Consider the following 115,343-nt stretch of genomic DNA (forward strand, 5'->3'; position numbering starts at 1 on the left):
GAAGAAAATGTTCAAGAGAGCCGAAGAGAATGGATGCTTTTGATGATGGAACGAGCAGGTAAAAAGAATAGCAATGTAAAGCATAGACAATTTTGGCAACAAGATAATCACCCAATAGAGATTTGGTCGCTAAAGGTTTTTGAGCAAAAGCTTAACTATATTCATCAAAATCCTGTTGAATCAGGTTTTGTAACTGATCCAATAGGTTGGAAATACAGCAGTGCTAGAAATTATGGAAATAATGACCAAACACTTTTAGAGATAGACGTGAATTGATTTATAATGTGGGCACGAGCGGGGGATAGATATTATAAAACCAAGACAATCGCTAATGCTATTTATAATACAGAAACGGGAAAAAAAGATATTGATAATATGATAAAATTAGTAGATCAAGTTTTTCAATATAAAATGAGTAAATCTAAAGAGGAAGTGAGTAATAATAAATTTTTAGACAAATCACTTGATAACTATTGGTTTAAAGAAGGGATCGATGTAGAAACTTTTCCAGCTTTTGGAGTGTCGGCTTTAACATCAGATTTTGATGAAGATAAACTTGGACTATTTTGTATTGGCGGTACTCAAGCTGCAAAAGTGGGAGTGAAAGAATTTAAACCTATAATTGAGGGAAATAATGTAGGGTATGAAGCAACAGTAATTATTGAATATTTAGATGCATTTGGAGTTTCTGAAAGCGACTATACAAAAGATCTTGGAATACTGGGATCTAGTAATTTAGCTCAATATAATTATCGAGGAGGAGTTTTATCTCAATGGATTCTACAACACCAATATGGATATAAACCTTTTAATGACTATTTAACTTATGTTGTAAAAATGAAAAAAGTATGGAAAAAATAAAAGAAATATTTAGACATTTTATATTGTCAGAACTTGTGTCAATATTTTTCACTTTTATATTTGGTTTTTTTTTAATAAATAAAGATCCATTATGGTTATTTTTTTTCATTGTTTGCTCGTATGTTTTTTATATATCAAAATGGAATTTATTATTAACTCTTATTTTTTATTATATAAATCAAAACATATCAAAGATAATCTCAGTAATTAGTATTCTAGTATTGCTTTTTATTACTGTTTATTTGTTTTATAATCGGAATTATTATGAAAGTCTTTCATTAGATAAATACCCACATTCATTTATGAGAGCTAATATAGAAAAAATATTAATTTTTTTATGTTTAGTTATAAGTCACTTGTTAGTGAAGTTTGATTACATAATTTGGGCTAAGATGAAAAGATTTAAAAAAAACATTAAAAGATAGGCTTTATAAGCGGATCGTTGGAGTGTGCTGTGAATTACCAATAGTTGCGAACCTTGGTCAATGTTGTATAAGAGATGGAAGCAGGTCTTCTGCAATCGCTGTGCAAGCGGAGGTTTGACCCCCCGCTGGTTTGAGCGTATGCTAGCGCGAGCTTCTCGCTCGTGCCCACAAAGTAAAAACATTATTAATTCCCCACGCCGTCGCGAGCAAAAATAACTTCAAAGGCTAGCGCGACGCCTCTGGCTCGTGCCCACTATCATAAGCAGCTAAAACAAAAACCCAACCTACAACCCTAAAAAGTTGTAGTTTGTTGTTTTAGGGATAGTTATATTTATCAAAAAAGCAAATGAGCAGGAAATATAAATTTGCTTCCTCCCGAATCTTTTGGTGTGGTTCGTTCAAGAGAAACAAAACATTCTTATGTCTAAAAAACATGCTAGATTTTTAGCCCTGATGGAAGTGGCATCCTTTTTAGCCTCGTTCTCAAAACGAGACTAAAAAGATATAACGGACAGCAGGAATAGCTTCAAAAAAATAAAGAAATCTCTTCCAAATCAAGTTATCTTTGCCAAATGCCAAAAAAACCCCTTCTCCTACTTCCTCTATTTTCGTTTTTCCTACTAGGTCAAGCATAAAGTTACGCCGTTACGATAAGTACTTAGGTAAGGTAGCACTCACACAACTGGCACTCGGGACAAACGAACCCCAGAGGAAAACTAAAGTATTATATTGTACATAAAGCTTCTCAGTCATTTCGTTTATTTGACCTTAATTCCTTTTAAATAGGTATTCACGGGCTTCATTCCCAAAATGGCACTGTCTTCGATTTTCATAATGTCTTTATCATACATAACAAAGTCGGCCCATTTACCCACTTCAAGACTTCCTTTTTCTTTTTCTTCGAAATTAGAATAAGCAGCCCAAATAGTCATTCCTTTTAAGGTTTCCTCTCGCGTCAATGCATTTTCCATCTGGAAACCATCTCTAGGATATCCTTTACTGTCCTTTCTGGCTACAGCCGCATGAAAAGTCAACATTGGGTTCACTTCTTCGACAGGAAAATCAGTTCCTAAAGCTATAACACCCGCTTTTTGAAGTAATTTTTTATAAGCATAAGCATTCTTTAAACGCTCTTTTCCTAGTCTTTGCCCTGCCCAATACATGTCTGAAGTAGCGTGCGTAGGTTGAACGGAAGGAATAATTCCTAATTTAAAATAATCAAAATCAGCCTCTTGCACAACCTGCGCATGCTCTATTTTCCAACGCCTGTCTTTTTTACCTTCTAAAGCTGCTTTGTACACTTTCAATATTACCGTATTTGCAGAATCACCAATTGCATGTGTATTCAATTGAAAATTGGAAGCTGCAATTCTATTGGCGATCATTTTCATATCAGGTATAGGAGTAATTAATGCGCCAAACTGCTCAGGACTATCTGAATATGGCTTGTGCATACAGGCCCCACGAGAACCTAAGGCACCGTCACCATACATTTTAAAAGAACGAACATCCAGATTATCGGTTTTGTAAATACCTTTTTTTAGATATAAGTCCATGTTTTTTTGATTCACCGTAACCATTGCATAAACATTAAGCTTCATGACCTTAGCCTTTTGCAAACTATCGATTAAATCTATAACCTGAGGATCTAAACCAGCATCATTTACCGTAGTCAATCCGTAGTCGAACATGATTTTCTCCGCATCCAGCAGTGCCGTTATTTGTGTTTTTCTGCTTGGTTTTGGAATGATATTAAACACCAATTCCATTGGGTTATCAATTAAAATTCCTGTTGGTTCTCCATTTACTATTTCTATCTGCCCGCCAATTGCCTTTGTGTCTTTTGTAATATTTGCCAAGGACAATACTTTACTATTCACCACTATGGCGTGACCATCAACTCTGTTAAGCACTACAGGAATATTAGGAAAGTATTTGTCTAAAATTGCTTTAGAAGGAAATTCTTTAACTTCCCAGTCATTTTGATCCCAACCGTTTCCAACAATAAATTTAAGATTTTTCTTTTTCTGAAAAGCCTGAATCCGACTTATCACTTCCTTCATACTTTTAGTACCGCGCAAATCAACTTCCTGTAAATTTAGCCCGTAACCATAAAAATGACAGTGCGCATCAATTAAACCTGGATAGATAAACTTGCCTTTCGCATTGATCGTATTCGTAGATTCAAACTTATTGATAATCTCTTCATTTGTTCCAATGGCCACGATTTCTCCGTCACTTATAGCCATTGCTGTTGCAGTATCAAAAGTTTTGTTTACAGTATATATCGTAGCATCAGTAATTATGCAATCAACTGTAGCTTTATCCTTTTTTAAACAAGAAACAAGGGTAAATAAAGCAAGAATTAAAATATAGGGTTTCATATTGTGCGGTTTAGATAGGCTAATATAAAAAAGAAGCGCAAATAAAAAAAACTACTCCTTGTTATTTACATCGAATCCCGATACTATACTAATTTTTCAAAACAAAATAGAATAATAAATCCCTAAAATTTCAACACATTACCCATGTTGTTATTAATTTTAAACAAAAAAACGCTCTCATAAAGGAGAACGTTTTCTTAACTAATTAAAAATAAACTTTAAATTATGCTTTTGAATAAGCATCAGAATGCACATTAGCAACTGCTCTTCCCGAAGGATCATTCATGTTTTTAAATGCTTCATCCCATTCCAAAGCGATTTTTGTACTACAAGCCACACTAGCTTCTTGAGGCACACATAAGGCTGCGGCATCACTTGGAAAATGTTCATGAAAAATAGAACGGTAATAATATTCTTCTTTAGATGTAGGCGTCTGTAATGGGAAACGGAATTTTGCATTTGCCAATTGCTCATCTGTAACCTCAACAGCTACTACTTCTTTCAATTTATCAATCCAGCCGTATCCTACTCCATCACTAAACTGCTCTTTTTGTCTCCAAGCAACACTTGGCGGCAACATATCTTCAAAAGCTTTACGCACTACCCATTTTTCCATTGGATGTTCTTTGTTGATCATTTTATCTTGAGGGTTAATTCGCATCGCTACATCCATAAACTCTTTGTCTAAGAACGGTACACGTCCTTCGATTCCCCAAGCCGCTAAACTTTTGTTAGCTCGTAGACAGTCGTACATATGTAACTTCCCTAATTTACGTACATTTTCTTCATGGAATTCTTGAGCGTTTGGTGCTTTATGAAAATACAAATACCCTCCAAAAAGTTCATCAGCTCCTTCACCAGACAAAACCATTTTTATCCCCATTGACTTAATAACTCTTGCCATTAACCACATTGGGGTTGACGCTCTAATAGTAGTTACATCATATGTTTCCAAGTTATAAATTACGTCTTTAACCGCATCTAAACCTTCTTGAATTGTAAACTTAATTTCGTGATGAATAGTTCCAATATGATCTGCCACTATTTGAGCAGCTGCCAAATCTGGCGAACCTTCTAATCCTACAGAGAAAGAATGCAATTGCGGATACCAAGCATCAGCGACATCACCTGACTCTATACGTTTTTGCGCATATTTCTTAGCTATAGCCGAAGTAACCGAAGAATCCAATCCTCCTGAAAGTAATACTCCGTAAGGAACATCACTCATCAATTGTCTATGGACAGCTGCTTCCAGCGCTTCTTTGATAGCTGGAATACTTGTTTCGTTGTCTTTTACAGCATCATAATCTGTCCACTCTCTTTTGTACCATTGTACAAACTCACCATCTTTGCTAGTCATATAATGTCCTGGGGGAAACAATTGGATTTTTGTACAATATCCTTCCAATGCTTTTAATTCTGAAGCTACATAAAAAGTTCCGTGTTGGTCCCAACCAATATATAGTGGAATAATCCCCATATGGTCACGAGCTACAAAATACTCATCTTTATCCACATCATAGATCGCAAATCCGAAGATTCCATTCATTTCATCTATAAAATGAGGTCCTTTTTCTTTGTAAAGTGCTAAGATCACCTCGCAGTCACTTTCTGTCTGAAAGTTATATTTCCCCTCAAATTGTTTACGCAACGCTCTGTGGTTGTAAATTTCACCATTGGCAGCTAAAACTAATTTTCCGTCTTCACTAAATAACGGTTGCTTACCAGAAGCTGGATCAACAATTGCCAAACGCTCATGAGACATAATCGCTTTATCATTACTATAAATACCACTCCAGTCTGGTCCACGGTGACGAATGATTTTAGACATTTCTAATACTTGAGGTCTTAAAACTTCCGCTTTTTGTTTTAGGTCAAAGGCACATACTATTCCACACATAACTATATATTTTTAAACTGTTATATTTATTTTGATAAGCCAAAGATGCAATTACAGTTACAATTACAAAACACAAATCGCCAAATTGGTTACAATTATAAGTAATAATTGTAAATTAGACTCAAAACTGTAACTAAAAGAACATCGAGAATAGTTTCCAAGTTGAAAATAGTAATTTCATAACGTCTTCTAAAATAATAAAAGCATCTAAGAGGACTAATTAGAATGAATACTATGCAATCTCCTCTATCAAATACTTTGTAGTATTTATTTCGAATGTAAAACCTACCACATTCCCCATCAGTTTATTTCCTAAAGGTGATTGTGGAGACAAGGCAATAATATTAACTCCTTCTATATTAATTTTAGGCAATGCTAGACTAAGGTATAGGTAGATCCCATTTGCTTTCACTAAACTCCCTACTACTATGATTCCCGCAATTTTTGAAGGGTCAATTTTATCTAAAATTGCTTTTTGCGCAACCACTTCGCGTAGTTTATTATTCAGCTTTTCCTGTTCGAGATGCATCATGGATAATGCTGTCTCGTGCTTATCCCCGGCAGAACCTTTGGCATCATTTTTAGAATCCTCGGTAAGCGCCACAATCATATCTCTAAAAACATCAATTCTGTCTTGAACGAGTTGTGAGTAATACTGATATATCTTTTGTTTGAAAGTCATAATTATAAATTTTAAATACGGCAAATGCAAATGAGTTTGGCACATTTCGCTTGAGAAGCAACAGCACTATTTCACATTACAGCTACCAAAGTTATGTTATTATTGTAGAGTCTAACAACTTTTTTTAGAATCCTTTTCAGTATTTGTAGTGAGTTTTAATAGGAATTTCTAACTTTACATTTGATTCAAATACTAATTTCAACATATATAATTAAAACTATGAAAAAATCGACATTGATTACTACAATCGCTTTTGGCTTTATGATACTACTATCATCAAATGCAAATGCTCAGAAATTCCCTGATCTTGATAAGAGCCCTATGGATGTGGCTTCCTACCCCACCGATTATAAAAATGCTGACAAACTTGCAAAAGTAACCTACAGCAGACCGCAACTAAAAGGACGTAGTTTAGACGAACTTGCTCCAGCGGGGAAAGTATGGAGAACAGGCGCAAATGAAGCAGCAGAAATCACGCTTTACAAAGACATGAAATTAGGAGAAACTAAAATTAAGGCAGGTACTTATACTTTATATGCTATTCCAGAAAAAGACAACTACACTATAATTATCAGTAAAGATTTGAATGTTTGGGGATCTTATTTCTACAAAGAAGCTAATGATGTTGCTCGATTAAAAGTCCCTGTAACTGAAGGTACTGATTCATTAGAGTCTTTTTCTATGGTTTTCACCAAAGCGGATAATGGTATCGTTCTAAACTTAGGATGGGATAAAGTTAGAGTTGCAGTTCCGTTTACTGAATAAGACTACTTTACAGTATACAAAAAATGGCTTCCCAAATCAGGAAGCCATTTTTTTATGCTGTCGTTTAGGCTTTAAGCCAAATTAAAAATCAAACTTATAATTAGCACCTACCACGATTTGAAAACTTTGAACCGGGTAATTCAACCATTTTTGATAGCCGTTATTCGTGATATTATTAGCTCGTAGAAATCCAGTCAATTGACTGTTGTATTTATAACCTAAATGTGCATTAACATCAAAATAACTGTCTAATGTTATTGGGCTAGAATTTGTTACAAAAGCAGTATTGCTTTGTATATCCTTACGTTCCCCTACATAAAAAACAGTAGCTCCGGCAAACCATTTTGGCGTAATATTAAAATCAATATTAGAGTTCAACTTAATCGTTGGTAAATTCCAGGCCTCTTGCTCCAGATCGTTTGTATAACTACTAAAAGTTCCGCTGATTCCAAAAGTCACATCATCTGAAAAATTAGCTTTTAAGTCTCCTGAGAAACTCACCGTTTTCATATCATCATAAACGACTTGAAATGAATTTCCATAGGCATAGTCTTCATTTGACGTATTTTCATTGTAATCATTACTTTTATACAACGCCTTATTTCTTTCATTTATATAAGAGCCTCGAATATTATAACTCACATTATTCACTATTTTCCCTTTCAAACCAGCAAAAACATCATATTGTTGGTCTGTTGGCCTGATATCCAAAGTAGGTGATAAGAATAAATTTTCATTGGCAAAATCCATATAAGAGTTTTGCTCTAAGTTCCCCTCAGCACCGGCATAAAAAATCATTAAGTCCCCAACCACCTTGTACGAAGCATTAAAATTCGGATACACATACAATTTATTAGTACTGCTTTCATTATCTAAACTATAGAATATTTTAGCACCAATATTCAAGGTCCAATCCTCCTTTTGCATTACAAAACTAGGAGCTACACCCAAATTTGTATACCCATATTTTAAAGGTTCTGTATTAGTCTTTAAATAATTATTTTCAAAACTTCCTCCTACGTAATCAACGGTTATGTCTGTCCTAATAGACTCGTCCATCACATCGAATTGTAAAGACGGCTTGATATAAAATCTGTTTTCAGCAGAACCTAAAGCATCTGTAAAGCGATTAAACTTCATACTTGCTTCATTCAAAAAACCTTTATTAAAATCAATTTTACCACCAAAATAAATGGTGTTGTAAGTATGCTGTGGGTCAATTGCAAAAATCAAATCAGATCTATCAGCCGGGTTTAAAGAAGCGCCGAAATTTTCTGGTAATCCGTACCAGTTATAGATTTGGTTTTTATATCCTAAATCTAGATTCCAAGACATATCATTATAATTAGCCCCATACGTCAAATCGATGGATGAATCATAAAATCGATCGTCTAACTCTATACCGCTTATTCCGCCTTGTGAAGACAGATGACGAAACATTCCGCCTACATAATCATTGTTATCTAGTTCTTGGTTAACAAACAATTCAGCATTTAATGTTCTGTAATTTCCAAATCCCAGCGTAGCATAATTATTATACATATGCTCTTGTTTTGTTTTGTCTACCCCTTCTGCTTTTCCTTTTGAAGGCGTAAAAGTAGAAGCTACTGGAAAAGAAAAAATAGAATATTTAATCGTTTCTTTTTTAGCATTCCCGTCATCATCAAGAACGGGAGTCTCCTGTACTTTGAAAGCATCCGAAATGGCAGGCGTATAAGGCTTCACCACGTTGACAACCTCAGAGCCTATGTTTTCCTCTTTCTTTTGTGCAAAAGAAACCTGAAGCACCATTAGTAAAACGGCAATGATAATCTTATTTTGGAAATTGAATTTCATATTTTATTATTTTTTTAGAGTTAAGAAGAAAAGTTCTTGTCTTAATCTCCTGTTATTCTCTTTTCTTATTATTTTTTCTAACTAGTTTTTCGTCCCTATTCTATTTCCCATTCTCCTTTTGCAATGAGTTGCGTCTTACCACCGATTTTGATATCATAATGTCCATCAGATAATTTTCCTTCGAAAAAAATCTGTGAAGGCCTATTAATAAATTCTCCTTGATTATTAACTATATCAATCACAGGAGCGTAATATTTTAAAAGAAACGCTTGCAAACAGCTGCTCGCACTTCCTGTAGCAGCATCCTCTATCAACTGATTTTTTTCGATACACAACATTCTACTACTGAGCATTGCATCTTCAAGACAAAAAAAATACAATGCCTGATGCGCCGTTTTACAATGATCCTCTAGCCAATTCTCCGCTTTGCTTTTATCCAGTTCAATTTTTTCAAGTGTCTTTTTATCTTTAACAGCCACCATTACAAAAGCACTACCAGTAGTGACTTCTTGAATCTCAAATCGATTATCAAAATCATTCAATTCTAAGTTACTGAAAGACACAAAATCCTGTTTTGAAAAAACATCAAAAAATTCTGGTTGCGCTGCCTGTAACCAAACTAAACCTTCGGATTGATAAACTGGAATTGAGCCAATAGGAACTTTCACCGTACATTTTTGATGATTATTATTAAAAATTTTATTCATCAATACCCATGACGTCCCTATAATAGGATGTCCCGCAAACTGCATTTCCTTTGCTGGAGTGAATATTCTAATTTGCGCTGTCGCTTCATCAGGATTCATTTTAGTAATAAATGTACTTTCGGCAAAATTAATTTCAGCAGCTATTTTCTGCATCTGATCCTCCGCTATATTCTCAGCATTTAAAAAAACTGCCAATTGATTCCCAGCATACTTGCGATCTGAAAAAACATCAACGATGTAAAAAGGAATGTTCATTTTTTATGAATTATTTTAAAAATTTATATCAGGTAATCAAATTTACCTTACTTCATTTTTATTTTACAATCGATGAGTTTGTTTTCGACTCTTCTGTTTTAATCGCATCCAATTCTCTTTTCGCTTCGGAGATTACATCTGGAAAATCAGTAAAGTTTTCAATTACATTATCTAAAATATAAGTCGCTTGAAAACTATCTTTCAATCCGTAGAAATTCTTGGCCATTAGAATCAAACCTTTGGCACCAAAATAGCGGTAACCTGAATAATTTTTAGCTAATTTTTGAACCGCTGTATTTGAAGTCTCAAACTTTCCGTCTTTATTTTTAAAATAAGCATCATAATATAATGCTTCTGCCGCTAATTCTCCTTTTGCAATCGTAAGCAATTTAGCATATCCTGCTCTTGCTTTACTTTCATCTCCTGTTTGTATTGCTGAACGGGCAATAATAATTTGCGCATCACTTTTAACATTATCATCCGTTTTAGGATTACTCAACACTTTATCCGCATAAATAACGGAGCTTGAATAGTCTTTTTTCTCATAATAACATTTCATCAAATTAGATTGCGCAAACACTTTATTCTGAGGAAAATCAGCTTCATTTTCTAGACGAAGTAATACCGGAATCGCTTTTGCATTATCATTATTTTTCAATAAAATTTGAGACAAGCGCGCTAAAGATTGTTCCGTAAATTCATTTCTAGGCTGCCCTATTACGAATTCATAATTAGGAATAGATTTCACTTGCAAGCCTTCAGAAAAGTACGCTTGGGCTAAATAAAAATTAGCTTGTAAAGAATGTATTCCTCTTGGGAAACTAGAAGTATACGCCATAAATCCAGATATAGCCTGTTTGTTATTGTTTTGCTCAAATTGTTTTAATGCTGACTCATACGTATCGTTATCTAAATCCGCATCAGTAACTGCTACGAAATCTAAAGTTCGCACCCAAGTCGCATATTCGTCTACTCTTCCACCGTCAACATAAATTAAACGTGCCGTTGAAACAGCCTCAAGCGCCTCTGGAGTTTTAGGAAATTCAGCTGCTACTTTTTTAAATTTCGTTAAAGCATCCGCGTTTTTATCTGAATTGTAATAAATTAATCCTTGACGTAAAATTGATTTTGCAGTATAAGATCCGTTCTTAAATTCAGAAATTAAACGATCAAATGTTTTTAAAGCCAAATCTTGTTTTCCGCTTGCAACATAAGTGTTAGCCAATTCGTACATGGCATCGTCTCTATAGTTTGATTTTGGATACGATTGTAAAAAAGAATTCAGTTCCTCAATTTTTTTATCATTTTTAGCCACAAAACCATAACAAATCGCTTTTTGATAATAGGCATAATCCGCATCAACACCTTTCATATCGATTGCTTTATTGTAAGCGTCCATTGCAGGCCAATATTTTGACGTTACAAATTGACAATCGCCTAATCTCAAGTAAGAATCAGTCAATCGTACTTTATCGTCTTTTACTGCGTCAATTTGGTTTTGAAAGTAAGTTGCCGCCTGATCGTATTCTTTTAGCTTGAAATAAGTGTAGGCAATATTGTAATTGATGTTTTTATATTCTGGTGCAGACGAAGCACGAGACAATCCTGAAAATTGTTTAAAACTCAATAATGCATTTTTATAATCTTCTAAAACGTATTCTGTTTCTGCTTTCCAGAAAGCAGCCCTTGCTGTAATAGCTGGATCAACTTGCCCGTCGATAGATCTCCTGAACATTTTTAATGCTTCTGGATAGTTTCTGTCAGCATATAATTCTAAACCTCTGTAAAAAGTAACTTTTTGATACGCCAACTTATTCTCAGGACTTTTATTTTTTTCCAATAAAACCAATGCTTCCTTATAATTTTTTGAAGAGATATACGAATCAATCAATAATTTTTCTACTACGGAACGGCTGGCGTTATTAGGATATTTTTTTATAAAATCCAATAAAACTGCAGGTACACTTTGGTAGGAATTCCCTATTTCATAACTTAATTTCGCGTAGTTCAAACTCGCATCTTCCTGGATCGAAGTATCAAATGTCATTTCAGAGGCATTTTTAAAAGCATTCAATGCTTCCTGCTTTTTGTCTAACTTCAGGTAACTTTCCCCTAAATGATAATAAGCATTTTGCGCCACAAAATCTTTTCCGTTTATGATCTTATTGAATTGTGAAATGGCATTTTCAAAATTATTTTGCTTGTAATACGCATAACCCAATTGGTAAAAATCAGTATTATTCCATTTCGCTTTTTTTCCTTTATATTCTGCCAAATAGGGAATCGACTGCTCGTATTTTTTTAGGTTAAAATAGCTTTCGCCAATGATTTTATTGAGTTCTGATTTTTCAATTGCATTCGACTTAGCCATCGCTTTTTCACCTAGATCGATTGCTTTTTGAAAATTACCTAGTTTAAAATTCATGTCGGCTTGGTAATACGAAAGCTTTTCTTTGTATTTTTCTTCCCCAGACACAGCATCAAAATACTTCGTTGCTTCCTTATAGTCATCACCCTCATAAGCCATAAAACCTAAATAATACTTGGCTTGCGAACCGTATTCTTGCGAGTTTACCACCTTATTAAAATAAGTAGTTGCCTCTTTTTTATTTTTCGAATTAAAGAAACTATATCCTTTTTGGAAATTAAATTTATCTCTATCGCTCGCACTCAATTGACTTTCATTCACTTTTTCAAACCATTGTAAGGCTTGAGGATAGTTCGCTTGATCAAAATAATAATGGGCTACTTCGATAAATGCCTGATTGCTCTTCGCACTTGTAGGATAATCTGAAACGAAACGATCCATAAGCATGTCAGCATTGGCCTGATTCAAACGAATGGCGCAAGTCGCGTCATAATAAGAACAATCTGATTTTATTTCGTCATTGTTAGTTTCTGATTTTACTTTTTCGAATATAATTTTGGCGGAAGCAAACTGGCCATCATTAAACAATGACAGCGCTTTATTAAAATCTTTTAAATCATGGGTATATATTGTTGATTTTTGTGCCGAAACAGAAAAAGACACAACAAAAACCAGTAAATAGAGAAGCCAAGAAAGTTTACGCATTTTATTTTTTTTTTTAATATTCAAATGTATCATATTCTATGGTGTATAACGAATCTCCTCTCGGTTTTATTATGAATAAATATTTTAACAATGGCATTTTTAGTACTTAGCACTAGTTCAATCTATTTCTAAAAACCACAAACAACGCTCATTTGGATCTCCAGAACTATCATTATCCGCTTGTTAATTTATATTCGGGCTAATCCACCGTAATACATGAAATTTATTTTGAATACAACCGTTATCTTATTACTTTTACCCAATAAACAAATGCTAATTATGTCTCAAGCTATACTGTCTTTAAAAAACGTAACGATTCATCAAGAAGATAAAGTGATTTTATCAAATATTAATTTGGACGTAAACCGTGGTGAATTCTTATACATCATTGGAAAAACAGGCTCAGGAAAAAGTAGTTTGATGAAAACGCTTTATGCTGATATGCCCTTGACAGAAGGTGAAGCACACATTGTAGATTTTGATTTAGAAACCTTAAAAGAAGATGATATCCCGTTTTTAAGAAGAAAAATAGGTATTGTATTCCAAGATTTCAAATTACTTCCGGATCGTACTATTAAAGACAATATGCTATTTGTACTTAAAGCTACAGGCTGGACAGTTAAAGAGGAAATGGACCGAAAAATTGACGAAGTGTTGGATAAAGTTGGAATGAAAGAATATGCCAGCAAAATGCCACATCAAATTTCTGGTGGAGAACAACAACGTGTTGCCATTGCAAGAGCCTTACTTAATGACCCAGACCTTATCCTTGCTGATGAGCCAACCGGAAATTTAGATCCACAAACAAGCGCTGAAGTACTTGAGGTTTTGAGAAAAATCAACGCCAATGGAAAGACAATAATAATGGCTACCCACGATTATGCTCTATTAATGAAGTTTCCATCAAAGACCTTAAAATGCGAAGACACTAAAATATTTGAAGTAGTTCAAAGAACAGTATAGTTAGTTTTATTTCTTATAAACGTGTGGATTCTCTCTGATTCCCTTTTTAAACATTTTTCTTAAATTCATTCGTAAGAAAGTATCCATTTTCAAAATCGTATCTGTAAATGTATTTTCAGGTCTTCCTCGAAAAGAAGTAACATGGAATTTATCCGATGCAAAAACCGGTTTTTTTGAAAAATAATAATTTGAAATACAGCATCTAAATCCATTATAAACTATGGGAGAGACGGAGTGTAAGGATTCATTATGGGTTACCATCACTACCAATCTGTTAAATTTACTATGAACTGTAATTTGATCTTTCCGTAAACCAGCCGGCCACAATTCGAGGTTACCGCCGTATTCCTTATTCCAATCAGGAGTGACATAATATAATAAATTCAAAACTCGCCAACGTTCTCGGTCTTTATCGTGTGAATTATCCAAATGTGGATTCAGGAATTGTTTATTCCCCATCATTGAAAGTCCTCCAGCATAAAGAAATTCATCTGGAATTGGCGCTTCGATTTGACAAATTTCGCCAATCAAATCAACAATCTTATTGTCTTGAAAAGCATAAATAATTTCTTCCAATATAGGATTGTATAAATTCATCTGAGCTCCAACATATTTATCCTGCCGAATGCTTTTTTTCAAAACCAAATCTTCTGGTTTTGGAAAAACTTGATGTATTTTTGAGACAATTTCTAATGGCAACAAGTCATCAATAAAGAAATAGCCAATAGAATCACTTGAATCAGAAAACTGTTTTTCAACACTCTTTTTCTGGGAACCAATTTTATGATATATTAAATCAGATAGCACTTCTCTTTTCATTATTCCTGGTAATTATTTCATCAATTAGTTTAACATTTGTATTATCATTCAAGTTCAGTTCTAACACCTCAAATCTTCTATTAAAGTCTGTAAAAGACTTGTTGTTCAACTTTTTAATAGCCCGAATTAATTCTTCTTTACTTTCAACTTTACAACATAAATCTGAAATTAAAACATCGTCAATAATATTGTCATTTATTATAGAAAAACGACTATTGAATAATGAATTTATAATCTTTAATTTAGTGCCAGACTTTTGAAATGACCAAGTTACATTAATATGTGCCTGACCTAATAAACACTTTAAATCATCAAAATTTTTTAATTTGTCAAAAAACACATTCTCTCGTTTTTTAATTAAATTTTTCACGAATTTTTCGCCAGTACCTGAAGCAATTCTTAAATTATAATCAGGCAATTCTTTAAAAACCGAAACTAAAAACTCAACTGATTTTCTATTATCTGCAGTATTCAAATCTCCATGATATAAAACGAAATCACCTTTTCCTTTTAAATGACTAACAAAACTATTCCCATGAAAAACCGGGACATAGCATGAATTATTGAATTTCTTTGTCACATATCCCTCTTCAAAATGAGAAATAGTCAAAACTTTATCAAACTTGCTTATAATGTTCTCGTAGTATTTGAATTTAAAACTTTCGAAATAATAAAGTACTTTTCTAACTAACGATTTCTCGCTACTAGCGATTCCTTTAAAATAATCCTGTTCAATATTATGTAATCTCAATATTTTCAAATGATTAAGCAGCTTGCCTGAGTGCACCAAATAAGTAGTTTTCAATCCCTCGAACAAAATTGGCGCGTCAATTTTTTCTATATTGGCCAATAAGTCTTTGTTTCTTCTCGAAATTACAGAGTAGGGAATTTTAGAAAAAAATAAAAAGCTATTTTTTGATGAAGAATAAAAAAAAACTTTTTCAGTAATTAATTTTAATTCCGGAGAACACTTTACAATATCTGAAACAAAACAATGTAAATAAACTTTGTACCCTAACCGATGCAAAGCCTCTATTTTATAAAAAACATCAATTATTCCTCCGTATTTTGGCGGAAAAGGATTGTCAAAACTGATGATTTGAATACTTTTACTTAAATCCATAGTAACAAAAATAATGTATTTTAGCTATATTTGATAAACAAAAGATACTTATGCCTTTTTTCTCTGTAGTCATTCCATTATATAACAAGGAAAATTTTATTAAAAATACATTGAACAGTGTGTTATCTCAAACTTTTACGGACTTTGAAGTGCTGATTGTCAATGATGGATCGACGGACAACAGCGAAAAAATAATTGCAACATTTGATGATCCCAGAATTCGTTATTTCACAAAAGAAAACGGAGGAGCCTCGTCAGCACGAAATTACGGAATCGAAAAAGCACAATCCAATTACATTAGCTTTATAGATGCTGATGACTACTGGTATCCTACATTTTTAGAAGAAATGTTTGCAAGAACACATCGTTTTCCTGACATCAAAGTTTTTTCAGCAGCGATAGAAATCGAAACTTCAAAAAGTACATTTCCAGCACACTATTCAGTAGCAAAAACGGGGGATTTTGAAATTGTGAATTACTTCGCCGCAAGTACTAAGGAAACGGTAATTTGTACTTCCTGTGCTGTTTTTAACAAAACTATTTTCGAAGAGATAGGTACTTTTGACACCAAAATAAAAAGCGGTCAAGACACCGATATGTGGATTCGTATTGGGTTAAAATATCCCGTACTTTTTTCTTGGAAAATTTTAGCAAGGTACGTTTATGATGAAAATAGCCTATCAAAAAATAAAAACTATCTAGATACTAAAGTTGATTTTTCAAAATTCAAAGAAGAGGAAAAATCAAATCCCGACTTGAAAATATTTCTTGATTTAAATCGATTTTCGTTAGCTATAAAACACAAAACGGCCGGAAACAAAACACTCTTTCAAAATTATTACGACGCCATTGACTTAAAAAATTTAGCATTAAAAAAAAGGATACTATTGCTACTTCCCTCTTTTATTTTGAAACAATTAATTTCTTTAAAAACAGTTTTAACTAACTCTGGTTTTGGTTCATCGGTTTTTAAATAATTTAAAATCTTTATAATCGCGGATATAATCAGCTTCATCGAATACCGCTGAAGACATAACCAAACAAACGGCTCCCGAAGAAAAGTTTTCTAATTCTCTCCAAATCCCGTCTACTATCAACAATCCCATATTAGGTTTATTGAGTGTCATCACTTTTTTAGACTTTCCATCTTTTAATACCACATCAAAACTACCGCTTAGTGCGATTAAAAACTCTTGCTGCTCCATATGGCAATGGCCTCCTCTTCTACTTCCGCCAGGCACATCATATAAATAATATACTCTTTTTGCGTCAAAAGGGATAGTGTCTCCTTCAATTACCGAAAGATTACCTCTACGATCTTTAATTTTTGGAATTTTAATAAATTGAACGTCGTTATTAGTTGTCATTGTTTTTGTTTAAAATGGATTCCCATTGTTTTGAAATCGTTTCTATAGATAAATGTGCTACACTTTTAGCGGCATTTTTTTCACAAAAAGCATACAACTCGCGATCTGAAATCATACGGTTAAAAGCAGCTGCGAGAGTAATAGCATTGTAATTTTCCACCAACAAGCCATTATACTCATCAATGACTATTTCTTTTGGTCCTGAATTACAATCCACAGCGACAACCGGTATGCCTAAAGCTAAGGACTCTATAATCGACATTGGAAAACCTTCGTAATGACTCGTTAAAACCGTAAATCTAGCATTTTGAACAATATCAAACGGATTGCTATTAAAAGGCAAAATTATCACATAGTCTTCTAGTTGAAATTCTTTAATCGAATCTTGAATCTTGTTTAAGTCGGGACCATCTCCCAAAAGGAATAGTTGAAATCCCTGTAAAAACAATTTTGAAATAAAAAAAGCTTCAAGCATTAAGCTGAAATTCTTTACTTTTTCTTCAAATCGCCCAAAAAACAAGATGTAATCTACGGTAGTCGCAGTATCCTTACTAATTTGTATTCTAGAAAAGTCAAAAGGATTATGAATTGTCTTGGTATTCTTTAAATCAAATTTCAGCTTCACCTCTTTTTCAATAGCACCAGAAACACATACTATCTTAGCTGCCTTTCGATACAAAAACTGAGACCAAAATACAGACTTTGGAAAGTAGTTTTCTAATTTAAAACTATGAACGATAACTATCTTTTTTCTCCCTCCATAAATCCAATTCGTAATTATTTCTCTTAACAAATTATTCCTAGGTCTATTATCGATGATACAACTAATCTGTTTCTCCTTTAAATAGCGATTCAATAGAAACCCCTTTTTTATTTTCTTAAAAAAAGGAAATCGACTTTCAGTATCTATTCCCAAATTCAACAACTCACCTGCATATTCATAGTCAACGGCATCATTTATAATGATAGTATGCACTTCGATATTTAAATTTTCCAACATAAAACTCAACAACGAAGCAAATTTTTCCGCTCCCCCATTTCCTAATGAGGTCGAAATTATAGCGACTTTATTTGTGTTTTTTATCATTCCTGTCTAAAAGTAAATATATTTGTCAAATATACATATAAATGAAAGTTTTACTTGTTGGCGAATTTAGTAGGTTACATAACTCCCTTAAAGAAGGCTTGCAGGAATTGGGTCATGAAGTTTCCATTGTAGGACACCAAGATGGCTTTAAAAATTATCCAATTGATTACCCAATTAAAAAAAAATGGGACAACGGTTTTTTAAAAAAATTAAAAGTCGGAATTCATTTGCTGTCTGGTTTTGATGTCAGCTCGTATTTGACCTACCGCCAATTTAAAAAGAATCAAAATCACTTCGCCGGTTATGATGTCTTACAGCTTATCAATGAAAACAGCTTTTATTGCAACTATTTTTATGAAAAGAAAATCCTGAAACATCTATTCAAAAACAACTCCAAAACTTTCTTATTATCTTCTGGTTATGACTATTTAAACGTAAAATATTGCTTTGAAACCCCCAACTTTAAATCGGTAATTCAAGCTTATTTATTAGGTCGAATTAGTACTAAAAGTTTTGAAAACGTATTGAAATTCAAAACAAAATCGTTTAAGAAACTTCATCAATTAATTTACTCAAACATTGAAGGCATTATTGCCTCTGATCTGGATTATCATTTTCCTTTACTTCAAAATTCAAAATATTTAGGTCTAATTCCTAACCCAATCAACACCAACAAAATTGATTTTCAACCATTAGAAATCGAAGATAAACTTATCATTTTTCACGGAATCAACACCGCAAATTATCACAAGAAAGGAAATGATTTTTTCGAAAAAGCCTTAAAAATAATTGAGTCTAAATACGGGAACAAAGTAGAAATTATTACAACACGAGATGTTCCTTATGCCGCCTACATTAATTCCTATAATAAAGCGCATATTTTACTAGATCAAACGTATGCTCACGACCAAGGCTACAATGCCTTAGAGGCCATGGCTAAAGGAAAGGTGGTTTTTACGGGCGCAGAGCAGCAATTCATAGAGCATTACAACCTGTCTGCTAAAGTAGCCATCAATACCATCGCTGATGTGGATTATCTAGTCAACGAACTGTCTTTTTTAATTGAAAACCCCAATGAAATTATTGCAATTGGTAAACGTGCCAGAGCATTTATAGAGAAGGAGCATGATTATATCAAAATTGCTGAACGGTACATAAAAACCTGGTCCGAAAGCTAAAATAAGCTTTTCCTAAAATAAACCCCAAGCACCACTAAGTATACGAAATACGTCAAGGCATGCGCCATTACAATCCCTTCTAACCCATAAATTGAGACTAAGAATATACTGGAGAAGTAATTGATAGAAAGAGATAATAATTCAGTAAAAATAAAGGCTGCTGTAAGTTTTTTAGCAAAAAACTGATAGCCTAAAATCAACGAGGCCACTTTTAACACATCTCCTACTAACTGCCAAAAGAACAAAGTGGTCACCGGTAAAAACTCCTGCGTAAAAAGTAATTTTACAATATAAAAACGTAAAAAATAAACAATAGTCACCCCTACAATAAAAACAGGTAATATCCATTTATAATAACTCCAAAAAACGATTTTCGTTTCTTGATTATTTTTTACGACAGCAAGTTTAGGTAAAAAATAAACTGTCAAAATAGTACTTGCAAAAAGCATATAATATGTCGAAATACGCATCATCGTTTCCCAATAGCCCGCCTGGTTATAATCGAGCGTTTGAATAATATTATTTCGTATCGCAAGAAAAACTAAAGGTCCTAAAACGGATGAAACCAATGCCATTAATGAATAGGAAGACAAATTCTTTATGATCGCGAAATCAAAATCACTACGGCTGATTGATTTAAAAACATCAATTTCTTTGTTGACAAAATAGAAACTGACAAAAAATAATAAAGCCGGTGAAACAACAATCGCTAATAATGCTCCAAAGGTTCTATACTCCAAAATTAAAGCTATCGAAACTAGCAATCCGATAGCATTTCCGATACTGTTAATCCAAATCACCCTTTTAAAGCTACCCAAACCATTGAGAACGGAAATTAAAAAGATGGAGATGACATACCAGGGCAAGGCCAATGCTAATGCTCTGAAAATAGACTTATATTGGTAATTATTTCCAAATATTTCTTGGTTCCAAAATGCGGCAAATAAAAATAAAACGCCGCTTAAGAGAATAGCAACAACAACTAAACTTATAAAAATAGTGGACAATAATTTTTGAAGACGCGGCTTTTCTTCTTTAATCTCGGCTACATATTTCACAATTCCGTTTTGGAAACCCAAAGTAGAAATACTTTCTACTGAAGTCATAAAGTTTCTGAGATTCCCAACTAAAGCCATGCCACTTGGCCCAACAAAAACAGCTAGCAATTTAGACGTAACTAACCCAATTCCAATTTTTAATATAATGCTTAAGCTATTTAAAGAACTTATTTTAAACAGCTGTGATCGGTATATTTTTTTCAAAACTTCCAAATCAATATTTATTTAAAATTGCTATAATTAAAGTCACTTCTTCATCTGTCAAAACAGGACTTATAGGTAAACTCAATACCGTTTCATGTATTATTTCGGTAATAGGAAAAGACAGATCATTCCATTCAGATAACGCTTTTTGTTTATGCGGAGGAACTGGATAATGAATTACGGTCTGTATTCCATTTTCATGTAAATACTTTTGTAATTCCGCTCTTTTTTCTGTTCGAATCACAAACAAATGGAAGACATGATTATTTGAAGAATCCCATTTGGGCAACATTATTTTATCGTTTTTAATTTCTGCCAAATACCTTCTCGCAATCCTTCTACGTTGTTCATTTTCAGCATCTAAATGCGGTAATTTCACATTTAAAAAAGCGGCTTGCAACTCATCTAACCTTGAATTTACTCCCGCATACTCATTGTAGTATTTGGTTTCTGAACCATAATTACGAAGTGAAAATACGATTTTGGCTAATGCCGAATCATTCGTAATTATCGCACCACCATCCCCCAACGCTCCCAGATTTTTTCCAGGATAAAAACTGTACGCAGAAGCCCCCCCCGCCCCCGAACGGGGAGCTAGTAAAATTGCGAAATTATCATCCGATTGTGTTTTGGAATTTGGAATTTGGAAATTATAATTTGCTACCGCTCCATGAGCTTGAGCGGCATCTTCGACTACCAGCAAATTATGTTTAGCTGCAATAGTATTTATAGCATCCATTTCGGCTAATTGTCCATATAAGTGAACGGCCAAAATTGCTTTTGTCTTCAGAGTGATTTTTTCTACGATTAAATCTGGATTGATGTTATAAGTGTCCAACTTTGGCTCGACCAAAACCGGAATCAAACCTGCTTCTAAAATTGCCAGAATACTCGCGATATACGTATTGGCAGGAACGATGACTTCATCGCCTTTTTGTAATTTCTCCAACTGAATATAGCCTTTAAAAATCAGCGTTAAGGCATCAAAACCATTCCCAACTCCGATGCAGTGTTTTGCTTTACAAAAAGTAGCAAAATTAAATTCAAATTCTTTTACTTCATTCCCTAATATATACCATCCACTTGCTAAAACCAATTTCAATTTCTCTTGAAAAGCTGTTTCATAAGGCTCATTTATTTTCTTTAAATCAAGGAATGGTATCATATAAGATTCATTTTATAAAAATCCTGACTGTAAACAGAGCAACCCAATTCTTCTTTTTGTTTCAAAAGTCCAGCATGGTATCCTTTTTCATTATCTTCATTAACAATTCCCATATCGAAAAAAAGTTTACCTTCTCTCTTGTATTTTTTAATTAAAGTAATGAATAAAAAATCCAATGCACGCAACTCCTCCCCTTTTTTGGTTGTAGCTCCGTATTGTGATTTCACTACTGTATCCGTTTCAAACAGTGTTATTCCTGCAATTATATCATTGTTATAATACACAGAAAACTGTTTGATATTATTAAGAAAGTTGTTCTTTAACTTTGTTATTTCTTGTATTGTATGAACTGGTTTAGCATTATATTTCTCCCATAATCTTGGCTCCAAAACCAATTTCCAAAAAGCTTCCAATTGATCTTCTTCGACTATTTCTAAATCGGGATCTTCCATTTTCCTCAAATGCTTTAATTTGCTTTTTGAAATTGTTAATGGCAGTGCTAAATTTATGGCCATATTCATCTCTTTTTTATCTAGAAATGCTCCCTTTTTAAGTAGAAAAAAATCTATTTCATGATTTCCCCCAGAAGTATAAAAAGAAGGAATGGGTTTAAAATAAAAAAAACGCACCCTTTTCTCTTTAAAAAAAGATAAAATGGCGTCAATAATATCAGTTACTTTTTCGCTATTTATTTTAGAAGTATAAACTACCCCGCCATAAGTCAAACCTTGATGAGAATACACGGTCTCTCCAACTCTGTTTGCAGGTAATACCGCAATAAGTTTGTCTTCTTCAAAAACCAATAAGGAATAATCTTGAAATCGATCTGAATGGTATTCCATGAAATCCCGATGAAAAAGAAAAGTTGCATTTTTGGCTTTGCTTATAAAAGCATTCCAATTTGCATAATCGCTACCTTGATATTGTTTGACGTAATAATTTTTCACTATTAATTTTTAGACTTTGTGAAAGTAATCATTTTTTACTCGTTTTCTAAAGTGGGCAAATACCATTTGAATTTCACCGCCATTAAACGAACTGAAATAATTACCAATGAGGTTATTAAGTATAAAATATCATTCTCTAAATTGAATTTTTTTAGAATAAAAAAAACAATTCCGCCCAAGATACAAATAGTAGCATAAATTTCTTTTCTGAAAATTACCGGGATTTCAGTACATAAAATATCTCGAATAACACCTCCAAAACAAGCAGTCATGGTTCCTAAAGCAATGCAAACTGCAGGGTGTAGCCCAATATTAATTCCTTTTTCGAGACCAATCAAAGTAAAAACCCCAAGTCCAATCGTATCGAATAATAATAGCGACGTGCGAAGTCGGTCGAATTTCTTTCTAAATACTAGGGCTAAAACAAAGGCGATGCCTATCACGTATACGTACTCTAAATTAAGCATCCATCCCACAGGTGTGCTCCCAATCATCACATCGCGCAAGGTTCCTCCACCTACTGCTGTTACAAAGGCAATAATAAATACACCAAAAAGATCAAGCTTTTTACTCATAGCAGTCAACGCTCCCGACAAAGCAAAAGCAATTGTTCCTATAATATCCAATAAATGAAACATGATTTTTATGAATTTAAATTGAGGAAATCGTATTGTTTTCTCTAAAACAATTGCCGCAAAATTAAAGAAAAATACTGGCGTAAAGTAGTTCTGACAAACATATCTATCGAATCGCTTTCTAGATTTACAAATATTCTGTTTCAAATTTTTAAAACTGCCTGTTCTCTATGTATCTTTGTTTCCTAAATAATAATTAAATTTTAGAATATCTTGAAACAAATCACTTCAATTCAAAATCCATTCATAAAATCTTTGGTATTATTACAAGAAAAAGCTAAAAACCGCAAGCAAACAGGCACTTTCTTAATAGAAGGAAAACGCGAAATTTCCTTGGCACTAAAAGGAGGTTACGAAATAGAAACCATTCTATTTTATCCTGAAATTTGCACTGAAATTGAAGCGAAAAAAATATCAAGAACTACCGAGCTGATTGAAATCAACAAAGAGGTTTTTCAAAAGCTGGCGTATCGCGATACTACTGAGGGTATTTTGGCTATAGCCAAAATAAAATCGCAACAACTGTCTGATTTAAAGTTATCAGACAACCCATTGATTCTTGTTGCCGAAGCACCGGAGAAGCCAGGAAACATTGGTGCTTTATTGCGAACTGCAGACGCAGCTAATCTTGATGCCGTAATTATTGCAAATCCAAAAAGTGATCTTTATAACCCAAATATTGTTCGCTCCAGTGTAGGCTGTTTGTTCACAAACCAAATTGCAACAGGAACGACAGCAGAAATAATTACTTTCCTAAAAGAAAAAAAAATCAATTTCTATTGTGCGACTTTACAGAATTCAACGTCTTATCATACAGTAGATTACACTACACCAACAGCGCTAGTTGTAGGTACGGAAGCAACAGGTCTGACGCAAGATTGGCGTGATGCTGCCACACAAAATATTATAATCCCAATGCAGGGCGAAATCGACAGTATGAATGTTTCAGTTGCTGCAGCAATATTGATTTTTGAAGCTAAAAGGCAAAGAGGGTTTTAAAATTACATTTTTGATTCCACCATTAAACAAATAAGAATATGAAAAATAAATTATTCGCTCTAATAGCATTAATCACAACAACAGTTTCCTTCGGACAAATAACAGAACCGCAAGTGGACGCATTGGTAAACAAAACCTTAACTGCCTTTAATGTCCCCGGAATTGCGGTAGCGATTATAAAAGACGGAAAAGTAATTCTTGCTAAAGGATATGGAGTAAAATCTATCGATACAAAAGAAAAAGTGGATGCCAATACTTTATTTGGCATTGCTTCTAACAGTAAAGCTTTTACAAGCGCATCACTAGCCATATTAGTGGATGAAGGAAAAATAAAATGGGACGATAAAGTCATCAAATACCTTCCTAACTTTAAAATGTATAATGATTACGTAACTCAGGAATTCACCATCCGTGATTTATTGACACACAGAAGCGGGCTTGGGCTTGGAGCAGGAGATTTAATGATTTGGCCTGACGGAAGTAACTTTACAGCTACTGATATTATTCAAAACTTACAATACTTGAAGCCTGTTTCGGCTTTTAGAACTAAATATGATTATGACAATCTATTATATATTGTTGCTGGCGAAGTGATTCATGTAGTCAGCGGAAAAAGCTGGTGTGATTTTGTTGAGGAGCGTATTATGGCACCACTCGAAATGAATCACAGCGCAGCTTCATTTGTTCGCTTAAAAGATTCAACAAATATCATTGCCCCTCACGTACCCATCAATGGAAAGTTAAAAGTGATCAAACGCTACAAAAACCAACTTTTTGATGCAGCGGCCGGAATCTATTCTAGTGTGAACGATTTGAGCAAATGGGCAATTATGCAAATGAATAATGGAAAATATGGTCCTGAAAATAAGCAGTTATTTTCAGAGAAAGAGCATGATGAAATGTGGCAGTTACAAACTATTATTCCAACCAAAACTAGGGCTCCCTACAATACACATTTTAATGGGTATGGACTAGGTTGGTTTTTAAGTGATGTAAAAGGATACAAGCAAGTAACACATACTGGTGGACTTGAGGGAATTGTAACACAGACTACTTATATTCCTGAATTACAGTTAGGGATTATTGTATTGACAAACCAACAATCAGGTGCCGCATTTAACGCCATTACAAACACCATAAAAGACAGCTATTTAGATATTGTATCAGACGATTATGTGACAATATACAGTAACCGTATTAAAGCCAATGAAGAAAGTGCTGATAAAGTGACGGATGAAGTTTGGGCTACGGTTGCCAAAAACAAAAAAGACAAAGTAAAAGTTGACCTAACTTCAATTACAGGAACGTATCAAGACAAATGGTTTGGAGATGTTGTGATAAGCGAGAAAAAAGGGAGGTTATTTTTTGAATCGAAACGTTCTTCTCAACTTAGTGGAGAAGTGTTTTTCTATAAAAAAGGAAACTATGTAGTTAAGTGGAATAACGCCTATTTGCATGCTGATGCGCATCTCTTTTTTAGCTTTGATGAAAAAGGAAAAGCCCTTACTTTAAAAATGAATCCCATCTCTGATTTAACCGATTTTAGCTATGATTTTCAAGATTTGGATTTTATTCGAATCTAAAAAAAATAACCCTAAAACATCATTGAAAGACCAATCGGAATATTAAATATTAGGTAGAAATTTATCTCTTGCATATTTGCTAACTTATAGTTATTTTTAGAAAATGAACCATGCCGCTATGACAGAAATAGATATAGAAAAAGAGAACAAAGCAATTGCTCAGGAATACAAAGAATTACTGCGCATTAGTTACCAGACCTTGACTACTGAAGACAAGAAACTAATACGTAAAGCATTTGATGTTTCAGTAGAAGCTCATAAAGAACAACGAAGAAAATCAGGGGAAGCCTATATCTTCCACCCTATTGCCGTGGCAAAAATAGTCGCTTCAGAAATAGGATTGGGTGCCACTTCTATTGCCGCAGCATTATTACATGATGTTGTGGAAGACACTCCCACTACCGTTAAAGACATTGAACGGATTTTTAATCCAAAAGTGGCGCAACTTGTAGAAGGGTTAACTAAGATTTCGTTGGTTCAAAAAGATATGAACGTATCGATGCAAGCCGAAAATTTCCGTAAAATGTTATTGACGCTTAATGATGATGTGCGCGTTATCCTAATAAAAATAGCCGATAGATTGCACAACATGCAAACTATGGAGTCCATGGAAAACCATAAACAAGTCAAAATTGCCTCTGAGACTTTATATATCTATGCACCTCTTGCCCATCGTTTAGGATTATACAACATCAAAACAAAACTGGAAGATTTAGGGCTAAAATACACTGAACCTATCGTTTACAACAATATCGTTAGCAAAATTAAAGAGACAAAAGAACAACAAGATGCCTACATAAAAGACATCTCTGACGTGATTAAAAGCTCTTTAGACGCTGAAGGAGTTGAATATGTTATAAAAGGTCGTCCAAAATCTATCTATTCTATCAGAAGAAAAATGCTGGCTCAAAATGTAAGTTTTGATGAAGTCTATGATAAGTTTGCACTTCGGATCGTTTACAAAGCAAATCCGCACGATGAAAAATTTCTAGCATGGAAAATATATTCCATTGTAACCGACCATTATCGCCCGAGCCCAAGCCGTTTGCGCGATTGGATATCCTCTCCTAAATCTACCGGATATGAAGCATTGCACATTACGGTTATGGGACCAAAAGGGCGTTGGGTAGAAGTACAAGTACGCAGCGAGCGTATGGATGAGATTGCAGAAAAAGGGTATGCAGCTCATTACAAATATAAAAATGGCGCCACAGAAGAAGGTGGTTTGGATGTTTGGTTGAACTTACTTAAAGAAGCACTTGAAAATTCAGAAACCAGTGCCGTAGATTTTGTTGAGGATTTTAAAATGAATCTGTATTCAAAAGAGATCTATGTTTTTACCCCAAAAGGAGACATCAAATCGTTACCAAAGGGAGCCACTTCGCTGGATTTTGCATTTGGCATACATTCAGAAATAGGAATTAAGACTCGGGGAACGCGTGTAAACGGAAAATTAGTTCCTTTAAATTATGAATTAAAAAATGGCGATCAGGTCGAAATTATCACTTCTCAAAATCAAAAACCAACGATCAACTGGCTTGATTACGTAACCACATCCAGAGCAAAAAATAAGATTAGAAATGTCTTAAACGAGAATACTAAAAAAATTGCTGAAGACGGAAAAGAAGTTCTTACTCGTAAATTAAAACACTTAAAAATAACTTTAAATGAGAATGTAGTTAATGAGTTAGTCAATTTTTTCAAACTAAAAACCAGTTTAGATTTATTTTACAGAGTTGGGGTAGGATCAATTGAAAACCAACAACTTAAAGATTATGCTGCCCAAAAAAGCAATACATTAATCAATTTCTTTAAAAGCAAAATGAAACGTTCTGGGCAGACTGCCGATGCAGATCTGCACAAACAAGTACTGAGCAGCAATTATGACATGCTGGTATTTGGTAAGGAACAAGATAAACTAGATTACAAACTATCAGCCTGCTGTAATCCTATTCCAGGAGATCCAGTTTTCGGCTTTGTCACTATAAATGAAGGTATAAAAGTACATAAAAAAGATTGTCCAAATGCAATCGCAATGCAATCGAACTATGCGTATCGTATCATGCAAGCCAAATGGATTGATTCTTCACAACAAGAATTTAAGGCCATCATCAATATTACAGGAATGGATACGTTAGGACTTACAAATGAGTTGACTAAAGTAATTTCGAATAATATGCAGGTCAACATTCAAAGCATATCCTTGAACGGAGATGCTGGACTATTCAAAGGACAATTAATTGTTGTCGTTCAGAATAGTACTATACTGAATAAACTAATCGATAATATTAAAAAAATCGACGGAATCGATAAGGTAACCCGTGTTTATAAAAAATAAAAGCATTAGGATTAAAGCATAATTATCGGTTTTGCCGACTCGTTAAGGACTACAGTAATTAAGTTCTTTTTGTTTCAAAACTCACAATTTATGCTCTTATAAGTCTTTAAACTTGAAAACTATTAGAATAAATAATTTATCTTTGCCAGATATGACACTCATTTCAACAGATAACAACAAAAACCAAGAAATTGTAAAAAATGTATTTACAATGTATCTTGAAAAAAAAGGGCATCGAAAAACTCCAGAACGTTATTCTATCCTTCAAGAAATTTATGAAAGTGAAGAGCATTTTGATATAGAGAATCTTTATATCAAAATGAAAAACAAAAACTACCGTGTCAGTAGAGCTACTTTATACAATACAATTGAGTTATTATTGGACTGTGCTTTAGTTCGCAAACATCAGTTTGGTCAAAATCAAGCACATTACGAAAAATCATACTTCGATAAACAACATGATCATATTATCATGACAGATACGGGAGAAGTGATTGAATTTTGCGATCCAAGAATACAAAGCATCAAAAAAACAATCGAAGAAATATTTGATATTGAAATCACCAATCACTCCTTATATCTATACGGAGTTAAGAAAAAACCAATATCAGAAACTGAAATTTAAAAAATACGAATCACTTGCGAGAGGTTCAGCAAATAAATAATTAACTGCAAATAATAAACAGAATGACCGTAGATTTATTACTAGGATTACAATGGGGAGATGAAGGAAAAGGAAAAATTGTTGATGTACTTACTTCAAAATACGATATTATTGCTCGTTTTCAAGGTGGACCAAATGCTGGACATACTTTAGAATTTGACGGAATAAAACATGTCCTTAGAACTATTCCTTCTGGAATTTTTCACGATAATAACATTAATATTATTGGAAATGGTGTTGTAATCGACCCAGTTGTTTTTAAAGGTGAAGTTGACGGTTTAGCTAAATTTAATTTAGATATTAAATCGAAATTAATCATTTCAAGAAAAGCACATTTAATTTTACCAACTCACCGTTTGCTAGATGCTGCTTCTGAAGCTTCAAAAGGGAAAGCTAAAATTGGTTCTACATTGAAAGGTATTGGACCAACTTACATGGACAAAACCGGTAGAAACGGAATTCGTGTTGGCGATATCGAATTAGAAGATTTCAAAGAAAGATATCGAGCACTTGCTGACAAGCATGAAGCAATGATTGCATTTTATGATGTAAACATTCAATATAACTTAGAAGAACTTGAAAAAGAATTTTTTGAATCTATCGAAGATTTGAAAAAACTTGATTTTATTGATAGTGAAGAATATTTACACCAAGCTCAAAAAGCGGGTAAATCAATACTATGTGAAGGAGCTCAAGGTTCTTTACTGGATGTAGACTTTGGAACATATCCATTTGTAACTTCTTCTAATACTACTGCTGCAGGAGCTTGTACCGGTTTAGGAATTGCTCCTAACAAAATCAAAGAAGTATACGGAATATTCAAAGCTTACGTAACACGTGTAGGTAGCGGACCATTTCCTACTGAACTTTTTGACGAAGACGGTACTACAATGGCAAGAGTAGGAAATGAATTTGGATCTGTTACAGGAAGACAAAGACGTTGTGGTTGGTTAGACTTAGTAGCATTGAAATATGCTATTCAAGTAAATGGCGTTACACAATTAATGATGATGAAAGGTGATGTACTTTCAGGATTTGAAACTTTAAAAATCTGTACTGAGTACACCTATAAAGGTAAAAACATCGCTCACTTCCCTTACAACATTGAACCAGAAAATGTAACTCCAGTTTACAAAGAATTCAAAGGTTGGAAAGCAGATTTGACGGGTATGACTACATACGATGAATTACCAAAAGAACTAAAAGAATACATTGACTTTATTGAAAAAGAAGTTGAAGTTCCTATCAAAATTGTCTCTGTAGGGCCAGATAGAAAACAAACAATTACTAAATAAGATTAACTAACGCTCTGAAATTTCAGAGCGTTTTTTAATTATGAAAATATATCTTTTTTCAAAAGCCTATAAACATCCCGCAAATGCAAGATCCTCAAATAAAAATAAAACAAACAGAACTTCTTTCTGACAATTGGTACATATTAAATAAAGTAACTTTCGACTACCAAAAAAAAGATAATAGCTGGATTACTCAAAAAAGAGAAGTGTACGATCGTGGAAATGGATCAGCCATTTTACTTTATAATTCAAAACAAAAAACAGTAATTCTTACCCGACAGTTTCGTTTACCGACGTATCTAAATGAAAACAAATCAGGAATGATGATTGAGGTTTGCGCCGGCCTTTTAGACCAGGACAATCCAGAGCAATGCATCATTAGAGAAACGGAGGAAGAAACGGGATATCGCATTTCAAAAGTGGAAAAAGTAATGGAATCCTATATGTCTCCAGGCGCTGTAACCGAAATTTTACACTTATTTGTTGGTGAATATGACGAATCTATGAGGGTAAGCGATGGCGGTGGCGTCGCACATGAAGAAGAAAACATTGATGTTATGGAAATGTCTTATGACGAGGCCTATGCTATGATTGCATCTGGTGAAATTAAAGATGCTAAGACTATTATTCTATTACAGCATGCTAAAATAAACAATCTAGTTTAAAACCTCCCTTTAGAATTTAAGAACATGAATAACCAGACAAAAGGTGTTTTATTCGCACTATGCGCTACCCTACTTTGGTCGGTAAATTTTGTGATTGCAAGTGGCATAAAAGGTCATATTCCACCTGTGGGTTTGGCTTTTTGGAGATGGACGATCGCTTGTGTCGTTTTAGCTCCTTTTGCCATTAAGAGCACTATTAGAAATCGTGTAGAAATAAAGAAAAACATTCGTTTCCTTGCCCTCACTGCCGTTCTTGGAATCACCATATTTAACACGTTGATTTATTTTGCCGGAAAAACAACATCAGCGGTCAATCTATCTTTAATAGCCATTTCCATTCCCTTATTTATTGTAGCAATATCCCGAATTGCTTTCAAGGAAAAAGTAAGCAACACTAAAATTATTGGCATCTTAACAATCATACTCGGGGTTCTAATCTTAATTACGAAAGGTTCTTTACTATCCCTACTTCAAATTAAGTTTGCAATAGGTGATTTAATAATGTTGATTGCTTGTTTTTTCTTTGCGAGTTATACTATTTTGGTCAGGCTTAAGCCAAAGGGATTACCATCCAAAGTATTTCTATTTAGTGTTTTTGTTTTGGGAGTCCTTTTCCTCTTCCCTTTCTACCTTTGGGAACACCTCTATTACAAGAAAGTTATTTTTGACTCCACCACAATTTTTGCTGCCACTTATGTTGGCATTTTCGCCTCGCTAGTCTCCTATTATTTATGGAACGAAGCCATTACGTTAATTGGGACACAAAAAACAGCATTAATCTATTATTTAATACCTGTCTTTAGCGGAGTTTTAGCTTACTTGTTTCTAAATCAGAATATTGTTCTGAGCCAAATCATAAGTATGGGAATCATTATAGCGGGTTTGTTTATTACTAATCGCAAAAAAACTAGTTCCACTTACATCCTTTTTAAGCATAAAAAAAGTATAATAAAATAGCTTTCATTATACTTTTCAAATTTTAAAAATCTATAAAATCTTATTTGTTTGGCTGAGGAGTCATTCTCAAATAAGGCTTTATTTGCTGATATCCTTTTGGAAATTTTGCAGGTATATCATGGTCAGGAATTGAAGGAGAAATCACCACGTCATTCCCATCTTTCCAGTTTGCGGGTGTTGCCACACTGTATTCTGATGTGAGCTGCAGACTATCAATAACGCGCAGAATTTCATCAAAATTTCTTCCCGTAGAAGCTGGATAAGTCAATATCAATTTAATTTTTTTGTCAGGTGCAATTATAAAAACAGATCGAACAGTAAAGGTTTCATTTGCATTGGGGTGAATCATATCATAAAGATTTGCAACAGTCTTACTTTCGTCTGCAATAATCGGGTATTGCAAAGTAACATTTTGAGTTTCCTCAATATCTTTAATCCATTTTAGATGCGACTCTAATCCGTCGACACTTAATGCAATTACTTTTGTATTTCTTTTTTCAAACTCGGGATAATAATTCGCAACAGTTCCTAGTTCAGTAGTACAAACGGGCGTGAAATCGGCAGGATGCGAAAACAACACGCACCATGAATCTCCTATCCATTCATGGAAATTAATTTCCCCCATTGTTGTTTCTGCTGTAAAATCTGGAGCAATATCTCCTAATCGTAATGTTGCCATAGTTTCTTTATATTTTTATTAAAGTTAGTCAAAAAAAAGTGAACTAGACACGTAAGCAAACAAATATACCGAACCTATCGTCCGTTTTTTTTCATTTTTACATTGGGTAAAAAATAAGTAAAGACGCCCAACAAAGGCAGAAAAGAACTGATTTTATAAACATATTCTATACTGGTTTGATCAGCCAAATACCCCAAAAGAGCAGATCCTAACCCACCCATTCCAAAAGCAAAACCAAAAAACAAACCAGAGATCATACCTACTTTCCCCGGCATCAATTCTTGTGCAAATACTAAAATGGCCGAAAATGCCGAAGCAATAACAATTCCTATAACCACTGATAATATTCCTGTCCAAAATAAATTAGCGTAAGGCAAAAGCAAGGTAAAGGGAGCGGCTCCCAAAATTGAAATCCAAATGATGTATTTCCTTCCAAAACGATCCCCTAAAGGACCTCCAATTAATGTACCCGCCGCCACAGCAGCTAAGAAAACAAATAAATGAAACTGAGATTCTTGAATACTAAGTCCAAATTTTTTCATTAAATAAAATGTAAAATAGCTCGACATACTAGACATATAGAAAAATTTCGAAAAAATTAAAAGAAGTAATACTCCTATCGAAATTTGTATTTTTCTTTTCGAAAAAGGAACAGTCTCATCCTCGGTAGCTATTTTTTTAGCCGCACGCAAATTCAAATGGTTTTGGTACCAAACAGCAATCTTAGTCAAAACAAACATTCCTAAAATACCAACAATTACAAACCATATGATATTTGATTGACCATAAGGAGCCACAATTATAGCAACTAACAATGGCCCGATGGCGCTTCCGGTATTGCCACCCAGCTGAAAGATAGATTGGGCCAAACCTCTTTTCCCTCCAGAACCTAAAAAAGCAACACGAGATGCTTCTGGATGAAATATGGAAGAACCAATACCCACGAGGGAAACCGCCCCTAATATCATCCAAAAATGAGTAGACACAGATAATAAAGCTAGTCCCGAAATCGTAAACACCATACCAATTGCCAATGAATAAGGCTTTGGTTTTTTATCAGTATAAAAACCAATAAAGGGTTGTAATAAGGAGGCCGTCAGCTGATACACAAAAGTAATCAACCCGATCTGAGTGAAATTTAAGCTAAAATTCTCTTTAAGAATTGGGTAAGTAGACGGAATAACCGACTGCATTAAATCATTTATCAAATGAGCAAAAGCAATGGAAAACAAAACCGAATAAATAGTTTTTTTAGCTATTGCAGGATTATCTGCTTTTAAATCAGTATTAGAAATAGTATTCATATCGGAATAAAAAAAGAAAAAATTAAATAAAACGAAGTACAAAGTACCAAAACGCTAAAGTGATAAAAGAAATAGGGATTCCAAAACCAATCATCATACTACTTAAACGGGGCTTTAAACCATGTGTAGTCGCCAATATACTGGCAGTTATCATGGGCGCCATCGCTGACTCCATGATGGCCACTTCAATCATTTTAGAATTTTGATTTAAAATCACAACGTACAACACATAGATTATGGCCGGAGTCAATATCAGTTTATATAAAAGCCCAAGTCCCAAAAACCGCCAATGCTGGCTTCTACTTTCAAAACGAAGCTGCAGCCCAACTGAAATCAACGCCAATGGGGTAACTCCGCTACCTACTTTTTGCAGAATATATTGTATCCATTCATGGAAATCAAAATTTAATACATTCATTACACAGGCCACCACAAAAGTAATAAATGGAGGAAAAAATATTATTTTCTTAAAAATTTGAATGCCATTTGGCTCCCCTTTAGAGTACATAGTAGCTACCAGAATCCCTAAAGTAGAAAGCACTACAAAAGTTCCGGGTTGATCTACTAATATTGCGGTTTTCATTCCTTCCTGACCGTATAACGCTTCGATAATTGGAAAACCAAGGAACGAAGTATTCCCCAGACCTGCCGTTAAGATTAAGCATCCAGTCAGTTTTTTGGACCAACCATACTTTTTTCCTAAAAAGCGAAAAAACACAAACGAAACTGCAAACCCAATCCATGCCACGCCAATAGGAAATAACAATTGATTGTTCCAATGAATTTTAGGAATGTAATACAAGGCCAAAGCAGGAAGGCAAATATAAATTACAATCTTATTTAATAGCTTATAACTGTTAGCAGGAAATCGTTTTACACGTTGCAATACAATCCCAAGAATTAAATAAAAAAAGATAAGAATAAAGTTAGTCATCGTCTAAAAATTATATCAGCTAATTTAGCACTATCACTTGGTATAAATCAAAATTATTAGAATTGTATTTAACTATTTTTCAATAATACAATTTCAATGACATGAGCTAAACTATTCTAATTAAAAAGCGGATTAAATTCTAATAATTCATGTTTAAGTGTTAATTTTACTAAAATGATTATAACCTTTGGAAAACGACAAAATAAAACATACTGCCCTTAACGAGAAAGCTGGAATTCCACAGCCAGAAATATTTAGTCCATCTGTTGTAAAAAACATTCAAAAATATAGAAAAGTACAACCTTCATCTGATGAATTAGTTAAGGGAATTTTGTCAGGTAACATAACAGCTCTAAGCCGCGCTATTACTTTGGTAGAAAGTACGAATCCGGATCATTTAGTCAAAGCCAACGAAGTTATTAATGCTTGTTTGCCTCATGCAAATAAATCAGTTCGAATTGGAATTACAGGTGTTCCTGGCGTTGGAAAAAGCACCTTCATTGAAGCGTTTGGAAAACATTTAACTGGATTAGGAAAGAAAGTAGCTGTTCTAGCAGTTGATCCGAGCAGTACCATTTCGCACGGAAGTATTTTGGGTGATAAAACCCGCATGGAAGAATTGGTCAAAGACAAAAACGCTTACATACGCCCTTCTGCTTCTGGAGATACCTTAGGTGGCGTAGCCAGAAAAACACGCGAGACAATTACACTTTGTGAAGCTTGTGGCTTTGACACCATAATCATAGAAACGGTAGGCGTTGGTCAAAGTGAAACAGCGGTTCATAGTATGGTGGATTTCTTTTTGTTATTAAAAATTGCTGGAGCTGGTGATGAGTTACAAGGCATCAAACGCGGTATTATGGAAATGGCAGACGCGATTGTCATCAATAAAGCAGATGGAGATAACATTCGAAAAGCAAAACTTGCAAAAACGGAATTCAACAGAGCGCTACATTTATTTCCGGCAAAAAGATCAGGTTGGATTCCCACAACCGCTACCTGCAGTGCGATTACCCAAGATGGAATCCCAGATGTATGGGAAACGATTGCACAATTTGTCGAACTAACAAAAGGCAACGATTACTTTAATGTAAAACGTTCGGAGCAAAATGAATATTGGATGCTCGAAACCATCAACGAACAACTGAAGCTTCGTTTTTACAATAATCCAGAAATTCAAAAATTATTAGATTCAAACAAAAAAGCGGTGCAAAACGATGAAATATCACCTTTTGCAGCCGCTCAAATATTGTTAGAAAAGTATTTTAAAGGATAAATCTATTTGATATCTCATCTAGATTTACAGTAAAACAATATATTAATCGTTACTCTTTCTCGTAACGTTCCATTTCTCGATCATAAAATTCGTTAGCCAAAACTATTAATCCTTCCATTTCGGCATTTAATTCTCCTTCATCCAGATCTTCGGCTTCTTCAATAAATTCTACCTCATCATCTTTAAGATTGATAATAAATCTTGGATAATCTAAGTGAATGATAAAAATATCTTCTTGAAAATCAGTGTTGTCGCCTAGTAAAAATTTTGGTAATTCCATTTATAAATGTTAAATCATTAATTGCTAAATTCATTGCAACGATTAAATCAATAATCGTTGCAACAAATATAATCTATTTATCAGAAAGAATGATTGAAGAACTTCCTTTCCCATCCATAAAAATAATTTTTGTATTTGGTGATGCGGCTAGTTCTTTTTGTGCTTTTATGGATTCATATTGCAATTGTTTTCCCGTTAAACCAATAGAAATAATTCTTTGGTAATCAGCAATACCTTGTGCTTCTACTCTTTTGCGTTCTGCTTCTTGTTTTTCTTTTTGCAATACAAAAGTCATTTTTTGTGCGTCTTGTTCCGCATTAATTTTACTTTCAATAGATGCTTTTACTGAAGTAGGAAGATTAATATTTCTAATCAGCAATTGCTCTAGAATAAGACCTCTTGCTTTAAAGTCCTCTTGAATAGTGTTAAAAATACGATCTTGAAATTCAACTCTTTTAGTAGAGTACAAAGCTACCGCGTCATAATAGACTGCATTATCACGGATACGTGTACTAGTAACTGGACGCACAATTTTATCTTTGTAACTTACTCCGATTTCTTTAAAAATACGTGGAGCATCTGCCGCTGACACACGGTATAGAACAGTTAAATCAATCACTACTTCAAGTCCATCATTTGACAATACTCGAATCGCATCATCACCCACTTGATCTCCTTCAGACTGCCCTGAAGACATGGTGTAATTTTGAGTTCGAATATCAAAGTCAGTCACATCTAAAAGTGGGTTAATCACATTCAGTCCACTTGTAAGAATACCTGGTTCTACATTACCGTACAAGGATTTAACACCCACTGTACCCGCATTGATTTGTTTAAATGCTGAAGAGAATATTCCTCCAACAATTAATACTATTCCAATAATTTTAAAAAGACTTGAAAATTTTGACAGCGGATTTTGATCCGTTTTCAAAGTAAAGCTCATAACCACTAAGATTATGCCTAGAATAATAAGTATTATCATGTATTTTAATTTAGAATGTTTATTAGACTAATAAACAAATTAGAAGTTACAATGTTAGAATAACATTATTTTATAGATTTCTCTAAGATTAACTTTTTCGTCAATCGAGAGAAGCGAAGATACAAAAATAAAGCGGCAAAAGATAATCCTACCAGTAATCCTATCCAAATACCAGTAGCTTTCAAATCAGTGTATAACCCCAGGTAAATTGAAATTGGAAAACCAACAACCCAATACGCCACAAATGTAATATACATTGGTATTTTGACATCCTGCAAACCTCTTAAAGCACCCAAAACAACAACTTGAATTCCATCAGAAATTTGAAAAAATGCTGCCACAAATAGTAGCTGGGAGGCTATTAGAACAACTTCCTCAGTCTCAACTATGTGCTTCATGTCGTTAACATCCACAAACATTTGAGGTAAATATTGGTGAAAAACCACAAAAACAACAGCAAATACAGTCTCAAGAAGTATTGCTAATAAAAATATGGATCGCGCCACAAGCTGTAATCTCACATAATCCATCAATCCTTTCTGATTCCCTACTCTAATTGTTACAGCCACACTTAAACCCATTGCAAACATAAAAGTCAAAGAAGCTAAACTCAACGCAATCTGATTTGCAGCCTGGCTTGTCGTTCCCAAAACTCCTGAAAGCCAAATTGCCCCTGTAAACAAGCCTACCTCAAAAAACATTTGCATAGAGGAAGGCAAGCCTAAGTTGATAATTTTATTGAGCATCTTTTTCTTAATTTCCTTTAAACTAAAATTCTCAAAATAAGGATGGAATTTTGGCTTTCTAATCATGATGTAATGCATAAAAAGCAACATAACAATACGAGAAACTATCGTACCGATAGCAGCTCCCACAATTCCCATTTTAGGGAAAACCCAAATTCCATAAATCAAGAAGTAATTGATGACCACATTAATGACGTTCCCAATGATAGTAGCCCACATCGAATATTTAGTCTCTGATTTGCCATCAGCAAATTGCTTGTATGCCTGGAAAATAATAAGTGGAACAAGCGAGAAAGCAACAATATCAAGATAGGGCTTTGCCATTTCGACCACTATATCTGGTTGTCCCATGAAAGCAATCAAAGGCTTAAAAAAGAAAATAATCAAGAATAAGGTCAAACCTAAGATCGTGCATAAAAATAGCCCGTTATGAAATACACCTCTTCCTTCGTCAATATCATTCTTCCCGTCAGCTTCTGCTGCCAAGGGTGTTATAGCCGTAGAAAAACCAATACCGATTGACATTGCTACAAAAATAAAACTATTACCTAAAGAAACCGCTGCTAATTCTGTTGGACCTAGTTTTCCAACCATTATATTATCTACGATTCCCACAATTGTATGTCCAAGCATCCCCAAGATGATTGGATAGGCTAATCTTAAATTATAAGAAAACTCCTGAGTATATTTAGAAAAATTCACTTTACTTTTTTTTAATGGCAAATATAATTAGAAGCTATTGATAGTTCCTGTATTATTCAATTAATAACCGCACCTTTCTTAGAAAATTATTCCCTATTCAAGAATTATGTAAGAAAATCAAATAATTCTATAACTTTTCAAGCTTTTAATCGGCATACATTTGCATCAGTCAATTTGAGTGTACTTTTAACAACCAAACAAGACAAAATTTTATTTAACACTATAATTCATATTATGAAAACTGCAGGAAAAATTAAAATGGTATTCGCTTTCGCAATCACAATGATGTTTGCAAGTAACGTACAAGCACAAGAAACAACGGAAGTAAAAAATTACGATCAAGGATTCCGTTTAGGAATAGGTCTTAATGGAGGCGTACCTACAAATACTGATTTTTACAATTACTCTTTAGGTGCTGATGTTAGACTTCAATATGATTTAACTAAAAGAACATCTTTGACCTTAACTACAGGTTTTACTAACTTGTTTATTAACAACGGAGTTAAAGATCTAGGTTTCATTCCTGTAAAAGCTGGTTTCAAGGCTTTCGTATGGGAAGACCAATTTTATGTATTAGGTGAAATCGGTGGTGGATTAGCAGTAACAAACACTGACGTAAACAAAAAAAACACATACTTATGGGCTCCAGGTCTTGGATACGCTACTAAAGATATTGATGTAAGTTTACGTTATGAAGCCTATACTGAATATGATACAAATCAGATTGCACTTCGTGTAGCTTATGGTTTTGAACTATAATATTCCTTTGAATTAGTAAAAAAAATGCTCTGAAATTCAGAGCATTTTTTTTATTCTTTTGTTAGCATCTCTTTGTACAATTCGATGTTTTTTTCAATTTTCTCATCCATTTCAGGCATTTTAATGTCAGTATGTTTCTGCATTTCTTCCCAAATGATTTTACCCACAATATAACGACACATTTCTTTATCGTCTGCAGGAATTACAAACCAAGGCGCATACGATGTAGAAGTTTTGTTGATTGCTTCTTCATAATAATGCATATAATCATCCCAACGCTCTCTCTCTTTCAGATCTCCTACTGAGAACTTCCAATTGTGCTTTTTCTCTTCTAATCGTCGCAACAAACGTTCTCTCTGTTCCTCTTTACTCATGTGTAAAAAGAATTTCAACACTATGGTTCCATTTTGAGTAATATGTTTCTCGAAATTCTTAATTTGGTCCATCCTGTTTTCCCAAAAAACAGGTGTAATCGATGAAACATCTTCTATCTCTGGTAAGTTTTCATTTAAAATATACTCTGGATGCACCCGAGTAACTAATACATTCTCATAATGCGTTCTATTAAAAACGGCAAATTTCCCTTTTTCAGGCAATGCCAAATAATGTCGCCATAAATAATCATGTTCTAGCTCGGTCGAATTAGGTGTTTTAAAGCTATGTACCACAACGCCTCGGGAATTAAAGTCCTTAAAAACTTCCCGAATCAAGCTGTCTTTACCTGAAGTATCCATGCCCTGCAAACAAATCAAAACCCCATACCTATTGTGGGCATACATCGTATCCTGCAAATCACTCAACTTATCGATGACATCTTCTAATTTATCTTCTTTTTTGTCATCACTCGCACCAATATCTAAATTAGTCGGAAGTTTTGACAATTCTATCTTGTTAACTACTTTAAAATCTTCGGGATTAATCGATTTCATAGGGATTTTTTTATCTTTACTTTCTCAAATATAACAAATAATCAGGAGTAATCTTGATGATTTTTTGGAGCTTTTTCCAGCTATCCACTTCAATCTATTGTGCCGCCCCGAAGCTTCGGGGCTAGCACAATAGGATTTTCGTTACTATCTGGGCTAGGGATTTACGTTTTCAACATCAAATTATGAAAAAAATTACATTAGAATTATTCACAACAATTATCGGTATTGGTTCCGCATCAGGGATTTTTCTCCAAGGCAATTCTATCTATCTAATTGGTGACAACAGTGGCTTTTTATACGAATATAACGTCACTGATACCAGCCTTAACAAATACCCCCTCATCCAAAATCCAATTGAAAACATTGCAAAAAAGGACAAGCCCGACTTTGAATCCCTCACTCATTTTCAAGACACACTCTATATCTTTGGTTCGGGATCCACCGCACAAAGGAATGCGATGATCGAATTCGATTTAAAAACAAGAAAAAAATCAACGACTAATAATCTAGTTGATTTATATGCAGTCATGCAAAGTTTTGGAGACATAAAACCGGAAGATTTTAATTTAGAAGGCGCTATTTATGATGGCGAAAATTGGTACTTATTCAATCGTGCTAATGGAAGTAACAACAAAAATGTCATTTTAACCCTTCATGCCAAAAAATTAAACGAAGAATTTAGCCTTCTTTCTAACGATTACAAGCTCCCAAAAATAAAAGGCATTCGCACCAGCTTTACTGATGCAGTGTTGGTTGACAATAAAATTTATTTCTTGGCCACAGCCGAAAACACCGCCTCTACTTATGACGATGGAGAAATTTTAGGAAGTGTAATAGGCCGCATTGACTTGGAGTCTATGAAAATAGATTTTACAAAAAAAATTAGCCCCACAAATAAATTTGAAGGGCTAACCTTATTTTTAAAAACCAAGAATCAAATCCAATTTTTACTTTGTGAGGACAAGGATACAGATGCCTTAGAAAGTACTATTTACAAACTAAGTATGACCCTCAAGTAAAAAAATAGAATGTTATTCCTATAATTTAGCAGTCTGAACCGTTTCTCTATTTTTCTGTTCTTTTAGAATATCACTTAAGAAAGGCATTGTTTCTTCCTCAATTTGATTTTCTGAAATAGCTAATGCTTTTGGGTCACTAGCCAATTGTAGCCATGGTCTAGGCGCAGCAAAATCATAACTACCAAAAACGATTACAGGAGTCCCTTTTACTTTAACTGTTTCTGAATCGGCTAATTGCCATTCATCAGCCCAATCGTATAAATACTTAGCATCAGTCTCCTGAAGCCTCAAGCAAGAATGAGAAGCTGGGTAACCCGGTAAACTATATTGATGCCATCCAACACCTAATTTATTTTCTACGTTAAAATTCCAACGTAAATCCCACTCATCATCAAATGTGCTTGTAGTTTCCTCCGCTTTCCAATTCGTAAAAAACAGCCCTTCTGGCGTTTTATGTTTTTCGCTTCCCATGTTAGTAGGTCCCGTATAAATCAATTGCCCTTTTTCATAAGCAGCAAATGTTTGCGTAGGATACGAAAAAAAGATGACTTTTTTTATGTCTTTTAAATACGAAACAGTCATTGGAAAAGGAAGATAGAATTCAATATCGCCGCTCATATCCCCTGGAATTAAAATAGAATCCATTTGCTTGAAATTGACAGCATCGGTTCGGTTTACAGCGTATGCAATGCGAAGCGCTTTATTATCGACGCCATTTACAGCCAACCATTGTTTTGTGTTTTCGAAATGAAAAGAAACACTTTTCGGTTCTTGTCGCTTGATTACCGGATCGCTTTCAACACTTTCAACATCAGCTTGTTGTTTGCATGAAGCAAAAAGAATCAGGAGACTTATATTAAAAAGAAGGGCTAATTTTTTCATAGTTATTATTTATATTACAAAATTGACCTATTTTAGGAACTAAAGTGTTACATAATTATTTGAATAATTTATCAAATTTAAATATTTAGGCCCCGTAGAAATTAACTTTTTATTTACTTTCTCTTCTGCCATTAAAAAATTAGAATGGCTTAACTTTGCTACTAATAAACTAAAATTAGAACATAATGACTGACTTAAAAAATAAAAATGCGCTAATTACAGGTGCCGGAAAAGGAATAGGTAAAGCAATCGCTATTGCATTGGCAAAAGAAGGCGTAAATTTAATTTTAGTATCACGCACCCAATCTGATTTAGACGAGGTAGCTTCAGAAGTAACTAAATTAGGCGTAAAGTCATTGACACTTATAGCGGATGTTTCTGATATTTTTTCCGTAGATACAGCAGTGGCAGAAGCCCTGGATAAATTTAAAACGATTGACATATTAATCAATAATGCAGGAATTGCAGCTTTTGGTAAATTTTTAGAATTGGAACCTAAAGCATGGGAGCGCATCATTCAGGTGAACTTAATGGGAACGTACTATACAACTCGCGCGGTTTTACCTAATATGATCGCAAGACAAACTGGAGATATTATAAACATTTCTTCTACTGCAGGATTAAAAGGAAATGCGTTGACTAGTGCCTACAGCGCCTCTAAATTTGCCGTATTAGGACTAACTGAATCCTTAATGCAAGAAGTTCGCAAACACAACATTCGCGTTACTGCTTTAACACCAAGCACGGTGGCTACTGAAATGGCCAAAGATTTAAAACTAACTGACGGTAACCCTGAAAACGTGATGCAAGCTGAAGATGTAGCTGAATTAATCATCGCACAATTAAAATTAAACCGACGCGTATTTATAAAAGACGCAGGAATTTGGTCAACAAACCCGTAATATTAGTGGAAAGTCAAAAGACAACATACCACTGCTAAAAAAAACCATTAAGAGATTAAGTTCTATTAAGTTCTACCTTAATTTTCTTAATCTCTTAATGGTTTAAATTTTTAATTATTTTAAAGTGCCTACACCTCAACAGCTACAAATTCCATTCTAACACTTCCATCAGTGTCAATTGTAGTCAAATTGATTTCATGCAACGTATTCACTAATTCTGGATTCCACGGTGTTTTAACTTTAACGTAGTTTTCAGTAAAGCCATGAATGTAACCCTCTTTATTTTCACTTTCAAAAAGAACTGTTCTAGTACTTCCCAACTGGCTTTCATAGAAAGAACGGCGTTTTTTGACTGATAATCCACGCATCATTTTACTTCTTTTCACACGAACATTCTCAGGCACGACACCATCCATATCTGCAGCTTCCGTGTTATCACGTTCGGAATACTTGAAAACATGCAAATAAGAAATGTCCATTTCATTTAAGTAACGATAGGTTTCTAAGAAATGCTCATCGGTTTCTCCAGGGAAACCAACGATCACGTCCACGCCAATGCAGGCATGAGGCATCACTTCTCTAATCTTATTTACTCTCTCCGTGTATATTTCTCTTTGGTAACGACGCTTCATCAATTTCAGAATATCGTTACTTCCTGATTGCAACGGAATATGAAAATGAGGTACAAAAGTTCTGCTTTTCGAAACAAATTCTATGGTTTCATTTTTCAATAAATTAGGTTCAATAGACGAAATTCGCAAACGCTCTATTCCTTCTACTTTGTCTAATTCCTGAACTAATTCCAAGAAGGTGTGTTCGTGCTTTTTGTTTCCAAATTCCCCTTTTCCGTAATCTCCAATATTTACTCCGGTAAGAACAATTTCTTTAATATTTTGCTTCGAAATTTCGTAAGCATTTTTCAAAACATTATTCAATTCATCACTTCTAGAAATTCCTCTAGCCAGCGGAATTGTGCAATAGGTACATTTGTAATCACAACCGTCTTGCACTTTCAAGAAAGCACGGGTTCTGTCGCCTATCGAGTAACTTCCTACGTAGAAATCAGCATCAGCGATCTCACAGGAATGCACTTCTCCAAAATCGTTTTTGGACAAATCATTGATATAATCGATAATTTTAAATTTTTCTGTAGCTCCAAGAACCAAATCAACTCCATCAACTGCAGCTAATTCTTCTGGTTTCAACTGTGCATAACAACCCACAGCGGCTACAAAAGCTTTATTATTGAGCTTCATTGCTTTTTTGACCACTTGCTTAAACTGCTTGTCGGCATTTTCAGTAACGGAGCACGTATTGATTACATACATGTCAGAGACTTCTTCAAAATCTACACGATCGAAACCTTCGTCTTCAAAACTTCTAGCAATCGTAGAAGTTTCTGAAAAATTCAATTTGCAACCAAGCGTATAAAAGGCAACTTTTTTTCTGTTTTCCATAGGGATAAACTACGTTTTTAGTAGTAACTTATTATATTTACATCTTTGTAAAAAGAGTTTGCAAATTTACGTACAATATTCTTTAAAATGAAATCAATAATTCACTATATATCAACACTTTGTATTGTATTAACATTTGCTAGCTGTGGAAAAGACAGTACAGAAAATAAAGACCATCTTGTTTTTCGTTACAATGAAAGTGCTAATATCACTTCTCTTGACCCTGCTTTCTCAAAAGTACAATCAAACATCTGGGCTTGTAACCACATTTTCAATGGTTTACTACAACTGGACGAAAAATTAAATATCCAACCCGATATTGCCAAATCTTGGACTATTTCTGCTGATGCGAAAACCTATACTTTTAGGTTGCGAAATGACATCTATTTCCAAAAACACATCTTATTTGGTAAAGACAGCACCAGAATTGTAAAAGCCTCCGATTTTGAATACAGCCTCAACCGATTACTAGACGAGAAAGTAGCTTCTCCCGGTGGTTGGGTTTTACAAAACGTAGAAAGCTTCAAAGCACAAAATGACAGCGTTTTTGAAATCAAACTAACCAAACCTTTTCCCGCTTTTCTAGGTTTAATGGCCATGAAATATGCCTCGGTCGTACCAAAAGAAGTGGTGTCCCATTATAGTAGTGAATTTCGTTCACACCCTATAGGAACAGGTCCTTTCCAAATGAAACTATGGGAAGAAAACGTAAAACTGGTCTTGCGAAAAAACCCTTTATTTTATGAAAAAGACGAAAAAGGAAATTCACTGCCTTATCTAGAAGCCGTTGCTATTACTTTTTTACCAGACAAGCAAAGTGGTTTTCTACAATTCATACAAGGAAAATTAGATTTCACTTCCGGTCTTGATCCTTCCTATAAAGATGATATTCTGACCCAAAAGGGAGAACTACAGCCCAAATACAAAAACGAGATTAACCTGATTACTGGGCCTTACCTTAATACCGAGTACCTTGGATTTAGAATGGATGGCAACAACAAAGCAGTATTAGACTTACGTATTCGGCAAGCGATGAATTACGGTTTCGACCGCCAAAAAATGATTACCTATTTGCGAAATAATATGGGAACGCCGGCAGTAAATGGAATTATCCCTGCAGGTTTACCCAGTTTTAATAATGCCAAAGGATACTCCTACGATATCGAAAAAGCGAAAAAATTAGTGAATGAGTATAAGAAAGCTACGGGTGACAAAAATCCTGTTATTCAATTAAGCACGAATGCTTCTTATGTAGACATTGGAGAGTTTTTGCAACGAGAGTGGCAAAAAATAGGATTAGACGTTCAGGTCGATATAAGTCCTCCTTCTACGTTGCGTCAAGCTATTTCTACCGGTAAAGTTTCTTTTTTTAGAGCGAGTTGGATTGCTGATTACCCTGATGCTGAGAATTATTTATCGCTGTTTTACAGTAACAATTTCTCTCCAAACGGACCAAACTACACTCATTTTAAAAATGAAGAATTCGATCGTTTATACGAACAAGCGTTTAAGGAAACGGATGATCAAAAACGTTTTGTTTTGTATCAAAAAATGGACAAAATCATTATTGACCAAGCACCAATAATTCCTTTGTTTTATGACAAAGTAGCCCGGTTTACCAGAAAAAATATCACAGGCTTAGGAATTAACCCCTTGAATTTATTGAGTCTAAAAAAAGTGAGAAAAAAATTAAATCAATTTTAAAGAATAAGATACTAGACACGATCACAGTACTCTATTAAAAATTATTAGGAGTAATAGTAACAAATCATAGATTCCTGCATTTACTTTTAAAAAAAGACTTATTTTTGACGTGTAAAGAAAATTTGTCGAAGAAATCCTATCGAAAAGCCACAACAGCAAATTAAAACTCAACTATGAAAAATTTATACTCAACACTATTTTTAATTTTTTCCTGTATTACAATTTCACAAGCTCAAAGCAATAATATTACATCATCAAACCCATTTCCCACATTAAGCACATTGACTACCTGGGCTACTTACAATTCTCAAACTAAATTTGATTTAGAAATTAGAGCTTTAGGATTTACATTTGAAGAAAAAACAGCAGCTACAGCAACGACCTCCTATACTTACATTCGCAAAACTGCAGTTAGCAACATTAACTATACCGATCGTATTGTGTATAAAATTGCCAATAACAATTCTGCAAGTATCATTTCATTAGTAACCGCTTCAACTGATTTAGTTAGTTTTTACACGCCACAACTAATGAGTTATAAAAGTATGAAATGTGAAAATGAAATGGCCAAAGATGCTAAAACGACTTGCTCATGTTTCGAAAATGCTAAATTTTCAATAGATATTTGTGACGAAAGAGTAAAATTATCAATGGGTGACGGTAATACCTATTTCCTTTCAGTTGCAATAAAATAAAGCTGTATTTTTAATTTAAGATAAAACGTCTTACTACCTCAGCAACACCGTGGTCATTATTTGAGGCAACAATAACATTCGCTCTGTCTCTTAATTCAGGAGTAACGTTATCGACCCAAACACCTAAGCCCGCATATTCTATCATCGTCAAATCATTCCCTGCGTTCCCAACAGCGATAATTTCACTTTGCTGAATACCCAGTTTCTCTGCCAATATTTTTATACTTGCTGCTTTGTCTATACCATTTTGCGCCACTTCGAGGAAAAAAGGTTTTGACATACTCACGCTCAAATGAGGCATGGCTAGTTTCAAGTCCTTCTCCACTTCTTTTAGATAACTTGGCTCTTCCAATAAAATACATTTCACAGCCGATGAAGTAACAGCAGCCTTGAAATCCAATACTTTATTGTGCAATAAACCTGTAATATTTAGCTCAATATCGATATACTCTGAATTTGTTTCGCTCACTACTTTACCATCAAGATACGTAATGATATGCGTTTTACTTTTTATGCTATACTCGTACAACTCGTGTATTTGCTCCTGCGTTAAGGTTTGTTCAAAAATCACTTTGTCCTCTTTTAAATCGGTGATTACAGCGCCATTATAAGAAATCATATAGGAATTGTCCATTTTCAATTCCTTGGCATAAGCGGTCATTGCAGGCGTTGGTCTCCCCGATGCCAAAATAACATACACTCCTTTTTCCTGCGCTTGTAAAAGCATTTCTTTATTTTCTTCCGAAATTTTATGGTCGTCTGTCAACAAGGTATCATCCATATCTATAACCAGCATCTTATATTTCATCTATTTTATTATAATTGTGATGTAAATCATTAAAAAAGAAAACCCTGATATCATAATTGACAGCCAGGGTTTAATTTGTATGAATAATCAATTCTTTATTAAATACTTAATCTAAATTCTTCGATAACTGGATTTGCTTTTGCAAAATCAGTTTCCTGTATGAAAACCTCAACAGCCGAACCCGAACTTCCAAAACCCGCTAATCTAGCAGATTGAATATTATCTTTCATCACTGTATCAACACCTGCTGCTTCAATTTTTTCTTTTAAAGCCAATGCTAATATTTCACTTCCTGAAAACACTTTCATTAATCCCATGGTAATTTATTTTATATTATTTTGTATCCTCTTCTTCCTCATCCTCTTCTTCGCCTTCTTCTATTTCGAATAGATAAGGCTCTACCATCATTTTATCAGCAAGACTTTCTATTCGATCTGAAAGTCGATCTGCAAAGATAATGCGTTGTGTTTTACTGATACTGTTTGACATACGCATCAGTTTCGTTTCATGACGTAATTTCAATATAGGATCTGCATCATCAATAATAAACATTTTCAATCTGTTTACATTAAAACCTGCAGTGGTAAACATTTCGTTCAACTTAATTGGAGTCCCTATCAATACATCAACTCCACCTGAAATATAATTTTTGTCATATTCCATATCACCTCTATCGTGCACTCCGTATACTACTAGATCAGTATATCTTTCGAATTTTTCGAAGATAGCTTCCATTTCTAACACCTTGGCTTTATCTTCTACAATAATCAAAGCACGAGGCGACTGTTCTCCCTCGCAAACTAACTGCTGGATCACATTGATCACAATAGTGGTCGATTTTCCGCTTCCCTTTGGCGCAATAATAATACAATCTGCACCACTTTTCAAAGCAGAAAAAGTATCTTTTTGTAAAGTGTTAGCCTCGGTTAAACCGTTATCAACTAATCCTTCTCGTAACTTTTCGTTTATTTTCTTTAATTTCATTTGGTATTATTGAAAGAGTAAAAAACAGTAAAATTGAATTCCAATTGCTGTATTTTAATCATTAATTTATTTTTATTTACTAGCAAACAGCTTCACGTCATTTTTAGAAATTTCACTTCCTCCAAGGATAATCAAACGTTCCACTACATTACGTAGTTCCCGAATATTTCCAGTCCAATCGTATTCCTGCAATAGTTTAACAGCGTCTCCAGAAAACTTCTTCACTGCATTTCCTTGCTCAGAAGCAATTTTGTCTGCAAAATGCGAAATCAGCATCGGAATATCTTCGCGTCTTTCATTCAATGAAGGCACTTTGATCAAGATAACGGCCAGCCTATGGTATAAATCCTCACGGAAACGACCTTCTGCAATTTCGACTTTCAAATCTTTATTGGTAGCCGCCATGACACGAACATCTACTTTAATATCTTTATCTGCTCCTACTCTTGTAATCATGCTTTCTTGCAATGCACGCAGTACTTTGGCTTGAGCCGAAAGACTCATATCGCCAATTTCATCCAAGAAAATAGTTCCTTTATCTGCAGCTTCAAATTTACCAGCACGATCTTTTACTGCTGATGTAAAAGCTCCTTTTACGTGTCCAAACAATTCGCTTTCTATCAATTCAGAAGGAATCGCAGCACAGTTCACTTCAATTAAAGGAAAGTTTGCGCGTTCACTTTTTTCATGCAATTGATGCGCCACTAGTTCCTTACCCGTTCCGTTTGGCCCCGTTATAAGTACACGCGCATCTGTTTGGGCTACTTTATCAATCATCACTTTTATGTGCTCAATTGCTTCGCTATCCCCAATCATTTCGTAATTCTTGCTGACTTTCTTTCTTAAAATCTTATTTTCAACTACAAGTTGTTTTTTGTCCAATGCATTTCTGACCGTATTCAACAATCGGTTTAAATCCGGTGGTTTTGAGATATAATCAAAGGCACCCAGTCGCATTGTATTGATAGCCGTTTCCATATCACCATGACCAGAAATCATAACAATAGGAATTTCTGGTTTTATTTTTTTGACTGCTTCAAGTAATTCGACACCATCCATTTTTGGCATCTTTATATCGCACAAAACAAGATCGTAATCGTTATTTTTTATTTTTTCATAACCAGCCACACCATCCTCTGCATCTTCAACCTGATAGGTATCGCTCTCTTCAGAAAGTATTTTAGTCAGTACTCTTCGAATAGCGGCTTCGTCTTCTATGATTAATATTTTACTCATATCTATTTTGATTATTAGTATTTGGCTTTTTGAAGTTCCGTCTCAACGAAACAACAAGCAACCAAGTAAACTTTAATATTTAAGCCATTTGTATAACTCTTTCCACGTTGGTTTCTTTCCGTACATCAGGATTCCCACACGATATATTTTTGCTGCAAACCAAACTACTGAAAAGAAAGTGGCAAATAACAAGCTTACCGAGATGGCAATTTGCCACAAAGGTACGCCAAACGGAATTCGCATTAACATAACAATAGGCGATGTCAGCGGAATCATCGAAAAAACAACTGCTAGAGTACCGTGCGGATCATTGATTACACTAAAAAATCCTACATAAACACTCAGCATTAGAGGCATAATGATAGGCAGAAGAAATTGTTGAGAATCGGTTTGATTATCAACAGCGGCACCAATTGCAGCGTAAAAAGAGCTATATAAAAAGTATCCGCCAATGAAATAAACTACAAAACCAATCAATATACTCGCAATTGGCAAGTTCCACAACTCCTTGATATACATTTGTGCAGTACCAGACAATTCATGCTGTGCCTGATCCATCAATTCAGGTGAAACCCTTGCTGTTGGACCAACATTTACCCCAAAAAACAAGGAAGCAGCAAACATCAGCGAAAGTCCTATTATGGCCCATATAAAAAATTGAAGAATTCCTGCCAGTGAGGTTCCGATAATCTTACCAATCATCAACTGAAATGGCTTTACCGACGAGATAATTATTTCGATAATACGATTTGTTTTTTCTTCTATCACACTTCTCATCACCATATTACCATAAATGATAATAAACATCATAATCAGGTATCCAAATCCACCTCCAATGGCAATTTTTATTTCATTAAGCCCTTTTACACTTTGCTCACCTGAAGCCTTTGCCAAGCTTATATTAACCTTTGACTGGGCATTTCTAATCGCCAAAGTATCCAAATTTGCTTCTACTAGATTGGTTTTAGTGATTTTATTGGCAACGATATCCTGAACCTTTTCTATAAACGATATACTCGGACTACTGTTAGATATAAATTGAATTTTATTTTCTAAGTCGGCAGCATTAGTGGTATTCGGGATCAGCAACAAACCCTCATAATTTTCATTAGTGATACTATCTTTTAAGAATTTAGAATCAATTAAAGATAAATCAAGGTATTTATATTCACTTTTCGGATTGTTTTGCGCGATAAACTCTTTCACAAACAGACCCGACTCATCATGAATCGCAATTCGTTTTGTTTCTGCTTTCATCGAACTTAAATACCCCACAAATGCGGCAATACCCACAAATAGCAGCGGACTTAAAAAGGTCATAACTATAAAAGATTTATTACGCACTTTGGCAATAAACTCTCTTTTTATGATTAATGAAATAATACTCATTTAGATTTATGATTTATGATTAACGATTTTAGATTTCAGAAATCTAAAATCATAACATTAAAAATTATTTACTTTTCGCTTACTGTTTGAATAAAGATATCATTGACACTTGGGATTTTTTCGACAAAATGCGTGACTTGTCCTCTTTGTGTCAAGACCTGCAGCAATTCATTTGGCATAGCATTACCCAATTGGATTTCCAGTTTCAATTCTTTGCCCAGAGATTTAAAATTCGCAGGAGAAACCGTAAACTTCTGAGTGATATCATACATCAGACCTTCTACATTCTCAGATACAATACCTACCTCAAAACTATTGGTTTTAAATTGGCGTTTAACATCGTCTAACTTTCCTTCAATCAGCTTATTTGATTTATGGATTAGAGCAATATGATCACACAATTCTTCGACACTTTCCATACGGTGTGTAGAAAATATAATCGTAGCTCCCTCATCTCGCAACGCCAGAATTTCATCTTTAATTACATTTGCATTCACTGGATCAAAACCAGAAAAAGGTTCATCAAAAATCAACAATTTAGGTTTGTGCAAGACACAAACGACAAATTGAATTTTTTGAGCCATCCCTTTAGAAAGTTCTTGAATTTTTTTATTCCACCACCCTTGAATTCCTAATCTATCAAACCAATATTCCAATTGTTTTTTGGCTTCTGCTTTTGACAGCCCTTTCATTTGAGCCAAATACAAACATTGCTCGCCTACTTTCATACTCGTATATAACCCTCTTTCTTCTGGAAGATAGCCTATGTATTGTACGTGTTTGGGCTGCAGTTTTTCACCGTCAAGGATGATCTCACCGCTATCAGGCAACGTAATTTGATTTATGATTCGGATTAAAGATGTTTTTCCGGCACCATTTGGACCTAAAAGCCCATAAATACTGCCTTTAGGAACCGTTAATGAAACTTCGTTAAGCGCCACATAATCACCATATTGCTTTACGACTTTATTGACTTCAAGTAGAGTACTCATGCTGAAATTTGAATTTGTGTAAAAGTAAATAATTAGTATCGAAATAGATATAATTGTTACATAAAAAAACCCACCCTCATTTTCACAAGGATGGGAAACTTATATTTAATTTTTAACCTTTATAAAAATTAAGAAAACATATCTTTTACTTTCTCGAAAAATGATTTGTCTGATTTTTCAGGATTTGGAACAAAATGTTCATCACTCATATTATTTTCGAAAAATAACTTTTGCTCTTTACTCATTGTTTTAGGAGTCCATACATTTACATGCACTAATAAATCACCACTTGCGTAACCATTTATATTTGGAATACCTTTTCCTTTAAGTCTAAGAATCTTACCAGATTGAATTCCTTCTTCTAATTTGATTCTAACTTTTCCGTTTATAGCTTCGATATCTTTGGAAACTCCAAGAATCGCTTCAGGAAAACTAATGTATAAGTCATAATGCAAGTTCTCTCCTTCACGCTTCAAAAACTCATGTTCTAACTCTTCGATAGCTACAATTAAATCACCTGGAACACTGTTTCCTGGCGCATCGTTTCCTTTGTTAGAAACTTTTAACTGCATTCCATCAACAACTCCCGCAGGAATTTTTATAGAAACCGTTTCATCTTCAACAATCATTCCTTGAGAATCTGCTTCTGACGGTTTTTTATCTAGAATCTGACCTGATCCACCACAAGTAGGGCAGGTAGATGCTGATTGCATTCTTCCTAGAATCGTGTTAGTAACACGCATTACTTGTCCTTGACCATTACAAGTAGAACATGTTTTATAAGACACACCTGGCGCCTGAACTTTACGTTTTACTTTTACTTTTTTCTCGACACCATTAGCAATTTCCTCTAATGTCAATTTTACTTTGATTCGTAGGTTGCTTCCTTTAGTTCTGCGTTGAGCTCCGCCTCCGCCTCCAAATCCGCCACCACCACCAAAGGCGCTACCGAAAATATCACCAAATTGGCTGAAGATATCATCCATGTTCATTCCAGCATGACCTCCGCCTCCGCCAAAACCTCCAGAACCATCAAAAGCTTGATGACCATACTGATCGTATTTTGCTTTTTTGTTCGGATCGCTTAATATTTCATAAGCTTCAGCAGCTACTTTGAACTTTTCTTCTGCCGATTTGTCTCCAGGGTTTTTGTCAGGGTGATGTTCTAATGCTTTTTTTCTGTAAGCTTTCTTTATCGCTGCTGCATCAGCACCTTTTGAAATGCCTAATATCTCGTAAAAATCTTTTTTCATCTTTATTTTTTCTTGTGAAAGTACGGACGCGATTAACTGCGTCTAAACCTGTCTACATTACTGCCCTATAACAACTTTAGGAAATCGAATAATTTTATCTCCTAATTTATATCCTTTTTCAAGAACATCTACAATTTTCCCTTTCATATTTGGAGCAGGAATTTGAGTAATTGCTTCAGCAAAATCAGCATCAAATGAATCACCAGCTTTAACATCTACTTGTTCTAATCCTTTTGAAACTAGCGTGCTTTTCAATTTTTCATGAATAAGCTCTACTCCTTTCAATAGTAATTCGTCTTCTGATTTAAGTATTTCGACCAATGCTCTGTCAAAATCATCTAAAACAGGTAGCATTGCTAAAAGAACCTCTTGATTTGCTGTCTTATACAAGTCAATACGTTCTTTTGAAGTTCGTCTTTTGTAATTTTCAAATTCTGCAAATAATCGTAAATATTTATCTTTTTCTTTCGCTAAGTCTTGTGTCAATTGCTCCTCAACACTTAACTCATCAGCAACAATTTGTTCTTCAGTCGCATTGTTATCTAATGTTACATCATCCATCTCTTTATCGATTTCTGTATTTTCAGTAGTCATATTACCTGTATTTTTAAAAATATTCTTAAACTTCATTTTTTTTACTTTTCTTTGAATTGCAAAAGTACTGCCAATTCTAACTAAATGTCAAATTGTCATTCTTTTTTTTAGTAGCAATTATTTACGATAGATGGAATTATAGTCTATCTTTTTTACAATTATTTAAATTTTAATAAAATTTTAAGACTATTACGATTTTCTTTCTATAAGTTTGTTGTCGGTTCTAATCTAGATTAAATTTTTAATCTGTTAAAAAACAAATTTAAGGTTGGTTTCTAAATATTATTAATTCAAGAATACCTTATATTAAAAAAAGCTTTGTTTACTAACAAAGCTTTTTTTTTATGCCTAGAATTTAATTTACAATAACCCGTTTTTCAAACCTTCAAAATCAAGAGAAACCTGCTCTCCAGTTACTAAGTTTTTAAGTGAATACGTATTTGATTCAATTTCCTGCTCTCCTATTATTACCGCAAAAGGAATATTTCTTTTATCAGCATGTTGAAACTGTTTTGCCATTTTTGTATTATCCGGATACAATTCTACTTTTATCCCGGCAGCTCTTAATTTTTGTATTGTCTGTAAAGCATAAAAAGCTTCGGCATCACCGTAATTAATAAACAACGCTTTTGATGTTGCTGTAACCGTTTCTGGGAAAAGATTTAATTCTTCGACCACCAAATATATACGATCCAATCCAAAAGAAATCCCAACACCACTCATGTTTTTCAATCCGAAAATCCCAGTTAAATCATCATATCGACCTCCACCACCGATGGAGCCCATAGCTACTTCTTTAGGAGGCGCTACTTCAAATATTGCACCAGTGTAATAATTCAGTCCACGAGCAAGTGTAACATCAAGATCTAGTATTGCCGATGTTAATCCCAATTTCATTACATTTCCGCAAATAAAACGCAATTCTTCAACTCCTTTCATCCCTTGATCTGAAGAAGCCAAAAGCAGCCCTAGTTTTTCGATTTTCTCAGCAATTGTTCCTGTGAAATTAAAAAGAGGTTGGACTTTTTCTATCGCTTCTGCTCCAATTCCCTTTTCTATCATTTCTTTTTTTACACCATCCTCGCCTATCTTATCTAGTTTATCAAGCGCAACAGTAAAGTCAATCAGTTTATCAGAAGCACCAATCACTTCAGCTATTCCTGATAATATTTTTCTATTGTTAATTTTAACGATCACTCCTTTCAAACCTAATTCGGTAAAAACAGTGTCATAAAGTTGCACTAATTCTACTTCTTGCCACAAAGATTTAGACCCAACTACATCAGCATCACATTGAAAAAACTCTCTAAAACGCCCTTTCTGAGGTCTATCAGCACGCCAAACCGGTTGGATTTGGTATCTTTTAAAAGGGAATTCGATATCATTTTGATGTTGCACTACATAACGAGCAAAGGGAACGGTCAAATCATAACGCAAGGCTTTCTCTGAAATACTCGATGTCAACTTTGTACTGTCTTTATTTTCTAAATGCGTAGCATTAGCTTTCGCCAAAAAATCCCCAGAATTTAGAATCTTGAAAATCAAACGATCTCCTTCTTCTCCATATTTTCCCATTAAGGTTTCTGAATTTTCAAACGATGGTGTTTCTATTGGTTGAAAACCAAATTTCTCAAAATTATTCTTAATGATTTGGATAATATATTGACGTTTTGCCACCTCAGCAGGTGAAAAATCTCTAGTTCCTTTAGGGATGCTCGGTTTTGATGCCATTGTTTTTAATTTAGGATTTATAATTTAGGATTCAGGATTTAAACAGATGGTAAACAATTCCCAATTCGTAAACTCCCAATTCGTAAATTCAGATTGCAAATATCTTATTTTTAAAATAAATAACACTCCTTCCAAAACAAACTTGTAACAAAAATTGTATTTTCGTGTCAAACTACCATGATGCTAAATTTATTCAAAGAAAACGTACGAATTGCTTTTGGTTCTATTAGGACCCAAATATTGCGTACCTCGCTCACCGTATTAATTATCGCTATAGGAATTACAGCTTTAGTGGGTATTCTGACTGTGGTTTCTGCCTTGGAGAACACTATCTCTTCTGATTTTGCATCCATGGGAGCCAATACTTTTAACGTCAAGCAATACGAAAACACAGCGCAAAGACGAGGAGGAGACGAACGTGAAATTATAAATCCTATTATTTCCTACCCCGAAGCAGTCGATTTTAAAAATAAATACGATTATCCCTTTACAGAAACTTCCCTATCCTTTACGGCAACTTCTACTGCAGAAGTAAAATATGAAGCGACAAAAACAGATCCTGAAATTGCAGTTGTTGGTGTTGACGAATATTTTATGACCAATTCCGGTTTAGAAACAAGCTTGGGGAGAAATTTTACGGGTTTTGATATTGACAACAACAACTATGTTTGTGTAGTAGGCTCTGATTTTGGTAAAGGACTACTTAAAGACATTAATCCCATTGGAAAAACAATATCGATACGCGGCGCCCGGTTCAAAGTAATAGGCATCCTGAAAGAGAAAGGTTCCACTTTTGGCAACAAACAAGATTTACGAGTTTTAATTCCGATTCAAGTCGCCCGATCCTTATTTACGGCACCAAACATTAATTATACCATGAGCATTATGGTTTCCAATAAAGAATTATTGGACCAAGCCATAGACCATGCCATCATTACCATGCGTAATGTTCGAAAGTTAAGCCCAGTTAGAGACAATAATTTTGGGGTTGTGCGCAGTGATGATCTTATCAATAGAATCCTTGGGATTACCAAATACCTTGGCTTAGCTTCCTGGTTGATAGGAATTATTACTGTTTTAGGATCTTCTATTGCCTTGATGAATATCATGATTGTTTCGGTAACTGAAAGAACACGAGAAATAGGCGTTAGAAAAGCATTGGGAGCCAAAAGATCCACCGTTGCCATTCAGTTTTTCATAGAGACTTTACTCATTGGTCAACTGGGAGGTATTGTAGGAATCATTTTAGGTATTTTAATCGGTTTCGGAATAGCAACTGCATTAAGCTTTGCATTTGTTATTCCTTGGGGCGCCATAATGGCTGCTTTTTTCACTAGTTTCATGGTTGCTATCGTTTCCGGATTGTATCCTGCTATTAGAGCCGCTTATCTAGACCCGATTGAAGCTTTGCGATACGAGTAATTCTATGACAAACCAGGTCTTTTATTGACTTTTAAAGAGTTGCTAAAAATCTTAAATCGTCCCTCGTAACATTCTGTCATTGCCATAAATATCTTTTCGTAATTCAATGTTTTTGAAATTCATATTCTCCAGCAAAGCGACCATGTCTTTCCCTAAATATTGATTAATCTCAAAAAATAACTGTCCGTTGTCCGAAAGATTTTTCTTTGCCAATGCTGCGATTATTTTATAAAAAATCAATGCATCATCATCTTCTACAAAAAGAGCCAAATGAGGTTCGTTATCCAAAACATTTTTCTTTATTTCCTGTTTCTCTAAATTCCGAACATAAGGAGGATTCGAAACAATGATATCAAATTGTTCCTTTAAATCCTCTGTCTCTAGAATATTCTGGGTTATGAATTTTACATCTACTTGGTTTAGAATAGCATTTTTTTTGGCTGTGGCCAAAGCCTTTTCAGAAACATCAATTGCGTAAACTTTAGCATTCGGTATATTTTTAGCCAATGAAATAGCCATGCACCCGCTTCCCGTTCCAATATCTAGAATCTTTAAATCTTTCAATTCTTCAACCTTTGAATTTCCCTTAATAATCCATTCCACCAATTCTTCGGTCTCGGGTCTCGGAATCAATACGTTTTCATTTACTTCAAAATCTAATCCATAAAAACTAGTTTTCCCCAGTAAGTATTGAATGGGAATCTCCAACTTCAATTGCTCTAGGATCGAACTCCAAAGTATTATTTCCTTTTCCGAAAAAACCAACTCGGGATTCAGAGCTAAATCAATTCTTTTCAACTGACGCTTTTCCTCTAGTATCAGGTAAAAAAAACTCTCGGCTTCACCTTCATCATAAATCGGAAGTAGTTCTTGAATAAATTGGCTTCTGTATTCTTTAATTTTCATGGTGTTTGTATTTCAACTTTCTGAAATAAATTTTTAAACTACTCCTTCTTATTTCTATTTCAATATTAAAAAAGGAACAAGGAATTTTGAATGTTCAATTTTGGAATTTTATAACTTCTTAAGCATCCAAACTGGACAAGAAACATGACCCGTACTTCCCATGGGAGCATCGATGTATTCGAAACCTACTTTTTTGTATAATTTTTGAGCATCATGCATAAAAGGCATTGTTTCCAAATAACAATTTTCGAAACCAAAATCTTTCGCGCTTTGCAGACATACAGCCATTACTTGACCCCCTATCCCCTGACCACGTGTTTCAGGCAAAAAATACATTTTTTGTAATTCGCAAATGGTTGCAGCTTCATTTTCAAGAGGAGCCACTCCCGCCGAACCAACTATTTTTCCATTATTTTCAACAACATAATAAACTGATTTGGGTTTATTGTATTCCTCAAACATTAAGTCTAAATACGGATCAGCATAAGCCGTCCCTACTTTTGGGATATTCAATTCATCAAAAACCGCTCTTATTAACTGAGCAACAGCTTTATTATCTCTTTTTTCTATTTTTCTAATAATCCAATTTTCCATTCTGTATAACTGCTTGTTTATAAAAAGACAAAAATAGAAATTGTTTACCGTTATTTTCAGAAGTTTCAAAACTAATCCCAAAGATTATAGGCAAACCCCAAAAATAACTACTTTTGCATTGTGAAGAGACATGAAAAATACATCCAGCGATGCATCCAATTAGCCAAAAACGGCCTAGGAACCACCTATCCTAATCCGATGGTGGGTAGCGTAATTGTTTATGAAGATAGAATTATAGGAGAAGGCTGGCATAAAAAAGCGGGAGAACCTCACGCCGAAGTAAATGCCATCAATTCCGTCAAAGACAAATCCTTATTAAAAAAAGCAACCATTTACGTAAGCTTAGAACCTTGCAGTCATTTTGGAAAAACACCTCCTTGTTCTGATTTAATCATAAAAAATGAAATTCCACAGGTAGTTATCGGAACGGTTGACCCAAATATAAAAGTGGCGGGAAACGGAATAAAAAAATTAATCGAAGCTGGAATAGAAGTAACCGTTGGGATTCTTGAAAACGAATGCCACGAACTGAACAAACGGTTTTTTACTTTTCATCAAAAGAAAAGACCCTTTATTATTTTAAAATGGGCAGAAAGTCAAGACGGTTTTATCTCTCCCAAAACAAAGTCAGAACAAAAACCGGTTTGGATCACTAACAGCTATTCAAGGCAATTAGTTCATAAATGGAGAAGTGAAGAACAGGCAATTCTTGTGGGAACGCAAACAGTCATTGACGACAATCCAAAATTAGATGTAAGAGACTGGTCGGGAAACAATCCTACCAGAATTGTTTTGGATCAAAACAGTCGCATAGCAGAAAATAGTCATATACTTGACAATCAAGTAAAAACAATTATTTTTTCAAAAACAAAAACGAATACCGACAAAGAAAACCTTACCTTTGAAATCCTTGATTTTAAAAAAAACATAGCAAGCCAACTGGCAGATGCCATATACAAACATCAAATTCAATCGGTGATTATTGAAGGAGGCCGGCAAACACTGCAAACTTTCATTGATGCTAATCTCTGGGATGAAGCACGAGTTTTTAAAGGCAATATCTTTTTTAAAGAAGGCACAAAAGCTCCGATACTAAGCGGATCTTATTTGGAAAAACACATAATAGTTCAAGATGAACTTCTAATATCCAGAAACCATGATTAACGCAATTATTTTTGATTTTGGAGATGTATTTATTAATTTAGACAAACAAGCTACTGTTGACGGACTACGAAATTTAGGACTTACGGAGTGGAATGACGATTTAAACCAGTTGAATATTCAATTTGAAACCGGTAAAATATCCCCTGAAAAATTCATTGGCGGCATTCAAAAACACATTCCGACTGCTAGTACTGATGAGATTTTAAAAGCATGGAATGCCATTTTACTAGATTTCCCTTTATATCGATTAGAATTTCTACAAATGCTATCTAAAAAATACCGCTTGTTTTTACTCAGCAACACTGATGCAATACATATCGAAACATTCGAACAAAATAATGGTGCGTCTTTTTACGGTGATTTTTACAAGTGCTTTGAAAAAGTTTATTTTTCGTTTGAAATAGCGATGAGAAAGCCAAATCTTGAAATTTACAACTACGTTTTAAACAAACATGATTTGCAAGCAAAGCGCACTCTATTCATCGATGACAAAAAAGAAAACACAGACGCTGCGCTATCACTAGGGTTTCAAGTATGGAATTTACAGGTAGGCCAAGAAGATGTGGTAGACTTATTCAATAAAAATATAATTTAGAAAACCGCTTTTGGAAATTAAAGACACCTACAATACCATCGCATTCGCGTCGGAAGAAATAATATATAAAGAAAAAAACAGTAAATTTTTTGGCTCAGCCTATCCTATTCAATCAGAAGACGAAGTAAAACCGATTATTGAAGGCTTAAGGAAAAAGCATCCAAATGCAGGTCATTTTTGTTATGCCTACCAAATAGGTACCGACACGCTTTCTTACCGAGCCAATGACGATGGAGAACCAAGCAATAGCGCAGGAATGCCTATTTATGGCCAAATTCAGTCCTTTTCTCTCACAAAGACACTAGTAGTAGTCGCTCGACTTTTTGGAGGCGTTAAACTAGGCGTTGGCGGATTAATATCTGCTTACAAAACAACCGCACAACTCACGCTTGAAAGTTGTGAAATTATCGAAAAAACGATAGATATCCATTATCAAGTTTCCTTTGATTATAAAAACATGAATAAAGTCATGCGAGTAATTAAAGAAAAAAAGCTAGAGATCGTATCTCAAGAAATGGAGATAAACGAAGAAACTGGTTTACCGATAGGAAAAATCGAGATAAAAACGCGAAAAAAAAATGCCGAAATGATTTTCGACATTTTCAATTCTATATTTGAAATTGACATAAATATTACAGAATAAATATTTTTTTTCCTTAATTTTTACATTTTTAAAAGCTTCTCCAAGACATACTCGGGTGGAAGTGTCGGCCGGGCCGTCTTCATGTTCACAAAAACCAAAATTGAGCTAGCAATTGTTAACAACTCCTCCTGCTCATTGTAAATTTCATAATCAAATTCAATCTTAACGGAGCTCTGACTTTTAAAAATAGTTTTTACCCTCAAAAGGTCATCGTAACGGGCTGGTTTTTTATAATTTATATTCAAAGAAACCACCGGAAGCATAATCCCATTTTCTTCCATCCATTTATAAGAAATCCCAAGGTTTCTAAGCCATTCCACGCGTCCCATCTCAAAATACTGAGCATAATTCCCATGATAAACAACCCCCATTTGATCCGTTTCAGCATACCGTACCCGTACGTTAAATTCGTGTTCTTTCATATTATATTTTATTTATTTTTATTACATTTTTAGCTTCCAAATACTACTTACAACAATAATACTACATAATCAACCCCTAAATATTTTTTTTTACAGAAATTTGTTCACATATTTGTTACCCCGAAAAATAGTGCTTTTTTAAGCATTATTTAATAAGACAAAGATTACTAAATAAAATAATTTACATAGAATTTATGAACAAAACTGCTCAATCAGTATGGGAAAACTGCTTGTCTTTTATAAAAGACAACATTCAGGATCAAGCATTCAAAACTTGGTTTGAACCTATTAAATCAGTTGAACTTACCGATAACGCATTATATATTCAAGTACCAAGTAAATTTTTCTACGAATGGCTAGAAGAGCACTATGTAAAATTATTAAAAGTAGCCTTAACTAAAGAACTTGGTAAAAACGCGAAGTTACTTTATAAAATTAAGATGGAAAACACTTATGGCAACAAACAACCGTTTACGGAACAATTGCCAAGTGCGAATCGGGCACCGATGAAACCCCAAAATATTGAAGCTCCTTTTAAAAACCTAGACCCAGAATTAAAAAATCCATTTGTAATTCCTGGAATTAGAAATTTAAAAATTGAATCGCAGCTGAATGCAAACTATAGTTTTGACAATTTTCTTGAAGGAGACTCAAATAGATTAGCCCGTTCAGCAGGTATGGCTGTTGCCAATAAACCAGGAGGAACCTCCTTCAACCCATTATTAATTTTTGGTGGTGTAGGGCTAGGTAAAACACACTTAGCACATGCAATAGGTGTAGAAATTAAAGATAAATATCCAGAAAAAACAGTTTTATATATTTCAGCTGAAATTTTTACCCAACAATATATTGATTCAGTAAAGAAAAATAACCGAAATGATTTTATTCATTTCTATCAGCTTATTGATGTTTTAATTATTGATGATGTACAATTCCTATCTGGTAAATCGGGGACACAGGATGTATTTTTCCACATCTTTAATTACTTACATCAAAATGGAAAACAGGTTATTCTTACTTCTGATAAGGCACCCGTTGACATGCAAGATATCGAGCAACGCTTGTTATCTCGATTCAAATGGGGATTGTCTGCAGAATTGCACCAACCGGATTACGAAACTAGAATCTCTATCTTGAAAAACATTCTGTATCGTGATGGTGTTGAGATTCCAGAAGAAATCATAGAATATGTAGCGCGTAATATCAAATCGAATGTAAGAGAACTTGAAGGAGCGATAATCTCTCTAATCGCTCAGTCTTCTTTCAATAAAAAAGAAGTAACAATCGAATTAGCAAAAAGCGTCGTTGAAAAATTTGTGAAAAATGTAAAACGCGAAATTTCGATCGATTATATTCAGAAAACAGTTTCCGATTATTTTCAATTGGATTTAGAAACGTTGCAGTCGAAAACTAGAAAGAGGCATGTAGTGCAAGCAAGACAATTAGCGATGTTTTTTGCGAAGAAATTTACAAAAGCTTCTTTGGCGAATATTGGACACCAAATTGGAGATCGTGATCATGCGACTGTATTGCACGCTTGTAAAACGGTTGACAATCTTGTAGCTACCGACAAACAATTCAAGAAATTTGTTGAAGATATCCATAAAAAATTAACGCTATAAACGCATCATGTCCATAAAAATTTTAATGGTTTGTTTGGGAAATATTTGTCGGTCACCCTTGGCCGAAGGCATTTTAGCCTCTAAACTCCCCAAAAATAAATTCACTGTAGCTTCTGCAGGAACAGGATCTTGGCATATAGGTCATGCTCCAGACGCACGTTCGATAGCCGCGGCAAAAAACCACAACCTTGACATTTCCAATCAAAGAGGACGTCAATTCAAAACCACCGATTTTGATACTTATGATTATATCTATGTAATGGACAATTCTAATTATACGGATGTAATTAATCTTACAGAAAACACAGCCCACAAAGACAAAGTACAAATCATATTAAATGAATTGTATCCAAACGAAAACGTAGACGTTCCAGATCCGTATTTCGGAATGACAAACGGATTTGAGATTGTCTATGGTATGCTCGATGAAGTTTGTGATATCATAGCCGACAAATTAATAGCTAAGCACGCTTAAATTACTATTCTTTCGATTTTTAAACTTGTCGAAAGGTTTAATTATCTATTTAATCCTCTATTTTTGTCAAACAATTTCGATTAAAAAACATAAACGTATCCATAATGAAACCAGCTACTCTTTTAGGAAAACTATATTTAATCCCTACAACAATGGGAGATTGTGATCCGATGGATGTTTTACCGAAGACCGTAAAAAGAACTATAGATTTCATTGATTACTATATTGTTGAGAATGAAAAAACAGCTCGTAAATCAATCAAAGAAGTACATCCCGAAAAAAAACAATCAGAATTAATTCTTTTTGTTTTGAACAAACGTACCGAAGTGAAAGAACACCAAGACTTCATCCAACCTTTATTGGAAGGTAAAAATGTTGGTCTAATGAGTGAAGCGGGATGTCCTGGTGTGGCAGATCCTGGCGCTGTAATCGTTAAACTAGCGCATGAAAATGGCATACAAGTGGTACCGTTAGTAGGACCTTCTTCCATTCTTTTAGCTATGATGGCCTCAGGAATGAACGGACAAAGCTTTACTTTTCACGGTTATTTACCTATCGATAAAGACGAAAAAAGAGTCAGTTTTAAAACTCTCGAAAGAACCTCTTTCGAAAAAAATCAGTCTCAAATTTTCATTGAAACACCGTACCGTAATAATAACTTACTAGAAGATTTATTACAGACGTTGCATCCAGAAACCCATTTATGCATTGCCACAGACATCACATTACCAACCGAGTACATCAAAACCAAGAGAATTTCGGCTTGGAAAAAAGAAAAAATCGACCTGCATAAACGTCCGACTATTTTTATTATCCATAAAATGTAATTTTGTGAATACAAAAGAATAATTTAAATATAAATTAGCATCCCTAAACCTTTAAACTATTTAAATAAAAGTAACTAGTAGAGATATTCGTGTATTCTTATTAGGTATGTTAGCTTTTTTAATATTTGAATCAATCTATAGCTGGAAAGAATCTAAAGATGCCTCTATGAAAGCCTATGACGACGGAAGAAATCCCGCTTCTACTATCGTGATAAAATAAAACTCTCCTGAATAAACTAAAAAGCAATCATAAAAAAAGAGATCAGTCAATAAGCAATCTTTTTTTCATGATTGCTTGTTCATTAACAGTTGTCTTCCAAAGATTTAACGACTAGTCTTATTTTACTTTATGACTCAAAGTAAAATAAAAAATCAAAATGACCACTTTAAATACTGATAATCAATATTTTATAATTAAATTTATTAACCCTTAATCTTTAACTTAATCAATTATGTTAAATTTTAAAAAAATATAATTATGAAAAACAGTATTTTTAAGGGAGGATTATTGGTAGTTATCATGTCTTTGATGGTAGCTTGTAATCAAAAGAAAGAAGTTCCCGCAGTCCTGGTTGACAAAGAGGCAATCAAAACTGAAATTCAAGCAATGGAAAATGCTTTTGCCGAAGCCTACAATAACGGAAACCCCGACGGAATAATTTACTATGCGGAGGATGCTGTTAGTTTTTCAAACGGTAAAATGCCCATAGAAGGAAAAAAAGCGATTCATGAATCCATGAAAACCGAATTACTTACTTTCCCAAAAGGCGCAAAAATCGCTTTCGAAACTCAAGAAATCCATCCTTCAATTGATGGGAATATGGTAGTCGAAATCGGCCGATATAAGGTAACGGACTCCACAGATACAAAAATCAATAGCGGACATTTTATCAGTCTTTTTGAAAAAAAGGACGGAAAATACATTTGCATCAGAGATATGGGGAATTCAGATATGCCCATGGCGAAAAAATAAAAACAATAAAGAAAGACACTCCGCAAGAAGTGTCTTTCTTTATTTTATCTAGCACTTCTGAATCTTAAAGAAACAGCATATTAACTCAAACCATTTGCTTACTTTTAGAGTACTAAAAAGAAAGGTATGTCAAAACTTCCAAATATTGGTACGAGTATTTTTACCGTAATGTCAAAAATGGCTACAGAACATGGCGCCATTAATCTTTCGCAGGGTTTCCCTAATTTTCCTGTTGATTCTCTATTAACCGATATTGTCACCCAGCTGGCCAAAGAGAATGTACATCAATACCTTCCCATGGCGGGCTACCCACCTCTACTATCTAACATAGCGCTTCTGGTTAAAAAATCCTACCGAAGAATTATTCTGCCAGAAATAGAGATATTGATAACTGCGGGCGCTACACAGGCTATTTTTACCACTATTCAAGCTTTAGTTGAGACTGACGACGAAGTAATTATTCTAGATCCAAGCTATGACTGTTATGAAGCTCCTGTATTATTGTGCAACGCAACGCCGGTACGCGTTTCTCTAAACGATGATTATACCCCAAATTGGGATACTATCGCAAAAGCATGTTCTGCGAATACTAAAATGATTATCATCAATAATCCACATAATCCAACTGGAAAGATTCTGACCCAATCCGATTTTGAAGCCTTAGAATCGATACTCAAAAAATATCCAAAAATTATCGTCCTCTCTGATGAAGTTTATGAATACATCACTTTTGAAGAAAAACATATTTCGGCGCATACTCGCATCAATCTCCTGAACCGTTGTGTCATGGTTTCTTCGTTTGGGAAATCATTTCATGTTACTGGTTGGAAAGTAGGCTATCTTGTCGCCCCGGAACATTTAATGAACGAAATTAAAAAAGTACATCAATTTTTAGTTTTTAGCGTCAACAGTCTTTGCCAAGTAGCAATAAGCGAGTACCTAGATGTAGTTTCGATTGAAGGAATTGGAATTTTATATCAGGAGAAAAGGGATCACTTCAGAGAACTATTGAAAACAAGTAGGTTCGAACTCCTTCCATGTGAAGGTACATATTTTCAAGTAGCTTCCTACGCCGCTATTTCTAATGAAAATGATGTAGATTTTTGTAAACGATTAATCACGGAATATGGTGTAGCTGCGATTCCTATTTCGAGTTTCTATGAAAATGGAAAAGATCTTCATTTAATCCGTTTTTGTTTTGCAAAAGACAATGCGACTCTAGAAGAAGCGGCAAAAAGGTTATGCAAAATCTAAGCCTATGAATTTTTGATTTTAATATGCGTGCATACTATTTAAATTTTTCTATATTTACAATGCCAAAAAAAAATAAAACTAATTATGAGTTATACCGATAAAATGTTGCGCGATGATGCGCTAAAAGGAAAAGTAATAGTTGTTACTGGTGGCGGTAGCGGTTTAGGAAAAGCAATGACCAAGTATTTCCTGGAACTGGGAGCAAATGTTGCCATTACTTCAAGAGACTTAGACAAATTAAAAAATACTGCTTCAGAACTAGAGGTAGCAACCGGAGGAACTTGTTTGCCGCTACAATGTGACGTACGTCATTATGATCAAGTAGAAAACATGTTGCAAAGTGTATTGAAAGCCTTTGGGAAAGTGGATGTTTTGCTAAATAATGCAGCAGGAAATTTCATTTCCCCAACAGAAAGATTATCTGCGAACGCCTTTGATACGGTTATTGATATCGTTTTAAAAGGAACAAAAAACTGTACACTTGCTTTTGGTAAACATTGGATTGATACCAAACAAAAGTCTTCAACGGTATTAAACATAGTAACTACGTATGCTTGGACTGGTTCGGCTTATGTTGTACCTAGCGCTACTGCAAAAGCAGGAGTTCTTGCCATGACGCGAAGTCTTGCTGTAGAATGGGCAAAGTACGGAATCCGTACGAACGCAATAGCACCTGGACCTTTCCCTACCAAAGGAGCATGGGACAGATTGATGCCAGGTGATCTTGCCGAAAAATTTGATATGGCAAAAAAAGTACCGCTACAGCGTGTGGGAGACCACCAGGAATTAGCCAATTTAGCCGCTTACATGGTTTCTGATTTCTCTGCTTATATAAATGGTGAAGTCGTGGTTATTGACGGTGGTGAATGGTTGAAAGGCGCTGGTCAATTTAATATGTTGGAAGCTATTCCTGAAGAACTTTGGGACCAACTGGAAATGATGATAAAAGCAAAGAAGAATAAATAAGTAAGATCTGAATTCTTTTTAAAAAGAGAGAGCCATTTGTTTGGTTCTCTCTTTTTGTTTTTAATACTACCACTTCTTCCTCACTACTAGTTCAATTTGGTAAATTTCGTTTTTTTTTCCAATGATCATTTAATAGCCCGGATAGTAGTGAAAAGCGTTGCAGCCCAAAAGCTATTCTTTTCCTGACCTAAAAAAGCGACTAGAAGAAGCTCTTTATAGGGCATCGGAAAAACAGCTTTCGGGCAAAAACTTGAAACGGATAGCCGGAATAGCTACTTCATTTAAAACCCAATATTTTATGCGAAAAATAAAAATCACTCCCGATTTAATTCCTATTTTTGCACTACCAATTTATAACAACACCATTATATGCTCATTATAGGGATTGCAGGCGGAACAGGAAGCGGAAAAACTACCGTAGTTCATCAGATTATGAATGAATTACCTGAGACAGAAGTCGGAATTATTTCTCAGGATTCTTATTATAAAGAGAACCACAACTTATCTTTTGACGAGCGGGCTTTAATTAATTTTGATCATCCTCGCGCTATAGATTTCGAATTGTTAGTTGCCCATTTAAAAGAGCTTAAAGAAGAGAAAACAATACAGCAGCCCGTCTATTCTTTTGTTACTCATAACAGAACGGAAGACACCATTACTACTCATCCCAGAAAAGTAATGATTGTGGAAGGGATTTTAATACTGGCCAACCCAGAGTTACGCGATTTGTTTGACGTAAAAATTTATGTTCATGCTGATTCTGACGAAAGACTGATTCGCCGTATGAAACGAGACATTGCCGAACGCGGACGTGATATGGACGAGGTTCTTAGCAGATATCAAAACACCCTAAAACCAATGCATCAGCAGTTTATAGAGCCTACTAAAGCATTTGCAGACATTATCATACCGAATGATAAATACAATACGGTTGCAATTGACGTAGTTCGTGCCGTAATAAATCAAAGAATTCTATAATTTTATTGTAATTTTATCACGTTACAATTTTAAGAAACAATCCTGATTGTTATCGGGAAATGTTTTCTGTTTCAATTCAGGTCAAGACGATTAATTTTTACTGTACTCGGAAATAAATAAAACATGACAAATCCGCATAAAGACAAACCTTGGTTTAAATTTTTAAGCAATAAATATGTGTGGGTGTTGTTGTTTTTTTCAACTTGGATGATTTTTCTGGATAACTATTCGTATTTTGACCATCGATTTCTAGACAATCAAGTCAGCGAACTCGAGGATAACAAAGAGTACTACCAGGAAGAAATTAAAAAAGACGAAAAGCAGATTAAACAATTGAAGAACCCAGAACAAATAGAAAAATATGCTCGCGAAAAGTATTACATGAAAAAAGATAGCGAGGATATTTACATCATAGAATTTGAAGGTGACAGCATAGAAAAAAAATAATAAATCTTGAATTATTAAAAATCAAAATTAAAATGGCTACTAATTTATTCGAAGATTTCGATCCTGTTTCTTCCAAACAATGGAAACAAAAAATCCAATTTGAACTAAAGGGAGCAGATTACAATGAAACCTTAATCTGGAATTCGCCAGAAGACATTAAGGTGAAACCTTTTTATCATAAAGATGAGTTTACAAAAGCTGCTACCGTAAACACGAAAGCAGCTGAATTTAAAATTTGTCAAAACATTTTTGTTTTCGACATTGAAAAATCAGTGGAAAGAGCTTTGGATACTTTAAACAGAGGTGCAGACAGTCTTCGTTTTACCATAGAAAATGATACTATCGACGTAGCGAAACTTTTGGAAAAACTTCCTTTAGAAAACGTTGCTGTTTACTTCAATTTTAAATTTTTCTCAATCGATTTCGTTAAAAAAATCGATGCAATAATACATCAGAAAAAGGCCATTGCGTATTACAGCCTAGATCCAATAGGGCAATTAGCTCGAGACGGCAATTGGTTTACTACTAAGGATAAAAACAATTTTGATTCGCTGAACTTACTGTCTACAGCGATTCCAAATAGTTCTATAATCAGTGTTGACGCTACTTTATATCAAAATGCTGGAGCTAACATGGTTCAGCAGCTTGCTTATACCTTAGCACATGTCAATGAATATTTCAACAGAATTCCAGTTATCAGTCAGCCGATAGTTATAGAGGTTGCTGTGGGTACTAATTATTTCTTTGAAATTGCAAAACTAAGAGCATTGCGATTGCTTTTTAATTTAGTAGCTAAAGAATACAACCATAACTTAGAATGTCATCTTTTAGTTTCTCCTACAAAACGGAATAAAACGCTTTATGATTACAATGTAAACATGTTGCGTACTACAACTGAATGTATGTCGGCAATCCTAGGAGGTGCAGATGCAATTGCTAATCTACCTTACGATTCACTATATCATAAAGACAATGAATTTGGAGATAGAATTGCCAGAAATCAATTGTTGGTTCTAAAAAACGAAAGCTATTTTGACAAGGTAAATAACCCTGCGGACGGAAGTTATTATATTGAAACATTGACTATTCAATTAGCCGAAAAAGCATTGACTTTATTCAAAGATATCGAAGCCAATGGCGGTTTTCTTAAACAATTGAATGAAGGCATCATCAAAAGGAAAATTCAGGAAAGCGCTGATAAAGAACAGGAACTTTTTGACTCAGGAAAAGAAGTCTTGCTAGGAACTAATAAATACCCAAACAAAGACGACAAGATGAAACAGGATTTAGAATTATTTCCTTTTGTAAAAGTCAAGCCAAGAAAAACCTTGATCACTCCAATAATCGAAAAACGATTAGCCGAAAAAGTAGAACAAGAACGTCTGGATTTAGAAAAATAGTGTAGAACTGCAATCAGTCAACAATACGTATAAATTAGTGTCACAAATGATAAGAAATGACCTCCAACATATTCAATTAGATAGTCAAAAGTCGAAAGAAGAACCGGCGTTGCAAGAACAAGATGCTTCAACTGCAGACTTTTTTACGGCTGAAGGCATTGAACTCAAACCCACCTATTCTAAAAAAGATATTGAAAACCTAAAGCATCTTGATTTTGGTGCTGGCTTTGCACCAAATTTAAGGGGGCCCTATACCACAATGTATGTGCGTCGCCCTTGGACAATTCGTCAATATGCCGGATTTTCAACTGCCGAAGAAAGCAATGCTTTCTATAGACGAAATCTAGCCGCAGGACAAAAAGGATTATCTATCGCTTTTGATTTACCTACACACCGTGGTTATGATTCAGATCACGAACGCGTTGTGGGTGATGTAGGAAAAGCAGGAGTTGCTATTGACTCTGTCGAAGATATGAAAGTATTGTTTGATCAGATTCCCTTAGATGAAATGTCAGTTTCAATGACTATGAATGGTGCAGTATTGCCTATTATGGCTTTCTATATTGTTGCTGCCGAAGAGTCAGGGGTAAAACCAGAGCAACTTTCAGGAACCATACAAAATGACATTCTAAAGGAGTTTATGGTGCGTAATACGTACATCTATCCTCCTACTCCTTCGATGAAAATTATTGCAGATATCTTTGAATACACGAGCAAGAAAATGCCGAAATTCAATTCCATATCCATTTCCGGCTATCATATGCAGGAAGCAGGTGCAACCGCCGATATTGAATTAGCGTATACACTAGCCGATGGACTAGAATACATCAGAACGGGATTATCAACCGGAATGAAAATTGATGAGTTCGCTCCGCGCCTTTCTTTTTTCTGGGCTATTGGGATGAACCATTTTATGGAAATTGCGAAAATGCGTGCCGGAAGAATGATTTGGGCTAAACTAGTAAAACAGTTTAATCCAAAAGATGATAAATCATTGGCTTTAAGAACCCACTGCCAAACTAGTGGTTGGAGTTTAACAGAACAAGACCCTTTTAATAATGTAGCCCGTACCTGTATTGAAGCATCGGCAGCAGCTTTTGGAGGAACGCAATCGTTACACACCAATGCATTGGACGAAGCCATTGCTTTACCAACAGACTTCTCTGCTCGAATTGCAAGAAACACACAGATATTTTTACAAGAAGAAACTAAAATCACTAAAACAGTGGATCCTTGGGCAGGAAGCTATTATGTAGAAAGTTTGACTAATGAGATTGCTGAAAGTGCCTGGAAACTCATCGAAGAAGTGGAAGAGCTTGGCGGAATGACGAAAGCCATCGAAGCTGGCATTCCGAAACTTAGAATTGAAGAAGCGGCGGCAAGAAAACAGGCGCGTATAGATAGCGGCCAGGATATTATTGTAGGTGTAAACCAATACCGACTCGACAAAGAAGATCCTTTACTTATTTTAGATGTGGACAACCAAATGGTTCGAAAACAGCAATTGGAGCAATTGGACCGCATTAAAGCCAGCAGAGATAGTGAAAAAGTACAGAAATCATTGGATAAATTAATCCTTTGCGCGAAAACCGGAGAAGGAAACTTACTGGAATTAGCTGTGGATGCAGCAAGAAATCGAACTACATTAGGTGAAATCAGTGATGCCTTAGAAACGGTTTTTGGACGATATAAAGCACAAATTAAATCCTTTAGTGGCGTGTATAGTAAAGAAATAAAAGACGACAAAAGCTTTGAAAAAGCCAAACAGCTAGCCAATGCCTTTGCAAAACAGGAAGGCCGTCGCCCTAGAATCATGATTGCCAAAATGGGGCAAGATGGTCATGATCGTGGTGCAAAAGTAGTTGCTACGGGATATGCTGATGTTGGTTTTGACGTGGATATTGGCCCTCTATTTCAAACTCCAGCCGAAGCAGCGAAACAAGCTATAGAAAATGACGTTCATATTCTGGGTGTTTCCTCATTAGCAGCAGGACATAAAACCCTAGTCCCCCAAGTAATTGAAGAATTAAAAAAATACGGACGAGAAGACATCATGGTGGTTGTAGGAGGAGTAATTCCCTCACAGGATTATCAATTCTTATTTGATGCTGGCGCCGTTGCTGTTTTTGGACCTGGAACAAAAATAAGCGATGCTGCAATAAAAATATTAGAAATACTTATCGGAGAATAACCCCCAATTTGCACGATATAATAAATAGAAAAACACCAACCAAAAGTTGGTGTTTTTCTATTTATGTTCGAAAATGAATCAAAAAAAAGCTCCTCATAATTAAAACCAATCGTAACAAATAAAACAAACCGCAAATGCTAAAGTCAAATCGTTTGGCTACAAAATCATTGGTATACAAGAACTAAAAACAATTGACTAATGATGCTTATTAAAACGCACATTTGTATATTAAATTTTGAACACAACCCAAAAACGGCATATAATACTACCACCATATTGTTAATTAACAAAACTTAAATACCACATTAACTGCTACTTAAACCATAAAATATTAAATTTACATCTAATTGCAATTTTATTTCAAAAGCTCCAAAACGCAAATAATTATTTAAAAAAATAATTTAGTCTAAATTGAAAAACTAAAAAAAGTAAGTGATTTACAGATCTAAAATTTACTCTAAATCATGTCATTAATCATTTAAATCTAAATATTATGAAAGCGTTTATGCATGTATTAATACTATCTTTAGGGTTAACCACTCTATCTTACTCACAAGAAACAAATGCTGGTAGTATGAGTATGGAAAATTTACCAGCTGTAGTAATTAAAAGTGCTGGAGATGACTTTTCGGTATACCTGCCTGACAGAAATGCTGATCCTAAGGTCAGAGCGCTGCAAGACAACTTCATCGCCTATGATTTAGGTAAAAACTATGAAGGTTATGAAACCTATCTCGTATATATGGAAGTAACAGGAGGTACATTAACAGCCACTTATAATGAAAACGGGAAATTAATTCGTGTTGTAGAAAATTACAAGGATGTAGTATTACCAAGTAAATTAATCTACGAAATCTATAAAAAATTCCCAGGATGGGAGATCGTAAATGATAAATATCTATATTCTCAAGAAGAAGGAGATATTCTAAAAAAACAGTATAATATAAAAATTAAAAAAGGAAAAGAAAGTCGTAAATTGAAGGTTCATCCTGATGGTGAACTTATAACTGAAAACTAAAATAGAAACCATTTTAACTGCCCCGTAAACATGGGGCAGGTTCTTTTTCTTTAGCGAAATCAGACTGTCCCAAATTCACAAGAAATCTAAATGATAAATCATCTGGTTCAGGTTATAGAAGCTCCATTATTTTAGCGTAAGAAGTTGATTTATCCTAATAAAAAAAAATTTAAATAATCGTTTTTATTAACAGGTAACGAGGAAACCCTTAACGTAAAATTCGCAATAAAAAAACTAAATTTACAATAAATAAACACGTATTAACTACAAATAAACACAATACATCAACTAATACTATTAAAAATTAAAGATGTAATAATTATAATGAAAAGTAAGAAGTCCCTAAATTTAAATTATTTTAACCGACGGTAAATATTAATTTAAAACTAATTATCATGAAAACATTTATTGTTACTTTATTATTTTTGAGTTTAACTATTTCATCTTATTCTCAAGAAAAAGTACAGACCGCTACGAAAGAAGGAATGATGAAAATAGAAGAATTACCCGCTGTAGTTATTAAAAGTGCAGGAGAAGACTTTTCAATTTATCTACCAGATAGAAATGCAGATCCCAAAGTTCGAAAATTACAAGATAATTTCATCGCCTACGATTTAGGTAAAAATTTTGAAGGTTACGATACCTATTTAGTAACTATGGAAATAAAAGGAGGATCTTTGGCCGCTACCTATGATGAAAAAGGGAAATTAATTCGAGTTGTCGAAAATTACAAGGATGTAAAGTTACCCGCTCCTGTAATTTACTCCGTCTATAAAGCATATCCCGGATGGGAAATTGTCAATGACAAGTATTTATATTCCCAAGAAGAGGGAGACATCTTAAAAAAACAGTATAACTTAAAAATTAAAAATGGAAATGACAGCCGTAAATTAACAGTTCATGCTGATGGTGCGATTCTTGCTGAAAGATAAGCACCATAAAATTGACTTCCTTCTAGCTGCCCAAAATTTGGGCAGTTTTTTTTGTTAAACCAAAGTGCTTTAAAATTATAATCAGAATGATTTTAACCTATTTTTTTTTACACATTTTAAAAAGACCCTTCATAAAATATCCTTTTTATACATTGAATCGCGATAAGTCCTAATAAAAAAAACTTTTAAAAACCATTTTTATTAACAATATTCATAGAAAAAATTAACATAAAAAGGTCAGAAAAACAACTAACTTTATATTAAGATGATTTAATTAGACACACTTGAATCAAACTTATTTAATTTTAGACATTTAAAGAAGAAATGAACTAAATAAAAATTAAATCACGCATGAAGAATCTATAATACCAAATATTAATTTAAAACTAAACGTTATGAAATCATTTATTATTACTTTGTTGTTTTTAAGCATGACTGTTTCGTCTTATTCCCAAGATAAAACAGTGAAACAAGATAGAGAAGAAGGCCTGATGAAAGTGGAAGAACTACCTCCCGTTGTAATTAAAAGAGTGGGGTCTGATTTTTCAGTTTATATCCCAGACAATAATCCTGACACAGATGTCAGAAGGTTAGAAGAAAAGTTCATTGCCTATGATATTGGTACGGACTACGAAGGTGCCGAAACTTATCTTTTAATCATGCAAACTAAAGACGGCTCTTTGTCAGCTACTTATAATGAAAAAGGGAAGTTAATTCGCGTAGTGGAGAATTACAAAGATGTACGATTGCCTAATGAACTACTGTACTCCATTTATAGAACCTATCCGGATTGGACAATTGTTAACGATAAATATTTATATACCCAAGAAGATGGTGATGTCCTGAAAAAACAGTACAATCTTAAAATTAAAAAAGGAAAAGAAACGATGAAACTGACTGTTCGCCCAAATGGGGACATTTTAAAAGTCCGATAAAAAAAGAGGCAGTCTCAATTGAGACTGCCTCTTTTTTATACACTATTGTAAATTAGTTTAGACTTGCAATTGCATTTACATTTGCCACTATTAATGAAGTATCATATCCTCCAAATGCTTCCATATAACTTCGGATTGAAGTCCCATAAGCATCTTTGATGAATTTTTTTCCATTGTATTTAAAATATTTCTTTACAGAACCTGCACCACCAAGATGTGCTGCTGCCAAAATTCCGGATTCCGTGACCAAAATCCCATTTACCACCTTACCATCGTATTTCTCGATGATATCCTGTAATATCCATTTGTTTTTTGATAAAAGAGCTACAAAGGCTCTCTCTTGCATCTTAGGACTACGAAGGAATAAAGAAGTATCGTATATTCCGACAGATTTTAGGGTTTCGTTACCAAACTGGTATTTCCCTAAATAACCGAGAGAATTGATTTTTTTGTATTTGTTTTCAGATTCTCTATATCCGATTGCTTCTTTGAAACCAATAAATAAATTTCCAGTAAAAGGGATATTCATATTGGTGTAATCGTCCTGCTGTAACGATGGAAATAAGTACCTAATTCCATCTGTGTTTTTTATTAGAAACCATTGATTTGCTTCAATCTCGAGAGGTTTAAAACCCGAGCTTAAAAAAGCTATAATAACAGTTAAACTTGTATAAAAATACCATTTCTTTACCATAAATTGTTTTTCTTCAAAACGCTGTCCCGTTAAGAAATTTCTGCCTGCAAAGATACAATAAAATTCATAAAGCTGAAAATCAACCTGTTAAACTTGTCTAAAAATACGATAAGTGACCCGTAAACCCCTCGCCATGTGAGTATTCAACCGTTGGTGCCGGGATTTTTAAAGTGTTCAAAACGGAGAAAATTGTCTTCAAAAAATGGGATTTTGTTTCAATTTTCGTCAGGTCAACGTCCAAACTCAAATAAAACCGTCTCATTCTTTCCGTTTTTGGCATCGGGAAAAGCCCGCTATTTTCACCATTTCCAGTAATCATTCCGTCCGCTCCATAACCAATAGCAAAATTGAGCCATTTGGGTATCTTTGAGCCTTTGGAAAAGGAGTATAAGTTGGCCGAAAGCCAATACGTTTGTCCATTGTAATCTTTCAGAATTTGCTCAGCAAGGGAGCTTCCTAAAACATTGGGTCTGTACTGGGCATATTGAGTAGTATGAAAAGAAAATTTCGGTGTGATGCGTTGCTCATTCCATAATAATTCCTGTGAAACGTATAAAGCAGTCCCTGAAGCATTCGCGATTATATCTCCTGGCGAAGCACCCCATTCTGAAGAAAACCCGTCTAAGACCTCCACAGCAGTCAAAAAAGCAAAACCTAGACCCGCCCCGTAGATCAATTGCTCTTTTTGGGTTGTTCCGCTCCATTCCTGCATTTCTGCCCCCAATCTGCCTATATGATAAGAGGAATACAAATGACCCACCTTATCCATCTGCAGCCACTCTTCATTATCATTGATAAAATGAAAGTTAGATCTTTCATAATCGGCATACCAAAATTGGTTTAAACCTACCAAGGCTCCCGAGACCAATGCGGCTTCCGTAAAAATTACCGAATTTCTCCTGCTTGAATTTAATGAGTCTGAAGGCTTCAAGAAACCATTCAGTCTGTTTTGTCCAAAACTAATATGAAACCACAGCAGTAAAAAAAGTAAAAAAAAACAATTGCTTTTACCCTTCAAAATTATCTTTTTACCCCTTGGGCGTTAATCCAATCTGAATATTTCTTAGCATTTATATTATGCTCCGGTAAAGTAGCTGCAAATTCATGATAACCAAAACGCTCGACACTGGCACAAAAATAGATGTAATCGTTCTTTTCAGGATTGATTACAGCTTCTAAAGCGGTGATGTCTGGCATGGCAATCGGACCTGGAGGAAGTCCGATATTCATATAAGTATTGTAAGGCGACGCCATTATTAAGTCATTATAAAAAACTCGTTTAATCACTTGGTCGAAGTCATTTGATTTTAATTTCAAAGCATAAATCACCGTAGGATCAGCCTGAAGTGGCATTTCCAGTCTCAATCGATTTAGATACACTCCCGCAATTCTAGGTCTTTCATCTTTTTTTACGGATTCTTTATGTACGATCGAAGCTAAAATTGTTGCTTCAACAGGAGTTAAACCTTGCTGAGCTGCTTTTGCAACACGTTCTTTATTCCAGAAATTAAGGTATTCCTTGATCATTTTATCACGAAATTTTTCGGCTGTTGTGTTCCAATAGAATTCATAGGTATTAGGGATAAACATAACCAAAACATTTTCGGGAGTAAAACCATTTTCCTTTAGAAAAATAGAATCTTTAAAAGAGGTCAGTAATGACAAACTATCGGCTTCAATTTGAGAGCCAACCCGTCCAGCAAAATTTTCCAAGCGTTCTTGATTGTTGAATGCTAATTTTACAGGAACATTCATTCGCATCGCTTTTACAAGAGCATAGCTATTCATTCCTTTGGTGAATAAAAAACGACCCGATTTTACATTTTGAGCATAGCTCATTTTGTCAGCTACCATTTCGAAGCGATCCATATTAGCCACATAAGGTGCTATTATTTTCTTAACCCCTTCATAATTAGAATCTGTGGGGACATGTATGAATACTTCTTTTTCAGTAAATTTTGTGTTGTCGGCAAAAATCTGTCTTACCAGGATAAATCCATAAATAATTAATCCTGAGACTACAATTATGGATACAATTGATATAATTTTTTTTAAGTTCAAAGCTAAAATTTTAAAATTGTTGATTAATTAATTGGAAAAACGCCTCGTCTTTATAACTGCCGCTTACTAGATTCCAATCTTTTTTTACACCGATACATTCGAAGCCAAATTTAGTAAAAAGAGCTTTACTTGCTTCATTTTCGGTACCAATATTTGCATACAATTGATGCAAATTAAGGTTATGGAACGCATATTGTATTAGTAGTCCTAATGCTTCCGAACCAATATTTTGCTTTCGGTTCTCAAGTCCCTGAATTACAATCCCTACTCCTGCCCTGTTATTTTTTGGATCAAAATCAAATAAATCAATTAATCCCACCGCAGGAAAGTCCTCGTCTTGACAAATCGCCAGTCGCAATTGCTTGGCTTCATAAATATCCTGATGCGCATTCTCGAGGTATTGTTTGACTAAAAACCTACTGTATGGAGTATTTGTATTGCTTACTTCCCACACAGTCTGTTCGTTTTCTATGGCATAAATGAACTCCAAATCATTTGGTTCAAGCGCTCGGATGTATATGTGTTCTCCTTTTAGAGTTATCATTATTGAAGTTGAAAGTTAGAGATTAAAAATTAAAGGTTAGTTTAAACCTCGATTGTTCCTTCAAAGACAAACTCAGCGGGGCCTTTGAGGAATACATTAGTATAATTATTGTCTTTTTTATCGAAAGAAACGACGAGCTTTCCGCCCTCCACATTCAAATTTATGGAAGTCGCATCTGTTGTTCCCGTTGCATTCATTGCTATCGCAGTAGCAGTAGCACCGGTTCCGCAAGCCAATGTCTCATCTTCCACGCCTCTTTCATAGGTGCGTAACGAAAAAGTAGTCGCGTCTATTTTCTTTACAAAATTGATATTACTTCCTTGTTTTCCGTACAATTCACTGTATCGAATGGCGGCGCCTTGTTCTTTTACATTATAATTTTCTAAATCTTCGACTACCTGAACGTGATGTGGGGAACCTGTATCCAGAAAGGTATAATCTGATTCTTTTTTAATATTCAAAACATCAATCATTTGCAGCGATACGATGCCGTCTTCGTCAACTGTTGCATGGTGCATGCCATCTACAGCATTAAACGTAGTACTGTTTTCAACCACGTTTATTTTTTTGGCGAAAGCCACCAAACATCTTCCTCCATTACCGCACATGGTACTTTGGCTTCCGTCTGAATTGTAATACACCATTTTAAAATCAGATTTGGGATCGTTTTCTAATAAAATAAGACCATCTCCTCCTATCCCAAAACGTCTGTCACATAAATGAGCTACGAGCTTGGTGTTTTCTTTTGGAAAAGTTCCCAGACGATTGTCAATCATCACAAAATCATTTCCGGTTCCTTGGTATTTATAAAATTCTATTTGCATTATGTCTAAGTTGTATTTCACAAAAGTACGAACTATTAATGAAATGTTAATCACTGTTAAAGAGCGTTAAACTGTTTTTTGAACACCTTATTTAACCCTATTTTTACAATACAAATAACGTAAAACTTACTCTATTATGAATCGATTTTCGCAGCTATTTTTGGCTTCTCTGTTAAGTGGTGCCGTAACATTAGGGGCTTACAAATTATTATTTGATACTAATGACTATTTTTCTTCGAATAAAAATCCGTTAACCACGCTATCTAGTGAATCCTATATCAGAAAAGTAGGCCTATCTCCTGATGTCATTGACTTTACGGAAGCGGCCGAAAAAACAATACACACGGTAGTCCATGTAAAAAACGTATCCTATAAAACCGTTTCAAACCCGATGCTGGAATACTTCTACGGATACAAAGGAGGACAGACACAGGAGCAAGTGGGAACTGGCTCAGGTGTAATTATCTCAGCCGATGGTTATATCGTAACGAATAATCATGTGATAAAAGACGCTTCAGAAATTGAAATTACCTTAAATAATAAAAAATCATACAAAGCAAAACTCATTGGTACCGACTCAAAAATGGATATCGCTTTGTTAAAAATCGATGCTGACGAAAAACTCCCTTATACCACGTTTGGAAATTCTGATTCGGTAAAAATTGGAGAATGGGTTCTAGCGGTCGGAAATCCATATAACTTAACCTCAACGGTAACTGCTGGTATTGTTTCGGCGAAAGCCAGAGACTTGGGAACTAGCGGAATTCAATCTTTTATTCAAACAGATGCTGCGGTAAATCCAGGAAACAGTGGTGGTGCTTTAGTAAACACCCGTGGTGACTTGATAGGAATCAATACGATGATTTCTTCTATGACTGGCTCCTATGTTGGTTACTCTTTTGCTGTACCGTCTAATATTGCCCGAAAAATTATTGAAGATCTTATGGAATACGGTAACGTACAACGTGGAATCTTGGGGGTTGAAGGTGGAGAATTAAATGCAACTGCTTCCAGAGAATTAGGAATTAACCAAACCGAAGGATTTTACATTGGCGCCGTTACAAAAAATTCAGGTGCTGAAAGATCTGGACTTCAAAAAGGAGATATCATAGTAAAACTAGACGGACAGAAGATTGCCACTTATGCAGACCTTTCTGGATACATTAACACCAAGAGACCTAATGATAAAATACAGGTTACCTATACTAGAGACGGAGAAAATCGCATCGTTCCTGTACTGCTAAGTAAAAACGAATTCTTCAGTACTGAATTCAAAGGAATCGAACTAGAAAATATTAATACCACCGACAAAAAGAAATTCAATATCAATTATGGTGTCAAAATTAAATCTATAACCAATGAAAATTTAATGCAATACAGCGCTGAATTAAAAGGCAATATCATTCTGAGTATTGATAATGAAAAAGCAAAAGATATCGAAACGGTCTCCAAACTTTTAAATAATAAAGAAGAAAACCAAAACATACGACTCGAAATGATCAATAAAAACGGGGAAGTATTCAGAATCATTATCTAACACCTGCCCGCTTTCGATAAAAACAAAGCCAGTCCGCAAAACGCACTGGCTTTTTTTATTAAAAAAAAACATTAAAATAGTTCACGAAATCGATTGAAATGGGTACTTTTGCGCCAAATTTAAGACAACAAGTACTAAATTATTTTCAAATTTTCAATATGAGCAAGACACCTTTGTATCAAAAAGAAGTTTCATTTCAGGTCGACAGAAGACGTGCAGGAGTAGAATTAATTAAAATTGTCAGCGATTTATGGTATGACAAATCCATAGAAATGGTTTTGTTTAAAAATCAATTGATAGACAAAAACGTAAATGAAATCATCAATTTACATCAGTATGCCGCAGAATTTGTAGGCAAACCGATTACCATTTTCGACTCGGTAGAAATTGCCAAAGTCGTTTTATCGTTGGATTTACCACCATCAAAATTAGATATTGGTAAACTGACTTACGAGTACGTATTAGAAGACGAAAAATATCCCGATGCAAGACATTTTGTATTGGACAAATTAAAAGAAGCCAAATCATCAGAAGAAATTCAGCCGAAAGATGTGGTATTATATGGTTTTGGTAGAATTGGACGTTTATTAGCCAGAGAGCTAATGTCTAAAACTGGAAAAGGAAACCAATTACGATTGAGAGCCATTGTTACTAGAGATAAAAATGATGCTTCGACCCTTGAAAAAAGAGCTTCGTTATTGCGTTATGATTCCATTCATGGTGATTTTCAAGGTTCTGTAACTGCCGATGTTAAAAACAATGCGTTAATCATCAACGGTACAACTGTTCACATTATTACAGCAAACTCTCCAGAAGAAATTGATTATACTACTTACGGAATTGATCATGCTTTGATAATCGATAATACAGGTGCTTTTACAACTAAAGAAGCATTAAGCAGACATTTAGTTTCAAAAGGAGCGCATAAAGTATTATTGACTGCTCCTGGTAAAGGAGTTCCAAATATTGTTCATGGTGTAAATCAAAACGAATACAATCCAGACGATATTGATATTTTCTCTGCTGCTTCTTGTACAACAAATGCCATCACTCCTATACTTAAAGCAGTTGAAGATACTTTAGGTGTAGTAAAAGGACATTTAGAAACGATACACTCCTATACAAATGACCAAAACTTGGTCGACAACATGCACAAAAAATACCGTCGTGGTCGAGCTGCAGCCTTGAATATGGTAATTACTGAAACGGGAGCAGGAACTGCTGTCGCTAAAGCGTTACCGTCATTGGAAGGTAAATTGACCTCTAATGCGATTCGTGTTCCTGTTCCTAACGGATCGTTAGTTGTTTTGAATCTTGAAGTATCAAAAGAAACTTCAATTGAAGAAATCAATGCCATTATGAAAAAATATGCATTGGAAGGCGAGTTAGTAGAGCAAATTAAATATTCAACAAATAACGAACTAGTTTCATCCGATATCGTTGGTACATCTGCACCTTCAATTTATGACAGTAATGCCACTATCGTTTCTAATGACGGCAAAAATATCGTGTTATACATCTGGTATGACAATGAATATGGCTACAGTCATCAAGTAATAAGATTGGCAAAATATATTGCTAAAGTAAGACGTTTCACGTATTACTAGCCTATAGCTTACAGGTTTGGCAATGCCGTTTCAATTTTTAGTTTTTAGTTTTTAGTTCAAGTTTTAGATTAAGATTTACAGCAGCCCAACCTGGATTTAATAGAAAATCCCTCCCGTTAGTAAGACGAGAGGGATTTTTTTTTGAAATTATTTTTAAAGAATGCCACTGATTTTTTCTACCACATAGAAACATAGATTTTTTCTTAGTTTACAAAAGAAGTGTCACTTTAATCAAAGAGCAAACTATCTGAAAAATAATTTTCTTTGCCATTCCTCTATTTACATAGTAAAGCTATGATTCTATGTGGTAGGCTTTTCTTTATCACGAAAAATTAAACCATATAAGTTATATAAGTTTTTAAAAGCTTCTTCGATGAATAGCGCATTAGAATCGCAGCATCCCGACTGACATTAAATAGAAAATCCGTTCCGTCTCGTTTTTAAGAACGAGACGGAACGGATTTATTTTAAACTTATTGGTAAAGAACACTTTTTATTACAATAAAAAAATATTTAAACTTAATACTGACCATTGACAAACTATTCCTTAGCCTTTGTCAAATAATAAACAGGAATACCCATTAGCATAATCAGGACGCCCCAACCGCTCGTACTTGTTTTAGTGTATAATAAAGCAATACAAATTGCACTAGCTATAACAATATAGAGAGCAGGTAAAAAAGGATATCCAAAAGCTCTATATGGCCTTTCAGCATCTGGCATTTTTTTGCGAAGAATAAATATCCCTAAAATCGTAAGTATATAAAAGATCAAAACGATGATTACTACAAAGTCAAGTAAATCACCATACTTCCCTGTTAGACACAAGGCCGAAGCCCAAAAACACTGTACCCAGATAGACCATTCTGGAACACTAGCTTTATTCAGCTGAGCCGCTTTTTTAAAGAAAACACCGTCTTGCGCCATCGTATAATATACTCTGGCACCGGCCATAATCAGTCCGTTGTTACACGCAAAAGTCGAAATCATAATCATCACAGCAATAATATACGTCCCTATAGATCCAAAAATATATTGCGAAGCCACCACAGCCACACGGTCTGATTCGGCAGTAGCAATTTCTTGCAACGGCACTACAGCCAGATACATTAGATTTGCCAAAACATAAATCACACTAACAATTAAAGTTCCAAGAAACAAACTCAGTCCTACATTGCGTTTTGGATTTTTAATCTCCCCTGCGATAAAAGTCACTCCTTCCCAAGCGACACTCGAAAACATCGAGCCCACCAAAGCTGCTGAAATTGCAGAAATCAAAGTCACTCCGCTTATCGGCATCCAGGAACCACTTGCTACGTCAAGTGACGACGATGCCCATGCATTTGTCCAGTTAGCATCCCAAACCTCAGCTTTAGCTGCAAAAAATCCAAATAGGATCAGACCTGCCAACGATAAAATTTTAATCACCGTTAAAACCGTTTGAAGAATCTTAGAGTTTTTCACTCCGCGGCTGTTAATATAACTCAGTAAAATAATGGTAAAAATGGAAACAATCTGAGCGGCATTCAATTTGAAATCACCTATTTCATATAAGATATTTTTATCACTAAAAGCTGGAAATAAATATGCTGCAAACTTAGAGAAGGCAACTCCCACCGCAGCGATTGTACCCGTTTGTATCACGGCAAAGAAGCTCCAGCCGTAGAGAAAACCAACGAGTTTTCCGTAAGCTTCCTTAATATATACATACTGTCCGCCTGCTTTAGGGAACATGGAACTCAACTCACCGTAACTCACAGCGGCAATCACCGTAATGGTTCCGGTAAGCACCCACATAGCGATCAGCCATCCGGCCGAACCCAATTGGCGCACCATATCTGAACTCACTATAAATATTCCCGAACCGATCATGGAACCCACCACCAGCATAGTTCCATCCAGTAATCCGAGTTCTCTCTTAAAATCGTCTTGATTCTCTTCTTGCATTATTTTTGGTTTTTGGTTTTTGGTTTTTGGTTTTTGGTTTTTGGTTGGCTAAAGATATACTTTTTTTAGAAATCCCAAATATTTTGTTCCCCGAAGTAGAGTCAAATCCAAAATTAAAGATTACTACACTACAATCTATATAGTATCAGGGCGTGTCCCTACCTCCACTCCGTTACGGTACGGTCAAGCTATTCGCTACAATCTCACTTGTCTCGTCTCGTTTTTAAACGAGACGAGACAAGTGAGGATTTTCACTACTATCCCTCACGCAACGAAACGATATAATCAATGACTACAACGGTGAAATAAGACGATTCAGTTTACGCCCGTGTCATACGATGGTGCAATTGCATTCCACGAATGTACTGCATCACAAACGGAGATTCCTCCTTTGTCGGAATGACAAGATAATTAAAATGAAAAAGCCGAATTAATTAATTAATTGTGAATAAAACAATATATATTTGAGTAACGGATTATGAGCTATTGAGAAACGCATATTTACTAGTTCACAGTAATTTCACAACACTGCAACAAACAATCGAAAAATTAAAAATGCAACCATTACAAATAGATAGACTCCTAACGGAAAGATTAATTCTTATTCCGTTTACAATACAAATTTGCAAAAATATTATGAACGATGACTTTGGTGATTTATCTATAATGGGATTAACGAAAGGTAAAAGCTGGCCTGATGCTGATGTTATAGAAACTTTACCCAAAATAATTAATAATTTATCTCAGGTTGAATCACCTACTGGATTTGAATCATGGATAATCATCAAAAATGACACATTAGAAATAATTGGCGACTTAGGTTTTAAAGGGTTCAATCATGACGAAGAAAATATCGATATTGGATATGGTATCATAAAAGAAGAAAGAAAAAATGGTTATGCGGAAGAAGCCTCAAAAGGACTTATAAAATGGGCCTTTTCAAACAAATTTGTAAAGGAAATAACCGCACGATGTTTAATTGACAATATTAGTTCTATCAATCTACTAAAGAAATTAAATTTTATGGAAATGAAGAATGACAACGAAATGGTGTATTGGACATTACAAAACAAAGAATAATCCGCGCCAGTAATGCATCGCAATTAAAACCCCTCCTTTGTAGCAATGACCAGATTGAGTAAAAAAAGCTGCATTTATTAAAAATGCAGCTTTTTTTATAGTGTAAACAGAAAACGGTTTTCTTTATTTCGTTTTCATTGGTGGCAAATCAAATGCCTTTGATTCATGTTCAAAACTGCTGCGGTGTGAACCATCACAAAAAGGTTTATTAGAAGACAATCCACAACGACAAAGACCTAAAGCAGTTCTTCCTTCCAGTCCATATACTTTACCATCACAATCCATTATTTCGAAATCCCCTTCGATCTTAATAGATCCGTTGTTATTGATAATTAGTTTTGTTTTGCTCATAATGCTATTTATTTTTTTGAGTTCAAAGATTGCAAAATATATGCTCATCATTTCGCATAGCCGTATTTTTTTTGGATTCAAAGCCCTAATTTATCTTTATTCTATTTTACGCCATCGCTGTCACACTACTAAAGAAATTCTATTGTCAACTACAACCGAAAAAAGACAAGTCATTACACGAGCAGTTTGTTTATTTTTTTGTACTTTTAATATCCTCTTTAAATGAAAATTATCGCTTGAGTAATCCCCTCTTCGGCAAGACATTAAAAGTAATTTAGAGCTAAAATCTTCGGCATAGAAATACTGGATTCGCTAGTCAAAATAAGTCTCCCATTTTAGCGATGCATTTTTAAACCGCGCCTGATCATATAAACGAATAGTTAACTAATAAATCGATAGTATGGAAAATTTAAAACGCAAACTAAAAAATGATTTTAATTGGGAAGCACAGTGGCAACAATTATATATATTAACAGAACAATGGTACTCTGACATACAATTTTACAAAGAGGACTTGAAATTTTTATATCATCTTGTTGACAAATATTTCATGGGACTAACTCATAATGCGAACTTAGATGAAATGCGCGAAGTAGCCAAAGAGCTATCTAACGAAAGTAAATGTAGCGATGAATTACAAGACAAAATCGCCCTGCATTTAAAACACCTCGCTGAACTCATCGATGCTCCCTATAAATATGATTCCCACCAAATAAGAAGCGAACACGAAAAATTAGATAATGAGATTATTTCTTTTGTAAATAAATTTAGAAATAACAAAAAAGAAATATTCGCCATTACTGAGAAAGTGATGAAAAAAGAAATTCAAAAAAGGCTGATGTCATAGTGTAATAATTTACGGCAGAAAACTTAGTCGTCAAAATTATACTACGGAAAAAATTTATTGAAAAATAAAAAGGAATCTGATAACCAGAAGGTAACAACTTTTTTACACTCCTATTAACTGTGGTAGTCCCAAATACTAAATGTAGATTTTGGTCTCGTAAATAACTTCCCGTTCTACCTCCCTTTTTTTTGACTGTACACAAAAAATAAGCCTTAATTTAGTGGCAGCAAAAAGCAAGTCTGATAATCTAGTAATCTTTTTTTTTTAGAGACTCAGCAGCTGCAAAAAAAAACATCACAGTATATTTAAAAATTATGGAAGCATTAAAATTAGGATGGCTTGGCCTCGGAAACATGGGAAATCCAATGGCAAAAAACTTATTGAAAGCAGGTTTTGAAGTAGTCGTATTCAATCGTAGCAAACACAAGGAAAAGGAATTAGTCGACTTAGGGGCAACTTCAGCAGCCAGCATCCAAGAGTTGATACAAACATCCGATGTGGTGATTACCATGTTGTCCAACGATGAGGCCGTCAAAGAAGTTTTTGAAAACGAGAATGGTTTGCTGTCTCAAGACAATCCTGAAAAACTGATCATTAATATGAGTACCGTTTCTCCGGAAACTTCTCGCTACTTAGCCACAATATGTGCCACCCGCAAGATTCATTTTATTGACGCTCCTGTTTCTGGAAGCGTTAAGCCGGCTCAGGACGGCACCTTAGTTATTTTAGTAGGCGCCAGTGATGAAGATTATGTGCTTGCCAAACCTATTTTTAATGTTTTGGGAAAAGTTTCTATTCCTGTGGGCACCCCCGGAAAAGCCAGTTCAGCTAAATTAGCGATTAATTACTTGCTAGGACTAAACCTTCAGGGATTAGCAGAAACCATTATTTTTGCAGAGAAAAACGGCGTACGAAAAGAAGATATGCTCTCCATCATTAATGAAGGTGCTTGTGGGAACGGCATCACTACTATCAAAGCCAATTCTATTTTAAAGGACGATTACCCTGCAGCTTTTGCACTCAAACACCTAGTTAAGGATTTGAGACTGGCCAAGGAAGCTGGATTAGATTCGCCACTAATACACCCATTGTATGACAGCTATGAAACTGCTCAAAAAGAAGGATTAGGTGATGAAGATGTAATGGCAATCATAACGAGTCTTAGAAATAAATAAAGTCGATTTCCTTCTGCTATAAAAATATGCGGAGTCTGCAGCCACTAAAAATTTAAATAATCACAATCTAAAAATAAAGAAACAATATGGGAATATTCTCGGCACTTCTTGGTAACGCAGGAGCGGTAACTCAAGAACAATTAACAAAGGAATACGGGCAACTTTTAATCGACGGAGAAGAGATTGAATTGGGCTTTAAACTGATTCGGGACACTTTTATATTCACCACCAAACGTCTAATATTAGTTGACAAACAAGGCTTGACAGGAAGCAAAACCGAATACAAATCCATTTTCTTATAAAAGCATTTCCAGATTCAGCATTGAGACTGCAGGTACTTTTGACCTTGATGCCGAATTAAAAATTTGGGTTTCCAGTGAATTACAACCCAGCATAAAAAAGCAATTTAATAAGTCAGTTAATGTATATGAAGTGCAAAAAGTACTAGCACATCATGTTTTAAAATAAACCAAAACTTGCTGTAGATTAAATCCTGTTAATTATTTTAATCTGTGGCAAAAACGTCTTAAAAGCTAAAACTAAATGCACTAAAGCACTTATTTTTAGCTTTTTTCTTTCCGTACCTCACAAAATAGATCAATGGTGCGGTATTATGCTGACTAAGTTATTTTTGAATTGTATTTTTAATTTTCAAATCGCTTATCCAAATAGTCTTTAAGTACAGAAACCTGTATGAGTACCATTATAGATAAGGAGACTAAAGCATAGGATACAGTTTTTGAAACTGTTATTTCAGGTAATTGGTCAAAAATACTACTATAGGTTAAAACACCGAAATCTAGTATCCAATTCTGGCTTTCTTGTTGCATTCCAAAAAAAGAATAAGCAATCAAGACTACAAAACCCACAAAAATAGCAATCCAAACCGTTCTTGAAATTAAAGGTTTATAAATAGTACTCTCACTTTGCTTTTTAGCTGCCAATTGAGTCATTATTTGAGCTGTAAAATCAAACGACGGAGTCTCAAGTGAGGCTTTTAAAATAACTTTTTTGACCAAGTTATCCATTTGTTTATCTATCTTCTCGTGCATAATGTTCAATTATTTCTGGTTCTAAACGTTCTTTTAAAATAGCCGCTAATTTTTTCCTGCTTCTAAAGAGTTTGACTTTGACATTATTGGCCGTCAAACCCACAATTTTTGAAACCTCCTCTAAAGATTGTTCCTCATAATAATACAAGGTCAATAGAAAACGATCTTCATATGGTAATAAATGTAAACATTCTAGTATTTCTTGCCTTTGTTCCTGTTCTTCTAAAGCCTCCAGTGCGTTGTCTAAATCAACAATTTGACGTTCCGTGAAATCATCTATTGGAACCACATTATATTGTTGCTTATATTTCTTTAATCTGTCCAAACACCCATTATAAGTTATTCTGTAAATCCAAGTCGAAAATTTAGAATCTCCTTTAAACTTAACCAACGATTGAAATACCTTAATGAAAGTATCCTGCGCCACTTCCTCCGCTTCTTCCCTATTCTTAAGCATCCGCAACGCTAAGGTAAAGACCAAATCTTTATAACGGTCGACCAAAACAGCAAACGCATTGCTATCTCCTGCCACAATTTTTGTGATATAATATTGGTCGTTGGTTTGGTTCATATAATGATAAGACTACAGTAAATGTGTTTTGGTTACAATAAGATTAAAAATAATTATAAAAAAAAGAATTTTTCCACGAACCACGTTACTTTCTAATTTTACTTTCACAAAAAAACAAGGATCATCACAAACAAAAAAAAACAAAGTAACCTTGCAACTTTGTGCCTTAACCACTATATAAAAAATAATTTAAAAAACGTGTAACCTAAACGGCACATCCATCGTCCTAAGCTAGGAACACATTAAAACAATCAATTAAAAACAAACACTTATGGGACCAGTAGTCATGATTCTTATTGTTATTTTCGGGGCAATTTTCGGAGTATTTTATCTATTTTTTTCAACTCGAAATAAAGAGCGTTTAGCCCTTATCGAAAAAGGGGCAGACGCCAGTATTTTCATGAGCAAAAGACAAGATGCAACTCCCATTTCGAAAGTGCTAATTTTAAATTTCGCACTTCTATTAATGGGAATTGGAGCCGGAATATTATTAGCATTAATCCTGCAGGAAGGTTTTGGAATTACAAATGAAGCCATTTATCCGGGAACCATCTTTCTAACAGCAGGAATCGGACTGTTCAGCGGTTTTAAAATGACAAAAGAGCTAGATAAAAAATAAACTCACTTTAAATCATCAATCATTACAAGCCGCTACTTAATCAATAGCGGCTTTTCTTCATATGTACAAAAAGATATAAATACGGATGTAATGTCCACTAAAATAAATTTAGACCAGCTCACATAAAAAAAACTCCCAAGTAGCCTTGGGAGTTTTATATTTATTGTACATTTTATAAAAATCTAATGCTGTATTACTTATAGCACACGGTTAATTTGAGACACTTTTTTTCTATAGTACTTCTCTTTAATGGAAGAAATCATAACTCCTCCGCTTACCGAAGCATGAATGAATTTGATATCACCATCTATAGCTTCTACTACCATCCCGACATGGTTGATTTGTCTTCTACCGTTTGTTTTAAAGAAAATCAAATCTCCTTTTTGAGCATCGTCATTGTCAATCTTAACTCCATATTGCGATTGTTCAATAGACGTACGTGGCAATTGAATATCAAAATTACCAAAAGTGGTACACATCAATCCAGAACAGTCAAAACCATCCTTTGTAGTTCCACCCGTGCGGTATCTTGTCCCAATATTTTCTGAAGCCGTAGAAACCAATTGGTCTAAGAAATCAGTACCGTGAAAAGATTTTACATTGTATTCTGAATCCGAATTCCCCATCTTAATAGCCGATCCAGATGTCGCATTTGAAACAATGGCCTCAATAGCTTTATTACTTCGAATGCTTAATTTATAACCTATTGGAAGACCCTTAACAATTTTCGGATTTTGTCTTTCTAATTCTCTTACTGAAATCCCGTATTCTTTTGCGATTCCATATTTTGTTTCTTTAGCCAATACTTCCCTTACCACTTCTGTTTCAACAGCGACAGCGCTAACAACAGCTTCTACGATGGTTGGTGTTTCAGTTTTCGAAACTACTTTATCGACTACAATGATTGATTCTGCTTTTGCGCTTTTACTTTCGGGGTTAGACTGCATTGCAGTTTCAGATTCCTTTTTTATTTCTTTTTCAACAACTACCGCTACTAAATTATTTGCTCCCTTTCCAGGAATTACAATTTTTTGACCAATTTTTAAAGCTTCCGTTTCAAGAATCGGATTTGCTTTATTTAAATCGGCAACTGTAATTCCGTATTCTTTTGCGATAGAGTACTTTGTTTCGTTCGCTACGATTTCACGAACAACGCCTTCGCTTGTCGCTTCTTTTGTATTATTCGATTCTAAAACAAGTTTTACTTCTTCTTTTTGAGTTATTTTTTTTTCCGGAAGAATGTTTTTTTGAATTTCTTTTATAGGTTCAGCAACAATTACGGTAGGATTTTGATTTGATTGTGTTCCTGGGATTCTAATTTCATATCCTTTTTTTAACCCTGATTTCTTTAATGTAGGGTTAATCTTGTATAAGTCTTCAACGGCAACTCCATATTGTCTCGCTATTCCGTAAAGTGTTTCTTTGGGGAAGACTGTATGCTTTTTTTCAGGATAAGGAGTGTCAATTTCTGATTCGGTATCCTTGTTTTTTGATACAGCCGCGGGGATTAATAGAACTTCTTTGAATTTTATACCTTTCCTCGCATCAGGATTGAGTTCGTAAATAGCACTGGGCTTTATGTTATAATGTGCTGCGATCTGGCTAATAGTTTCTCCCTTGGAAACGGTATGCTCTGTATACTTTTCTTGTGAAAAAATATTTACGCTACTTAATAAAACAAATAAAAAGACCCAACTATAAAACCGCATAAACTTAATTTAAATTTTACCCAACAACTCTTATATTCCTGAACAACAAAACAATAATACAATTTATTTTTTACAATAGCATAAATCGTACTACAATAACATCAATACCTGAAGATATCGCACATCTAAAATGCTAATTTAGCATATAAATACAGATTTCTTACTATTTTAACACCTCTTTATAATCATTTTAACAAACTTAAAAAACACAAAAAAAACGCTCTGTTTTCACAGAACGTTTTTTATATAATTCTATACTTAAAATTATGCTTTTCCAGCTGCAATTAAATTTAAAGCTGAACCCGCAACGAACCAACCAATTTGCCCTTCGTTATAAGTATGATTTGCCAAGATAATATCTTTGCTTCCATCCTCGTGAACGAATTCTAATGTTAAAGGTTTTCCTGGAGCGAAATCTACTAAATCCGTAAAGTTAATAGTATCGTTCTCTTGAATTTTATCATAATCCGCTTCAGTAGCAAATGTTAATCCTAACAACCCTTGTTTTTTAAGGTTTGTTTCATGGATACGAGCAAATGATTTCACTAATACTGCTTTCACTCCTAAGAAACGAGGCTCCATTGCCGCGTGCTCACGTGAGGACCCTTCACCGTAATTATGATCTCCCACAACAATTGAAGGAACGCCCGCCGCTTTATAAGCACGAGCAACCGCAGGAACTGCGTCATAATCTCCAGTTAATTGATTCTTAACTGTATTTGTCTTTTGGTTGAATGCATTGATAGCACCAATCAACATATTATTTGAGATATTATCTAAATGCCCACGGAAACGCAACCATGGTCCTGCCATAGAAATGTGATCAGTAGTACATTTTCCAAATGCTTTTATAAGTAATTTAGCACCTATAATATTTTTCCCGTCCCATGGAGCAAACGGAGCCAATAATTGTAAACGTTCTGAAGTTTCGCTAACAGATACTTGAATACCTGAACCGTCAGCTGCCGGAGCTTGGAAGCCTGGGTCTTCTGCATCAAATCCGTTTTTAGGTAATTCATCACCTGTTGGTGCTTCCAGCATCACTTCTTCACCATCTTCATTGATTAAAGTATCTGTCAATGGATTGAATCCTAAATCACCTGCAATCGCCATAGCAGTTACCAATTCTGGCGAACCTACGAAAGCCATAGTATTTGGGTTTCCATCAGCACGTTTAGAGAAATTACGGTTGAAAGAGTGAACGATTGTGTTGCGCTCTTCTTTTTCAGCTCCTTCTCTATCCCACATACCAATACATGGCCCACAAGCATTTGCGAAAACTGTCGCTCCCATTTTATCGAAAACATCTATAAATCCGTCACGTTCTATCGTGTAACGAACCACTTCAGAACCTGGAGTAATCGTAAACTTGGACTTTATTTTTAATTTTTTATCTGTAACTTGTTTAGCTATTGAAGCTGCACGCGCAATATCTTCATAAGAAGAATTGGTACAAGAACCAATCAAAGCTACTTCGATTTTCAAAGGCCAGTTATTTTTAATAGCTGTTTCTTTCATTTTAGAAATTGGCGTAGCTAAATCTGGTGTGAAAGGTCCGTTTAAATGTGGCTGTAATTCTGATAAGTTAATTTCGATAACTTGATCAAAATACTTTTCCGGGTTAGCATATACTTCAGGATCTCCTGTTAAGTAATCTGCAACTTTATCTGCGGCATCAGCTACATCAGCTCTCTTAGTAGAACGTAAGTAACGTCCCATTGAATCATCATAACCAAAAGTAGAAGTGGTAGCTCCTATCTCAGCGCCCATGTTACATATGGTTCCTTTTCCTGTACAAGACATTGAAGTAGCTCCTTCACCGAAGTATTCAACAATAGCACCAGTTCCACCTTTTACAGTAAGAATTCCAGCAACTTTAAGAATTACATCTTTTGGAGCTGTCCATCCTGACAACTTCCCTGTTAATTTAACACCTATAAGTTTTGGAAATTTTAATTCCCATGCCATTCCTGACATTACATCTACGGCATCTGCTCCACCTACACCAATAGCAACCATTCCTAATCCACCTGCATTTACAGTATGTGAATCAGTACCGATCATCATTCCTCCAGGAAAAGCATAGTTTTCAAGAACTACTTGGTGAATAATCCCAGCTCCCGGTTTCCAAAAACCAATTCCGTATTTATCAGAAACTGACGAAAGAAAATCAAAAACTTCATTACTTTGTGTTTTTGCTCTGGCCAAATCGGTTACAGCATTAACCTTAGCCTGAATCAAGTGATCACAATGCACCGTTGTAGGAACGGCAACCTTAGCTTTTCCAGCATGCATAAATTGCAACAAAGCCATTTGAGCCGTTGCATCTTGACAAGCAACTCTGTCTGGAGAAAAATCAACATAATCAGTTCCCCTAGCAAAAGCTTTGGAGGGCATACCATCCCAAAGGTGGTTGTATAAAATTTTCTCTGTCAAAGTAAGTGGGTGACCAACAATCTCACGTGCAGCATCAACACGACTTGTCATGTTGTCATACACTTTTTTTATCATTTCAATATCAAACGCCATATATATAATTATTTTTTATTATTGTTCTTTAGATATCACAAGGTACAAAAAATAGAGGAGCTATAAAAATAAAAAAAGCCTGAATCATAGACTCAGGCTTTTAGATATAATTAACTAATCTCAGTGATTACATCACTAACAATTTATGAGATGGTGCAAATTGAGTTAGATTAATACCCTTTACTGCAGCTTTATACTCCTCCATAGTAGGAGTTCTACCTAAGATTGTAGACAATACGACAACAGGTGTTGATGAAAGTAATGACTCTCCTTTTTTACCTTCAGAATCTTCTACAACTCTTCCTTGGAAAAGACGAGTAGAAGTTGCCATTACTGTATCCCCTTTTTCTGCTTTTTCTTGGTTCCCCATGCAAAGGTTACATCCTGGACGCTCTAGATATAAGATATTTTCGTATCCAGTACGCGCTACTCCTTTTGGAGCATTGTCATCAAATTCGAAACCAGAGTATTTTTGTAAAACTTCCCAGTCTCCTTCAGCTTTCAATTCATCTACGATATTGTAAGTTGGAGGCGCAACGACAAGCGGTGCTTTAAACTCCACTTTACCATATTGCTCATCTATATTCTTCAACATTTGAGAAAGAATTTTCAAATCTCCTTTGTGAACCATACAAGATCCAACAAAACCAAGATCTACTTTTTTCACTCCTCCGTAAAAAGAAAGCGGTCTAATAGTATCGTGTGTATATCTCTTAGAAACATCTGCATTATTAACATCTGGATCGGCAATCATAGGCTCTTCAACTAAATCAAGATCAATAACAACTTCAGCAAAATACTTAGCATTTGCATCTGGAGTTAAAGCTGGTTTCTCACCTGACCTAATATCTGCGATTCTCTTATCGGCAATAGCTATCAATCCTTTAAGAACTTGCTTAGCATTATCCATTCCTTTGTCAATCATGATCTGAATTCTTCTCTTAGCGATCATTAACGATTCGATCAAAGTTTCATCTTCAGAAATACAGATAGAAGCTTTCGCTTTCATCTCTGCAGTCCAGTCTGTAAAAGTAAATGCTTGATCAGCAGTAAGGGTACCTAAGTGAACCTCAATGATTCTTCCTTGGAACACATTCTCTCCACCAAATTGTTTCAACATTTGAGATTGAGTAGCATGAACTACATCACGGAAATCCATATAGGTTTTCATATCTCCTTTGAACGTAACTTTTACCGACTCTGGAATTGGCATTGAAGCCTCACCGGTAGCCAATGCAAGCGCAACTGTTCCGGAGTCTGCACCAAAAGCAACTCCTTTTGACATTCTTGTATGAGAGTCACCACCAATAATGATCGCCCACTCATCAACAGTAATATCATTTAGTACTTTATGAATTACATCCGTCATTGCAAGATATTCTCCTTTAGGGTCACGAGCAGTAATCAAACCGAAGTCATTCATGAACTTCATCAATCTAGGAATATTTGCCTTAGATTTATTGTCCCAAACTGAAGCTGTATGACAACCTGATTGGTACGCACCGTCAACGATTGGTGAAATCACAGTTGCAGCCATAGACTCCAATTCCTGAGAAGTCATCAAACCAGTTGTGTCTTGTGAACCAACAATGTTTACTTCTACACGTACATCAGAACCTGCGTGTAAAACTTTACCTGGAGTTGTTCCAACGGCGTTTTTATTAAATATTTTCTCTACTGCCGTAAGCCCTTGTCCTTCGATCGAAACTTCTTTTGACGGAGCAAAAACTGGAACGATATCAATTCCTAAAGTTTTCGATGCAAAAGTTTGTAATTTTTTACCGAATACAATAGCGTATGAACCACCCGCTTTTATAAATTCCATTTTTTGAGGAGTGAACGCTTTAGAAATATCTATCAGCTCTTTGTCCCCATTGTATAATTTCTTAGTTTTTGTATTGATGGTAAGAACTGTACCTGTAGCAACAGAATAGGCTTCTTCTAAAACAACATCACCGTTTTCATTGCGTACAGCGTTTCCTTTTTCATCAACTACTTTTACCCAGTTTTGAAGGTCTAAACCAATTCCACCAGTAACATCAACAGTAGTCAAGAAAATTGGAGAAATTCCGTTTGTTCCTGCTACAATTGGAGCAATGTTAATAAAAGGAACATAAGGACTTGCTTTTTCACCAGTCCAAAGCGCCACGTTGTTTACACCTGACATTCTTGATGAACCTACACCCATAGTACCTTTTTCAGCAATCAACATCACACTTTTATCAGGATGCTGTGCTTGCAAGGCTTGAATTTCATCTTGAGCTTCAGGAGAAATTAGACATTTACCATGAAGTTCACGATCTGAACGGGAATGCGCTTGGTTTCCTGGAGAAAGCAAATCAGTTGAAATATCTCCTTCACCAGCAATATAAGTAACTACCTTAATCTCTTCTGCTACTTCTGGAAGTTTTGTGAAAAATTCAGCTTTAGCATAGCTCTCTAAAATTTCTTCAGCAATTTCGTTACCGCTTTTGAATGCTACTTCTAAACGAGCTGTATCAGCCTCGTAAAGGAAAAATTGAGTCTTAAGAACCTTTGCTGCTTCTTTTGCAATAGCAACATCATTACCTAACGCTAAATCAAGCAAAACCTCAATCGAAGGCCCACCTTTCATGTGTGATAACAACTCAAATGCAAAAATAGGAGTAATTTCTTTTACTACAGATTCTTCAAGAATAATCTCCTTTAAAAACGCAGCCTTCACACCAGCAGCAGGAGTAGTTCCTGGAACAGTGTTATAAGTAAAGAATTTAAGAGACTCTTCGCGGTGTGCGTTATCTGAATCTTTAATTTGTGTAATGATTTCGCTTAGTAATTCAGCGCCATCAATCGGTTTTGGGTTAAGTCCCTGACCTCTTCGTTCTTCGATTTCCTGTAGATAATCGTTATAAATGTTCATAGTACAATTCTTTTCAATGTTAAAGGCTGATTTTTTTGATCATCTCAAAATCAAAAGCCATACTATTTAGGTATTTTATTTGTTTTTTTTCGCAATGCAAATTAACGAATTTAAGCCGAGAATTAAAAAAAATTTAACAGAAGTGGTCTTTTTAAAAATTATTATTACTTAATACTAATTTTTAATACACATAATTGACAAAATGTAAAAATTTTAACATCATAATGATTAATCCGTAATTAATCATTTATTTTCGCATTATTCCTAAAGTTCGAAAATTGTTACAAATAAGAAAACGTTATAGTTCAGATCAAAATTTAAGTTCAAAGAAACCAAAAAATCACATTTTACAGCAATTTAGCAATTATCATTTCTTCTGTTATACCCTCAGCATCCGCTTTATAGTTCTTAATTATTCTATGACGAAGTATTCCGGTTGCAACAGCTTTTACATTCTCAATATCGGGTGAAAATTTACCGTTAAAGGCAGCGTGTGCTTTGGCTGCTAATATTAAATTCTGAGAAGCTCTTGGACCTGCTCCCCAATCCAAATAACTTTTAATATATTCATCAGACAATGGGTTGTCTGGACGCGTTTTACTAACTAAGGTCACAGCATATTCAATAACATTATCCGCTACGGGAATTCTGCGAATCAATTGCTGAAAATCTATGATTTCCTGCGCAGTAAACAATGGACTAATGGTAGTTTTATTATCTGAAGTGGTACGCTTTACTACCTGAACCTCCTCTTCAAACGAAGGATACTCGAGTTTAATAGCAAACATAAAACGGTCTAATTGCGCCTCAGGCAAAGGATAGGTTCCTTCTTGTTCTATTGGATTTTGAGTAGCCAAAACAAAATAAGGCAAGTTCAACTTATAATTTTCACCCGCAATAGTAACAGATCGCTCTTGCATCGCTTCTAGTAAAGCTGCTTGGGTTTTAGGCGGCGTACGATTGATTTCATCGGCCAGAATAATATTCGAAAAAATAGGTCCCTTTAAAAATTTAAATTGACGGTTCTCATCTAATATTTCACTTCCCAAAATATCTGAAGGCATTAAATCTGGAGTAAACTGTATCCTTTTAAAATCAAGTCCCAAAGCCTGAGCAAGTGTATTCACCATTAAAGTCTTGGCTAATCCAGGAACCCCTACAAGCAGCGCATGTCCTCCAGAAAAAATACAGAGTAAAACTTGATCTACCACCGCATCCTGACCTACAATAATTTTCGCTATTTCGCTTTTTAATTCATTTCGTTTTTGAACCAAATCATGTATTGCTGCTACGTCCGACATTTCTTATAGGGATTTAAATTAAAAAAGAGTTAACTCTATGAATTCATAAAGCTAACTCTTTTTATTTATTTTAGAAAAATATAAAATTATTTTTTTAACCAATCGTTTGTAAAGGCACAATCTCTATATTCTCCAAGAATTTTAATGTAGGTTTCTTTGATCGTTTCGTCGAACCATTTTCCAATTGCTCTAATTTGCTTTTCTTTCAATGCTAAATCCTTAATCTTAATATAATCCGTAGCATAATCAGCAATGTGCTCATTGATTCTATTTGTCACTGTAATTATCTTGAAGCTTTTCTTCCCGTTTTCATCTGTATCTAAAACTGGTTGAGAAATCGCATCATCTTTCAAATTGGAAACCTCACTATAGAGACTAGGATCCATTTTTGTCATTTCAAAACGAGTATCTTGAGTTTTCGGATTGATTAAAGACCCGCCATTTGCTCTGGTTTCTTTTTGATCAGATTCTGTTCTAGCCGCTTCAGCAAATGTTATTTTTTTATCTACAATCTTATTTCTAATCAAAGTAATTTTCTCTTTAGCTGAAGTCAGGGCATCTTCGGATACAGTAGGAGTTAATAATATATGGCGCAATTCAATTTCCTGTCCTTTTATTTTTTCAACATAAATAATATGAAAACCAAAATCAGTTTCGAAAGGAGCAGAAATTTCTCCTTCTTGCAAACTAAAAGCAACCTCTTTAAATTCTTTTACAAACGGCGTTTTTCTATTCATTTTATAATATCCTCCATTAGGAACTGAAGCTTTATCTTGCGAGTACAATACTGCTTTAGTTGAAAAGCTAGAACCTGCTTCAACGTCCTTTTTAAACTCATTAAGTTTATCTATTACCTTTTGTTTTTCGGCTTCTGAAATCTTTGGAGTAACTACAATTTGCGCTACTTCCATTTCCGCTCCAAAAAGAGGCAATTCATCTTTAGGAATTGATTTGAAAAAATTACGAACTTCTTCTGGTGTAATTTCTACTTCTTCAACAATTTTCTTCTGCATTTCTGAAGAAAGCTTATTCTCTTTCAAAATATCAAAGAAATAACTTCTAAACTCTTCTTCAGAATTTTTCTTATAATACTTGATCACTTTTTCCATGGAACCTATTTGACCTACCATATAACTTAAACGCTCCTCAAGCATACTCTTTACTTCAGCATCTGTTACTTTAACACTATCCTGAATGGCTTGATGTGCATATAATTTATCCTCCAATAATTTTCCTAACATTTGACATCGCGTAATGTCTTTTATGGAATTACCCTGACTTGACAACTCTAAATAAGACTTGTCTATATCTGAATCCAAAACAATGTAATCTCCTACAGTGGCAATAATACCATCGATCTTTTGTCTTTCGTTGGTCTTGATTTTCTTAACAGGCGTAACTACAGAATCTCTAATTATTTCTTGTGCTCTGGTAATATTGCTTGAAAACAGTAAAAGAAAAAATATAAGTGCAATTCTACTATTTATGGACTTCATTTGTATTGTTTTTAATGGCATTATATCAATTTTATATTTTAGTAAAGTATTCTAATTTAAATTCCTCGAGACCTCATTTATAAAGACCCTGCGACCCGTCGCCAAATATACACTTTAACTATCAGGAAATAAAAATGTTCTTACAAACAGTTTCCCAAAGTTAAAACGAACAAAAATAACAATTCAATTACATAATACAAGTTTCCCCACTAGTATTAACAAAAAATTATAAGCGCGTTTGATCATTCTGAAATTCACTCCTTCTCATACGCCCTAATCAAAAATAGCACTGCAATTTAACCACTTACAAATCTACTCATTACGACCCTCCGTAATTGCATAATAATTCGCCTCAAATAAGTCTATACTTTAATATAATTTATTCCTCTAACTAATTATTTTGATTTCTAAGCCCTGAAAAAATTAAAAAAAACGCAAACAATAAACATATAAACAGCTCATTTCTAATAAAATATAAATACTTATCAACACTACAACGTTTTCGTACGTACGAATGGAAATTCAAAAGATATACCATATACTATTTTACATACATTAGCCCAATAACAACACTATTATTCGTAAAATAACTACTAAAATAAATTATTATAATTATTAAAAACTATAGATAATAATGAATATCCTAATTATTAACTTTTAATACAAAAGCTTCTTGGTCGTACATATAAAAAAATAATACCCAAATAGATTAATTAACCAACCTACAAAATTATGAAAAAACCAAATTTAAGAATTGCAACATTAGCCGCATTGGCTGTGTGCCTTTTCTCCTGTAATTCAAATGACGAATTACAAGGACCAACTGCAGAAATTAAGGCATTAAGTAAAGTAGTTGACGTCACTCACCATGACGGCCATCCGTTCAGTACTTGAAAATCCATGACAACTTCAACTACAGGAAAATATGTAGCAAATCCAGGAGGTGGCGTAATGATGCAAGCTTTTTACTGGGACGTGCCTGCCGGTGGAAACTGGTGGAATACATTAGGCACAAAAGTAACAGCATGGTCAAACGCAGGTATTGGATCCATTTGGCTTCCTCCGGTATCTAAAGCACAGAACGGTGCTTTTTCTATGGGATATGACCCTACTGACTATTTTGATTTTGGAAATTACAACCAAAATGGGACTATAGAAACGCGTTTTGGTTCTAAAACAGAATTGGTAAGTTTAATTACAAAAGCACATACCGCAAATATGCAGGTTTATGCTGATATGGTTCTAAATCACAATAGCGGAGGACAGTTAGAAAGCAATCCTTTTACAGGAACCCAAACCTATACTAATTTCACTGGCGTTGCTTCTGGAAAATTCCCTAGAACAAGTGCTGACTTTTATAAAAATGCCTACGCTAATAATGACGAAGGTGCTTTTGGTGGGTTTCCTGACTTAGCACACGTTGCACCAAATGTTCAAAACTGGCTTTGGCTGAGAACAGATGGCGTTGGTAAGTATTACAAAAACACTATGAAATTTGACGGTTGGAGATTTGACTATGTTAAAGGTTTTGGTCCTTGGGTAGTTAAAGATTGGAACACTAATGTTGGTGGTTTTTCAGTTGGAGAATACTGGGATTCAAACGTAAACACATTAGAATGGTGGGCAAATAATGCCAACAGCTCTGTATTTGATTTTGCTTGTTATTACAAAATGAATGATGCATTTGACGGTAATAATTTAGCTCTTTTGAATGACGACATGATGTGGAAAAGAAATCCATACAAAGCAGTCACGTTTGTTACCAACCATGATACAGATGAAATATATAATAAGCAATTGGCATATGCATATATTCAAACTCATGAAGGTTATCCAACAATTTTTTACAGAGATTACGAAGAATGGCTGGACAAAGCAAAAATGAATAACTTGATTTGGATTCACAATCAAAAAGCTACTGGTACAACATCCATTTTATATGCAGATAATGATGAATACATCGCCAGAAGAAATGGGTATAATGGAAACCCAGGATTAGTTGTTTACATCAATAATTCTTCTTCATGGCAAGAAAGATGGGTTCCTACTAATTGGGCCAATGCACAAATAAAGGACTTTACAGGTTACTCTACATGGATTCCTACAACGCAAGGCGACAAATGGGTTAAAATCCAGTGCCCTCCAAACGGTTATTCTGTTTGGTCAATCAACATGTAAACCCTAAATATTTCGAATATAAATAAGGCTGTTTTAAAAGACAGCCTCATTTTTTTTATTCACATTTATAAATAGTACTTTTGCACACTATTTACATCATACATGAGCTTTTTAAAAGAAATACAAAGAAGAAGAACTTTCGGGATTATATCTCATCCCGATGCAGGTAAAACAACGCTTACAGAAAAACTCCTACTTTTTGGTGGTGCTATTCAAGAAGCGGGTGCTGTTAAAAATAATAAAATCAAAAAAGGAGCCACGAGTGATTTCATGGAAATTGAACGTCAGAGAGGAATTTCTGTTTCTACCTCCGTTTTGGCATTTAATTACAAAGAGAAAAAAATAAATATTCTTGATACCCCAGGGCATAAGGATTTTGCCGAAGATACATTTAGAACCTTAACCGCTGTTGACAGTGTCATAGTGGTAATTGACGTTGCTAAAGGTGTTGAGGAACAAACGGAAAAATTAGTCGCCGTATGTAGATTGCGAAAAATTCCCATTATTGTATTCATCAATAAGATGGATCGTGAAGGTAAAGATGCTTTTGACCTTATGGACGAAGTAGAGCAAAAACTGGGACTAACGGTTACACCACTCAGTTTTCCTATAGGAATGGGTTATGACTTCCAAGGAATATACAATTTATGGGAACAAAATATTAATTTATTTAGTGGAGACAACCGTAAAAACATTGAAGAAACCATCGCTTTTTCGGATGTTCAAAATCCTGAATTAGAAAAAATTATCGGGCAGAAACCCGCTGATACTTTACGTGAAGAGCTAGAATTAATCGATGAAGTCTATCCAAAATTTGATCGTCAAGACTATTTGGATGGAAAATTGCAACCAGTCTTTTTTGGGTCCGCATTGAATAATTTTGGAGTTCGTGAACTTTTAGATTGTTTTGTTGAAATTGCTCCATCACCAAGACCAAAAGAGTCGGAAACTAGATTAGTCGACCCAACAGAAGAAAAAATGACTGGATTTGTTTTTAAAATCCATGCTAATATGGATCCAAAACACAGAGACAGATTAGCTTTTATAAAAATTGTATCCGGTACTTTTGAAAGAAACAAACCGTATTATCACGTACGTCAAAAAAAGAACTTGAAATTTTCAAGTCCAAACGCCTTTTTTGCCGAAAAGAAAGAAATCGTTGATATCTCTTATCCAGGTGATATTGTAGGATTACACGATACAGGGAATTTTAAAATTGGAGATACCTTAACCGAAGGAGAGATTATGAGCTTTAAAGGTATTCCGAGTTTTTCTCCAGAACACTTTAGATACATTAATAATGCAGACCCAATGAAAGCCAAACAGCTTGACAAAGGGATCGACCAGTTGATGGATGAAGGGGTAGCACAGTTGTTTACTCTTGAAATGAATAATAGAAAAATTATTGGAACGGTAGGTGCACTTCAATATGAGGTAATCCAATACCGTCTAGAACATGAGTACGGAGCAAAATGTACCTACGAGAATTTCCCTGTTCATAAAGCCTGTTGGGTAAAACCAAATGACCCAAAGAATGATGAGTTTAAAGAATTTAAGCGTATCAAGCAGAAGTTCTTAGCTAAAGACAAATATGGCCAATTAGTTTTCCTTGCTGATTCAGATTTCACAATCAAAATGACGGAAAATAAATATCCAAGTGTAAAATTATTTTTTACTTCAGAATTTGAATAGTATCTTTTAAATTCAATATATAAAAAAACGCTAATTTAAAAATTAGCGTTTTTTTGTGGTTATATATTTTTGATTTAAAATCTTATATTAAGCTATTGCAATTTCAAAGTTAACGGCTTTCTTTAAAAAAGCTTTAATTAACAAACGATTGGGTGCCAATCCAGAAGTCATAATTTGCTTTTTTGTATTGATTCCTTCATTTGAAATTGTACTGTTAGGATCTTGTTTCGAACCCATGAACCAAAGAACAAATTCTACATTTGACGCTGCCTTATTATCTTCTTTTACTTCATTAGAGCTGTTATTTGTAGTAGATTCAACTACACTATTACCTGAACTTTGACTAAATACAGAAACATTCGATACTAAAACAAAAAGAAACAAAAAGAAAATAGTTAGTGTTTTTTTAGAGTAGTTACATTTAGAAAAGTTGTTCATAGGGGGCTTTGTTTTCGAAAAAGACAATTTATATCTTTAATTCTTGTACAAAACTAAAGCATCAATAACCTTCTTTAAAATATTTCCGATATACGGCCATAAAAAACGTTTATCTACAGAAACCGCCCATAAAAAAACCACAAAAAAGGAATTTACTCGATGGTTATCAGATTTTAGACAAAAACACAGTCATTCTACACCTATAATATCAAACCAAGCACCGCGACATTATAGCACAAAAAAAGGCTCCATTTCTGGAGCCTTTTTCTATAACATTATGCTTGTCCTGCTGGACCAAAATTTAAAGGTATCGGAGGTTGTTCGGTGTCTTTAATTTCGCCATGGGCTTGTTCAAAACGGTGAATATTTTCTCCAATTGCTTTTAATAATCTTTTGGCATGCTGCGGTGTCAAGACAATTCTTGATTTCACTTTGGCCTTAGGAATACCAGGCATGATACTTACAAAATCGAGAACAAATTCTGATGAAGAATGATTGATAATAGCTAAGTTAGAATAAATTCCTTCCGCTGTTTTCTCATCTAATTCAATATTAATCTGCTCCTGTTGTTGATTAGAATTACTCATATCTTAGTTTTAATAAATATATTCCTCTTTATTTGCCATCATATCATTGTAATCTTCCTTAGAACCTACAATTGTATGATCGTACTCTCTCATACCTGTACCTGCAGGAATTCTATGTCCTACAATTACATTTTCTTTCAATCCTTCTAAGTAATCAATCTTACCTGCAACCGCAGCTTCGTTTAATACTTTAGTAGTCTCTTGGAAAGAAGCCGCAGAGATAAATGATTTTGTTTGTAGCGATGCTCTTGTGATCCCTTGTAAAACAGGAGTACCAGTTGCAGTGATAACATCACGAGCTACAACAATATTTTTATCGTTACGTTTCAGTAATGAATTTTCATCACGTAACTCACGTGGAGAAACGATTTGACCTTCTTTCAAGTTAGCTGAATCACCAGCATCCTCAACTACTTTCATACCATATAATTTATCGTTTTGAAGGATAAAATCTTTAGTGTGAATTAATTGATCTTCTAAGAATAAGGTATCACCTGGATCTTGAACTCTAACTTTACGCATCATTTGACGTATTACTACTTCAAAGTGCTTATCATTAATTTTCACCCCTTGTAAACGGTATACTTCTTGAATCTCATTTACCAAGTACTGTTGAACAGCAGCTGGTCCTTTAATTCTTAAAATATCTTCTGGAGTAATTGCTCCGTCAGACAATGGTACACCAGCTCTAACGAAGTCATTCTCTTGAACAAGAATTTGACTTGAAAGTTTAACTAAATACTTTCTAACATCACCAAATTTAGATTCGATGATAATCTCACGGTTACCTCTTTTAATTTTTCCAAAAGAAACAACACCATCAATTTCAGAAACTACAGCTGGATTAGAAGGGTTACGAGCTTCTAGCAATTCAGTAATTCTAGGTAAACCTCCTGTAATATCTCCTGATTTAGAAGAACGACGTGGAATCTTAACTAATACTTTACCTGCTTTAATTTTCTCACCATCTTCAACCATCAAGTGGGCTCCAACAGGTAAGTTATAAGAACGTATCAACTCGCCATCTTTACCGTAAACCAATAAAGTAGGAATTAATTTTTTAGCTCTAGACTCAGAAATTACTTTTTCTTGGAAACCAGTTTGCTCATCAATTTCAACAATGAAAGACTGACCTTGCTCTAACTCTTCGTAAGCAATTTTACCAGTGAATTCCGAAACAATAACTCCATTATATGGATCCCATTTACAGATAACTTCACCTTTCTCAACTGACTGACCATCTTTTACAAAAATACTAGATCCGTAAGGAATATTATGTGTATTTAAAAGAATTCCAGTTTTCTCGTCAATTAATTTTAACTCAGTAGAACGAGAAACAACGATATCAACGGCATTTCCGTCATTATCTTCACCTTTAACAGTTTTTAAATCTTCAATTTCAAGTTTACCCTTGAATTTTGTTATGATACTTGATTCCTCAGAAATACCACCCGCTACCCCTCCAACGTGGAAAGTACGTAATGTTAACTGTGTTCCTGGCTCACCAATAGATTGTGCTGCAATAACTCCTACTGCCTCACCTCTTTGTGTCATTTTTCCAGTAGCTAAGTTTCTACCGTAACATTTAGCACAAATACCTTTCAACGCTTCACATACAAGAGGAGAACGAACTTCTACTTTCTCGATTGGAGAAGCATCGATCGTTTTCATAATAGCCTCAGTGATTTGTTGTCCAGCTTCTACTAAAACATCATTAGTTAAAGGATTCACTACATCTTGCAATGCAACACGTCCTAAGATTCTTTCTCCTAATGATTCAACAATTTCCTCATTCTTTTTCAATGCTGATACTTCAACACCTCTTAATGTTCCACAATCTTCGATGTTAACAATAACATCTTGAGAAACATCATGCAATCTTCTTGTTAAATATCCTGCATCTGCCGTTTTCAAGGCAGTATCCGCAAGACCTTTACGCGCACCGTGAGTAGAAATAAAGTACTCAAGGATTGAAAGACCTTCTTTAAAATTAGAAAGAATTGGATTTTCAATAATTTCACCACCACCAGCAGTCGATTTTTTAGGCTTAGCCATCAAACCACGCATACCAGTTAACTGACGAATTTGTTCTTTGGAACCCCTTGCTCCAGAATCAAGCATCATGTACACCGAGTTGAAACCTTGTTGGTCTTCTCTAATGTTTTTCATTGCTAATTCTGTCAATTGAGCATTGGCAGAAGTCCATACATCAATAACTTGGTTGTAACGTTCGTTATTGGTAATAAGACCCATGTTATAATTTACAGAAATACCTTCAACTTGCTCTCTGGCATCTGCGATTAATTTTGGTTTTTGATCTGGAATTCTAATATCCCCTAAAGAGAATGATAATCCACCTTTAAAGGCAAATTTGTATCCCATATCTTTCATGTTATCCAAGAAGGCAGCCGTTTCAGGTACGCTAGTTGAATTTAATACATGTCCGATAATGTCTCTAAGGTTTTTCTTAGTCAATACATCATTGATATATCCTGCCGCTTCTGGTACAACCTCATTAAAGATTACACGACCGGCAGTAGTTTGAATAATTTTAAACACTAATTCTCCAGCGTCATTAAAATCTTTTGCTCTAATTCTCACTCTAGCATTCAATTCTAATCTTCCTTCGTTTAAAGCGATATTAACTTCCTCAGCAGAATAGAAAGTCAAATCTTGACCTAAAATTTTCTTTTCTGGAGTTGACAAACGTTCTTTGGTCATATAATAAAGACCCAAGACCATATCCTGAGAAGGTACTGTAATTGGCGCACCATTTGCAGGATTCAGAATGTTATGAGAAGCCAACATTAACAATTGTGCTTCAAGGATAGCTTCCGGTCCTAATGGTAAATGTACCGCCATTTGATCCCCATCAAAATCCGCATTAAATGCAGTACAAACTAAAGGGTGCAATTGTATTGCTTTACCTTCAATTAATTTTGGTTGGAAAGCTTGAATACCTAGTCTGTGCAAAGTAGGGGCACGATTCAGTAAAATCGGGTGACCTTTAATTACGTTTTCAAGGATATCCCAAACTACAGGCTCTTTCTTGTCTATTATTTTCTTAGCTGATTTTACAGTTTTAACAATACCTCTTTCGATTAATTTACGAATCACAAAAGGCTTGTATAATTCGGCTGCCATATCTTTAGGGATACCACATTCGAACAATTTCAACTCAGGTCCAACAACAATTACCGAACGAGCAGAATAATCCACACGTTTTCCAAGTAAGTTTTGACGGAAACGTCCTTGCTTACCTTTAAGGGAATCAGATAATGATTTTAAGGGTCTGTTTGATTCTGTTTTTACAGCAGAAGCTTTACGTGTATTATCAAATAATGAATCTACTGATTCTTGCAACATACGTTTTTCGTTTCTTAAGATCACTTCTGGAGCCTTGATCTCCATTAATCTTTTTAAACGGTTGTTACGAATAATTACACGACGGTATAAATCATTTAAATCTGAAGTTGCAAAACGACCTCCATCAAGTGGCACAAGTGGACGTAATTCTGGCGGAATAACTGGTACCACTTTCATAATCATCCATTCAGGACGATTCTCACGGTTCAAGTTAGACTCACGAAAAGATTCAACTACTTGTAATCTTTTTAATGCTTCTGTTTTACGTTGTTTAGACGTTTCAGTGTTAGCATTATGTCTTAATTGGTAAGACAATTCATCTAGATCAATTCTTGCTAATAAATCCATGATACACTCTGCTCCCATTTTGGCAACAAATTTATTAGGATCAAAATCGTCAAGATATTGATTATCTGCAGGAAGAGTATCTAAGATATTCAAATATTCTTCTTCTGTTAAGAAATCTAATCTTTTTACTGATTCACCTTCACCATTTACTGCAATACCTGCTTGGATTACTACATATCTCTCATAGTAAATGATCATATCTAATTTCTTAGACGGAAGACCAAGTATGTATCCAATTTTATTAGGAAGGGAACGGAAATACCAGATATGAGCGATTGGCACAACAAGGTTGATGTGACCTACTCTATCTCTACGTACTTTTTTCTCAGTAACTTCAACACCACAACGGTCACAAATGATTCCTTTGTAGCGAATTCTTTTGTACTTACCACAAGCACATTCAAAATCTTTAACTGGTCCAAAAATTCGTTCACAGAAAAGACCGTCACGCTCAGGCTTGTGCGTACGGTAGTTGATAGTTTCCGGCTTTAAAACTTCACCTCTTGATTCTTTCAAGATAGATTCTGGAGAAGCTAAACCAATAGATATTTTATTGAATCTTTTTACAGGATTCTTATCTTTATTGTTATTATTATTTCTATTATTCATCATAGTTTTTACTATTGATTTAATTGCAATTAAAAATTGATTATAGTACGCAGCGTGCTGCGCTTCTACCTGGATTACTTCTCTAAACTTTAAACTTCTATTAAAGCGCTAGTTATATAAAACTCATTTTATATAAAAAATCGGAACGGTTTACGAGGCTAAATCCTAAAAACTCTTATAAATGAGTAAACAGTTTTCAGGTATTACTACCTAAAAACTGCATTACTACAAACTTTTATTTATTCTTCTAATCTAATGTCAAGTCCAAGACCTTTCAATTCATGCATCAATACATTGAATGATTCAGGTAATCCTGGCTCCGGCATAGATTCGCCTTTTACGATTGCTTCGTAAGTTTTAGCTCTACCAATTACATCATCAGACTTCACAGTCAAGATTTCTCTTAGTGTACTTGACGCTCCATAAGCCTCAAGTGCCCAAACTTCCATCTCTCCAAAACGTTGTCCACCAAATTGTGCTTTACCACCAAGAGGTTGTTGCGTAATTAATGAGTATGGTCCGATTGAACGTGCGTGCATCTTATCATCAACCATATGTCCTAATTTCAACATATAGATTACACCAACAGTTGCTGCTTGATGAAAACGTTCTCCTGTACCACCATCATAAAGATAAGTATGTCCAAAACGTGGTATTCCAGCTTCGTCAGTCAATTCATTAATTTGGTCTAGAGAAGCACCATCAAAAATTGGAGTAGCATATTTTCTACCCAAATTCTGTCCAGCCCAACCTAAAACAGTTTCATAAATTTGACCAATATTCATACGTGAAGGTACACCTAATGGGTTCAACACAATATCAACTGGCGTTCCGTCTTCAAGGAAAGGCATGTCTTCATGACGAACGATACGAGCAACGATACCTTTGTTACCGTGACGTCCTGCCATTTTATCCCCAACTTTCAACTTACGTTTTTTGGCAATATATACTTTAGCTAATTTCAAAATTCCAGCTGGTAATTCATCACCAACAGAAATTGTAAACTTCTCTCTTCTTAATGCGCCTTGTAAATCATTCAACTTAATTTTATAGTTATGAATTAATTCATTCACCATTTTATTAGTTGAGTCATCCGCAACCCATTGACCTTTGCTTAAGTGAGCAAAATCTTCAACAGCATAAAGCATTTTTTGAGTGTATTTTTTACCTTTTGGTAAAACTTCTTCACCCAAATCATTCATCACACCCTGAGATGTTTTCCCATTAACGATCAAGAAAAGTTTTTCTACTAACTTATCTTTTAATTCAACAAACTTCACTTCATATTCCATTTCAAGTGCTCCTAAAGCATCCTTGTCCTGTGTACGTTTGCGTTTGTCTTTTACTGCTCTTGCAAACAATTTTTTGTCAAGAACTACACCATGTAAAGATGGAGATGCTTTTAATGAAGCATCTTTTACATCACCTGCTTTATCCCCGAAGATTGCACGAAGCAATTTCTCTTCTGGAGTAGGATCTGATTCCCCTTTTGGAGTAATTTTTCCGATAAGAATGTCACCCGGTTTAACCTCGGCTCCAATTCTAATCATACCATTTTCATCTAAGTCTTTAGTAGCCTCTTCAGAAACGTTTGGTATATCATTTGTCAATTCTTCGTTACCTAACTTAGTATCTCTAACTTCTAATGAATAATCATCAACGTGAATAGAGGTAAAAATATCATCGCGAACCACTTTTTCAGAAATTACAATCGCATCCTCAAAGTTATACCCTTTCCATGGCATAAACGCAACTTTAAGGTTTCTACCTAAAGCTAATTCACCATTTTGAGTTGCATATCCTTCTGACAATACTTGACCTAGAACAACTCTATCCCCTTTTCTTACAATAGGTTTAAGGTTGATACTTGTCCCTTGATTGGTTTTTCTAAATTTAATTAAATTGTATGTTTTCTCATCAGAATCAAAACTCACCATTCTTTCTTCTTCAGAACGATCGTATTTAATAGTAATGATGTTTGCATCTACATATTCTATAACTCCATCACCTTCTGCGTTAATTAAAACTCTAGAATCTGAAGCTACTTGACGCTCTAAACCAGTTCCAACGATTGGTGCTTCAGGACGTATTAATGGTACGGCTTGACGCATCATGTTAGATCCCATCAACGCTCTATTCGCATCATCATGTTCCAAGAAAGGAATTAAAGATGCAGAAATTGAAGCAATTTGATTTGGAGCTACATCCGCATAATCAACTTTTGTAGGGTCAATTACAGGGAAATCCCCTTCTTGACGTGCAATTACATTTTCAGCAAGAATTTTTCCAGAATCATCCATCTCAATATTCGCTTGAGAGATCAACATTCCTTCTTCTTCTTCAGCGCTTAAGTAAATAGGTGTTGAAACTAAATCAACCACTCCATTAGTTACTTTACGGTAAGGTGTTTCAATGAAACCCATTCCGTTCACTTTAGCATAAACTCCAAGAGATGAAATCAAACCAATGTTTGGTCCCTCTGGTGTTTCAATAGGACATAAACGTCCGTAGTGCGTATAGTGAACATCACGTACCTCAAATCCAGCTCTTTCTCTCGAAAGTCCACCTGGTCCTAGCGCAGATAATCTTCTTTTGTGCGTTATCTCGGCAAGTGGATTCGTTTGATCCATAAACTGAGACAATTGGTTTGTTCCAAAGAAAGAGTTGATAACAGACGATAATGTTTTAGCATTAATCAAATCTATTGGTGTAAACACCTCGTTATCTCTAACGTTCATACGCTCTCTAATAGTTCTAGCCATACGTGCTAAACCAACACCGAATTGTTGAGACAATTGTTCTCCAACTGTTCTTACACGACGGTTTGATAAGTGATCAATATCATCAATATCTGCTTTCGCGTTGATTAATTCGATCAAATATTTTACAATGGTAATAATATCTTCTTTGGTAAGCACTTGCTTTTCCATTGGAATATCAAGACCAAGTTTTTTATTCATTCTGTAACGACCTACTTCACCTAAGTTGTAACGTTGATCAGAGAAGAATAATTTATCAATAATACCACGAGCGGTTTCTTCATCAGGCGGTTCTGCATTACGCAGTTGTCTGTAAATATGCTCAACAGCTTCTTTTTCAGAGTTTGTTGGATCTTTTTGTAACGTGTTATGGATGATAGCATAATCAGCTTGATTAGCATCTTCCTTGTGTAACAAAATAGATTTAACGTTAGAATCAATGATTTCTTCCACATTATCTTTATCGATAATTGTATCTCTATCAAGGGTTATTTCGTTACGTTCGATAGAAACTACTTCACCAGTATCTTCATCTACGAAATCTTCATGCCATGTATTTAATACACGAGCAGCTAATTTTCTACCGATATATTTTTTAAGTCCTGTTTTAGAAACTTTAATTTCCTCAGCAAGGTCGAAAATTTCAAGAATATCCTTATCTCTTTCGAAACCAATTGCACGGAATAAAGTGGTAACAGGTAACTTTTTCTTTCTATCAATATAAGCGTACATTACGCTATTAATATCTGTAGAAAATTCTATCCAAGAACCTTTAAAAGGAATTACTCTGGCAGAATATAATTTTGTTCCATTAGCATGAAAAGACTGTCCAAAGAAAACCCCTGGAGATCTATGTAGCTGAGAAACAACAACACGTTCCGCTCCGTTGATTACAAAGGTACCGCTTGGCGTCATGTAAGGAATTGTACCAAGATAAACATCTTGAACAATAGTTTCAAAATCTTCGTGCTCTGGATCTGTACAATACAATTTCAATCTTGCTTTTAAGGGCACACTATGTGTTAAACCTCTTTCAATACATTCTTGAATTGTATAACGTGGTGGATCCACGAAGTAGTCAAGGAATTCCAATACAAAATTATTTCTTGTATCTGTAATTGGAAAATTTTCCATGAAGGTATTATAAAGTCCTTCATTGCCTCTTTCATCAGATTTAGTTTCTAATTGAAAAAAATCTTGAAAAGATTTAACCTGAACATCAAGAAAATCTGGATATGCAGGAATATTTTTTGTAGAGGCAAAATTCAATCTTTCGGTCTGATTTGTTATCATCAATGGACAAAATTTTGATTATAAAAGTAATTTTTATTGGTATAAATATTTCTAATTATACATTAATTTTAAAACCACTACATCTTTAAAAATCAATTTAAGATAACTACTTTCTTATTATCTGTCAATTTTTTTTCCTCGTAATGGGATAAAATGGGTTTGCTATCACAACTTATTATTCAATAAATAAGACAGACTTTTGTTATACGAAAAATGGTTTAGGTCTTTGGATGTGTACCCAAGACCTAAACCTAATTCCTAAACTATGTTTAACTATTTAAGCTCAACAACAGCTCCAGCTTCTTCTAAAGATTTTTTCAAAGCTTCTGCTTCATCTTTAGTTACACCTTCTTTAACGTTACTTGGAGCGCTATCAACTACATCTTTAGCTTCTTTCAAACCTAAACCTGTAAGTTCTTTTACCATTTTTACAACTGCTAATTTAGAAGCACCAGCTTCTTTCAATACAACTGTAAATTCTGTTTGTACTTCTTCAGCAGCACCTTCACTACCACCTGAAACTACAACAGCTGCAGCAGCTGGTTCGATTCCGTACTCATCTTTTAATATTGTTGCTAATTCGTTAACTTCTTTTACAGTTAAATTAACTAATTGTTCTGCGAATTGTTTCAAATCTGCCATTTTTTCTATCGTTTTAAAATGATTTGTAAAATTATATTTTGTTTATTGTGCGCATTGTAAATAATAAAAACTAAGTTTTACTCTATTTTTATTATGCTTCTGTTTCAGCAACCTCTTCTTTAGCGAATTGGTTTTGAAGTGCAGAAATAACTTTTTGTGCTGGTGATTGAAGTAATCCAATAATTTCACCAATAAGTTCTTCTTTAGATTTAATAGTCGCTAACGCTTCTAATTGATCATCTCCAATATAAACCTCAGCATTAATATAGGCTCCTTTCAAAACCGGTTTTGCCGATTTTTTACGGAAATCTTTTATTATCTTACCAGGCCCATTTGCTACCTCTGAAATGAATATAGCACTATTACCAGTCAATACTGACGGTAAGTCACCATAATCATTAGCTGAAGCTTCCATTGCTTTTGCAAGCAAAGTGTTTTTTATAACCTCTAATTTAATACCTGCTTTATAACAAGCTCTTCTCAACTTTGAAGTTGCATCTGCATTTAATCCAGAAATATCTGCTACGTAAACAATATTTGTACCAGCTAACTGTGCAGTTAAATCTTCAATCGCGATTGATTTTTCTTCTCTAGTCATACTAAAAATTATTAACTACCAATTATACTGCTTTTGGGTCTAATGCAATAGCAG

General features: G+C 34.6%; 98 protein-coding genes and 3 pseudogenes (1 of these 101 running past the window's edge). 45 read left to right on the top strand and 56 right to left on the bottom strand.

The genetic code is table 11. The features are described 5' to 3' along the window. Both BMW63_RS03080 and BMW63_RS03085 read left to right on the top strand, forming a co-directional pair. Positions 1-276, top strand: a pseudogene (locus BMW63_RS03080) (transposase); the annotation flags it as partial. Positions 277-282: 6 nt separating this feature from the next. After that, the gene (locus BMW63_RS03085) at positions 283-861 is read left to right on the top strand and encodes a hypothetical protein (protein WP_074721180.1); all 579 of its coding nucleotides are present in this window, start codon (positions 283-285) and stop codon (positions 859-861) included. Positions 862-2,044: 1,183 nt separating this feature from the next. Here BMW63_RS03085 and BMW63_RS03095 read toward each other — a convergent pair. From BMW63_RS03095 to BMW63_RS03105, 3 genes are all read right to left on the bottom strand, one after another. Further along, positions 2,045-3,670, bottom strand: coding sequence for an amidohydrolase (locus BMW63_RS03095; protein WP_074721184.1), 1,626 nt, complete (start codon positions 3,668-3,670; stop codon positions 2,045-2,047). Between the two features lie 223 nt (positions 3,671-3,893). Next, a complete protein-coding gene (gene asnB / locus BMW63_RS03100; RefSeq protein ID WP_074721186.1) occupies positions 3,894-5,570 on the bottom strand; it encodes an asparagine synthase B in 1,677 nt (558 codons plus the stop codon). A 232-nt stretch (positions 5,571-5,802) separates the two neighbouring features. Further along, entirely contained in the window at positions 5,803-6,252 is a 450-nt protein-coding gene (locus BMW63_RS03105) for a hypothetical protein (protein WP_074721188.1), read from the bottom strand. Positions 6,253-6,471: 219 nt separating this feature from the next. On the opposite strand from BMW63_RS03105, the gene BMW63_RS03110 reads away from it, so the two are divergent. After that, complete coding sequence (locus BMW63_RS03110; protein WP_074721190.1) at positions 6,472-7,017, top strand: DUF2911 domain-containing protein; 546 nt, start codon at positions 6,472-6,474, stop codon at positions 7,015-7,017. A gap of 81 nt (positions 7,018-7,098) precedes the next feature. Here BMW63_RS03110 and BMW63_RS03115 read toward each other — a convergent pair whose 3' ends face one another. From BMW63_RS03115 to BMW63_RS03125, 3 genes are all read right to left on the bottom strand, one after another. Further along, a complete protein-coding gene (locus tag BMW63_RS03115) occupies positions 7,099-8,853 on the bottom strand; it encodes a porin family protein (RefSeq protein ID WP_074721192.1) in 1,755 nt (584 codons plus the stop codon). 95 nt (positions 8,854-8,948) lie between these two features. Next, positions 8,949-9,815 (bottom strand): PhzF family phenazine biosynthesis protein, encoded by an 867-nt coding sequence (locus tag BMW63_RS03120; RefSeq protein WP_074721194.1) that lies wholly within the window; start codon positions 9,813-9,815, stop codon positions 8,949-8,951. A 58-nt stretch (positions 9,816-9,873) separates the two neighbouring features. Further along, complete coding sequence (locus BMW63_RS03125) at positions 9,874-12,888, bottom strand: tetratricopeptide repeat protein (protein ID WP_074721196.1); 3,015 nt, start codon at positions 12,886-12,888, stop codon at positions 9,874-9,876. Positions 12,889-13,167: 279 nt separating this feature from the next. On the opposite strand from BMW63_RS03125, the gene BMW63_RS03130 reads away from it, so the two are divergent. Further along, entirely contained in the window at positions 13,168-13,851 is a 684-nt protein-coding gene (locus BMW63_RS03130) for a cell division ATP-binding protein FtsE (RefSeq protein ID WP_074722008.1), read from the top strand. Between the two features lie 6 nt (positions 13,852-13,857). Here BMW63_RS03130 and BMW63_RS03135 read toward each other — a convergent pair whose 3' ends face one another. Then, positions 13,858-14,670 carry a 2OG-Fe(II) oxygenase gene (locus BMW63_RS03135; RefSeq protein ID WP_074721198.1) on the bottom strand — a complete coding sequence of 271 codons (813 nt, stop codon included), beginning with the start codon at positions 14,668-14,670 and terminating at the stop codon, positions 13,858-13,860. Beyond that, the gene (locus tag BMW63_RS03140) at positions 14,648-15,793 is read right to left on the bottom strand and encodes a glycosyltransferase family protein (protein WP_074721200.1); all 1,146 of its coding nucleotides are present in this window, start codon (positions 15,791-15,793) and stop codon (positions 14,648-14,650) included. Before BMW63_RS03140 ends, BMW63_RS03135 begins: the two co-directional genes overlap by 23 nt. Before the next feature lie 50 nt (positions 15,794-15,843). On the opposite strand from BMW63_RS03140, the gene BMW63_RS03145 reads away from it, so the two are divergent. Further along, positions 15,844-16,770 (top strand): glycosyltransferase family 2 protein, encoded by a 927-nt coding sequence (locus BMW63_RS03145; protein WP_074721202.1) that lies wholly within the window; start codon positions 15,844-15,846, stop codon positions 16,768-16,770. Here BMW63_RS03145 and BMW63_RS03150 read toward each other — a convergent pair. Both BMW63_RS03150 and BMW63_RS03155 read right to left on the bottom strand, forming a co-directional pair. After that, positions 16,753-17,160: a sugar 3,4-ketoisomerase gene (locus BMW63_RS03150; RefSeq protein ID WP_074721204.1), complete on the bottom strand. Its 408-nt coding sequence runs from the start codon at positions 17,158-17,160 to the stop codon at positions 16,753-16,755. The two genes, BMW63_RS03145 and BMW63_RS03150, sit on opposite strands and share 18 nt — an antisense overlap. Continuing rightward, complete coding sequence (locus BMW63_RS03155; RefSeq protein WP_074721206.1) at positions 17,150-18,247, bottom strand: glycosyltransferase; 1,098 nt, start codon at positions 18,245-18,247, stop codon at positions 17,150-17,152. The genes BMW63_RS03150 and BMW63_RS03155 overlap by 11 nt, the downstream gene beginning before the upstream one ends. A gap of 41 nt (positions 18,248-18,288) precedes the next feature. Between BMW63_RS03155 and BMW63_RS03160 the strand changes: the two genes are divergently transcribed. Then, a complete protein-coding gene (locus tag BMW63_RS03160; RefSeq protein ID WP_074721208.1) occupies positions 18,289-19,425 on the top strand; it encodes a glycosyltransferase in 1,137 nt (378 codons plus the stop codon). Here the strand turns inward: BMW63_RS03160 and BMW63_RS03165 are convergent. From BMW63_RS03165 to BMW63_RS03180, 4 genes are read right to left on the bottom strand one after another with little or no spacing between them, the layout of a single operon-like run. Then, positions 19,422-20,696 carry an O-antigen translocase gene (locus BMW63_RS03165; protein WP_074721210.1) on the bottom strand — a complete coding sequence of 425 codons (1,275 nt, stop codon included), beginning with the start codon at positions 20,694-20,696 and terminating at the stop codon, positions 19,422-19,424. The genes BMW63_RS03160 and BMW63_RS03165 overlap by 4 nt on opposite strands. 1 nt (position 20,697) lies before the next feature. After that, the gene (locus tag BMW63_RS03170) at positions 20,698-21,852 is read right to left on the bottom strand and encodes a DegT/DnrJ/EryC1/StrS family aminotransferase (protein WP_074721212.1); all 1,155 of its coding nucleotides are present in this window, start codon (positions 21,850-21,852) and stop codon (positions 20,698-20,700) included. Continuing rightward, positions 21,849-22,799, bottom strand: coding sequence for a GNAT family N-acetyltransferase (locus BMW63_RS03175; RefSeq protein WP_139174186.1), 951 nt, complete (start codon positions 22,797-22,799; stop codon positions 21,849-21,851). Before BMW63_RS03175 ends, BMW63_RS03170 begins: the two co-directional genes overlap by 4 nt. A gap of 35 nt (positions 22,800-22,834) precedes the next feature. After that, complete coding sequence (locus tag BMW63_RS03180; protein WP_074721216.1) at positions 22,835-23,437, bottom strand: trimeric intracellular cation channel family protein; 603 nt, start codon at positions 23,435-23,437, stop codon at positions 22,835-22,837. Between the two features lie 210 nt (positions 23,438-23,647). On the opposite strand from BMW63_RS03180, the gene BMW63_RS03185 reads away from it, so the two are divergent. The 7 genes from BMW63_RS03185 (at position 23,648) to BMW63_RS03215 (ending at position 31,935) form a co-directional block, all read left to right on the top strand. After that, positions 23,648-24,433, top strand: coding sequence for a TrmH family RNA methyltransferase (locus tag BMW63_RS03185; protein ID WP_074721218.1), 786 nt, complete (start codon positions 23,648-23,650; stop codon positions 24,431-24,433). 38 nt (positions 24,434-24,471) lie between these two features. Continuing rightward, complete coding sequence (locus BMW63_RS03190) at positions 24,472-26,016, top strand: serine hydrolase (RefSeq protein ID WP_074721220.1); 1,545 nt, start codon at positions 24,472-24,474, stop codon at positions 26,014-26,016. 118 nt (positions 26,017-26,134) lie between these two features. Beyond that, positions 26,135-28,354 (top strand): RelA/SpoT family protein, encoded by a 2,220-nt coding sequence (locus BMW63_RS03195; protein ID WP_074722010.1) that lies wholly within the window; start codon positions 26,135-26,137, stop codon positions 28,352-28,354. Positions 28,355-28,505: 151 nt separating this feature from the next. Continuing rightward, positions 28,506-28,979: a Fur family transcriptional regulator gene (locus BMW63_RS03200; RefSeq protein ID WP_074721222.1), complete on the top strand. Its 474-nt coding sequence runs from the start codon at positions 28,506-28,508 to the stop codon at positions 28,977-28,979. 62 nt (positions 28,980-29,041) lie between these two features. Further along, positions 29,042-30,313 (top strand): adenylosuccinate synthase, encoded by a 1,272-nt coding sequence (locus tag BMW63_RS03205; protein WP_074721224.1) that lies wholly within the window; start codon positions 29,042-29,044, stop codon positions 30,311-30,313. Positions 30,314-30,396: 83 nt separating this feature from the next. Next, positions 30,397-30,978, top strand: a complete 582-nt coding sequence (gene nudK, locus BMW63_RS03210; protein WP_074721226.1) for a GDP-mannose pyrophosphatase NudK — start codon at positions 30,397-30,399, stop codon at positions 30,976-30,978. Positions 30,979-31,002: 24 nt separating this feature from the next. Further along, the gene (locus BMW63_RS03215) at positions 31,003-31,935 is read left to right on the top strand and encodes a DMT family transporter (protein WP_074721228.1); all 933 of its coding nucleotides are present in this window, start codon (positions 31,003-31,005) and stop codon (positions 31,933-31,935) included. A 40-nt stretch (positions 31,936-31,975) separates the two neighbouring features. Here the strand turns inward: BMW63_RS03215 and BMW63_RS03220 are convergent, their stop codons facing one another. The 3 genes from BMW63_RS03220 to BMW63_RS03230 form a co-directional block, all read right to left on the bottom strand. Continuing rightward, entirely contained in the window at positions 31,976-32,614 is a 639-nt protein-coding gene (locus BMW63_RS03220) for a peroxiredoxin (protein ID WP_074721230.1), read from the bottom strand. 74 nt (positions 32,615-32,688) lie between these two features. Beyond that, complete coding sequence (locus BMW63_RS03225; RefSeq protein ID WP_074721231.1) at positions 32,689-33,918, bottom strand: MFS transporter; 1,230 nt, start codon at positions 33,916-33,918, stop codon at positions 32,689-32,691. A 22-nt stretch (positions 33,919-33,940) separates the two neighbouring features. Next, complete coding sequence (locus BMW63_RS03230; protein WP_074721232.1) at positions 33,941-34,852, bottom strand: AEC family transporter; 912 nt, start codon at positions 34,850-34,852, stop codon at positions 33,941-33,943. A gap of 187 nt (positions 34,853-35,039) precedes the next feature. On the opposite strand from BMW63_RS03230, the gene meaB reads away from it, so the two are divergent. Continuing rightward, positions 35,040-36,128 (top strand): methylmalonyl Co-A mutase-associated GTPase MeaB, encoded by a 1,089-nt coding sequence (gene meaB / locus BMW63_RS03235; RefSeq protein WP_074721234.1) that lies wholly within the window; start codon positions 35,040-35,042, stop codon positions 36,126-36,128. A 49-nt stretch (positions 36,129-36,177) separates the two neighbouring features. Here meaB and BMW63_RS03240 read toward each other — a convergent pair whose 3' ends face one another. The 3 genes from BMW63_RS03240 to BMW63_RS03250 all read right to left on the bottom strand — a co-directional run bounded on the left by BMW63_RS03240 (position 36,178) and on the right by BMW63_RS03250 (position 38,838). After that, positions 36,178-36,408 carry a hypothetical protein gene (locus BMW63_RS03240; RefSeq protein WP_074721236.1) on the bottom strand — a complete coding sequence of 77 codons (231 nt, stop codon included), beginning with the start codon at positions 36,406-36,408 and terminating at the stop codon, positions 36,178-36,180. Between the two features lie 73 nt (positions 36,409-36,481). Next, complete coding sequence (locus BMW63_RS03245) at positions 36,482-37,390, bottom strand: prohibitin family protein (protein WP_074721238.1); 909 nt, start codon at positions 37,388-37,390, stop codon at positions 36,482-36,484. 65 nt (positions 37,391-37,455) lie between these two features. Further along, a complete protein-coding gene (locus BMW63_RS03250) occupies positions 37,456-38,838 on the bottom strand; it encodes an MATE family efflux transporter (protein ID WP_074722012.1) in 1,383 nt (460 codons plus the stop codon). A gap of 234 nt (positions 38,839-39,072) precedes the next feature. On the opposite strand from BMW63_RS03250, the gene BMW63_RS03255 reads away from it, so the two are divergent. Then, positions 39,073-39,597, top strand: coding sequence for a hypothetical protein (locus BMW63_RS03255; protein WP_074722014.1), 525 nt, complete (start codon positions 39,073-39,075; stop codon positions 39,595-39,597). A gap of 50 nt (positions 39,598-39,647) precedes the next feature. Here BMW63_RS03255 and BMW63_RS03260 read toward each other — a convergent pair whose 3' ends face one another. Continuing rightward, entirely contained in the window at positions 39,648-40,526 is an 879-nt protein-coding gene (locus BMW63_RS03260) for a PPK2 family polyphosphate kinase (protein ID WP_074721240.1), read from the bottom strand. 182 nt (positions 40,527-40,708) lie between these two features. Here BMW63_RS03260 and BMW63_RS03265 point away from each other — a divergent pair, with 182 nt between their 5' ends. After that, the gene (locus BMW63_RS03265; RefSeq protein WP_074721242.1) at positions 40,709-41,545 is read left to right on the top strand and encodes a DUF6929 family protein; all 837 of its coding nucleotides are present in this window, start codon (positions 40,709-40,711) and stop codon (positions 41,543-41,545) included. Positions 41,546-41,563: 18 nt separating this feature from the next. Here BMW63_RS03265 and BMW63_RS03270 read toward each other — a convergent pair whose 3' ends face one another. Next, a complete protein-coding gene (locus BMW63_RS03270; RefSeq protein WP_074721244.1) occupies positions 41,564-42,427 on the bottom strand; it encodes a L,D-transpeptidase in 864 nt (287 codons plus the stop codon). A 185-nt stretch (positions 42,428-42,612) separates the two neighbouring features. Here BMW63_RS03270 and BMW63_RS03275 point away from each other — a divergent pair, with 185 nt between their 5' ends. After that, positions 42,613-43,329: a 3-ketoacyl-ACP reductase gene (locus BMW63_RS03275; RefSeq protein WP_074721246.1), complete on the top strand. Its 717-nt coding sequence runs from the start codon at positions 42,613-42,615 to the stop codon at positions 43,327-43,329. Positions 43,330-43,457: 128 nt separating this feature from the next. Here BMW63_RS03275 and mtaB read toward each other — a convergent pair whose 3' ends face one another. Beyond that, a complete protein-coding gene (gene mtaB / locus BMW63_RS03280; protein WP_074721248.1) occupies positions 43,458-44,786 on the bottom strand; it encodes a tRNA (N(6)-L-threonylcarbamoyladenosine(37)-C(2))-methylthiotransferase MtaB in 1,329 nt (442 codons plus the stop codon). A gap of 87 nt (positions 44,787-44,873) precedes the next feature. Here mtaB and BMW63_RS03285 point away from each other — a divergent pair, with 87 nt between their 5' ends. Together BMW63_RS03285 and BMW63_RS03290 are read left to right on the top strand one after the other, a co-directional pair. Next, positions 44,874-46,490, top strand: coding sequence for an ABC transporter substrate-binding protein (locus BMW63_RS03285; RefSeq protein WP_074721250.1), 1,617 nt, complete (start codon positions 44,874-44,876; stop codon positions 46,488-46,490). A 173-nt stretch (positions 46,491-46,663) separates the two neighbouring features. Then, the gene (locus BMW63_RS03290) at positions 46,664-47,185 is read left to right on the top strand and encodes a hypothetical protein (protein WP_074721252.1); all 522 of its coding nucleotides are present in this window, start codon (positions 46,664-46,666) and stop codon (positions 47,183-47,185) included. 10 nt (positions 47,186-47,195) lie between these two features. Here the strand turns inward: BMW63_RS03290 and BMW63_RS03295 are convergent, their stop codons facing one another. From BMW63_RS03295 to hisS, 9 genes are all read right to left on the bottom strand, one after another. Next, positions 47,196-47,993 (bottom strand): Cof-type HAD-IIB family hydrolase, encoded by a 798-nt coding sequence (locus BMW63_RS03295; RefSeq protein WP_074721254.1) that lies wholly within the window; start codon positions 47,991-47,993, stop codon positions 47,196-47,198. 98 nt (positions 47,994-48,091) lie between these two features. Next, positions 48,092-48,310, bottom strand: a complete 219-nt coding sequence (locus BMW63_RS03300; protein ID WP_074721256.1) for a putative signal transducing protein — start codon at positions 48,308-48,310, stop codon at positions 48,092-48,094. 16 nt (positions 48,311-48,326) lie between these two features. Then, entirely contained in the window at positions 48,327-48,977 is a 651-nt protein-coding gene (locus BMW63_RS03305; protein WP_074721258.1) for a DEAD/DEAH box helicase, read from the bottom strand. A gap of 72 nt (positions 48,978-49,049) precedes the next feature. Beyond that, positions 49,050-50,213, bottom strand: coding sequence for a sigma-54-dependent transcriptional regulator (locus BMW63_RS03310; protein WP_074721260.1), 1,164 nt, complete (start codon positions 50,211-50,213; stop codon positions 49,050-49,052). Positions 50,214-50,285: 72 nt separating this feature from the next. Next, positions 50,286-51,602 (bottom strand): ABC transporter permease, encoded by a 1,317-nt coding sequence (locus BMW63_RS03315; protein ID WP_074721262.1) that lies wholly within the window; start codon positions 51,600-51,602, stop codon positions 50,286-50,288. A gap of 68 nt (positions 51,603-51,670) precedes the next feature. Further along, a complete protein-coding gene (locus BMW63_RS03320) occupies positions 51,671-52,594 on the bottom strand; it encodes an ABC transporter ATP-binding protein (RefSeq protein WP_074721264.1) in 924 nt (307 codons plus the stop codon). Between the two features lie 128 nt (positions 52,595-52,722). Continuing rightward, complete coding sequence (dnaJ, locus tag BMW63_RS03325) at positions 52,723-53,847, bottom strand: molecular chaperone DnaJ (RefSeq protein ID WP_074721266.1); 1,125 nt, start codon at positions 53,845-53,847, stop codon at positions 52,723-52,725. A 57-nt stretch (positions 53,848-53,904) separates the two neighbouring features. Next, positions 53,905-54,477, bottom strand: coding sequence for a nucleotide exchange factor GrpE (locus BMW63_RS03330; RefSeq protein WP_074721268.1), 573 nt, complete (start codon positions 54,475-54,477; stop codon positions 53,905-53,907). A 324-nt stretch (positions 54,478-54,801) separates the two neighbouring features. After that, positions 54,802-56,172: a histidine--tRNA ligase gene (hisS, locus tag BMW63_RS03335; protein ID WP_074721270.1), complete on the bottom strand. Its 1,371-nt coding sequence runs from the start codon at positions 56,170-56,172 to the stop codon at positions 54,802-54,804. A 177-nt stretch (positions 56,173-56,349) separates the two neighbouring features. Here hisS and BMW63_RS03340 point away from each other — a divergent pair, with 177 nt between their 5' ends. After that, a complete protein-coding gene (locus BMW63_RS03340; RefSeq protein ID WP_074721272.1) occupies positions 56,350-57,594 on the top strand; it encodes an ABC transporter permease in 1,245 nt (414 codons plus the stop codon). Between the two features lie 51 nt (positions 57,595-57,645). Here the strand turns inward: BMW63_RS03340 and prmC are convergent, their stop codons facing one another. Continuing rightward, positions 57,646-58,500, bottom strand: coding sequence for a peptide chain release factor N(5)-glutamine methyltransferase (gene prmC, locus BMW63_RS03345; RefSeq protein WP_074721274.1), 855 nt, complete (start codon positions 58,498-58,500; stop codon positions 57,646-57,648). Positions 58,501-58,608: 108 nt separating this feature from the next. Further along, complete coding sequence (locus BMW63_RS03350) at positions 58,609-59,094, bottom strand: GNAT family N-acetyltransferase (protein ID WP_074721276.1); 486 nt, start codon at positions 59,092-59,094, stop codon at positions 58,609-58,611. A gap of 120 nt (positions 59,095-59,214) precedes the next feature. Between BMW63_RS03350 and ribD the strand changes: the two genes are divergently transcribed. The 3 genes from ribD to BMW63_RS03365 are packed head-to-tail and all read left to right on the top strand — an operon-like array spanning position 59,215 to position 61,496. Next, positions 59,215-60,258 (top strand): bifunctional diaminohydroxyphosphoribosylaminopyrimidine deaminase/5-amino-6-(5-phosphoribosylamino)uracil reductase RibD, encoded by a 1,044-nt coding sequence (gene ribD, locus BMW63_RS03355; protein WP_074721278.1) that lies wholly within the window; start codon positions 59,215-59,217, stop codon positions 60,256-60,258. After that, on the top strand, positions 60,251-60,853 hold the full coding sequence (locus BMW63_RS03360; protein WP_074721280.1) for an HAD family hydrolase: 603 nt from the start codon (positions 60,251-60,253) through the stop codon (positions 60,851-60,853). The genes ribD and BMW63_RS03360 overlap by 8 nt, the downstream gene beginning before the upstream one ends. Before the next feature lie 10 nt (positions 60,854-60,863). Next, on the top strand, positions 60,864-61,496 hold the full coding sequence (locus tag BMW63_RS03365; protein WP_074721282.1) for an IMPACT family protein: 633 nt from the start codon (positions 60,864-60,866) through the stop codon (positions 61,494-61,496). A gap of 20 nt (positions 61,497-61,516) precedes the next feature. On the opposite strand, the gene BMW63_RS03370 is transcribed toward BMW63_RS03365, so the two are convergent. Next, on the bottom strand, positions 61,517-61,918 hold the full coding sequence (locus BMW63_RS03370) for an acyl-CoA thioesterase (protein ID WP_074721284.1): 402 nt from the start codon (positions 61,916-61,918) through the stop codon (positions 61,517-61,519). A gap of 194 nt (positions 61,919-62,112) precedes the next feature. On the opposite strand from BMW63_RS03370, the gene dnaA reads away from it, so the two are divergent. The 13 genes from dnaA (at position 62,113) to BMW63_RS03435 (ending at position 75,936) form a co-directional block, all read left to right on the top strand. Next, positions 62,113-63,540: a chromosomal replication initiator protein DnaA gene (dnaA, locus tag BMW63_RS03375; protein ID WP_074721285.1), complete on the top strand. Its 1,428-nt coding sequence runs from the start codon at positions 62,113-62,115 to the stop codon at positions 63,538-63,540. A gap of 7 nt (positions 63,541-63,547) precedes the next feature. After that, a complete protein-coding gene (locus tag BMW63_RS03380; RefSeq protein WP_074721287.1) occupies positions 63,548-64,015 on the top strand; it encodes a low molecular weight protein-tyrosine-phosphatase in 468 nt (155 codons plus the stop codon). 104 nt (positions 64,016-64,119) lie between these two features. Then, a complete protein-coding gene (locus BMW63_RS03385) occupies positions 64,120-64,842 on the top strand; it encodes an SAM-dependent methyltransferase (protein WP_074721289.1) in 723 nt (240 codons plus the stop codon). Positions 64,843-65,320: 478 nt separating this feature from the next. Next, the gene (locus tag BMW63_RS03390; protein ID WP_074721291.1) at positions 65,321-65,815 is read left to right on the top strand and encodes a YybH family protein; all 495 of its coding nucleotides are present in this window, start codon (positions 65,321-65,323) and stop codon (positions 65,813-65,815) included. Between the two features lie 126 nt (positions 65,816-65,941). After that, positions 65,942-67,069, top strand: coding sequence for a methionine aminotransferase (locus tag BMW63_RS03395; protein ID WP_074721293.1), 1,128 nt, complete (start codon positions 65,942-65,944; stop codon positions 67,067-67,069). 84 nt (positions 67,070-67,153) lie between these two features. Next, complete coding sequence (locus BMW63_RS03400; protein WP_074721295.1) at positions 67,154-68,035, top strand: SDR family oxidoreductase; 882 nt, start codon at positions 67,154-67,156, stop codon at positions 68,033-68,035. A gap of 369 nt (positions 68,036-68,404) precedes the next feature. After that, complete coding sequence (gene udk, locus BMW63_RS03405) at positions 68,405-69,013, top strand: uridine kinase (RefSeq protein ID WP_074721297.1); 609 nt, start codon at positions 68,405-68,407, stop codon at positions 69,011-69,013. Positions 69,014-69,136: 123 nt separating this feature from the next. After that, positions 69,137-69,460, top strand: coding sequence for an FtsB family cell division protein (locus BMW63_RS03410; RefSeq protein ID WP_074721299.1), 324 nt, complete (start codon positions 69,137-69,139; stop codon positions 69,458-69,460). A 32-nt stretch (positions 69,461-69,492) separates the two neighbouring features. Then, on the top strand, positions 69,493-70,860 hold the full coding sequence (locus BMW63_RS03415; RefSeq protein WP_074721301.1) for a methylmalonyl-CoA mutase subunit beta: 1,368 nt from the start codon (positions 69,493-69,495) through the stop codon (positions 70,858-70,860). A 46-nt stretch (positions 70,861-70,906) separates the two neighbouring features. Next, positions 70,907-73,051 carry a methylmalonyl-CoA mutase gene (scpA, locus tag BMW63_RS03420; RefSeq protein WP_074721303.1) on the top strand — a complete coding sequence of 715 codons (2,145 nt, stop codon included), beginning with the start codon at positions 70,907-70,909 and terminating at the stop codon, positions 73,049-73,051. A 493-nt stretch (positions 73,052-73,544) separates the two neighbouring features. Further along, positions 73,545-74,069, top strand: a complete 525-nt coding sequence (locus BMW63_RS03425; RefSeq protein ID WP_074721305.1) for a hypothetical protein — start codon at positions 73,545-73,547, stop codon at positions 74,067-74,069. Positions 74,070-74,464: 395 nt separating this feature from the next. Further along, positions 74,465-75,001: a hypothetical protein gene (locus BMW63_RS03430; protein ID WP_074721307.1), complete on the top strand. Its 537-nt coding sequence runs from the start codon at positions 74,465-74,467 to the stop codon at positions 74,999-75,001. Positions 75,002-75,396: 395 nt separating this feature from the next. Next, positions 75,397-75,936, top strand: coding sequence for a hypothetical protein (locus BMW63_RS03435; protein ID WP_074721309.1), 540 nt, complete (start codon positions 75,397-75,399; stop codon positions 75,934-75,936). A 52-nt stretch (positions 75,937-75,988) separates the two neighbouring features. Here the strand turns inward: BMW63_RS03435 and BMW63_RS03440 are convergent, their stop codons facing one another. The 5 genes from BMW63_RS03440 to dapF form a co-directional block, all read right to left on the bottom strand. Next, a complete protein-coding gene (locus tag BMW63_RS03440) occupies positions 75,989-76,630 on the bottom strand; it encodes a lysozyme family protein (RefSeq protein WP_074721311.1) in 642 nt (213 codons plus the stop codon). A 97-nt stretch (positions 76,631-76,727) separates the two neighbouring features. Next, a complete protein-coding gene (locus tag BMW63_RS03445; protein WP_317040257.1) occupies positions 76,728-77,561 on the bottom strand; it encodes a DUF2279 domain-containing protein in 834 nt (277 codons plus the stop codon). Positions 77,562-77,650: 89 nt separating this feature from the next. Beyond that, the gene (gene mltG, locus BMW63_RS03450) at positions 77,651-78,691 is read right to left on the bottom strand and encodes an endolytic transglycosylase MltG (RefSeq protein WP_074721313.1); all 1,041 of its coding nucleotides are present in this window, start codon (positions 78,689-78,691) and stop codon (positions 77,651-77,653) included. 10 nt (positions 78,692-78,701) lie between these two features. Then, positions 78,702-79,235, bottom strand: a complete 534-nt coding sequence (locus BMW63_RS03455; RefSeq protein ID WP_074721315.1) for a GNAT family N-acetyltransferase — start codon at positions 79,233-79,235, stop codon at positions 78,702-78,704. Between the two features lie 41 nt (positions 79,236-79,276). After that, positions 79,277-80,059, bottom strand: coding sequence for a diaminopimelate epimerase (dapF, locus tag BMW63_RS03460; RefSeq protein WP_074721317.1), 783 nt, complete (start codon positions 80,057-80,059; stop codon positions 79,277-79,279). Between the two features lie 136 nt (positions 80,060-80,195). Here dapF and BMW63_RS03465 point away from each other — a divergent pair, with 136 nt between their 5' ends. Both BMW63_RS03465 and BMW63_RS03470 read left to right on the top strand, forming a co-directional pair. After that, entirely contained in the window at positions 80,196-81,596 is a 1,401-nt protein-coding gene (locus BMW63_RS03465; protein ID WP_074721319.1) for a trypsin-like peptidase domain-containing protein, read from the top strand. A 158-nt stretch (positions 81,597-81,754) separates the two neighbouring features. Beyond that, positions 81,755-83,203, top strand: coding sequence for a glyceraldehyde-3-phosphate dehydrogenase (locus BMW63_RS03470; protein ID WP_074722018.1), 1,449 nt, complete (start codon positions 81,755-81,757; stop codon positions 83,201-83,203). Positions 83,204-83,743: 540 nt separating this feature from the next. Here BMW63_RS03470 and BMW63_RS03475 read toward each other — a convergent pair. Next, positions 83,744-85,150, bottom strand: a complete 1,407-nt coding sequence (locus BMW63_RS03475; protein ID WP_074721321.1) for an APC family permease — start codon at positions 85,148-85,150, stop codon at positions 83,744-83,746. A gap of 555 nt (positions 85,151-85,705) precedes the next feature. Between BMW63_RS03475 and BMW63_RS03480 the strand changes: the two genes are divergently transcribed. Beyond that, positions 85,706-86,230, top strand: coding sequence for a GNAT family N-acetyltransferase (locus BMW63_RS03480; RefSeq protein WP_074722020.1), 525 nt, complete (start codon positions 85,706-85,708; stop codon positions 86,228-86,230). Between the two features lie 123 nt (positions 86,231-86,353). Here BMW63_RS03480 and BMW63_RS03485 read toward each other — a convergent pair whose 3' ends face one another. Further along, positions 86,354-86,581: a CDGSH iron-sulfur domain-containing protein gene (locus BMW63_RS03485; RefSeq protein ID WP_074722022.1), complete on the bottom strand. Its 228-nt coding sequence runs from the start codon at positions 86,579-86,581 to the stop codon at positions 86,354-86,356. Between the two features lie 400 nt (positions 86,582-86,981). On the opposite strand from BMW63_RS03485, the gene BMW63_RS03490 reads away from it, so the two are divergent. From BMW63_RS03490 to BMW63_RS03500, 3 genes and pseudogenes are all read left to right on the top strand, one after another. After that, positions 86,982-87,428, top strand: coding sequence for a hypothetical protein (locus BMW63_RS03490; protein ID WP_074721323.1), 447 nt, complete (start codon positions 86,982-86,984; stop codon positions 87,426-87,428). A gap of 314 nt (positions 87,429-87,742) precedes the next feature. Continuing rightward, entirely contained in the window at positions 87,743-88,603 is an 861-nt protein-coding gene (locus BMW63_RS03495) for an NAD(P)-dependent oxidoreductase (protein WP_074721325.1), read from the top strand. An 86-nt stretch (positions 88,604-88,689) separates the two neighbouring features. Next, positions 88,690-89,071: pseudogene (locus tag BMW63_RS03500) on the top strand (PH domain-containing protein). Between the two features lie 176 nt (positions 89,072-89,247). Here the strand turns inward: BMW63_RS03500 and BMW63_RS03505 are convergent. Beyond that, positions 89,248-89,655, bottom strand: a complete 408-nt coding sequence (locus BMW63_RS03505; protein WP_074721327.1) for a hypothetical protein — start codon at positions 89,653-89,655, stop codon at positions 89,248-89,250. Continuing rightward, complete coding sequence (locus tag BMW63_RS03510) at positions 89,636-90,226, bottom strand: RNA polymerase sigma factor (protein ID WP_074721329.1); 591 nt, start codon at positions 90,224-90,226, stop codon at positions 89,636-89,638. The genes BMW63_RS03505 and BMW63_RS03510 overlap by 20 nt, the downstream gene beginning before the upstream one ends. A gap of 271 nt (positions 90,227-90,497) precedes the next feature. Here BMW63_RS03510 and BMW63_RS03515 point away from each other — a divergent pair, with 271 nt between their 5' ends. Beyond that, a complete protein-coding gene (locus tag BMW63_RS03515) occupies positions 90,498-90,845 on the top strand; it encodes a DUF6249 domain-containing protein (protein ID WP_074721331.1) in 348 nt (115 codons plus the stop codon). 197 nt (positions 90,846-91,042) lie between these two features. Here the strand turns inward: BMW63_RS03515 and BMW63_RS03520 are convergent, their stop codons facing one another. From BMW63_RS03520 to BMW63_RS03540, 5 genes are all read right to left on the bottom strand, one after another. Further along, positions 91,043-92,554 (bottom strand): peptidoglycan endopeptidase, encoded by a 1,512-nt coding sequence (locus tag BMW63_RS03520; RefSeq protein WP_074721333.1) that lies wholly within the window; start codon positions 92,552-92,554, stop codon positions 91,043-91,045. A gap of 264 nt (positions 92,555-92,818) precedes the next feature. Continuing rightward, on the bottom strand, positions 92,819-95,083 hold the full coding sequence (locus BMW63_RS03525; RefSeq protein ID WP_074721335.1) for an aconitate hydratase: 2,265 nt from the start codon (positions 95,081-95,083) through the stop codon (positions 92,819-92,821). 127 nt (positions 95,084-95,210) lie between these two features. Continuing rightward, positions 95,211-97,982: a bifunctional aconitate hydratase 2/2-methylisocitrate dehydratase gene (locus BMW63_RS03530; protein ID WP_074721337.1), complete on the bottom strand. Its 2,772-nt coding sequence runs from the start codon at positions 97,980-97,982 to the stop codon at positions 95,211-95,213. A gap of 347 nt (positions 97,983-98,329) precedes the next feature. Further along, on the bottom strand, positions 98,330-99,283 hold the full coding sequence (locus BMW63_RS03535) for an AAA family ATPase (RefSeq protein WP_074721339.1): 954 nt from the start codon (positions 99,281-99,283) through the stop codon (positions 98,330-98,332). Between the two features lie 86 nt (positions 99,284-99,369). Further along, positions 99,370-100,800 (bottom strand): peptidylprolyl isomerase, encoded by a 1,431-nt coding sequence (locus tag BMW63_RS03540; protein WP_074721341.1) that lies wholly within the window; start codon positions 100,798-100,800, stop codon positions 99,370-99,372. A gap of 711 nt (positions 100,801-101,511) precedes the next feature. Between BMW63_RS03540 and BMW63_RS03545 the strand changes: the two are divergent. Together BMW63_RS03545 and BMW63_RS03550 are read left to right on the top strand one after the other, a co-directional pair. After that, a pseudogene (locus BMW63_RS03545) lies at positions 101,512-102,957 on the top strand (alpha-amylase). 102 nt (positions 102,958-103,059) lie between these two features. Beyond that, positions 103,060-104,649: a peptide chain release factor 3 gene (locus BMW63_RS03550; protein ID WP_074721343.1), complete on the top strand. Its 1,590-nt coding sequence runs from the start codon at positions 103,060-103,062 to the stop codon at positions 104,647-104,649. Between the two features lie 87 nt (positions 104,650-104,736). Here the strand turns inward: BMW63_RS03550 and BMW63_RS03555 are convergent, their stop codons facing one another. From BMW63_RS03555 to rplA, 7 genes are all read right to left on the bottom strand, one after another. After that, positions 104,737-105,087, bottom strand: a complete 351-nt coding sequence (locus tag BMW63_RS03555; RefSeq protein ID WP_074721345.1) for a hypothetical protein — start codon at positions 105,085-105,087, stop codon at positions 104,737-104,739. 275 nt (positions 105,088-105,362) lie between these two features. Next, complete coding sequence (locus BMW63_RS03560; RefSeq protein ID WP_074721347.1) at positions 105,363-105,674, bottom strand: DUF3467 domain-containing protein; 312 nt, start codon at positions 105,672-105,674, stop codon at positions 105,363-105,365. A 9-nt stretch (positions 105,675-105,683) separates the two neighbouring features. Beyond that, complete coding sequence (gene rpoC / locus BMW63_RS03565) at positions 105,684-110,000, bottom strand: DNA-directed RNA polymerase subunit beta' (protein ID WP_074721349.1); 4,317 nt, start codon at positions 109,998-110,000, stop codon at positions 105,684-105,686. Positions 110,001-110,236: 236 nt separating this feature from the next. Then, on the bottom strand, positions 110,237-114,049 hold the full coding sequence (gene rpoB / locus BMW63_RS03570) for a DNA-directed RNA polymerase subunit beta (RefSeq protein WP_074721351.1): 3,813 nt from the start codon (positions 114,047-114,049) through the stop codon (positions 110,237-110,239). A 273-nt stretch (positions 114,050-114,322) separates the two neighbouring features. Beyond that, on the bottom strand, positions 114,323-114,691 hold the full coding sequence (rplL, locus tag BMW63_RS03575; RefSeq protein ID WP_074721353.1) for a 50S ribosomal protein L7/L12: 369 nt from the start codon (positions 114,689-114,691) through the stop codon (positions 114,323-114,325). A 91-nt stretch (positions 114,692-114,782) separates the two neighbouring features. Beyond that, positions 114,783-115,289: a 50S ribosomal protein L10 gene (gene rplJ, locus BMW63_RS03580; protein WP_074721355.1), complete on the bottom strand. Its 507-nt coding sequence runs from the start codon at positions 115,287-115,289 to the stop codon at positions 114,783-114,785. 22 nt (positions 115,290-115,311) lie between these two features. Continuing rightward, positions 115,312-115,343, bottom strand: the final stretch of a protein-coding gene (rplA, locus tag BMW63_RS03585) for a 50S ribosomal protein L1 (RefSeq protein ID WP_074721357.1). The gene runs 658 nt beyond the window's last position; the window shows 32 of its 690 coding nt (coding positions 659-690); the start codon falls outside the window, past its right edge; it ends in the stop codon at positions 115,312-115,314.

This window comes from Flavobacterium frigoris, from assembly GCF_900111075.1.
Classification (GTDB): domain Bacteria; phylum Bacteroidota; class Bacteroidia; order Flavobacteriales; family Flavobacteriaceae; genus Flavobacterium; species Flavobacterium frigoris.

Excerpts from the sequence above, each read along its gene's own strand:
- BMW63_RS03240 (WP_074721236.1), bottom strand. The coding sequence starts at position 36,408 with ATGGAATTACCAAAATTTTTACTAGGCGACAACACTGATTTTCAAGAA.
- hisS (WP_074721270.1), bottom strand. The coding sequence starts at position 56,172 with ATGGCATCAAAACCGAGCATCCCTAAAGGAACTAGAGATTTTTCACCT.
- asnB (WP_074721186.1), bottom strand. The coding sequence starts at position 5,570 with ATGTGTGGAATAGTATGTGCCTTTGACCTAAAACAAAAAGCGGAAGTT.
- BMW63_RS03125 (WP_074721196.1), bottom strand. The coding sequence starts at position 12,888 with ATGCGTAAACTTTCTTGGCTTCTCTATTTACTGGTTTTTGTTGTGTCT.
- BMW63_RS03130 (WP_074722008.1), top strand. The coding sequence starts at position 13,168 with ATGTCTCAAGCTATACTGTCTTTAAAAAACGTAACGATTCATCAAGAA.
- BMW63_RS03390 (WP_074721291.1), top strand. The coding sequence starts at position 65,321 with ATGAAAAACAGTATTTTTAAGGGAGGATTATTGGTAGTTATCATGTCT.
- BMW63_RS03230 (WP_074721232.1), bottom strand. The coding sequence starts at position 34,852 with ATGACTAACTTTATTCTTATCTTTTTTTATTTAATTCTTGGGATTGTA.
- BMW63_RS03315 (WP_074721262.1), bottom strand. The coding sequence starts at position 51,602 with ATGAGTATTATTTCATTAATCATAAAAAGAGAGTTTATTGCCAAAGTG.
- rpoC (WP_074721349.1), bottom strand. The coding sequence starts at position 110,000 with ATGATGAATAATAGAAATAATAATAACAATAAAGATAAGAATCCTGTA.
- BMW63_RS03085 (WP_074721180.1), top strand. The coding sequence starts at position 283 with ATGTGGGCACGAGCGGGGGATAGATATTATAAAACCAAGACAATCGCT.
- BMW63_RS03435 (WP_074721309.1), top strand. The coding sequence starts at position 75,397 with ATGAAATCATTTATTATTACTTTGTTGTTTTTAAGCATGACTGTTTCG.
- BMW63_RS03295 (WP_074721254.1), bottom strand. The coding sequence starts at position 47,993 with ATGAAATATAAGATGCTGGTTATAGATATGGATGATACCTTGTTGACA.
- BMW63_RS03155 (WP_074721206.1), bottom strand. The coding sequence starts at position 18,247 with ATGATAAAAAACACAAATAAAGTCGCTATAATTTCGACCTCATTAGGA.
- prmC (WP_074721274.1), bottom strand. The coding sequence starts at position 58,500 with ATGAAAATTAAAGAATACAGAAGCCAATTTATTCAAGAACTACTTCCG.
- BMW63_RS03170 (WP_074721212.1), bottom strand. The coding sequence starts at position 21,852 with ATGATACCATTCCTTGATTTAAAGAAAATAAATGAGCCTTATGAAACA.
- BMW63_RS03120 (WP_074721194.1), bottom strand. The coding sequence starts at position 9,815 with ATGAACATTCCTTTTTACATCGTTGATGTTTTTTCAGATCGCAAGTAT.
- BMW63_RS03510 (WP_074721329.1), bottom strand. The coding sequence starts at position 90,226 with ATGAACCAAACCAACGACCAATATTATATCACAAAAATTGTGGCAGGA.
- rplL (WP_074721353.1), bottom strand. The coding sequence starts at position 114,691 with ATGGCAGATTTGAAACAATTCGCAGAACAATTAGTTAATTTAACTGTA.
- BMW63_RS03490 (WP_074721323.1), top strand. The coding sequence starts at position 86,982 with ATGGAAAATTTAAAACGCAAACTAAAAAATGATTTTAATTGGGAAGCA.
- BMW63_RS03145 (WP_074721202.1), top strand. The coding sequence starts at position 15,844 with ATGCCTTTTTTCTCTGTAGTCATTCCATTATATAACAAGGAAAATTTT.
- rplJ (WP_074721355.1), bottom strand. The coding sequence starts at position 115,289 with ATGACTAGAGAAGAAAAATCAATCGCGATTGAAGATTTAACTGCACAG.
- BMW63_RS03560 (WP_074721347.1), bottom strand. The coding sequence starts at position 105,674 with ATGAGTAATTCTAATCAACAACAGGAGCAGATTAATATTGAATTAGAT.
- rpoB (WP_074721351.1), bottom strand. The coding sequence starts at position 114,049 with ATGATAACAAATCAGACCGAAAGATTGAATTTTGCCTCTACAAAAAAT.
- BMW63_RS03255 (WP_074722014.1), top strand. The coding sequence starts at position 39,073 with ATGAAAACTGCAGGAAAAATTAAAATGGTATTCGCTTTCGCAATCACA.
- BMW63_RS03385 (WP_074721289.1), top strand. The coding sequence starts at position 64,120 with ATGAAACCAGCTACTCTTTTAGGAAAACTATATTTAATCCCTACAACA.
- BMW63_RS03530 (WP_074721337.1), bottom strand. The coding sequence starts at position 97,982 with ATGAACATTTATAACGATTATCTACAGGAAATCGAAGAACGAAGAGGT.
- BMW63_RS03270 (WP_074721244.1), bottom strand. The coding sequence starts at position 42,427 with ATGAAAAAATTAGCCCTTCTTTTTAATATAAGTCTCCTGATTCTTTTT.
- BMW63_RS03310 (WP_074721260.1), bottom strand. The coding sequence starts at position 50,213 with ATGAGTAAAATATTAATCATAGAAGACGAAGCCGCTATTCGAAGAGTA.
- BMW63_RS03260 (WP_074721240.1), bottom strand. The coding sequence starts at position 40,526 with ATGAAATCGATTAATCCCGAAGATTTTAAAGTAGTTAACAAGATAGAA.
- BMW63_RS03410 (WP_074721299.1), top strand. The coding sequence starts at position 69,137 with ATGACAAATCCGCATAAAGACAAACCTTGGTTTAAATTTTTAAGCAAT.
- BMW63_RS03470 (WP_074722018.1), top strand. The coding sequence starts at position 81,755 with ATGAGCAAGACACCTTTGTATCAAAAAGAAGTTTCATTTCAGGTCGAC.
- BMW63_RS03415 (WP_074721301.1), top strand. The coding sequence starts at position 69,493 with ATGGCTACTAATTTATTCGAAGATTTCGATCCTGTTTCTTCCAAACAA.
- BMW63_RS03400 (WP_074721295.1), top strand. The coding sequence starts at position 67,154 with ATGAGTTATACCGATAAAATGTTGCGCGATGATGCGCTAAAAGGAAAA.
- BMW63_RS03150 (WP_074721204.1), bottom strand. The coding sequence starts at position 17,160 with ATGACAACTAATAACGACGTTCAATTTATTAAAATTCCAAAAATTAAA.
- BMW63_RS03525 (WP_074721335.1), bottom strand. The coding sequence starts at position 95,083 with ATGGCGTTTGATATTGAAATGATAAAAAAAGTGTATGACAACATGACA.
- BMW63_RS03190 (WP_074721220.1), top strand. The coding sequence starts at position 24,472 with ATGAAAAATAAATTATTCGCTCTAATAGCATTAATCACAACAACAGTT.
- BMW63_RS03430 (WP_074721307.1), top strand. The coding sequence starts at position 74,465 with ATGAAAACATTTATTGTTACTTTATTATTTTTGAGTTTAACTATTTCA.
- BMW63_RS03245 (WP_074721238.1), bottom strand. The coding sequence starts at position 37,390 with ATGATAATACTTATTATTCTAGGCATAATCTTAGTGGTTATGAGCTTT.
- BMW63_RS03520 (WP_074721333.1), bottom strand. The coding sequence starts at position 92,554 with ATGCGGTTTTATAGTTGGGTCTTTTTATTTGTTTTATTAAGTAGCGTA.
- BMW63_RS03475 (WP_074721321.1), bottom strand. The coding sequence starts at position 85,150 with ATGCAAGAAGAGAATCAAGACGATTTTAAGAGAGAACTCGGATTACTG.
- BMW63_RS03225 (WP_074721231.1), bottom strand. The coding sequence starts at position 33,918 with ATGAATACTATTTCTAATACTGATTTAAAAGCAGATAATCCTGCAATA.
- BMW63_RS03195 (WP_074722010.1), top strand. The coding sequence starts at position 26,135 with ATGACAGAAATAGATATAGAAAAAGAGAACAAAGCAATTGCTCAGGAA.
- BMW63_RS03540 (WP_074721341.1), bottom strand. The coding sequence starts at position 100,800 with ATGCCATTAAAAACAATACAAATGAAGTCCATAAATAGTAGAATTGCA.
- BMW63_RS03370 (WP_074721284.1), bottom strand. The coding sequence starts at position 61,918 with ATGAAAGAACACGAATTTAACGTACGGGTACGGTATGCTGAAACGGAT.
- BMW63_RS03265 (WP_074721242.1), top strand. The coding sequence starts at position 40,709 with ATGAAAAAAATTACATTAGAATTATTCACAACAATTATCGGTATTGGT.
- BMW63_RS03485 (WP_074722022.1), bottom strand. The coding sequence starts at position 86,581 with ATGAGCAAAACAAAACTAATTATCAATAACAACGGATCTATTAAGATC.
- BMW63_RS03305 (WP_074721258.1), bottom strand. The coding sequence starts at position 48,977 with ATGAAATTAAAGAAAATAAACGAAAAGTTACGAGAAGGATTAGTTGAT.
- BMW63_RS03465 (WP_074721319.1), top strand. The coding sequence starts at position 80,196 with ATGAATCGATTTTCGCAGCTATTTTTGGCTTCTCTGTTAAGTGGTGCC.
- BMW63_RS03180 (WP_074721216.1), bottom strand. The coding sequence starts at position 23,437 with ATGTTTCATTTATTGGATATTATAGGAACAATTGCTTTTGCTTTGTCG.
- BMW63_RS03360 (WP_074721280.1), top strand. The coding sequence starts at position 60,251 with ATGATTAACGCAATTATTTTTGATTTTGGAGATGTATTTATTAATTTA.
- mtaB (WP_074721248.1), bottom strand. The coding sequence starts at position 44,786 with ATGGAAAACAGAAAAAAAGTTGCCTTTTATACGCTTGGTTGCAAATTG.
- BMW63_RS03555 (WP_074721345.1), bottom strand. The coding sequence starts at position 105,087 with ATGAACAACTTTTCTAAATGTAACTACTCTAAAAAAACACTAACTATT.
- BMW63_RS03110 (WP_074721190.1), top strand. The coding sequence starts at position 6,472 with ATGAAAAAATCGACATTGATTACTACAATCGCTTTTGGCTTTATGATA.
- BMW63_RS03380 (WP_074721287.1), top strand. The coding sequence starts at position 63,548 with ATGTCCATAAAAATTTTAATGGTTTGTTTGGGAAATATTTGTCGGTCA.
- BMW63_RS03105 (WP_074721188.1), bottom strand. The coding sequence starts at position 6,252 with ATGACTTTCAAACAAAAGATATATCAGTATTACTCACAACTCGTTCAA.
- dapF (WP_074721317.1), bottom strand. The coding sequence starts at position 80,059 with ATGCAAATAGAATTTTATAAATACCAAGGAACCGGAAATGATTTTGTG.
- BMW63_RS03320 (WP_074721264.1), bottom strand. The coding sequence starts at position 52,594 with ATGAGTACTCTACTTGAAGTCAATAAAGTCGTAAAGCAATATGGTGAT.
- BMW63_RS03515 (WP_074721331.1), top strand. The coding sequence starts at position 90,498 with ATGGGACCAGTAGTCATGATTCTTATTGTTATTTTCGGGGCAATTTTC.
- scpA (WP_074721303.1), top strand. The coding sequence starts at position 70,907 with ATGATAAGAAATGACCTCCAACATATTCAATTAGATAGTCAAAAGTCG.
- BMW63_RS03160 (WP_074721208.1), top strand. The coding sequence starts at position 18,289 with ATGAAAGTTTTACTTGTTGGCGAATTTAGTAGGTTACATAACTCCCTT.
- BMW63_RS03455 (WP_074721315.1), bottom strand. The coding sequence starts at position 79,235 with ATGATAACTCTAAAAGGAGAACACATATACATCCGAGCGCTTGAACCA.
- BMW63_RS03340 (WP_074721272.1), top strand. The coding sequence starts at position 56,350 with ATGATGCTAAATTTATTCAAAGAAAACGTACGAATTGCTTTTGGTTCT.
- dnaA (WP_074721285.1), top strand. The coding sequence starts at position 62,113 with ATGAACAAAACTGCTCAATCAGTATGGGAAAACTGCTTGTCTTTTATA.
- BMW63_RS03395 (WP_074721293.1), top strand. The coding sequence starts at position 65,942 with ATGTCAAAACTTCCAAATATTGGTACGAGTATTTTTACCGTAATGTCA.
- BMW63_RS03140 (WP_074721200.1), bottom strand. The coding sequence starts at position 15,793 with ATGGATTTAAGTAAAAGTATTCAAATCATCAGTTTTGACAATCCTTTT.
- BMW63_RS03440 (WP_074721311.1), bottom strand. The coding sequence starts at position 76,630 with ATGGTAAAGAAATGGTATTTTTATACAAGTTTAACTGTTATTATAGCT.
- BMW63_RS03215 (WP_074721228.1), top strand. The coding sequence starts at position 31,003 with ATGAATAACCAGACAAAAGGTGTTTTATTCGCACTATGCGCTACCCTA.
- BMW63_RS03550 (WP_074721343.1), top strand. The coding sequence starts at position 103,060 with ATGAGCTTTTTAAAAGAAATACAAAGAAGAAGAACTTTCGGGATTATA.
- BMW63_RS03330 (WP_074721268.1), bottom strand. The coding sequence starts at position 54,477 with ATGAAGTTTAAGAATATTTTTAAAAATACAGGTAATATGACTACTGAA.
- BMW63_RS03275 (WP_074721246.1), top strand. The coding sequence starts at position 42,613 with ATGACTGACTTAAAAAATAAAAATGCGCTAATTACAGGTGCCGGAAAA.
- BMW63_RS03300 (WP_074721256.1), bottom strand. The coding sequence starts at position 48,310 with ATGGGATTAATGAAAGTGTTTTCAGGAAGTGAAATATTAGCATTGGCT.
- BMW63_RS03200 (WP_074721222.1), top strand. The coding sequence starts at position 28,506 with ATGACACTCATTTCAACAGATAACAACAAAAACCAAGAAATTGTAAAA.
- BMW63_RS03535 (WP_074721339.1), bottom strand. The coding sequence starts at position 99,283 with ATGTCGGACGTAGCAGCAATACATGATTTGGTTCAAAAACGAAATGAA.
- BMW63_RS03095 (WP_074721184.1), bottom strand. The coding sequence starts at position 3,670 with ATGAAACCCTATATTTTAATTCTTGCTTTATTTACCCTTGTTTCTTGT.
- dnaJ (WP_074721266.1), bottom strand. The coding sequence starts at position 53,847 with ATGAAAAAAGATTTTTACGAGATATTAGGCATTTCAAAAGGTGCTGAT.
- BMW63_RS03135 (WP_074721198.1), bottom strand. The coding sequence starts at position 14,670 with ATGAAAAGAGAAGTGCTATCTGATTTAATATATCATAAAATTGGTTCC.
- nudK (WP_074721226.1), top strand. The coding sequence starts at position 30,397 with ATGCAAGATCCTCAAATAAAAATAAAACAAACAGAACTTCTTTCTGAC.
- udk (WP_074721297.1), top strand. The coding sequence starts at position 68,405 with ATGCTCATTATAGGGATTGCAGGCGGAACAGGAAGCGGAAAAACTACC.
- BMW63_RS03290 (WP_074721252.1), top strand. The coding sequence starts at position 46,664 with ATGAAAAATTTATACTCAACACTATTTTTAATTTTTTCCTGTATTACA.
- BMW63_RS03505 (WP_074721327.1), bottom strand. The coding sequence starts at position 89,655 with ATGCACGAGAAGATAGATAAACAAATGGATAACTTGGTCAAAAAAGTT.
- BMW63_RS03220 (WP_074721230.1), bottom strand. The coding sequence starts at position 32,614 with ATGGCAACATTACGATTAGGAGATATTGCTCCAGATTTTACAGCAGAA.
- BMW63_RS03205 (WP_074721224.1), top strand. The coding sequence starts at position 29,042 with ATGACCGTAGATTTATTACTAGGATTACAATGGGGAGATGAAGGAAAA.
- BMW63_RS03285 (WP_074721250.1), top strand. The coding sequence starts at position 44,874 with ATGAAATCAATAATTCACTATATATCAACACTTTGTATTGTATTAACA.
- BMW63_RS03350 (WP_074721276.1), bottom strand. The coding sequence starts at position 59,094 with ATGGAAAATTGGATTATTAGAAAAATAGAAAAAAGAGATAATAAAGCT.
- BMW63_RS03425 (WP_074721305.1), top strand. The coding sequence starts at position 73,545 with ATGAAAGCGTTTATGCATGTATTAATACTATCTTTAGGGTTAACCACT.
- BMW63_RS03480 (WP_074722020.1), top strand. The coding sequence starts at position 85,706 with ATGCAACCATTACAAATAGATAGACTCCTAACGGAAAGATTAATTCTT.
- BMW63_RS03495 (WP_074721325.1), top strand. The coding sequence starts at position 87,743 with ATGGAAGCATTAAAATTAGGATGGCTTGGCCTCGGAAACATGGGAAAT.
- BMW63_RS03115 (WP_074721192.1), bottom strand. The coding sequence starts at position 8,853 with ATGAAATTCAATTTCCAAAATAAGATTATCATTGCCGTTTTACTAATG.